The following is a 115,343-nucleotide window of genomic DNA, read 5'->3' as shown; positions in this document are numbered from 1 at the left end:
CCGGTGGCGCTCGGGTCGCGTTCCAGCTCGGCGGCGATGGCGGCCTCGTCGGTCGCGCCGAGCACGGCGAGCCGGGCGAGGACGCGCCAGCGCAGCTCGGGGTCGAGCTCCGGGCCGCCGGAGACGGTGCCGTCGGCGAGCCAGGCGGCGATGGTGTCCGGGTGGGCGGCCACGTCGATGCGGTGGCGCACGGCGATCAGGCGCAGGCCCGGGTTGTCGCCGTCCTCGGTGCGGCGGATGAGGTCGCGGCACAGCTCGGACAGGGTGGCGAGGGCGGCGGGGCGCTCCTCGGGCGTGAGGTAGCGGTCGGTGATGTGCGTGGCGGCGAAGGCCAGCACGCCCTGGACGATGGCGAGGTCCGTCTCCAGGGGGAGGTGGGCGCGGGCGGTCTCCAGGTAGGCGCCGGGCGCGAGTTCACCGTCGCGGACGGCGTCCCGCAGCGCGTTCCAGACGACCGCCCGGGTGAGCGGGGAGGGCAGGCCGGACAGGTCCTTGCGGACGGTCTCGAAGGACTCCGGGTCGAAGCGGACCTTGGCGTAGCCGAGGTCGCCGTCGTTGAGGAGGAGCAGGGCGGGGCGCTTGCCGATGGGCTGGGCGCCGTCCTGCGGGAGGTCCAGGTGGAGGCGTTCGCGCAGCACGAGGTGGCCGCCGTCGTCGCCGAGGTCACGGTCGTACAGGCCGACGGCGATGCGGTGCGGGCGGCTGCCGGCGCGGTCGACGGTGAGGGCGCAGGTGCCGTGGTCGCCGGGGGCGATGTGCGGGGTGAGGGTGTCGACGCCGGTGGTGCGCAGCCAGGCGTCGGCCCAGGCGTGGACGTCGCGTTCGGTCGCGCCGGCGAGGGAGTCGATGAAGTCGGCGAGGGTGGCGTTGGCGAACTTGTGCCGGGCGAAGTGGGTGTTGATGCCGGCGAGAAAGTCCTTCTCGCCGAGCCAGGCGACGAGCTGGCGCAGGGCGCCGGCGCCCTTGGCGTAGGAGATGCCGTCGAAGTTGAGCAGCGCGGAGGCGGTGTCGTCGACGGCCTCGGGGGCGACGGGGTGGGTGGAGGGGCGCTGGTCGGCGTCGTAGCCCCAGGCCTTGCGGGTGACGCCGAAGTCGGTCCAGGTGTCGGTGAAGCGGGTCGCTTCGACGAGGGTCTGGTAGCCCATGTACTCGGCGAAGGACTCGTTCAGCCAGATGTCGTCCCACCACTTGAGGGTGACGAGGTCGCCGAACCACATGTGGGCCATCTCGTGGGCGATGACGATCGCGCGGGTCTGCCGCTCGGTGTCGGTGACGGCGGAGCGGTAGACGAACTCGTCGCGGAAGGTGACCAGTCCGGGGTTCTCCATGGCGCCCGCGTTGAACTCGGGGACGAAGGCCTGGTCGTAGGAGTCGAAGGGGTAGGGCTCGTCGAACTTCTCGTGGTAGCGGTCGTAGCACGCGCGCGTGATGTCGAGGAGTTCGTCGGCGTCGGCGTCCAGGTGGGGGGCGAGGGAGCGCCGGCAGTGCAGGCCGAAGGGCAGGCCGCGGTGCTCGGTGCGCACCGAGTGCCAGGGGCCGGCGGCGACGGCGACGAGGTAGGTGGAGATCGGCGGGGTGGGGGCGGCCCGCCAGCGGCCGTCTCCGGTGTGCTCGGTGATGCCGTTGGCGAGGACGGTCCAGCCCTGCGGGGCCCGCACCGACAGCTCGAAGACGGCCTTGAGGTCGGGCTGGTCGAAGGCGGCGAAGACGCGCTGCACGTCGTCCAGGAACAGCTGTGTGTAGACGTAGGTCTCGCCGTCGGTGGGGTCCGTGAAGCGGTGCATGCCCTCGCCGGTGCGGGAGTAGCGCATGGCCGCGTGCACGCGCAGCTCGTGCTCGCCGGCGGTGAGGTTCTTCAGGGGCAGCCGGTTGCCGTCCAGGGCCTCCGGGTCCAGGGGCTGTCCGTCGAGGGTGACGGAGCGCAGCTCGGCGGGCCTGATCTCGACGAAGGTGTCACCGTCCGTGCGGGCGCTGAACGCGATCAGGGTGTGGGAGTCGAAGGTCTCGTCCCCGCCGGTCAGGTCCAGGTCGATGGTGTAGCGGTGGACGTCGAGGAGGCCGGCTCGGGTCTGCGCTTCGTCGCGCGTCAGTACGGACATGCGTGACATGCTGCCTGATGCCATCGGCAAGGCACAGAGGCGGATCGGTACGTGCGCAATGTCCGGTCTATGTGCGGTCTCGTTCGAGCTCCCCGGCGTGCGCCCCCATGGGCCGCTGGGACGGTACGCGCGCGTCGGGGCGCGGCAGGCGCGCGGGGCGTGCAGCGGCGTCGGTGTGCTCCCGTACGAGCGTGCGCAGCCGCCGTACCTCGCGCTGCAGGGCGAGGTGGCGCCGGTGGGTGTCGTACAGGTAGCGGACCTTCGTGCGCAGGGCCCAGGGGTCCACGGGTTTCATGACGAGGTCGGCGACGCCGAGGGCGAAGGCGGCGGTGGTCAGTTCCTGGTCGGCGCCGAAGCCGGTGAGCAGGATCACCGGGATGTGCTGGGTCTGTTCGACGCGCCGCATGTAGCGCACGACCTCCAGGCCGCTGACTCCGGGCATGCGCACGTCGAGCAGGAGCAGGCCGACCTGGCCGCGCAGGACCTGCTTGAGTGCTTCGTCGCCGCTGGTGGCCCGGCCGAGCTCGTAGCCCAGCGGGGCCAGGGCGCTCTCCAGCGCGTACAGCGTGTCCTCGTGGTCGTCGACGATGAGGATCCTGGTATCCGACGGCATGGCCCGACGCCCCTCCCTCGTGGAGGACCAGAGTAGTGCGGGACACTGACGGGCAGTGCTCGTCAGCTGACATGCTGTGCACAGCGCAGCATGCCCCGTGCGGGCGGCCCTGTCACTCCCCCCGTGGCCGGTTACCGGCGGTTGTCCCGCGGTCAGTTGCCCGGGGCGGCCGTGCCGTTGAGCGCCTCGTCCGCGATGCGCTCGTGGTGGCGGATGACCTCGGCCACGATGAAGTTGAGGAACTTCTCGGCGAAGGCCGGGTCCAGCCTGGCCTCCTCGGCGAGGGCGCGCAGCCGCGCGATCTGGCGGGCCTCACGGGCCGGGTCGGCGGGCGGCAGCTGGTGTTCGGCCTTGAGGTGGCCGACCTGCTGGGTGCACTTGAAGCGCTCGGCGAGCATGTGCACGACGGCCGCGTCGATGTTGTCGATGCTGGCGCGCAGCCGGGCGAGCTCCTCGCGGACGGCCGGGTCGACGTCGCCGGTACGGGTGTTGCTGGTGGTCATGGGGCGTCAGCCTACGGGGATCGGGCGGTACGGCAGCGGGCCGTCTCACACCTCGGCCACCGGGAGCCGCTTGTGGAAGTGGACGTCCTCGTGGCCGCCGGGCACGCCCTCGACGCGGCCCCGTTCCCGGTAGCCGAGGCGGAGGTAGAAGCCGGGGGCCTGGAAGCTGTAGGTGGAGACGATCATGTCGGTGCAGCCGCGCCGTACGGCCTCCTCCTCCGCCGCGCGCATCAGCCGGCTCCCCCAGCCGGCGTGCCGCTGGTCGTCGCGCACCCAGAGCAGGTCGACGGAGCACAGGCTGCCCCAGGTCCAGGCGGTGAGTCCGCCGGCCAGCTCGCCGGCCTCGTCGGTGACGCGGACCGAGAGCGGCTCGGTGGTGGCCCCGCCACAGGCGGCGGTGTTGAAGGCGGTCAGCTCCTCGTCGAGCCGCTTTTCGAGGTCGTCGTCCCGGCCGCCCACGCTGAGCGCGGCGGCGGTGGAGCGCTGGTCGCTGGTCACGCCGCGGATTCTGCCAGCGGCCCGGGGCGCGGACGACCGGTTTTCGCCGCGGCCGGACGCCTCCGCGGCGCGGCCGGCCCTCGTACAGTGGAACCGGGTTCCGGGCGTCTTGGGGGTCAGGCGTGGCGAACGACGGGCCGGTCGAGCACGGCTACCCGCATCTGGAGACGGTGCGGGCCGCCATCACGGCGCTGTACAGGCGCCTGTCGTACGACACGATCCAGACGTTCGAGGCCAGTGTGCTCCCGGCGGACGTGGCGTTCTGCGACACCGACGACCTGTATCTGGGGGCGCAGCGGGTGGCGCGCGAGCTGGTGCGGCACTACCGGTTGCCCGACGCGCGGCTGATCGTCAGCTTCCGGGAGATGCGGCAGGCGGCGAACGTCGAGCTGGCGGCGGGGCCGGAGTACTTCGTGGAGCTGAACGACCGGTTCCGCACGCACCGGCGGGACATCGGGGCGGCCCTGGCGCACGAGGTGACGCACGTGTACCTGCACCGCCTGGACCTGTCCTTCCCGGGCGTGCGGGACAACGAGATCCTCACCGACACCGCGACGACGTACCTGGGCGCGGGGTGGCTGCTGCTGGACGCCTATCGGGAGGACGGGGCGTCGTCGCAGAAGCTGGGGTACCTCACGCCGGAGGAGTTCGGGTACGTGCTGGCCAAGCGGGCGCTGGTCTTCGGGGAGGACCCGTCGGTGTGGTTCACCAGTGCGCAGGCGTACCGGGCGTACGAGCGGGGCAGGGAGGTGGCCCTGCGGGACGCGCAGCAGCCGCCGCTGACCGCGGCGGGCTGGGCGGGCCGGCGGCGCTACGCCCGTGACCGGCGGCACGCACCGGCGTCGCCGCAGCCGGGGGTGCGGTACGCGTTCTCCCCCGACGCGGGCGGCCGGCTGCGCGTGTCGTTCCCCTGTCCCACCTGTCACCAGCGCATCAGGGTGCCGGTGGCGGGCCGCGTCCGGGCCCGCTGCGCGCTGTGCCGCAGCGTGCTGGAGTGCGACACCTAGGCCCCCAGTGGCCCCCGGGGCCCGCGGGTGGGGTGAGCTGGGGTTCAGGCCCCGTAGACCTGCCCGGGGGCGGTCGCCCGGGTCAGCAGTTCGCGTATCGCCGCTCCCGCCTCCGCCGGTTCCCACCGTGCCCCCTTGTCGGCGCCGGGGCCGGGGCGCCAGCCCTCCATCAGGGTGATGCGGCCTCCCTCCGCCTCGAAGACCCGGCCCGTCACCCCGGCGCTCGCCGCCGAGCCGAGCCAGACGACCAGGGGGGAGACGTTCTCCGGGGCCATCGCGTCGAAACCCGTGCCGGGGGCGGCCATGGTGGCGGCGAAGGTCCGTTCCGTCATGCGGGTCCGGGCGGCGGGGGCGATCGCGTTGACCTGGACGCCGTAGCGGCGCAGTTCGGCCGCCGCGACCAGGGTGAGCGCGACGATCCCGGCCTTCGCGGCGCTGTAGGCGCCCTGCCCGACGGAGCCCAGCAGGCCCGCTCCGCTGCTGGTGTTGACGATCCTGGCCTCGGGGCGGTGGCCCGCCTTGGTCCGGGCCCGCCAGTGGGCGGCCGCGTGCCGCAGGGGCAGGAAGTGGCCCTTGAGGTGGACGCGTACGACGGCGTCGAAGTCGTCCTCGTCGAGGTTGACCAGCATCCGGTCGCGCAGGAAGCCCGCGTTGTTGACGAGGGTGTCGAGCCGGCCGTACGTCTCCAGAGCGGTCCGGACGAGCGAGGCGGCGCCCTCGGTGGTGGCGATGTCGCCGCAGTGCGGCACCGCCTCCCCGCCCGCCGCGCGGATCTCCTCGGCGACCCGGGCGGCGGGGCCGTCGGACTCGGGCGTGCCGTCGAGGCCCACCCCCAGGTCGTTGACGACCACCAGCGCCCCCTCGGCCGCGAACGCCAGCGCGTGGGCGCGGCCGAGTCCGCGGCCCGCGCCCGTGACGGCGACGACCCGGCCCTCACAGATTCCGCCCCGGCCCTCACCGCCCCCGCCCTCACGGATTCCGCTCATGCCAGCTCTCCCTTGTCGGCATCGGGCCCGTGAACGGCGTTCGCCGCGTCCAGGAACGAGGGCCGCTCCCCGCCCCCGTGCACGTGCAGGCTCGCCCCGCTGATGTAGGCGGCGGCGGGGGACGCCAGGAACACCGCGGCGGCGCCCACGTCGGACGGTTCGGCGAGTCGTCCGAGGGGGACCGTGCGGGCGACCGCGGCGACGCCGTCCCGGTCGCCGTAGTGGAGGGAGGACAGCTCCGTGCGGACCATGCCGACGACGAGGGTGTTGACCCGGATGTGGGGCGCCCACTCCACGGCCATCGAGCGGGCGAGGCTCTCCAGGCCGGCTTTGGCGGCCCCGTAGGCGGCGGTGCCGGGTGAGGGGCGGCCGCCGCTGACGCTGCCGATCATGACGATCGAGCCGTGCGCGCGCCGGAGGTGGTCGTGGGCGGCGAGGGACACGGTCAGCGGGGCCAGGAGGTTCAGCTCCACCACGCGCGCGTGCCGCTCGGCATCCGCCTCGGTGAGCAGCCGGTGGGGCGCGCCGCCCGCGTTGTTGACCAGGACGTCCAGCCGCGGCAGGCCGGCGCACCACTGCCGGACGGCCTCGGCGTCCCGCACGTCCAGGGGCACGAACTCGGCGCCGGGCAGCGGGTCTTCGGGAGGGCGGCGGGCGCAGACCAGCACGTGCGCCCCGGCGCGCAGGAAGGCGCGCGCGATGCCGGCGCCGACACCGCGGGTCCCGCCCGTGACAGCGGCGACCTTCCCGTCCAGCTCCATGCGCTGCTACCTTTCCACCTAACAAACGTTTGGTGGAAAGGTAGCTGATGCGGCCATGGGTGTCTCCACCTCGTGCGGGGAAAAGGGCGTCTGCGTCGTCACGGTCGACTTCCCGCCGGTGAACGCCCTGCCGGTGGCCGGCTGGTCCGCCCTCGCCGACGCGGTGCGCGCGGCCGGACGCGACCCGGAGGTGCGGTGCGTGGTGCTGGCGGCCGAGGGGCGGGGCTTCAACGCGGGCGTGGACATCAAGGAGATCCAGCGGGACGGCGACGGCGCGCTGATCGACGCCAACCACGCCTGCGCGGAGGCCTTCGGCGCGGTGTACGACTGCGCGGTGCCGGTGGTGGCGGCGGTGCAGGGGTTCTGCCTGGGCGGCGGGATCGGCCTGGTGGGCAACGCGGACGCGATCGTGGCGAGCGAGGACGCCGTCTTCGGCGTGCCCGAGCTGGACCGGGGCGCGCTGGGCGCGGCCACGCATCTGGCCCGGCTGGTCCCGCAGCATCTGATGCGGGCCCTGTACTACACCGCGCGCACGGCGACCGCCGCCGACCTGCACGCGCACGGCTCGGTGTGGCGGGTCGTGCCGCGTGAGGGTCTGCGGGCCGCCGCCCTGGGGCTGGCCCGGGAGATCGCCGCGAAGGACGGGCAGTTGCTGCGTCTGGCCAAGTCCGCCCTGAACGGCATCGATCCGGTCGACGTGCGCCGCAGCTACCGCTTCGAGCAGGGCTTCACCTTCGAGGCGGGCCTGGGCGGGGTGGGCGGGCGGGTGCGCGCCGGGTTCGGCGAGGAGGGACGCCGGTGAGGGACAAGACGACGACCGCCGAGCAGGTCGCCACCGGGCTGCGCAGCGGCATGACCCTCGGCATCGGCGGCTGGGGCTCCCGCCGCAAGCCGATGGCCCTGGTGAGAGCGGTGCTCCGGTCGGGGATCACCGATCTCACTGTGGTCTCGTACGGCGGCCCGGACGTGGGCATGCTCGCCGCCGCCGGCCGGATCCGCAGGCTCGTCACGCCGTTCGTCACCCTGGACTCCATCCCGCTGGAGCCGCACTACCGCGCGGCCCGCGAGCGCGGCGCCCTCACCCTGGCGGAGATGGACGAGGCGATGTTCCTGTGGGGGCTGCGGGCGGCGGCGCACCGGCTGCCGTTCCTGCCGGTGCGGGCCGGACTGGGCTCGGACGTCATGCGGATCAACCCGGACCTGCGCACGGTCACGTCGCCGTACGAGGACGGGGAGACGTTCGTGGCGATGCCCGCCCTGCGGCTGGACGCGGCCCTGGTCCACGTCAACCGCGCCGACCGGTCGGGCAACGGCCAGTACCTGGGCCCCGATCCGTACTTCGACGACCTGTTCTGCGCGGCGGCCGACACGGCCTACGTCTCCTGCGAACGGATCGTCGACACGGCCGAACTGACCGGGCAGGCCCCGCCGCAGACGCTGCTGATCAAGCGGCACACGGTCACCGGCGTGGTGGAGGCCCCGCACGGCGCCCACTTCACGTCCTGCGCGCCCGACTACGGCCGGGACGAGTCCTTCCAGCGGACGTACGCCACCACGCCCTGGCCCGAGTTCGCCGCGCGGTTCCTCGCCGGGGACGACCAGGCCTACCGGTCGGCCGTCGGGGAGGGGACATGACCGGGGCCACCCGCGCCGAGTACTGCGTGGTCGCCTGCGCCGAGGCCTGGCGGGGCGACGGCGAGGTGCTCGCCAGTCCCATGGGGCTGATCCCCTCGCTCGGGGCGCGGCTGGCCCGGCTGACCTTCGCGCCGGAGCTGCTGCTCACCGACGGCGAGGCGCTCCTCGTCCGCCCGGACGGCACACCGGAGGGCTGGCTGCCCTACCGGCAGCACCTCGACCTGGTCACCGGCGGGCGGCGGCACGTGATGATGGGCGCGAGCCAGCTCGACCGGTTCGGCAACCAGAACATCTCCTGCATCGGCGACCGCGAGCGCCCCCGGCGGCAGCTGCTGGGGGTGCGCGGCGCCCCGGTCAACACCCTGAACAACCCCACGAGTTACTGGATCCCCAGGCACTCCCGGCGCGTCTTCGTGGAGCGGGTCGACGTGGTCTGCGGCGTCGGGTACGACCGTGCGGCCGGGGCGCGCTACCACCGCATCCCGCGGGTCGTCTCCGACCTGGGTGTCTTCGACTTCGCCACCCCCGACCGCTCGATGCGGCTGGCCTCCCTGCACCCGGGCGTCACGCTCGGGCAGGTCAGGGAGGCGACGGGCTTCGAGCTCACCGTCCCGGACGAGGTGCCGGCGAGCCGTGCCCCGACCGCGGAGGAGCTGCGGCTGATCCGGCAGGTCCTGGACCCGGCCGGCGCCCGGGTCCGGGAGGTGGCCGCGTGAGGGAGACGGCCCTGACCCGGCTCGTCGGCGTCCGCCATCCGATCGTGCAGACCGGGATGGGCTGGGTGGCGGGCCCCCGCCTGGTCGCCGCCACGGCGAACGCGGGCGCCCTCGGCATCCTGGCCTCGGCGACGATGACGCCCGGCCGGCTGCGGGCGGCCGTACGGGAGGTGCGGGCCCGCACCGACGCGCCGTTCGGGGTGAATCTGCGCGCCGACGCCGCCGACGCGGGCGAGCGCGTGCGGATCCTCGTCGAGGAAGGCGTCCGCGTGGCCTCCTTCGCCCTGGCCCCCTCCCGGGAGCTGATCGGCGAGCTCAAGGAGGCGGGCGTGGTCGTCATGCCGACCGTGGGGGCGCGGCGGCACGCCGAGAAGGTCGCGGCGTGGGGCGCGGACGCGGTGCTGGTGCAGGGCGCGGAGGGCGGCGGGCACACCGGCGAGGTGGCCACGAGCGTGCTGCTGCCGCAGGTGGTGGACGCGGTGCGGATCCCGGTCGTCGCGGCGGGCGGGTTCTTCGACGGGCGCGGGCTGGTCGCGGCCCTGGCCTACGGGGCGGCGGGCGTGGCCATGGGCACGCGGTTCCTGCTGACGTCGGACTCGACGGTGCCGGACGCGGTGAAGGCCAGGTATCTGGCGGCGGCCGTCGGGGACGTGACGGTGACCCGGGCGGTGGACGGCCTGCCGCACCGCATGCTGCGGTCGGAGCTGGTGGACGCGCTGGAGCGGGCCGGGCGGGGCCGGGCGCTGCTGCGGGCGGTGCGGCACGCGTCCGGCTTCCGCCGGCTGTCGGGGCTGACGTGGCGGCGGATGATCCGCGACGGGCTCGCCCTCAAGCACGGCAAGGACCTCTCCTGGAGCCAGGTGCTGCTCGCGGCGAACACGCCGATGCTGCTGAAGTCCGCGCTGGTGGACGGGCGTACGGACCTGGGGGTGATGGCCTCCGGGCAGGTCGCCGGGGTGATCGGCGACCTGCCGTCGTGCGCGGAGCTGGTGGAGCGGATCATCTCCGAGGCCGACGCGACGCTGGAGCGGCTCAGAGCCGTTCGATGATCGTCACGTTGGCCTGGCCGCCGCCCTCGCACATGGTCTGCAGACCGAACCGGCCGCCGGTGCGCTCCAGTTCGTGCAGCAGGGTCGTCATGAGCCGGACGCCGGTCGCGCCGAGCGGGTGGCCGAGGGCGATGGCTCCGCCGTTGACGTTGACCCGCTCCGGGTCGGCGCCGGTCTCCTTCAGCCAGGCCAGGACGACCGGCGCGAAGGCCTCGTTGATCTCGACGAGGTCGATATCGTCGATGGCCAGCCCCGTCTTCTTCAGGGCGTGGGCGGTGGCGGGGATCGGGGCGGTGAGCATGCGGATCGGGTCCTCGCCGCGCACCGAGAGATGGTGCACGCGCGCGCGTGGGGTGAGCGCGTGGTCGCGCACGGCCCGTTCGGAGGCCAGCAGCATTGCCGCCGCCCCGTCGGAGACCTGCGAGGAGCAGGCGGCGGTGATCGTGCCGCCGTCCATGACCGGCTTGAGGGCCGCCATCTTCTCCAGGGAGGTGTCCCGGCGCGGCCCTTCGTCGGTGGTGACCTCGCCGTAGGGCACGGTCTCGCGGGCGAAGCGGCCCTCGTCGACGGCCCGCACCGCCCGCCGATGGGAGCGCAGGGCGAACTCCTCCTGGTCCTGCCGGCTGATCCCCCACTTCGCGGCGATCATCTCGGCGCCCACGAACTGGTTCACGGGCTTGTCCCTGTACCGGGCCCGCCAGCCCGCGCTGCCCGCGAACGGGCCCTGCGTCAGCCCGAGCGGTGCGGCGGCCTGCCGGGTGGCGAAGGCGATGGGGATCATCGACATGTTCTGCACACCGCCCGCGACCACCAGGTCCTGCGTACCGGACAGCACGGCCTGTGCGGCGAAGTGCACGGCCTGCTGGGAGGAGCCGCACTGCCGGTCGACGGTCACCCCCGGCACCTCCTCGGGCAGTCCCGCGGCCAGCCAGCAGGTGCGCGCGATGTCCCCGGCCTGCGGCCCCACCGCGTCCAGACAGCCGAGGACGACGTCGTCCACGGCGGCCGGGTCGGCGCCCGAGCGGGTCATCAGCTCCTGGAGCACGTGCGCGCCGAGGTCGGCCGGGTGGACGGCGCTCAGGCCTCCCCCGCGCCGCCCGACGGGCGTGCGCACCGCTTCGACGATGTAGGCCTCGGCCATGACGACTCCCTCGCACCTGGGGGTTATTCGCGTACGGCGATCCCGTCCAGCACCATCGACAGGTACTGCCGGGCGATCTCCTCCGGGCTGTGCTGTCCGCCCGGGCGGTACCAGGAGGCGGCGACCCACACCGTGTCGCGCACGAACCGGTAGGTGAGCCGGACGTCCAGGTCGGCCCGGAAGGCCCGCTCGGCGACGCCGCGCTCCAGCGTGGACAGCCAGGCCCGCTCGAACCGGCGCTGCGACTCGGCGAGGAACGCGAACCGCTCCTGCGCCACGAGCTGCCTGCTCTCCTTCTGGTAGATCGCGACGGCCGCGCGATGCCGGTCGATCTCCCGGAACGACTCGGTGACCAGGGCCTGCAGCGTCTCGCGCGGCCCGAGCCCGGCGCCCAGGACGGTGTCGTAGCCGTCCCACAGCTCGTCGAGGAAGGTGCGCAGGATCTCCTCCAGCATCGACTCCTTGGAGTCGAAGTGGTAGTAGAGGCTGCCGGCGAGCATCCCCGCGTGGTCGGCGATCTTGCGGACGGTGGTGGCGTTGTAGCCCTGTTCGGCGAAGACCTCGGCGGCGGTGCCGAGGAGTTCGCTGCGGCGATCGCCCGAGGCGGCGCTCGCGGCGGGCTCGACGGTGGTCACCTGGGGTTTCTTCTTCGTAGGAGGCACGGGTCCATTGTCGTCCTACGGATGCCGGCTGCTGACGGAGACCACTTCCCCGGTCAGGTACGAACTGTAGCCGGATGCGAGGAACACGATCACGTTGGCCACCTCCCAGGGCTCGGCGTGCCGCCCGTACGCCTCGCGGGCGGTCAGCTCGGCGAGCAGCTCGGGGGTGGTCACCTTCACCAGGTGCGGATGCAGGGCGAGGCTGGGTGCCACGGCGTTGACCCGTACTCCGTAGGCGGCGGCCTCGACCGCCGCGCACCGGGTCAGCGCCATCACGCCCGCTTTCGCCGCCGCGTAGTGGGCCTGTCCGGCCTGGGCGCGCCAGCCCACGACGGAGGCGTTGTTGACGATCACGCCGTCGCCGGTCTCCCGCATCCGGCGCAGGGCCGCGCGCATGCACCGGAACGTGCCGTTCAGCGTGACGTCCAGGACGCGCGTCCACTGGTCGTCGCTCATGTCGGCCAGCTCCGCCGTACCGCCGAGACCGGCGTTGTTGACCACGATGTCGAGACGTCCGTGCTCGCGGACGGCCGCGTCGAAGAGGGCGCGGACCTGCGTGTCGTCGGTGACGTCACAGGGCAGGGCGGCGACCGCGTCCGCGCCGAACTCGGCGGTGAGCCGCGCCTCGTGCTCCTTCAGCCGCCGCGTGTGGGCGTCGCTGACCAGCACGCGCGCGCCCTCCTCCAGCAGGCGCCGCGCCGTGGCCCCGCCGATGCCCGCGCCGGCCGCCGCGGTGACGACGGCGGTGCGCCCCGCCAGCAGGCCGTGGCCGGGCACGTAGGTCGGGCTCTCGACGGCTGTCATGGGCTCACGCTAACCTACCAAACACTTGTTAGGGAAGGAGGGGCGGTCGTGGACCTGGAGTTCTCCCCGGCGGACGAGGAGTTCCGAGCCGAGGCCCGGCGGTGGCTGCACGCGCACGTGCCGCGCGAGCCGCTGCCCTCCCTGGAGACCGAGGAGGGCTTCGCCGCGCACCGCGCCTGGGAGGCGGAGCTGGCCGCGGACCGCTGGTCGGTCGTCAACTGGCCCGAGCGGTACGGCGGGCGGGACGCCGGGCTGCTGCGGTGGCTGCTCTTCGAGGAGGAGTACTGGGCGGCGGGCGCCCCGGGCCGCGTCGGGCAGAACGGCGTCCAGTTGCTCGCCCCGACGCTGCTGGAGCACGGCACCGAGGAGCAGCGGGCCCGGGTCCTGCCGCCGATGGCCACCGGCGAGGTGGTCTGGGCGCAGGCCTGGTCGGAGCCCGAGGCCGGTTCGGACCTGGCCGCACTGCGGGCGAAGGCCGTGCACACGGACGGGGGCTGGCTGCTGAGCGGGCAGAAGACGTGGTCCTCGCGGGCCGCGTTCGCCGACCGCGCCTTCGGTCTGTTCCGCAGCGACCCGGACGCGGCCCGGCCCCACCAGGGCCTGACGTACCTGATGTTCGGCCTGCGCGCCCCCGGTGTCACGGTCCGCCCGATCGCGCGGCTGGACGGCAAACCGGCGTTCGCGGAGCTGTTCCTGGACGAGGTCTTCGTCCCCGACGAAGACGTGATCGGCGCACCGGGCCAGGGCTGGCGCATCGCCATGTCGACCGCGGGCGACGAACGCGGGCTGATGCTGCGCTCCCCCGGGCGTTTCCTCGCCGCCGCGCGCGGGCTGGAGGAGCTGTGGCGGGAGCGGGGCGGTGAGCCGTCCGCGCGGGACCGGGTGGCCGACGCGCTGATCGGCGCCCGCGCCTACCAGTTGTTCACCTACGCGGCCGCCTGCCGCCACCTGGACGGCGAGGCGGTCGGCCCCGAGTCGAGCCTGAACAAGGTCCACTGGTCCGAGCTGGACCTGGCGCTGCACGAGACGGCCCTCGACCTGCTCGGCCCCGAGGGCGAACAGGCCGACACGGACTGGGCGCAGCGGTACGTCTTCGCACTCGCCGGCCCCGTCTACGCGGGCGCGAACGAGATCCAGCGCGACATCATCGCCGAACGCCTGCTCGGACTACCGAAGGGACGCCGGTGATGCGCGCTCTCCCTGATGCCGAACGCCTGCCCGGGCTTACCGGAGGGGACGCCGGTGATGCGCTTCCTCTCCGATGCCGAACGTCTGCCCGGACTATCGAAGGGACGCCGGTGCCGCGCCCTCTCCCCGATGCCGAACGGCCGCCCGGGCTGCCGAAGGGGACGCCGGTGACGCGCGCTCTTCCCGATGCCGAACTCCTGTCCAAGCAGCCGAAGGGGCGCCGGTGATGCGTTTTCGGCTCGATGTCGAGCAGCGGGCCTTCGCCGCCTCGCTGGACGCCCTGCTGACGGCGGCGGACACCCCCAGGGTGGCCCGGGCGTGGGGCCGGGGCGAGCCCGCGGCCGGACAGGCCCTGTGGTCGAGGCTCGCGGAGGCGGGCGTGTTCGCGCTGGCCGTGCCGGAGGCGTACAAGGGGCTCGGGCCGCGGCCGGTCGAACTGGCCGTCGCCTTCGTGGAACTGGGCCGGCACGCGGTGCCCGGCCCCCTGGTGGAGACGGTCACGGCGGCGGTGCTCCTGGCCGGGTCCGGCCCGGGGACCGCCGAGCGCCTGCTGCCCGCGCTGGCGTCCGGGGAGACGCTGGCGACGGTGACACCGCCGGGGCCGGCGGGACCGCCCCCGGCCCGGGAAGCAGAGGCAGGAGTGCCAGGCCCTGCCGAGGGGCCGCGGCGACGACCGGTCGGGACGCACGCGCCACACCTCCCCGAGGCCCCCCTGGCCCTCGACGGCGACACCGCCACCCTCCGGCTCACCTGGGAACGGGACGGGGTCCGCCGCTCCCCCGGCCACGGCCCCGCCCGGCCCTCCCTGGACCCCGCCCGCCGCCTGACGCCCCTCACCCCCGGTGGCGAACTCCTCGCCGCCCCCTCGCCCACCGCCCTCGCCTGGGCCCGGCTGGCCACCGCCGCCCAGGCCCTCGGCGTGGGTCTGGCGCTCCTGGACCGGACTGTCGCCCACGTCGGACGGCGCCACCAGTTCGGGGTGCCCGTCGGCTCCTTCCAGGCGGTCAAGCACCGGCTGGCCGACGCGAAGATCGCCCTGGAGTTCGCACGGCCGTTGCTCTTCGGCGCCGCGCTCACCCTGCGCCCGGCCGACGTCGCCGCCGCCAAGGCCGCCGCGTGCGAGGCGGCGTACGCCACCGCCCGCACCGCCCTGCAGCTGCACGGCGCGATCGGCTACACGGCGGAGTACGACCTGTCGCTGTGGCTGGGCAAGGCCCGGGCCCTGCGCACCGCCTGGGGCTCCCCGCAGGAGTGCCGGGCCCTGGTCGTCAGTGCCCGTGATCGCCGCTGGTGATCTCCCGGTACTCCTCCACCGTCGGCTTCTCGATCCGCGCGTCGGGCCCGAACATGGCGTGCGCGAGCCGGGCCCGCAGCCGCTGGGACCGCTTGACCCTGCGCCGCACTCCCCCGGCGTCGACCTCGGGCCCGATCGTGTACGGCGGGTGCTGCTCGTGCTGGGTGAGGGTGTGCAGGTCCGCCTGGGTGAGCGGCTCGTGCACCTCGATGTACTCGCCGGTCGGCAGCCGCTTGATGGTGCCGGTCTCCCTGCCGTGCAGGACCTTGGCGCGGTCGCGGCGCTGCAGGCCCATGCAGATCTTCTTCGTGACGAGGAACGCGACGACCGGCAGCACGAAGACGCCGATCCGCACGAACCAGGTGATGGCGTTGATGGACAGGTGCAGATGGGTGGCGACGATGTCGTTGCCGCCGCCGATCAGCAGCACCGCGTACAGGGTCAGCCAGGCCACGCCCAGGCCGGTGCGGACGGGCACGTTGCGCGGCCGGTCCAGGATGTGGTGCTCGCGCTTGTCACCGGTGATCCACGCCTCGACGAAGGGATAGACGCCGAGGGCGAGCAGGATCAGCGGGAACAGCGAGAAGGGGATGAACACGCCGAGGACGAGCGTGTGGCCCCAGAGGTTGATCTCCCATCCCGGCATCACCCGGATCAGGCCCTCGGAGAAGCCGAGGTACCAGTCGGGCTGGGCGCCGGTGGTGACGAGGTCGGGCCGGTAGGGGCCGAAGGCCCACACGGGGTTGATCTGGGCGATGGCTCCCATCACCGTCAGCACGCCGAAGACGAGGAAGAAGAAGCCGCCCGCCTTGGCCATGTAGACGGGCAGGAACGGCATGCCGACGACCGACCGCTCCTGGCGTCCGGGCCCGGGGAACTGGGTGTGCTTGTGGTAGAAGACCAGGATCAGATGGGCGGCCACCAGGCCCAGCATGATGCCGGGCAGCAGCAGCACATGGACCGGGAAGAGGCGCGAGATGATGTCGTCGCCCGGGAACTCCCCGCCGAAGAGGAAGAACGCCACGTACGTGCCGACGATGGGGATCGACAGGATCGCCCCGTGCGCGAAGCGGATGCCGGTGCCGGACAGCAGGTCGTCGGGGAGGGAGTAGCCGGTCAGGCCGGTGATGATGCCGAGCATCAGCAGCGTCCAGCCGAAGACCCAGTTGAGCTCGCGCGGCTTGCGGAAGGCGCCCGTGAAGAACACCCGCATCATGTGCACCAGCATGCCGGTGATGAAGACCAGCGCCGCCCAGTGGTGGATCTGCCGGATCAGCAGCCCGCCGCGCACGTCGAAGCTGATGTCCAGGGCGGACTCGAACGCCCTGGACATCAGGACGCCGTTGAGTTCCGTGTACGAGCCCTGGTACACGACCTCCTGCATGCTCGGCTCGAAGAACAGGGTGAGGTAGACGCCGGTGAGGATCAGCACGACGAAGCTGTAGAGGGTGACCTCGCCGAGCATGAAGGACCAGTGGTCCGGGAAGACCTTGCGCATGTTGGCCTTGGCCAGCGCGTAGAGCCCCAGCCGGCCGTCCGCCCAGTCGGCCAGCCGCTCGCCCTTGCCCGCGGGCGGGCTCCTGCGGGCCGAGGCCGCCCCGTACACCCGTCGTGCGCCGTCGTCGCCCATGCGTCGTCGCCTCCCCGTCGGATCCTTCCCAGCGTGGCACGGTGCCGCCGTCGTGCAAACGGGGCGTGGGGGCGGTTGGGCCGAGGGAGCGAGCGGGTGGCTCAGCCGCCTCAGGCGTCCCGCACGATCCCCTCGGCCCTGGCGGCCACCAGCCACTTCGGGAACTCCCCCACGAGCCGGTCGTACAACTCACGGTCCGGGACCGTGCGGGGGTCCACGCCCGCGTGGAAGAAACCCGCGTTGTCCACGACCCGTTTGCCGGGCACGGCCAGCTCGTCGAGTCTGCGCAGGAAGTCGAACTGCTTGCCGTGCGGGTCGCCGAAGCCGATGAACTGCCAGAACAGCGGGAGCCTCGCCGCCTTGCACAGATACCGTTCCGCGGCGAGCCTGTCGACCGGCCCGCCGTCGGTCTGGAAGACGACCAGGGCGGGCGCGGTCGTCCCGGTGTCGAGGTAGTGGTCGATGACGGCGTCCATGGCCAGGTGGTAGCTGGTCTTGCCCATGTGCCCGAGCCCGGCCACGATCCGCTCGATCCTCCCCTGGTGACCGGCCAGGGCGATCTCCGTCTCGGCGTCGACGTCCGTGGAGAAGAACACCACGGGCACGGTGCCGTCGTCGTCGAGGTGCGCCGACAGCCCGAGCACCCGGTCGGCCAGCGCCTGCACGCTGCCGTCCTTGTAGTAGGGCCTCATCGAGCCGGAGTGGTCGACCACGAGGTAGACCGCGGCGCGCAGCCCGTCCAGCCCGTGCTCGGTGAGGGAGACCCCGGCGCTCTTGTACAGGTTCACCAGCGCGGGAGCGGTCTCCTGCACCTTGCTCAGACTGATCGCGGCCATGGCCTCACTCTCCCACCCCTCGGCTTCCGCCTCGGCTCGCTCACCCCTCGGCTCACCCCTCGGCTCTCCCCCCGGCCCGCTCACTCCTCGACGACCACTCCATCGCTCAGCTCCAGCACCCGGTCGGCGAGACCGAGGAGTTGGGGGTCGTGCGTGGCGACGAGGGCCGTGACGCCCTCGCTGCGGACCACCGCCCGCAGCAGCTCCATCACCGCCAGGCCGGTGGCCGCGTCGAGCTGCCCGGTCGGCTCGTCGGCGAGCAGCAGGGCCGGACGGTTGGCGAGGGCCCGGGCGATGGCGACCCGCTGCTGCTGCCCGCCGGAGAGCTCGGCGGGCCGCTGCGCCTCGTGGCCGGTGAGACCCACCAGGGCCAGCAGCAGCGCCACCCGCTCCTCGCGCTCGCGCGGCTCGGCCCGGCGCAGCCGCAGGGGGACGCCCACGTTCTCGGCGGCGGTGAGGATGGGGATGAGCCCGAAGGACTGGAAGACGAAACCGATGCGGTCGCGGCGCAGTTCCAGCAGTTCGCTCTCGCTCAGCCCCGACAGGTCGGTGCCGTCCAGGACGACCCGGCCGCTCTGCGGCGCGTCGAGGCCTCCGATGACATGGAGCAGCGTCGACTTGCCGGAGCCCGAGCGGCCCTTGAGGGCGACCAGTTCACCGCGCCGCACGGCGAAGGAGGCCCCGCGCAGCGCCCGCACGGCCGCGGCCCCCGTGCCGTAGGAGTGGTGGAGGTCCTCCACCCGCAGCATCGGCTCGCCGGAGGTGTCGTCGGCGAGGGCGGCGCCCGGCCCCAGGCCGGTGTTCTCGGTCATCACCGCATCCCATACGGAACCGGTCCGGACGGTCAAGAGCGGAACAACCCCGGTTCGAACGCATGTGCCGGGCCGGTAAGCCCGTGATATGCATGCCGGGTTGGAAGAACGGCGGCTCGGCCATCGGGTGGGGGAAGCGTGACGGGCTTACTGCTGCTGCGCCTGCGGGCGCATCGGCTGCTCCTCACGTCCGCCCTGCTCGCCGTGGTGGTGACCGCCTCGGTCCTCGCCTCTCTCACGGCCTTCTCCGGTTCCGTCGGGGACGCGGCCCTGCGCGGCACGCTCGGCGGCCGGTCGGCGGCCTCCGCGTCCCTCGTCGTGGAGGCGGACGTGCCCCGGGAGCGGCGGGAGGCGGCGCAGCGGGCCGTGGTGCGCGAGGCGCGGGAGGCGTTCGGCGGGCTGCCGGTGACCGTGCGGCGCCTGGAGCGCTCCGGTCCGTACGCGCTGCCCCGTTCCCTCCAGGACGCCGACGGCCGCGCGGGCGAGCCCGACCTCACGCTCCTCGCCGCCCTGGACCGGTCACGGATCAGGCTGGTCTCGGGGGCCTTCCCGGGCCCGGCCGGCCGTACCGCGGCGGTTCCCGTGGCCCTGCCCGAGGCGGCCGCCGAGCGGCTGGGGCTGCGAACCGGCGCGCGGCTCACGCTCACCGACCGGCTGGGCGGCGATCCGCTCCGGGTGAGGGTGACCGGCGTGTACCGGGCGGCCGACGGCACCGACCCGTACTGGCAGGTGGACACGCTCGGCGGCCAGGGCGTGCGCACCGTCGCCTTCACGACCTTCGGGCCGCTGCTCGCGGACACCTCGGTGCTCGCCTCCGGGCGCGTCTCCGAGGACGGCACCGGCTGGGTGGCGACGGCCGACTACCGGACCTTCACGACCGACGGCATCGGCGCGCTGCGCGCGGCGACCGTCCGCGGGGCAGCGGCGCTGCGCGAGGAGCCGGCGCTCGGGGGCGGCGCGGACGTGCGCACCGGCCTGCCCGAGGTGCTCGACCGGACCGAGCGGGCGCTGCTGGTGTCCCGCTCCACGCTGCTGATCGTCTCCGTGCAGCTGGTGCTGCTCGCCGGGTACGCGCTGCTGCTGGTGGCGCGGCTGCTGGGCGGTGAACGGGCGGGCGAGACCGAGCTGTTGCGGGCCCGGGGCGCCTCGCGCGGCCGGATCGTGGGGCTGGCGGTGCTGGAGGCGCTGCTGCTCGCGGTGCCGGCCGCGGTCGGTGCGGCCCTGCTGTCCGGCCCGCTGGCCCGGCTGCTGGCCCGGTGGTCCGCGCTCGACGGGATCGGGCTGCGGCTCGGCACGGTCCCGTCGGGCGGGGTGTGGCTGGTCGCGGGCGGGGTGGCGGTGGTGTGCGCGGCGGCGGTCGTGGCGCCCGCCCTGGCGGCGACGGCCGGGACGACGGTGCGGCTGCGGCGCGTCCGTGCCGCGACGACGGCCGCACCCGTGCGGGCGGGAGCCGATGTGGGGCTGCTGCTGATCGCGGGCGTGGCGTACTGGCAGCTGGAACGGCAGACCGACGCGTCCGGCGGCGGGGCGCTCAGCCGCGACCGGGCCGGTGAGCTGGGCATCGATCCGCTGCTGGTCGCGGCGCCCGCGCTGGCGCTGCTGGCCGGCACGGTGCTGACGCTGCGTCTGCTGCCGCTCGCGGCCCGGCTGGCGGAGCGGCGGTCCGCGAAGGGACGCGGCCTGCCGGCGGCGCTGGCGGGCTGGCAGTTCAGCCGGCGGCCGCTGCGCGGGGCCGGTCCGGTGCTGCTGCTGATCGTGGCCGTGGCCACCGGGATGCTGGCGATCGGGCACGGCGCCTCCTGGGACCGCTCGCAGGGCGACCAGGCCGACTTCCGCACGGGCGCGGCCGTACGCGTCCTCGACCAGCGTCCGGGCGGCCCCGGGCAGACCGGTCTGTACGCCGCGCTGCCCGGGGCCCGGGACGTGGCTCCCGCGCACCGCACCACACTGTCCCTGTCCGGCGACCGGGAGGCGACGGTGCTCGCCCTCGACACCGCGCACGCCCGGGACGGGATGCTGCTGCGCGGTGACCTCGCCGACGAGTCCCCCGAGCGGCTGCTGCGCCACCTGGCGCCGCCCGCGCCCGACCGGGACCGGGCGGTGCGGCTGCCCGACGGCACCCGGCGGCTCGCCCTCGACGTGCGGATCGCCGACACACGGACCCGGACGGGACGCTCCCCCTCGCAGCGCGCGCCCGTGCTCACCGCGGTCGTCGAGGACCGGTACGGCATCGGCTACCGGCTGGGCGCCGGGACGGTCCCGGTGGACGGCCGGACGCACCGGCTCACGCTGGAGCTGGACGTGACGGCGGCGGGCCGTCGGGCCGCCCCGGCCGGACCGCTGCGGCTCACCGGGGTGCAGCTCGACGACACCACGCCCGCCGGCCGCCCCGAAACGCACCGGCTCACCGTCGAACGGCTGCTGGCCACCGGCCCCGACGGCTCCGCGCGGGCCGTCCCCGTGCCCGCCGGGACCCGGTGGCGCGGCGACCGGTCGGTCACGGACAACGGCGAGGTCCTCGCCCGTTCCGCCGTGCGGCCGGACACGTCCGGCACCGCGCCCCTGACCGTGTCGTACGGCACCGGCGCCGACGCCGACGAGAGCACCGGCACCGCGCCGGTCCACAGCGTCCGCCTGTCCACCGCCGGGGACGCCGTGCCGGGGACCCTGGCCGCCGTCGCGACCCGGGACTTCCTGCGGGCGGCGGGAGCCCGGCCGGGCGACACCGTGGACGTGCCGCTGTCCGGGGAGCAGTTGCGGGTGCGGATCGTCCGGGCGGTCGAGGCGCTGCCGACGACGGCCACCGGCCTGGACGGGGAGGACGTGGACGGTGGGGCGCTGCTGCTGGATCTGCGGGCCGTCGACGCCGTGCTGGCGCGGCGGGCCAGCGCACCGCTCTCCCCCACCGAGTGGTGGGTGAGCACCGCTCCGGGAAGGGCCGCCGAGGTCGCCGCCGCGCTGCGGGCACGCCCCGACCTCGCGGCGGAGCAGGTGCTGGTGCGGGACGAGACGGCGGCCGAGCTGCTGCGGGATCCGCTCGGGGCCGGGCCGCGCTCGGCGCTGACGGCGGTGTCGGTGGCCGCCGTGGCGCTCGCCGCCGGAGGGTTCGCGGTCAGCGCCGCCGGGGCGCGGCGCGAGCGGGCCGGGGAGTTCGCGGTGCTGCGCGCCCTGGGCACGCCCCGCCGTGACCTCGCCCGGCTCGTCGCGACGGAGCAGAGCCTGCTCGTGGGGGCCGGGCTGCTCGCCGGGCTCGGACTCGGTGCCGTGCTGACCCGGGCGGTCGTACCGCTGATCGTGCTGACCTCGGGTGCCGCGCGGCCGGTGCCGCCGGTGCTCGTCGCACTCCCGCCGGACCGGCTGGCCCTGCTCCTGGCCGGGGTGGCCGCGCCGCTGCTGCTGATCACCGCCGCGTCGGCGCTGCGCCGCGCCGAACCGGCGGTCGTGCTCCGCCACCAGGGGGAGGACTGAGGATGCCGTCGGACACGCGGGGCGCGCCCTGGGTGCGGACCCGGTTGCGGACCGCACCCTGGTCCGCCGTCGCCCTCTCGGTGCTGGTCCTGGTCTCGGCGTTCCTCGCGGCCGTGCTGCCCCGGGCCGTCGAGGCGTACGAGACGGACGGGCTGCGCGACGCCGTCGCGGGGGCGGCGCCCGAGGCCGCCGTGCTGGAGCTGAAGGCACCCCCGCCCGGGCTCGAACTGCCCGACGAGGCCCGCGCGGAGGCGGTCCGCCCGGCGGCGCTCGCGGCGGTCGGCGCCCGGGCGCGGGCGCTGCTGCCCGCGCCGCTGCGGGCGGACCCGGCGCAGTCGGCGTACGGCGTGCGGACCGCCGAGAGCCTGGAGGGGCTGGACGCCGCGCTGCCCCGGCCGGACGGGCTGCCGCCGCGCTTCACCCTGCTCGCCCAGTCCGCGGCGGCCGCCCACGCCACCGTGCGGGAGGGCCGGCTGCCCACCGCCGGCCGGGTGGGGGTGGACACCAGGACGGTGGAGGGCGCCGTGACCCGTGAGACTGCCCACGCACTGGGGCTGCGGGCCGGGTCCACGCTCACCCTGGCCGGCTACCCGGACCGGCCGCTGACCGTGCGGATCACCGGCGTGCTCGAACCCCGGCATCCGCAGCGCAGTTACTGGTCGGCGGAGCCCGTCCTGCGCACGCCGGGCCTGGTCAGCACCACGGGTCGTCCACCGCAGTTCTACTGGGAGGCGGGCGTCCTGCTCGCGCCGGGGGCGGCGCCCGCGCTGCTCGGCGGGCGGGGCGAGCCGGAGCGGTACTGGCGGTTCGCGCCGGCGACCGGCCGGCTCACCGGCGCGGACGCCCCGGCGCTCGTCGCGGCGGTCGCCTCGCTGGAGGACGGGCCCGGGCTGGTGGCGCTGCGCGGGGTCGCCGGGCCGGTCGCGCAGCTGTCCACCGGCCTGGAGCAGGTGGTCGGCGCCTACACCGCGACCCGGGACGCGATCGCGCCGGTGGTCGCCGTCGCGGCCTTCGGGGTCGCCGCGGTCGCCGCCGTCGTCCTGGTGATGAGCGGGGGCCTGGCCGCCGCCCGCCGCGACGCCGAACTGGCCCTGCTGCGCGCCCGGGGCGGCTCCCTGCGCGGCATCGCCGGGCGGCTGCTGGCCGAGACCGCGGTGCCCGTGGTGCCCGCGGCGGCCTGCGGTCTGCTGCTCGCGCTGCTCGTGGTGGACGGGGGCCGGCCGCTGCCGGCCGTCCTCGGGGCGGGCGCGGTGGCCCTGCTCGCCTGTGCGGTGCTGCCGGTGCGCGCGGTGGTGGCGCATCGCCGACCGCGGGCGCACCGGGAGCGCGACGACCTCGCCCACGCCAGGCCGGGCGGACGCCGCCTGGTCGCCGAGCTGACCGTGCTGGTGCTGGCCGCCGGCGCGGTGGCGGCGCTGCGCCGCCGGGGCACGGAGGGGCCGGGCGATCTGCTGGTGAGCGCCGCGCCGGTGCTCGTCGGGGTGGTGGCCGCGCTGGTCCTGGTCCGGCTGTACCCACTGCCGCTGCGGTGGGCCGCCGGCCCGGCCGGGCGGCTGCGCGGCGTGGTCGGGTTCCTGTCTCTGGCCCGCGCGGGCCGCGCCCCGGCGGCGGTCGCCGTACTGCCGCTGCTCGCCCTGCTGACCGCCCTGACGACGGCCGCGTTCGGCGGGTCGGTGCTGGCGGGCGTGGCGGACGCCCGCGACCGGGCCGCGCTGCTGGCCACGGGCGCGGACGCCCGGCTGGAGACGGCCGACGGCACGCTCCCGCCGGAACTGGCCGGGGCGGTCGGTGAGGTGGCGGGCGTACGGCAGGTGACGGCGGTGGACTTCGCGTACGCCGCGGAGCGCGCCTCCGACGAGACGCGCTCGCTGCCTGTCATCGCGGTGGAGCCGGACAGCTACGCGTCGGTGGCCCGGCTGACCGGGCTCGGCGGGTTCCCGGCGGACCGGCTGGGCTCGGCGGACGGGGTGCTGGGAGCCGTCGCCTCGCCCGGGGTCGCCGAGCGGTTCGGGCGGGCACCGCGCCGGATCGTGACCGACACCGGTGCCGTCACCGTGCGGGTCACCGCCGTGAACCCGCGCACCCCGGCGGCCCCGGAGGGCGAGTTCCTGCTGGTCGACGCGGCGGGCCTGAAGGGCCTCGGCGGCCCCACGACCCTGCTGGCGGCCGGCGCCGGACTCGACGCGAAGGCGCTGCGCGCCGCCGTCCGCGACGCCGGGGCCGGCGTCTCCGTGACCCTGCGCGCCGAGGAACGCGCGGCGCTGTCCGGCTCCCCGCTGCAGGCGGGCGCCGAGCGCGTCTACCTCTGGGCCGTCGTCGCGGGCGCGGTATACGCGGTGCTCGCCCTGGTCCTGGGCCTGCTGCGCACCGCCCCGGAGCGGGCCGCGCTGCTGGCCCTGCTGCGCACCCTGGGCCTGACGACCCGCCAGGGCCGGCGGCTGCTCGGCCTGGAGGCGCTGCCGCAGGCCCTGCTCGCGGCCGGCGGGGGCATGGCCGTCGGCTGGGCCGCGGTACGGCTGCTCGCCCCCGGCGTCGACCTCGACCGGCTCGCCCTGTCCGGCGCGTCCGGCGGCTCGGTGCCCGGGGGTGCCGTCCTGCGGACCGACCCGTGGTCCCTGGTCCTGCCGGGCGCGGTCACGGTCCTGCTGGCCGGGGCGGTGGCCGTCACACAGGCCTGGTGGGCGGGGCGCCGGACACCGATCACTCACCTCAGGGCGGGAGACACGCGATGAGCGGTACGACGGATTCGCTCGCGGAGCTGGAGCGGCGGGCGGCGCACCGGCGGGACCGGCCCGCGTACGGGCACGACGCCCTGATCGCCTGCGACCGGCTGGTGCGGATCTTCGCCAAGCGCGGCGGCGGGGACGCCGTGGAGGTGCAGGCGCTGCAGGGGCTCGATCTGCTGGTGCGCGAGGGCGAGTTGATGGCCCTGGTGGGGGCGTCCGGCAGCGGCAAGTCGACGCTGATGAACATCCTCGCGGGCCTGGACGTCCCGACCGCCGGCTCCGCGAGGGTCGCGGGCCGCGATCTGCTGACGATGGACGCCAAGGCGCGGCTGCGCTACCGGCGCGAGGTGGTCGGCTTCGTCTGGCAGCAGACGGCCCGCAATCTCCTGCCGTATCTGACGGCCGCGCAGAACGTCGCCCTGCCCCTGCAGCTGGCGGGCCGCCCGCGCCGCGAACGGGCCGCCCGGGCCGCTGAACTGCTGTCCCTGCTGGGCGTCGCCGACTGCGCCGAGCGGCGGCCGCGGCAGATGTCCGGCGGCCAGCAGCAGCGCGTGGCGATCGCCGTCGCCCTGGCCAACGCCCCCGCGGTGCTGCTCGCGGACGAGCCGACCGGCGAGCTGGACTCGGCGACCGGGCGGCAGGTCTTCGCGGCGTTCCGCCGGGCCAACGAGGAGCTGGGCACGACGATCGTCGTCGTCACCCACGACCAGGCGGTCGCCGGAGAGGTCCGCCGCACGGTCGCCATCCGCGACGGCCGCACCTCCACGGAGGTCCTGCGCCGCACGGAGGTCGACGAGACGGGCACCGAGTCCCTGGTGGCCCGCGAGTACGCGATGCTCGACCGCGCGGGCCGCCTGCAGCTGCCCGCCGAGTACACGGCCGCCCTGGGCATGCGGGACCGGGTGCTGCTGGAGCTGGAGGACGACCACGTCCAGGTCTGGCCCGACGGGAACGGCACCGGCGACCGCGACGGCACCCCAGACCTCGACCGCGACCGCGACCCCGACCCCGACCCCGACCCCGACCCCGAGGGGAACGGCTGAGGACGTGCGACGGCGCCTGCCCGGTCGTCCGGTCGGGGACAGTGGGGCAGGCGCCGTCGGTGTTCCGCACGCCTTTGTGCGGGACGTTCTGGTGGGGTGCGCTCAGACCATCAGCGCGCGGTCCGTCGGGCGGATCGGGGCCGGCAGGTCGCTGGCACCGGTCAGGAAGCGGTCGACGCCCTTGGCGGCCGAGCGGCCCTCCGCGATCGCCCAGACGATGAGCGACTGGCCGCGGCCGGCGTCACCGGCGACGAACACGCCCGGCACGTTGGTCTGCCAGTCGGCGTCGCGGGCGATGTTGCCGCGCTCGTCGAGCTCCAGGCCGAACTGCTCGACCAGGCCGTTCTCGCGGTCGGTGCCCGTGAAGCCCATCGCCAGCGTCACCAGCTGGGCGGGGATCTTGCGCTCGGAGCCCGGCTTGGGCGTCAGCTTGCCGTCGACGAACTCCACCTCGGTGAGGTGCAGCCACTGGACGTTGCCGTCCTCGTCGCCCTCGAAGTGGGTCGTCGAGACCGAGTAGACGCGCTCGCCGCCCTCCTCGTGGGCCGAGGTGACCTTGTACAGCATGGGGAAGGTCGGCCAGGGCTGGTTGATCGGGTGCCGGTCGTCGTTCGGACGGGGCATGATCTCCAGCTGCGTGACGGAGGCCGCGCCCTGGCGGTGGGCGGTGCCGACGCAGTCCGCGCCGGTGTCGCCGCCGCCGATGACCACGACGTGCTTGCCCTCGGCCGAGATCGGGGGCGCCACGAAGTCGCCCTCCTGGACCTTGTTGGCCAGGGGCAGGTACTCCATCGCCTGGTAGATGCCCTTGAGCTCGCGGCCGGGCACCGGCAGGTCACGGGCCGTGGTCGCGCCGACGGCCAGGACGACCGCGTCGTAGCGCTTCTTCAGGTCCGTGGCCTTCAGGTCGCGGCCGATCTCGACGCCCGTGCGGAAGCGGGTGCCCTCCGCGCGCATCTGCTCGATACGGCGGTTGATGTGCCGCTTCTCCATCTTGAACTCGGGGATGCCGTACCGGAGGAGGCCTCCGATGCGGTCCGCGCGCTCGTAGACGGCGACGGTGTGACCGGCGCGGGTCAGCTGCTGGGCGGCGGCCAGGCCGGCCGGGCCCGAACCGACGACGGCGACGGTCTTGCCGGACAGGCGCTCCGGGATCTGCGGGGCGACGTCCCCGGTCTCCCACGCCTTGTCGATGATCGAGACCTCGACGTTCTTGATGGTGACCGGCGGCTGGTTGATGCCGAGCACACACGCCGACTCGCAGGGAGCGGGGCACAGACGCCCGGTGAACTCCGGGAAGTTGTTCGTCGCGTGCAGCCGCTCGGAGGCGGCGGCCCAGTCCTCGCGGTAGGCGTAGTCGTTCCACTCGGGGATGAGGTTCCCGAGCGGACAGCCGTTGTGGCAGAACGGGATGCCGCAGTCCATGCACCGGCTGGCCTGCTTGCTGATGATCGGCAGCAGGGAGCCGGGGACGTAGACCTCGTTCCAGTCCTTGACGCGCTCCTCGACGGGGCGGGACTTGGCGACCTCGCGCCCGTGGTTAAGGAAGCCCTTCGGGTCAGCCATTGATCGCCGCCTCCATCATCTTCTCGTGGGTCTCGGTCTCGGAGAGACCGGCTCGCTCGGCGGCGTCCTTGGCGGCGAGCACTGCCTTGTACGTGCTGGGGATGATCTTGCTGAAGCGCTCGACGGCGGTGTCCCACTCGGCCAGGAGCTTCTCGGCGACGGTGGAGCCCGTCTCCTCCTGGTGGCGGCGGACCACGTCGTGCAGCCACTGCTTGTCGGCGTCGTCCAGCGCCTCGACCGCGTCGAGGTTGCCGACGTTGACGTTGTCCCGGTCGAGGTCGATCACGTAGGCGACGCCGCCGGACATGCCGGCCGCGAAGTTGCGGCCCGTCTCGCCGAGCACCACCGCGTGGCCGCCGGTCATGTACTCGCAGCCGTGGTCGCCCACGCCCTCGGAGACGACCGTCGCGCCGGAGTTGCGGACGCAGAACCGCTCACCGGTCTTGCCGCGCAGGAACATCTCGCCGCCGGTGGCGCCGTAGCCGATGGTGTTGCCGGCGATGACGCTGTACTCGGCGAGGTGGTCGGCCGCGCGGTCGGGCCGGACGATGATCCGGCCGCCGGACAGGCCCTTGCCGACGTAGTCGTTGGCGTCGCCCTCCAGGCGCAGCGTCACACCGCGCGGCACGAACGCGCCGAAGGACTGGCCGGCGGACCCGGTGAAGGTGATGTCGATGGTGTCGTCGGGCAGGCCCGCGCCGCCGAACTTCTTCGTCACCTCGTGGCCGAGCATGGTGCCGACCGTGCGGTTGATGTTGCGGATCTGCACCTGGGCGCGGACCGGCTGGGCCTCGGTGGCGTCCGAGGCGGCCAGCGCGTCGGCGGCCAGCTTGATCAGCTGGTTGTCGAGCGCCTTCTCCAGGCCGTGGTCCTGCGCGATCACCTGGTGGCGCACCGCGCCCTCGGGCAGCTGGGGCACGTGGAACAGCGGCTCCAGGTTCAGGCCCTGCGCCTTCCAGTGGTCGACCGCGCGGGTCACGTCGAGGGCCTCGGCGTGGCCGACGGCCTCCTCGATGGAGCGGAAGCCCAGCTCGGCCAGGAGCTCGCGGACCTCCTGGGCGATGTACTGGAAGAAGTTGACGACGTACTCGGCCTTGCCGGTGTAGCGCTCGCGCAGCACCGGGTTCTGCGTGGCGATGCCGACCGGGCAGGTGTCCAGGTGGCAGACGCGCATCATGACGCAGCCGGAGACGACGAGCGGCGCGGTCGCGAAACCGAACTCCTCGGCGCCGAGCAGCGCGGCGATGACCACGTCGCGGCCGGTCTTCAGCTGGCCGTCGGTCTGCACGACGATGCGGTCGCGCAGGCCGTTGAGCAGCAGGGTCTGCTGGGTCTCGGCCAGACCGAGCTCCCAGGGACCGCCGGCGTGCTTCAGCGAGGTGAGCGGGGAGGCACCGGTGCCGCCGTCGTGGCCGGAGATGAGCACCACGTCCGCGTGTGCCTTGGACACACCGGCGGCGACCGTGCCGACGCCGACCTCGGAGACCAGCTTGACGTGAATGCGCGCCTGGGGGTTGGCGTTCTTCAGGTCGTGGATCAGCTGGGCGAGGTCCTCGATGGAGTAGATGTCGTGGTGCGGGGGCGGCGAGATGAGGCCGACGCCGGGCGTCGAGTGCCGCGTCTTGGCGACCCACGGGTAGACCTTGTGGCCGGGCAGCTGGCCGCCCTCGCCGGGCTTGGCGCCCTGGGCCATCTTGATCTGGATGTCGTCGGAGTTGACCAGGTACTCGGAGGTCACGCCGAAGCGGCCGGAGGCGACCTGCTTGATGGACGACCGGCGGGCCGGGTCGTACAGGCGCTCCGGGTCCTCGCCGCCCTCACCGGTGTTGGACTTGCCGCCCAGCTGGTTCATGGCGATGGCGAGGGTCTCGTGCGCCTCCTGCGAGATGGAGCCGTACGACATGGCGCCGGTGGAGAAGCGCTTGACGATCTCGGAGACGGGCTCGACCTCGTCGATGGAGATCGGCTGCCGGTCCGACTTGAAGCCGAACAGGCCGCGCAGCGTCATCAGCCGCTCGGACTGCTCGTTCACGCGCTCGGTGTACTTCTTGAAGATGTCGTACCGGCCGGAGCGCGTGGAGTGCTGGAGGCGGAAGACCGTCTCCGGGTCGAACAGGTGCGGCTCGCCCTCGCGGCGCCACTGGTACTCGCCGCCTATGTCGAGCGCGCGGTGCGCCGGGGCGATGCCGGAGGCCGGGTAGGCCTTGGCGTGCCGGGCGGCGACCTCCTTGGCGATGACGTCGATGCCGACGCCGCCGATCTTGGTGGCCGTGCCGTTGAAGTACTTGTCGACGAAGGCCTCGTCGAGACCGACGGCCTCGAAGACCTGGGCGCCGCGGTAGGAGGCGACGGTCGAGATGCCCATCTTGGACATGACCTTCAGCACGCCCTTGCCGAGGGCGTAGATGAGGTTGCGGATGGCCTTCTCGGGCTCGATGCCGGGCAGGAAGGTGCCGGCGCGGACCAGGTCCTCGACGGACTCCATCGCCAGGTACGGGTTGACGGCGGCGGCGCCGTAGCCGATGAGCAGGGCGACGTGGTGGACCTCGCGGACGTCGCCGGCCTCGACCAGCAGGCCCACCTGGGTGCGCTGCTTGGTGCGGATGAGGTGGTGGTGGACGGCCGCGGTGAGCAGCAGCGACGGGATCGGCGCGTGCTCGGCGTCGGAGTGGCGGTCCGACAGGACGATCAGGCGGGCGCCGTTGCCGATGGCGGCGTCGGCCTCGGCGCAGATCTCCTCGATCCGCGCGGCCAGCGCGTCACCGCCGCCGTGCACCCGGTACAGGCCGGACAGGGTCGCGGCCTTGAAACCGGGCATGTCGCCGTCGGCGTTGATGTGGATGAGCTTGGCCAGCTCGTCGTTGTCGATGACCGGGAAGGGCAGCAGGACGCTGCGACAGGAGGCCGCGTTCGGGTCGAGCAGGTTGCCCTGCGGGCCCAGGGACGAGCGCAGGGAGGTGACGAGCTCCTCGCGGATGGCGTCCAGCGGCGGGTTGGTGACCTGCGCGAACAGCTGCGTGAAGTAGTCGAAGAGCAGGCGCGGGCGGTCCGACAGCGCGGCGATCGGCGAGTCCGTGCCCATCGAACCGATCGGCTCGGCACCGGCCTTGGCCATCGGCGCGAGGATGACGCGCAGCTCCTCCTCGGTGTAGCCGAAGGTCTGCTGGCGGCGGGTGACCGAGGCGTGGGTGTGGACGATGTGCTCGCGCTCGGGCAGGTCGGACAGCTCGATCTCGCCGGCCTCCACCCACTCCTGGTAGGGGTTCTCGGCGGCGAGCTGGGCCTTGATCTCGTCGTCCTCGATGATGCGGTGCTCGGCGGTGTCGACGAGGAACATGCGGCCGGGCTGCAGGCGGCCCTTGCGGACGACCTTGGCCGGGTCGATGTCCAGGACGCCGACCTCGGAGCCGAGGACGACGAGGCCGTCGTCGGTGACCCAGTAGCGGCCGGGGCGCAGGCCGTTGCGGTCGAGGACCGCGCCGACCTGGGTGCCGTCGGTGAAGGTGACACAGGCCGGGCCGTCCCAGGGCTCCATCATCGTGGAGTGGAACTGGTAGAAGGCGCGCCGGGCCGGGTCCATGGAGTCGTGGTTCTCCCACGCCTCCGGGATCATCATCAGCACGGAGTGCGGCAGGGAGCGGCCGCCCAGGTGCAGCAGCTCCAGGACCTCGTCGAAGGAGGCGGAGTCGGAGGCGTCCGGGGTGCAGATCGGGAAGATCCGGTCGATCGCCTTGCCGTCGGAGCCGAACAGGTCCGAGACGAGCTGCGACTCGCGGGCCACCATCCAGTTGCGGTTGCCCTTGACGGTGTTGATCTCGCCGTTGTGCGCGACGAAACGGTACGGGTGTGCGAGCGGCCACGACGGGAAGGTGTTCGTCGAGAACCGGGAGTGCACGAGCGCGATCGCGGAGGCGAAGCGGCGGTCGGACAGGTCCGGGAAGAAGGGCTCCAGCTGGCCGGTGGTCAGCATGCCCTTGTAGACGATCGTGCGGGCCGACAGCGACGGGAAGTACACCCCGGCCTCGCGCTCGGCGCGCTTGCGCAGCACGAAGGCCTTGCGGTCGAGGGCGATGCCCTCCGAGGTGCCGTCGGCGACGAAGAGCTGCCGGAAGGCCGGCATCGTCGAGCGGGCGGTGGCGCCCAGCAGCTGGGGCGCGACCGGCACCTCGCGCCAGCCGAGGACGGTCAGGCCCTCGTCGACGGCGATCGTCTCGATCTGCGAGACGGCCTCGTCGGTGCCGGCCTCGGGCAGGAAGGCGATGCCGACGGCGTAGGCACCGGCCGCGGGGAGTTCGAATCCGGCCACGTCACGGAAGAAGGCGTCCGGGACCTGCGCCAGGATGCCGGCGCCGTCGCCCGAGTCGGGCTCGGAGCCGGTGGCACCGCGGTGTTCGAGGTTGCGCAGGACGGTCAGAGCCTGCTCGACCAGGGTGTGGGACGCCTCGCCGGTGAGGGTGGCGACGAAGCCGACGCCGCAGGCATCGTGCTCGTTGCGGGGGTCGTACATACCCTGCGCAGCAGGGCGAGCATCCATGAAAGACCAGTTCTGGCCATTCGCGGAGTGCTGGGACGGCTGGCGCGGCGTACGCATCGGCTCTCCCGTCGTCGTCATGTGGCATGTGCAAAGGTGCCGAGGGACGACGTTGGCCCTCGCGTGATCGCAAAATTTCGTGCAGGTTACATGATGGAGCGGTTCTCGGGAACCGGGATAACCCGTTCCAGCATGCGGACACCGGGGGCTCGCGGCGGGGGTACCGCGACGACGGTGGAAGCTATGGGGGGCCTGTACGGAACGACCGGGTGAGATCGATGCCCGTCGGGCCCGGGGGCGGGACAGGCGTCTTCGCCCGCCCGCCGGGGGCACGCGCGGGCCTCATTGCCCGCAGCGCTTACGGCTCATGCCCGGTGGTCGCACATCCGAAACCCGCGAGTAACGGTTACTTATGCGGCCGCTCGCATAAGTCCGAGCCGCGCTATCCTACGGCCGTTCCGAACAGGGTGCCCAGGGCGTACGTCACACCGGCCGCCGCGCCGCCCAGCAGAAGCTGGCGCAGACCGCTGTACCACCAGGTGCGCGCCGTCACCTTGGCCACCACCGCGCCGCACAGGAAGAGCCCCAGCAGCGCCAGCAGCACGGCCGGCCACATGCTGCTCGCACCCAGCAGATACGGCAGGACGGGGACGAGCGCACCGAGCGCGAAGGAGCCGAAGCTGGACACCGCGGCGACGGTGGGCGAGGGCAGATCGCCGGGGTCGATCCCCAGCTCCTCCCGGGCGTGGATCTCCAGCGCCTGCTCGGGATCCTTCGACAGCTGCCGGGCCACCTCGCGGGCCAGCGCCGGCTCGACCCCTCGCGCCTCGTAGAGGGCGGCCAGCTCGGCCTCCTCGTCCTTGGGGTGCTTGCGCAGCTCCCGCCGCTCCACGTCGAGTTCGGCCTCGACGAGCTCGCGCTGCGAGGCCACGGAGGTGTACTCGCCGGCGGCCATGGAGAAGGCGCCGGCGGCCAGACCGGCCAGTCCGCTGAGGACGACGGTCTGCTGACCGACCGCCCCGCCCGCGACACCGGTCATCAGGGCCAGGTTGGAGACGAGGCCGTCCATCGCGCCGAACACCGCGGGACGCAGCCAGCCGCCGTTGACGTCCCGGTGCGTGTGATTGTCCCGGTGCGCCTCGTGCAGCGTCGCCTCGGTCTCGATGATGGCCATGAAAAGAACCCCACTCCCCTACTTTGGATCCGTTCCAGAGTTTTACAACACCAAAACTACGCCTCGGATTCCGCCCCCGCCAGCAAGGAAAGGCTGGGCTAACCTGGGGGTTTACCGATTTCCGCTCACTTGATCATCACCTCGCGCAGATGTCGACCGGGTGATGCTGGGGCTCCTGAGGCTCGGCGCGGTCGTCGCAGTGGGACACATGCCGGTATGGCATCGATCGCCTGCATCCCCTCCGTCCCGGCGCCCGGGGACGCCGCCGGACTCCGCGCACGGGCCCGGGGCGCACTGCTGGGCCTGGCCGTCGGTGACGCCCTCGGGGCGCCGGCCGAGAACATGAAGCCGTCCGAGATCCGCGCGCGGTGGGGCCGTATCACGGGCTACGTGGCCGACGAGCCGTCCGGCACGGACGACACCGAATACGCCCTCTTCTCGGCCCTGCTGCTGGCCCGGCACGGCTCCGCGCTCACCCCGGCCCACGTCGAGGCGGCCTGGCACGAGCTGATCGCCGACCGCGACGAGGGCCCCTTCCGGGGCGCCGGCTTCAGCGAACGCGGCACGCTGGAGAACCTGCGCCGGGGCCTGGCCGCCCCCATCTCCGCCCAGCACCGGCACGCCTGGAGCGACGGCCTCGCCATGCGTGCGGCCCCCTTCGGGGTGTTCGCGGCGGGCCGTCCGGCGGAGGCGGCCCGGCTGGTCGCGATCGACGGCTCGGTGAGCCACGACGGCGAGGGCATCCTCGGCGGCCAGGCGGTGGCGGCGGGCGTCGCGGCGGCCATGGCCGGCGCGACACCGATCGCGGTGGTGGCCGCGGCCCTCGCGGTCGTGCCCGACGACTCCTGGACGGCCCGCAGCCTGCGCCGTGGCGTGGCGGTCGCGCACCGCGGCGAACGCGCGGTCCGCTCCGCGGTCGTCATCGGCGGCTATCCCTGGACCGACCTGGCCCCCGAGGCGGTCGCCCTCGCGTTCGGCGCGTACGCGGCGGCCGACGGCGACTTCGAGCAGTCCGTCCTGACCGCGGTGAACATGGGCCGCGACGCGGACACGACGGCGGCGGTCGCGGGCGCGCTGGCCGGCGCGACCCGGGGCGTCTCGGCCATCCCGCCGGCCTGGGCGGCGGCCATCACCCCGGCCCGGGGCTCCTGCCTCCCGGCGATGGCGGGCCACCACGTCCTGGACGCGGCGGACCTGCTGACGGCGGCGGCACCGGCGGGCAACGCCCTGGCGGCGGCCGACGGAACGGAGCCCCCCGCATGACGACACCGGACCTGGCACCCCACGAACCCCCCAAGCCCCCCATGCCCCCCACCGACGAGATCACCGTCGCCGCCCCGCCCACGCGGGTACCCCCCGCAGCCGCCGACGGCGAGGTCGCCCCACGGGAGACCAGGGCCCCTCAGGTGACCGTCACGGGCGGTGCGCGGGTGGGAGACAGAAAGGCCGAAGGCCTCCTGCTCGGGCTGGCCGCAGGAGACGCCGCCGGCTGGCCCGCCGCCCGCCACCGAGCCGCCCGCATGCCCGACTGGACCCGCCGGCTCACCCGCGAACTCGACACCTTCGCCGAGCACAACGCGACGACCACCCTCCCCGTCCCCATCGCCCTGAACCAGCCCCCCGAACCCCTCCGCCTCGGCCCCTCCGACGACGCCGAATGGGCCGCCTTCGCCGCGGAGGCCCTCCTCCTCGCCGGCGACGACACCGTCCTGAACGACCTCGGCCGGGACCGCCGCACCCGCGCGGCGATCGACCTCACCTGGAACGCCCTCGCCAGCGAGGTCGCCGCCGCGGCGGACCGCGCCCCGGAGATCGAGTCCGCCGTCCTGCCGCTGCGCGCCCGCATCTCCGTCCGCGCCGGCCTCGGCAATCTCGCCACCGGCCTGCGCCCGCCCGCCACCGGCCACGACAACCCGCACTACTTCGACGACGCCGCCTGCGTCCGCGCCTGCGTCCTGGCCGTCGCCCACCCCGGCGACCCCCGGCGCGCCGCCGACCTCGCCGAGTTCGACGCCCGCTACACCCAGGACGGCGACGGAGTCCACGGCGCCCGTGCCATGGCGGCGGCCCTCGCGCTCGCCCTGGCCGGGGCGCACGTCGACGCCTGCGTCACGGCCGCCCTCGCCGAACTGCCCGAGGAGACGGAGATCGGCCGCAACGCCCGGCACGCCCTGCGGCTCGCCGCCGGCGCGGACGGCGCCTTCGCCCTGGTCCCGCCCCTGGAGCACCAGATCGTCGACCACGTCTACAGCTACGGCATCGCCGCCGCCGAGACCGTGCCGGTCGCCCTCGCCCTGGCCACCGCCGCCCGCGGCCGCATCGCCGAGGCGGTCCCGGCCGCGGCCTGCCTGTCCCGGGTCGCGGACTCCGCCCCGGCCCTGGTCGGCGCCCTCACCGGGGCCGTCGGCGGTGGCGCGTCGATCCCGGCCTCCTGGCGCGACACCTGCCGCACCCTCTCCGGCTGCGCCCTGCCCCGCCTCACCGGCACCGACCTCGTCGAACTCGCCGGGCTCCTGGAAGCCGTCCAACCGGCCCGCCCCGGTGGATGATGCGGCCATGAGCCCCAAACCGCACCAAAACGCCACACTCGACGAGCGCATCACCGGCGCCCTGGTCGGAGCGGCCGTCGGCGACGCCCTCGGCGGCCCCGTCGAGGGCTACTCGCCCGAGCAGATCCTTCAGCGCCACGGCGGCCGCGTCCACGGCGTCGTCGGCCCCTGGCACGGCGACGACTGGCGCACGGCCCGCCCCCTGGCCCCGTACCACAAGGGCGACGGCCACGTCACCGACGACACCTTGATGACGCACGCCCTGATCCGCGTCTACGCCCGGGTCCGCGACCACCTCGACGCCTACGCGATCGCCGACCACCTGGTCCCCGACCTGATGACCGAACCCCGCTGGATCCCGGAACTGGAGACCGAGGCACTCCCCCTTCAGCGGATCTTCCTCGCGGAGAAGTGGCTGGTCACCAGGCTCCACTACGGTCATGCCGACCCGCGGGAGGCCGGCACCGGCAACATCGTCAACTGCGGTGCGGCGATGTACATGGCTCCGGTCGGCCTGGTCAACGCGGCCGACCCGCGCGCGGCCTACGCCGAGGCCCTGGACGTCGCCGGCGCGCACCAGTCGTCGTACGGCCGTGAGGCCGCCGGCGTCCTGGCCGCGGCGGTGGCAGCGGCCTGCACCCCCGGGGCCACCCCCGACTCGGTCGTCTCGGCATGCCTGTCCCTGGCGAAGGACGGCACGCGCACGGCGATCGAGCGCGTCTGCGCGGAGGCCTCCCGCCACACGGAGTTCGAGTCGGCCCTCGGCCCCCTGCGCGAGGCGGTCGCCCCCTTCGACACGGTCGGCCCCGACTACCGCGCCCCCTCCCTGGGCGCCCGCCGCCCGTCCCGCCTTCACGCGATCGAGGAACTGCCCGTCGCCCTGGGCATGCTGCTCATCGCGCGCGGCGACTACCGGCACGCGGTCCTCGGTGCCGTGAACTACGGCCGGGACTGCGACTCCATCGCCACGATGGCGGGTGCCCTGGCCGGAGCCCTCGGCGCACCGGTCCCGCAGGACTGGGCCAAGACCGTCGCGGAGGCCAGCCGCCTGGACCTCTGGGAACCGGCGACCACGCTGGCGCGGGTGACCCGCGAGATCTTCGCCCGGGACGTCACCCGCCGCCGCACCCACGAAGCGGCCTTCGCGTCCCTCGGAGGCCAGGAATGCTCCGACTGACCTGGGTCCAGCCGGAAGACCTCCTCGGTCACGAACTGCGCCAGGCGGCCCAGGACGGCCGCCAGCCGAAGGCGGTCGCCGCCCGCTGGCGAGCGGCGGGCGGCCCCGAAGCCCCCACCACCGCGGGCGCCTCCCCCACCCCGGTCTCCCGCTACCTGCGCCGGCTGGCCGCGGACCTCCTGGACGAACTGGCGGACCTGCCCAGCGCGTTGGCGGACGACGAACCGACGGACCTGGAGCGGATCAGGGCCGTGTGCGCCGGCTGGCCGGAGCCCGCCCCCGCCCGGGCCACCTCCCCCCAGCGCCTCGAAGCCGCCTGGCTGGGCCGGGCCGCGGGCTGCCTCCTCGGCAAGCCCGTCGAGAAACTCCCCCTGGAAGGCATCCGCCGCCTGGCCCGGTCCACCGGCAACTGGCCCCTGTCCACCTGGTTCACGGCACGGGGCGTCCCGGCGGAACTCCTCGCCGCACACCCCTGGAACCGCCGCTCGGCGGCCACCTCCCTCGCCGAGAACATCGACGGCATGCCCGAGGACGACGACCTCAACTACCCGCTCCTCAACCTGATCCTGCTGCGACGGCACGGCAAGGACTTCACCACCGCGGACGTGGCCCGCACCTGGCTCGACGAACTCCCCGCCGGCCGCACCTTCACCGCCGAACGCGTCGCCTACCGCAACCTCCTCAGCGGCCTTGAACCCCCGCAGACGGCCCGCCACCGCAACCCGTTCCGGGAGTGGATCGGCGCCCTGATCCGCGCCGACGTCCACGGCTGGACCCACCCGGGCGACCCGGGCGCCGCGGCCGCACAGGCACACCGGGACGCCACCCTCACCCACACCGCCAACGGCGTCTACGCGGCGATGTTCGCGGCGGCCGCCATCGCCACGGCCGCGACCGGCACCGCCGACGTCCACACCTGCCTGCGCACCGGCCTCACGGTCGTCCCCCCGCGCTCCCGCCTCGCCCGAGCGGTCCGCCAGGCCATCGAACTGGCCCGTGAGCACACCGACTTCGACACCGTCGTCGACGCGCTCCACGCCGCCCACGCCGGCACCCACCACTGGGTGCACGCCGTCCCCAACACCGCGCTGATCGCCGCCGCCCTCACGCACGCGAACGGCGACTTCACGGGATCCGTCTGCCGTGCGGTGAGCGGCGGCTGGGACACCGACTCCAACGGCGCCACGGCGGGCGGCATCGCCGGCCTGCTGGCCGGGCACCCCGCCGCGCTCCCCGACCGCTGGACGGCCCCGTTGAAGAACCGCCTGTCCACCTCCGTCGGCGACTTCGACGGCATCGGCTTCGACACCCTCGCCCACCTCACCCACCGGGAGACCCGCCGCTCATGACCGCTGCCCAGCCCGCGCCCCTCACCGGCCTGCGCGTCCTCGACCTCGCCACCCTCTTCGCCGGCCCGATGGCCGCCACCCTGCTCGGCGACTTCGGCGCGGAGGTCATCAAGATCGAGCACCCGAGGAAGCCGGACCCCTCCCGCGGTCACGGCCCGTCGAAGGACGGCATCGGCCTGTGGTGGAAGACGCTCGGCCGCAACAAGCGGACCGTCACCCTCGACCTGTCCCGGCCCGGCGGCCGGGCCACCCTCCTGCGCCTCGCCGCCACCGCCGACGTGATCGTCGAGAACTTCCGCCCCGGCACCCTGGAGAAGTGGGACCTGGGCTGGCCTGAGCTGTCCGCCGTCAACCCCCGTCTGGTCCTGGCCCGGGTCACCGGCTTCGGCCAGTTCGGCCCGTCCGCGCACCGGCCCGGCTTCGGCACCCTCGCCGAGGCGATGAGCGGCTTCGCCGCGATCACCGGCGAGCCGGACGCGCCCCCGACGCTGCCGCCGTTCGGCCTGGCCGACGCCATCGCCGGCCTCACGACAGCGTACGCCGTGATGACCGCCCTGGCCGCCCGGGACCGCACGGGCGAGGGCCAGGTCGTCGACCTGGCCCTGATCGAACCGATCCTGGCCGTCCTCGGCCCCCAGCCGCTCTGGTACGACCAGCTGGGCCACGTCCAGCCCCGCACCGGCAACCGCTCCCCCAACAACGCCCCGCGCGGCGTCTACCGCACCGCGGACGGCACCTGGGTCGCCGTCTCCACGTCCGCGCAGTCGGTCGCGGAACGCGTGATGCGCCTGGTGGGACGGCCGGAGCTGATCGACGAACCGTGGTTCGCCACCGGCGCCGACCGCGCCCGCCACGCCGACGTCCTGGACGAGGCCGTCGGCTCCTGGATCGCCGAGCGCACCCGCGCCGACGTCCTGGCGGCCTTCGAGAAGGCGGAGGCGGCGGTGGCCCCGGTCCAGGACGTCCGGGACGTGATGACGGACCCGCAGTACCAGGCCCTGAACACCATCACCACCGTCGACGACCCGGAACTGGGCCCGCTGCGCATGCAGAACGTGCTCTTCCGCCTGTCCGCCACGCCCGGCGCGATCCGCTGGGCCGGCCGCCCGCACGGCGCGGACACCGACGAGGTCCTGACCGAACTCGGCCTGACCGAGACCGACCTCAAGGAGCTGCGCACCGAGGGCGTCCTGTGACGGCGGCACCCCCGCTCACCTGGCTCTACGCGCCCGGCGATCGCCCGCAGGTGGTGGCGAAGGCCCTCACCAGCGGTGCCGACGTCGTCATCGTCGACCTGGAGGACGCGGTCGCCCCCGACCGCAAGGCCTACGCCCGCGACGCCACGGCCGACCTGCTCGGCGACCAGCCGCCGGTCCCGGTCCACGTCCGCGTCAACGCCCTGGACAGCCCCTGGGCCGAACCGGACATCGGCGCCCTCGCCGAAGCCCCGGGCCTGTCCGGTCTGCGCCTGCCCAAGGTGACCTCGGCAGCCGGGATCACCCACATCGCCCACCGCACGACAGCGGCGCTGTACGCCCTGCTGGAGTCCGCCCTCGCGGTGGAACAGGCCTACGCCGTCGCCACGGCCCATCCGAACCTGCGGGGCATCGCGCTCGGCGAGGCGGATCTCCGCGCCGACCTGGGGGTCCGGGACGACACCGGCCTCGACTGGTCGCGCTCCCGGGTGGTCGTGGCCGCCCGGGCGGCGGGGCTGCCCCCTCCGGCGCAGTCGGTCCACCCCGACATCCGCGATCTGGAGGGCCTGGCCGCCTCCTGCGCCCGCGGCCGTGCGCTGGGCTTTCTGGGCCGGGCCGCGATCCATCCCCGCCAGCTCCCCGTCATCGAACGCGCCTATCTGCCCACCGGGGACGAGATCGAACGGGCGGAGACGGTCCTCAAGGCGGCGGCGGCCGAGCAGGGCGCCCAGGCCCTGCCCGACGGCCGCTTCGTGGACGCGGCGGTGGTGGCGGCGGCCCGGCGCACCCTGTCCCTGGCGGGCCGCCACTGACATGCCGAGGGCGCCCGGTCACCCGGGCGCCCTCGCACAGATCACTGCGGCAGGAGGCCGTCAGGCCTTCTTCCCCGACCCGGCCTGGTCCCTGGCCGCGCCGGTCTCGGCCTCGTCCGCCGGCTCGTCGCCCCCGGCACCCTCGGCCTCCCGGTCGCCCTCGGAGCCCTTGCCGCCCACCGAGTCCTTGCCGTCCTCGGAGTCCTCGGAGTCCTTGCCGAGGCCGACGGCCGTCTCGTCACTGCCGGCGTCTCCACCGGAGCCCGCCGCACCCGGCTCCACGACCTCTTCCCGTCCGGGCCGCTTCTTCGCCGACAGCACGAAGTAGGTCACCGCGAGCAGGAACACCAGGATCGCGGTCCAGACGTTCAGCCGCAGGCCCAGGATGTGGTGGGCGTCGTCGACCCGCATGTACTCGATCCAGGCCCGGCCCGCGCAGTACGCGGCGACGTACAGCGCGAAGGCCCGGCCGTGTCCGAGGCGGAAGCGGCGGTCGGCCCAGATGACCAGCAGCGCGACGCCGATGCACCACAGCGACTCGTACAGGAACGTCGGGTGGTAGGTGCCCGGAACCCGCCCGTCGGCCGAGGACGTGATCTCCAGGGCCCACGGCAGATCGGTGGGCTTGCCGTACAGCTCCTGGTTGAACCAGTTGCCCCAGCGGCCGATCGCCTGCGCGAAGGCGATGCCCGGCGCGACGGCGTCGGCGTACGCGGGCATCGGGATGCCCCGGCGGCGGCAGCCGATCCAGGCGCCCAGCGCGCCGAGCGCGATCGCGCCCCAGATGCCGAGGCCGCCCTCCCAGATCTTGAAGGCGTCCACCCAGTCACGGCCCTCGCTGAAGTACAGCTCGTAGTCCGTGATCACGTGGTACAGGCGGCCGCCGACGAGGCCGAAGGGCACCGCCCAGACAGCGATGTCGGCCACCGTGCCGGCCCGCCCGCCCCGGGCGATCCAGCGCCTGTTGCCGAGCCAGACCGCGACGAAGACGCCGATGATGATGCAGAACGCGTAGCCGCGCAGCGGGACGGGGCCGAGGTACAGCACTCCGCGCGACGGGCTGGGAATGAAGGCAAGTTCCATGGCAAGGTCGACGCTACCGTGCCGGACCGGGCCCGGGGCAGGCGGCCCGGCTACGGGTCCATAACAGGGGCGGGTGAACATCCCCTAGCCCTGGTTCGCCTCCTGCACCATCTGCTTCAGCTTCGCCGGGGTCATCGTCCGGTCCTGGTAGATGTTCTTGCCGTCGAACAGCACCGTCGGCGTGCCCGAGAAGTCGCCCTTGTCGAAGGCCTGGTGGGACTTGGCGACCCAGGCGTTGTGCGTGCCGTCCTCGACGCAGGTGCGGAAGGCCGGGGTGTCCAGGCCGTCGACCTTGCCGGCGAGCTCGATCAGCTTGTCATTGTCCGCGAAGGCGTCGTCGACCTCCGGGGGCTGGTTGTCGAAGAGCACGTCGTGGTACTCCGGGAACTTCCCGGCGTCCTGGGCGCAGGCGGCGGCGTTGGCCGCGTTGCGCGAGCCCGTGCCGCCCATGTTTCCGTCGATGAGCGTGACCAGGTGGTACTCGGTCTTCAGCTGGCCGGCCTCGGTCAGCTCGTGGATCACCGGCCGGTACGCCGTCTCGAAGGACTTGCAGGCCGGGCAGCGGAAGTCCTCCCACACCGTGAGCGTGGACTTGGCGCTGTCCTTGCCGACCGGGATCGCGAGGCCGTCCTTGCCCTGGGCGCCCGAGGGGGCCACGACCGGGCCCGAGGCCTCGCTGCCGTCGTCCTTGCCGGCGTTGGCCGCGACGACGCCGATCACCGCCGCGAGTCCCAGGACGGCGACGACGGCCCCGCCCACCAGCAGCGCGCGCCGGCGCTTCTCGGCGGACTTGTGCTTCTCACGCTCGACCGCCAGCTTCTCCCGGGCGGTGCGCTTTCCCTCACGGTTCTTCTCGCTCACACCCCGGAAACGAACCGGGGAGGCGCACCGCGCCTCCCCGGCCCCAGGTCCACCCGTACGAGGGACCCGTATGACTTCCGGCTTTTCTACGCCTGCCGGCGCACGCCCTTGGCGAGGTCGCCGGCGAGCGCGCGCACGGCCTCGACGCCGGCCGCGTCGTCCGGGGCGTCGAGCATCGCCTTGACGAAGGCCGAGCCGACGATCACGCCGTCGGCGAAGCCGGAGACCTCGGCGGCCTGGGTGGCGTTGGAGACGCCGAGCCCGACGCAGACCGGCAGGTCGGTGCCGGTGGCCCGGGTGCGTTCCACCAGGTCCTGGGCCTGCGAGCTGACGGAGGCGCGGGTGCCGGTGACGCCCATGAGGGAGGCGGCGTAGACGAAGCCGCTGCCCGCCGCGGTGATCTGCGCGAGCCGCTCGTCCTTGCTGCTGGGCGCCACCACGAAGACGGTCGCGAGACCGTGCTTCTCGGCGTGCTCCCGCCACAGCGCCGACTCCTGCACGGGCAGGTCGGGCAGGATGCAGCCCGCGCCGCCCGCCTCGGCCAGCTCCGCCGTGAACCGCTCGACGCCGTAGCGGTCGATGGGGTTCCAGTACGTCATGACGAGGATGGGCTTGCCGGTGGCGGCGTGCGCCTCGCGGACCGTGCGCATCACGTCAGCGATCTTGACTCCGCCGCGCAGGGCGATGTCGTCGGCGGTCTGGATGACCGGCCCGTCGAGGACGGGGTCGCTGTGCGGCAGGCCCACCTCGACGACGTCGGCGCCGCCGTCGATGACGGCCTTGATCGCCTCGATGCCGCCGTCCACGGTCGGGAACCCGGCCGGGAGGTAGGCGATGAGGGCGGAGCGCCCCTCGGCCCTGGTCGCGGCGAGGGTGTCGCTCAACAGCTGCAGCTTCCCGCTCACTTGGCGTCCCCCTCGATCTCGGCGGTGCCGGAGGCGTCCTCGGCGACCTCGGCGTCGGTGTCGTACAGGCCGAAGTACCGGGCGGCGGTGTCCATGTCCTTGTCGCCGCGGCCGGACAGGTTGACCACGATCAGCCCGTCCCGGCCCAGTTCCTTGCCGACCTCCAGGGCGCCGGCCAGCGCGTGGGCGCTCTCGATGGCCGGGATGATGCCCTCGGTGCGCGACAGCAGGCGCAGGGCCTGCATGGCGGCGTCGTCGGTGACCGCGCGGTACTCGCCGCGGCCGGAGTCCTTCAGATAGGAGTGCTCCGGGCCGATGCCCGGGTAGTCGAGACCGGCCGAGATGGAGTACGGCTCGGTGATCTGGCCCTCCTCGTCCTGGAGGACGTAGGAGCGGGAGCCGTGCAGGATGCCGGGCTCGCCCGCGGTCAGGGTCGCGGCGTGCTCGCCGGTGTCGACGCCGTGGCCGGCCGGCTCGCAGCCGATGAGGCGGACGCCCTCGTCGGGGATGAAGGCGTGGAAGAGGCCGATGGCGTTGGAGCCGCCGCCGACGCAGGCGATCGCGGCGTCGGGCAGACGGCCGGCCCGCTCCAGGATCTGGCGGCGGGCCTCGACGCCGATGACCCGGTGGAAGTCGCGGACCATGGCCGGGAAGGGGTGGGGTCCGGCGACGGTGCCGAAGAGGTAGTGCGTGTGGTCGACGTTGGCGACCCAGTCGCGGAAGGCCTCGTTGATGGCGTCCTTCAGCGTGCGGCTGCCGGACTTCACGGCGATGACCTCGGCGCCGAGCATGCGCATGCGGGCGACGTTGAGCGCCTGGCGCTGCGTGTCGATCTCGCCCATGTAGATGGTGCATTCGAGACCGAAGAGGGCGCAGGCGGTGGCCGTGGCGACGCCGTGCTGGCCGGCGCCGGTCTCGGCGATGACCCGGGTCTTGCCCATGCGCTTGGTGAGCAGGGCCTGCCCGAGCACGTTGTTGATCTTGTGCGAGCCGGTGTGGTTGAGGTCTTCCCGCTTCAGGAAGATCCGGGCGCCGCCGGCGTGTTCGGCGAAGCGCGGCACCTCGGTGAGCGCCGAGGGGCGGCCGGTGTAGTGGACCAGGAGGTCGTCGAGTTCCCTCGCGAACTCCGGGTCGTGCTTGGCCTTGTCGTACTCGACGGCCACCTCGTCGACCGCCGCGACGAGGGCCTCGGGGATGAACTTGCCGCCGAAGGCGCCGAAGTAGCCTTCGGGGTCGGGCGTCTGTCCCTCGGGATCGGGGATGAAGAACTGGCTGGGCATGCGGATACCTCACGGTGAGTGTGTGTGGACAGCACTGGTCGCCGTGGGAGCGGGGATCGGTTGTCGGCCGCGGGCCGTCAGTGGCTTGTCGCGCAGTTCCCCGCGCCCCTGCGGGGGCGCTGCCATCGCATGCCGTTCACCTGGCCCGGCTCGTCACCGATGACGTACCGGACGCGGCGGCCGTGGACACGGCGCGCGGGCGCACGGCAGCCGCGGGGGCGGCAGCCGCGCGCGAGGCGGGCGTACCGGTCCACGGTCGTCATGGTGAGAGTCATCGGGGCAAGCCTAGCGAAGATCAGCTCCGGCCGTGCCGGAGTGCGGGATGTTCGCCCGCCGCCACCAGGTCGGAGACCGCCGTCCTGGGGTCCTTGCCGGTGACGAGGGACTCGCCGACCAGGACCGCGTCCGCGCCGGCGTTGGCGTAGGCGATGAGGTCGTGCGGGCCGCGCACGCCGGACTCGGCGACCTTGACGATGTGGTCGGGGATCTCCGGGGCCACCCGCTCGAAGGTGTTGCGGTCGACTTCGAGGGTCTTGAGGTTGCGGGCGTTGACGCCGATCACGCGGGCGCCGGCGTCGACCGCGCGCTCCACCTCGTCCTCGTCGTGCACCTCGACCAGCGGCGTGAGCCCGATGGACTCGGCCCGCTCGATGAGGGACTCCAGGGCGGGCTGGTCGAGGGCGGCCACGATCAGCAGGGCGACGTCGGCGCCGTAGGCGCGGGCCTCCCACAGCTGGTACGACGTGACGATGAAGTCCTTGCGCAGGACCGGGATGTCCACCCGGGCGCGGACCGCCTCCAGGTCGGCGAGCGAGCCGCCGAAGCGCCGCTGCTCGGTGAGGACGGAGATGACGGCCGCGCCGCCCGCCTCGTAGTCGGCGGCGAGTCCGGCCGGGTCGGCGATGGCGGCCAGCGCGCCCTTGGAGGGGCTGGAGCGCTTGACCTCGCAGATGACCTTGACGCCGTCGCCGCGCAGGGCGGCCGCGCCGTCCTTGGCCGCGGGAGCCTTCGCCGCGCGCTCCTTGAGCTCGTCGAGGCTGACGCGCGCCTGCCGCTCCGCGAGGTCGGCACGGACTCCGTCGATGATCTCGTCGAGCACACTCACGCGAGCGGCCCCCTTCCAGACTCTTGACAGTTCCAGCGACCAGTCGGAAACCGATGGTCACTGCGATGGTATCCGCAGCGGGGCGTAGGCCTCGCATCCGGTTGACGCCGGTCCCACTACCTGGACGTCCTCCGGATGATCAAGGATGCAGCCAGCCACCGAAGGGCAGGTTCCGGACAACCGTGAAGACCAGCAGCAACGCGCCCAGGCCCCAGACCAGCCCGGGGCGCGGGTCGATCCGCAGCGGGCGTCCGCGTACCGCGTGGACCACCCAGACGGTCCACAGCACGGCGCAGGCCAGATAGCCGAGGACGGCGAGCGCGTTGGCGTGCAGGGCGGCCGGCAGGTCGCCGTGCACGAACGCGTGGGCGCTGCGCAGTCCCCCGCAGCCGGGGCAGTACAGGCCCGTGTGGCGCAGCAGCGGGCAGACGGGGTAGTGGCCGGGTTCGTTCGGGTCCACCGCGCCCACGTAGGCGAAGGCGGCGGCAGCGCCCGCCAGGAGCCCGGCGGGGACGGCCAGGCGTCCCGGGAGACCGTGCGTCACGCTTCGGCTGTCGGCGTTCACACCAGGCATTGTGCCCCGCACGTGCGCGAGGGGCGGTCCCGGCACCCGAGTGCCGGCCGCCCCTCGCGCGAGGTCGTGTCTTCCCGACGCGTTCAGCCCTCGGCGCGCGCCGGCTCGCGGTCGCCCGTCATCTGGTGCGGGGCGTGCAGGTCCTTCGGCTGGCCGAGGCCCATCATCCGCATGACACCGCCGACGACACCGCCGAGGAGCACGACCACCATGCCGGCCCAGAAACCCGCCGGCTGGTCCATCACCATGAACGCGCCCGCGACGCAGAAACCGATGAAGGCGATGATGACACCGGTCCAGGCGGCCGGGGTGTGACCGTGGCTGCTGCCCGCCATTGCTTGCTCCTCGTTGCTGTGTGCGTGTCTGAGCAGGACGCTCGGGGCCATTGTCCCGCACCCGCGCGCGGACGGTGACCGGGGGTGCTCCCCGGACTCACCCGGGCGGCTCAGGCCCCGGTCGGGTCCTCGCCCCGGTCGAGCGCCTTCCACAGCTCCTCGGGCCGGTCGGGGTCGGCGGCGGGGGCCCGGCGGCGCGGCCGGGGCGTGCCGCCGCGCTCGTAGCGGCCGGACATCGCGGGCCACAGCCGGCCGTAGCGCAGGGCGAGCAGCCCGGCCAGCAGGAGCAGCACGCCGCCGACGGCCGCGACGTACGGCCAGGCCGTGTGGCTGAGGGCGGCCACCGACGCGGAGGTGTCGCCGGAGGCCTGGGCGGCCTTCTCGTCGAGCGCGGAGCTGTCGGAGGCGCCGGACAGGGCGGCGGCCACCGTGCCCGCCCCGGAGAGCGCCAGCAGCGCGGCCACCACGACACGGCCCGCGCGGCGGACGGCGAAGACGGCGACGAGCGCGGCGAGGCCCACGACGGCGAGCGCCGCGGGGACGCCCGTGACGTCGCTGCCGCTGGCGGTCAGCGGGAAGGCGCCGCCGGCCACCGTCGCGGTGCCCTCCGACCACTGCTGCCGGGTGGCGAGGAGCGCCACGGCCGCGCCGAGCGCGCCGCACAGCAGCGCGGCGGCGAGGCTCAGGCGGCCGGCCCGGGCGGATCCGGCGGCTTGGGAACGGGGGTGAGGTACAGCAGTCACGTCCCCACTATCGCCTGAACCCCGGGCGAACCGTCACCCGGGGGTCATCTCAGGCCTTTCCCAGCCGGTTCGCCGTGTGCACGGCCCGCAGGACGGCGGCCGCCTTGTTGCGGCACTCGGTGTCCTCGGCGACCGGGTCGGAATCGGCGACGATCCCCGCTCCGGCCTGCACGTACGCCGTGCCGTCGCGCAGCAGGGCGGTGCGGATGGCGATGGCCGTGTCGGAGTCGCCGGCGAAGTCGAGGTAGCCGACGCAGCCGCCGTACAGGCCGCGCCGGGACGGTTCGAGTTCGTCGATGATCTGCATGGCGCGGGGCTTGGGGGCGCCGGAGAGGGTGCCGGCCGGGAAGCAGGCGGTGAGCACGTCGAAGGCGGTGCGCCCGGCGGCCACGCGGCCGGTCACCGTCGAGACGATGTGCATGACGTGCGAGTACCGCTCGATGGACATGAAGTCCACGACCTCGACCGAGCCGGGTTCGCAGACCCGGCCCAGGTCGTTGCGGCCCAGGTCGACGAGCATGAGGTGCTCGGCGCGTTCCTTGGGGTCGGCGAGGAGTTCGTCGGCGAGGGCCTGGTCCTCCTGCGGGGTGGCGCCGCGCCAGCGGGTGCCGGCGATGGGGTGCACCATGGCCCGGCCGTCCTCGACCTTGACCAGCGCCTCCGGGGAGGAGCCGACGACGTCGAAGCCGTCGAAGCGGAACAGGTACATGTACGGCGACGGGTTGGTCGTGCGCAGGACCCGGTAGACGTCCAGCGCGCTCGCCGTGCACGGCGTCTCGAAGCGCTGGGAGGGGACCACCTGGAAGGCCTCGCCGGCCCGGATGCGCTCCTTGATGTCCTCGACGGCCTCCTGGAAGTCGGGGCCGCCCCACAGCGCCGTGTACGCGGGCAGTTCCGAGGGCGGGAGCACGGCCGGGGGCTGGGCGACCGGGCGGGAGAGGTCGGCCTGCATGGCGTCGAGGCGGGCCACGGCGTCGGCGTAGGCCTCGTCCACGCCGGTCTCCAGGTCGTTGTGGTTGATCGCGTTGGCGATCAGCAGGACCGAGCCCTCCCAGTGGTCCATGACGGCCAGGTCGCTGGTGAGGAGCATGGTCAGCTCGGGCAGCCGCAGGTCGTCGCGCTCGCCGGGGCCGATCTTCTCCAGGCGGCGGACGATGTCGTAGCCGAGGTAGCCGACCATGCCGCCGGTGAAGGGCGGCAGGCCCTCCTGGTGGGGGGTGTGCAGGGCCTCGATGGTGGCGCGCAGCGCGGCGAGCGGGTCGCCGTCGACGGGGACGCCCACGGGCGGGACGCCGAGCCAGTGGGCCTGTCCGTCGCGCTCGGTCAGGGTGGCCGCCGATCGCACGCCCACGAAGGAGTACCGGGACCAGGAGCGGCCGTTCTCGGCGGACTCCAGCAGGAAGGTGCCGGTGCGCTCGGCGGCGAGCTTGCGGTAGAGCGCGACCGGCGTGTCGCCGTCGGCGAGGAGCTTGCGGGTGACCGGGATGACCCGCCGGTCGGTGGCGAGCTTGCGGAACGTCTCGAGGTCCATGGCGGCCGACCTTACTGATCCGCGGCGGGAGCGGCGGAACCGCCGTCCTTGAGGAGCACGTCCTCGTCGAAACACGTGCGGGCGCCGGTGTGGCAGGCGGCGCCGACCTGGTCGACCTTGACGAGCACGGTGTCGGCGTCGCAGTCCAGCGCCACGGACTTCACCCACTGGACGTGGCCGGAGGTGTCGCCCTTGACCCAGTACTCGCGGCGGCTGCGGGACCAGTACGTGCACCGGCCGGTGGTGAGGGTGCGATGCAGGGCCTCGTCGTCCATCCAGCCGAGCATGAGCACCTCACCGGTGTCGTACTGCTGGGCGATGGCGGGCAGGAGGCCGTCGGCGCTGCGCTTGAGGCGGGCGGCGATCTCCGGGTCGAGGCGGCTGGGCTCGCTGGTCATGCCGACCATTGTGCCGCGCGCCGGCGGCGGCGCAGGTGGAGTGTCCACTGGGCGGACCCGGTGGGCGGCCGTAGGCTGGCCGCATGTCGACCCATGCCAAGCGTGAACGACTTCTCCTCGCCGACCTGTTGGAGACCGCGGGCCCGGACGCGCCCACCCTGTGCGAGGGCTGGACGACCCGGGACCTCGCCGCGCACGTGGTGGTCCGCGAGCGCCGCCCGGACGCGGCCGGCGGGATACTGATCAAGCAGCTCGCGCCGCGCCTGGACCGGGTGATGGCGGAGTACACGGAGAAGCCGTACGAGGAGCTGATCCAGCTGATCCGTACCGGCCCGCCACGGTTCTCGCCCTTCTCGCTCAAGCCGGTCGACGAGGCGTCGAACATCGTCGAGTTCTACGTCCACACGGAGGACGTCCGACGCGCCCAGCCCGACTGGTCCCCGCGCGAGCTCGACCCGGTCTTCCAGGACGCCCTGTGGTCCCGCCTGGAGCGCACGGCCCGGCTGATGGGCCGCGGCGTGCCGACGGGCCTGGTGCTGCGCCGCCCCGACGGCCAGACGGCGGTCGCCCACCGCGGCACCCCGGTCGTGACGGTGACGGGCGAGCCGTCCGAACTGGTCCTGTTCTCCTACGGCCGCCAGAGCGCGGCCAAGGTCGACCTGGACGGCGACGAAAACGCGATCGCCAAGCTGCACGAGACGAAGCAGCTGGGGATCTGAGGACGGACGGCGCGCGGCAGCCCCGGCCGCGGGTGCGGTCCGGGGCTGCCGGCGAGGTCCGAGGGCTTCACCGCACCGGGGGTTCCGGGGGCGTCACCGCAGCGGGGGTTCCGGGGGCTTCACCGCACCGGGTGGCCCGCCTCCCGCAGGGTCTGCTTGACCTCGCCGATGCGCAGGTCGCCGAAGTGGAACACCGAGGCGGCCAGGACCGCGTCCGCGCCCGCCTCGATGGCCGGAGGGAAGTGGGCGAGTCCGCCCGCGCCGCCCGAGGCGATGACCGGGACGGTGACGTGCTTGCGCACGGCCCGGATCATCTCCAGGTCGTAGCCGTCCTTGGTGCCGTCGGCGTCCATGGAGTTGAGCAGGATCTCGCCGGCGCCCAGTTCGGCGGCCCGGTGGGCCCACTCGACGGCGTCGATGCCGGTGCCCTTGCGGCCGCCGTGGGTGGTCACCTCGAAGGAGCCCGACTCGGTGCGCCGGGCGTCCACCGACAGGACCAGGACCTGGCGCCCGAAGCGCTCGGCGATCTCGCGGATCAGGTCGGGGCGGGCGATGGCGGCGGTGTTGACGCCGACCTTGTCCGCACCAGCCCGCAGCAGCTTGTCGACGTCCTCGGCGGTGCGCACGCCGCCGCCGACGGTGAGCGGGATGAACACCTGCTCGGCCGTGCGGCGCACCACGTCGTAGGTCGTCTCGCGGTTGCCCGACGAGGCGGTGATGTCCAGGAACGTCAGCTCGTCGGCGCCCTCGGTGTCGTACACCTTCGCCATCTCGACGGGGTCGCCCGCGTCGCGCAGGTTCTGGAAGTTGACGCCCTTGACGACCCGGCCGTTGTCCACGTCCAGGCAGGGGATGACTCGGACCGCCAGGGTCATGAATCGTGCTCCTCTAGTGTTCCTGTGAGGGGGTGCCTCTGAATGCTTCCACTTCCACCGACACCAGGACCCGGGAGTCGATGAAGCCCTGCACGACCAGCAGGGTCGTGACGGGGCGTACGGCGTCGAACATCTCCCGGTGGGCCCGTCCCACCGCGTCGACGTCGCGCGCGTGGGCGAGGTAGACCCGGGTGCGGATCACGGACTCGACGCCGAGACCGTACTCGCCGATCGCCTCCAGGGCGGTGGTGAAGGCCACCTTGGCCTGTTCGTACGGGTCGCCCTCGCCGTAGAGCACGTCGCCCTTGAAGGCGGTCGTGCCCGCGACGAGCACGCGGTCACCCGCCGCCACGGCCCGTGCAAAACCGAAGGACTCTTCCCAGGGACTTCCGCTCTGCACACGCCGTACGGCACCGCTCATGACGACACAGCCTCCAAGGCCTCTTCCAGGGTGAACGCCTTTGCGTACAGCGCCTTCCCTACGATCGCGCCCTCGACACCGAGCGGGACCAGCTCGGCGATCGCGCGCAGGTCGTCGAGCGAGGAGACGCCGCCGGAGGCCACGACCGGGCGGTCGGTGGCCGCGCAGACGTTCTTCAGCAGCTCCAGGTTGGGGCCCTGGAGCGTGCCGTCCTTGGCGATGTCGGTGACGACGTAGCGGGCGCAGCCCTCCTGGTTCAGGCGCTCCAGCGTCTCGTAGAGGTCGCCGCCGTCGCGGGTCCAGCCGCGGCCGCGCAGGGTGGTGCCCCGCACGTCCAGGCCGACCGCGATCCTGTCGCCGTGCTCGGCGATGACCTTGGCGACCCACTCGGGGGTCTCCAGGGCGGCCGTGCCGAGGTTCACGCGGGTGCAGCCGGTGGCGAGGGCGGCGGCGAGGGTGCCGTCGTCGCGGATGCCGCCGGAGAGCTCGACCTTGATGTCCATCGCCTTGGCGACCTCGGCGATCAGCTCGCGGTTGTCACCCGTGCCGAACGCGGCGTCCAGGTCGACCAGGTGGAGCCACTCGGCACCGGAGCGCTGCCAGGCCAGGGCCGCCTCCAGGGGGGAGCCGTAGGAGGTCTCGGTGCCGGACTCGCCGTGCACCAGACGGACGGCCTGGCCGTCGCGGACGTCGACGGCGGGGAGGAGTTCGAGCTTGCTCACAGGGTTCCGATCCAGTTGGTGAGGAGCTGGGCTCCGGCGTCGCCGGACTTCTCGGGGTGGAACTGGGTGGCCCACAGGGCGCCGTTCTCGACGGCCGCGACGAACGGCTTGCCGTGTGTCGACCAGGTGACCTTGGGGGCCTCGATAGCGGGGTTGTGCGTCTCCAGCGACCAGTCGTGGACGGCGTAGGAGTGCACGAAGTAGAAGCGCGCGTCGGGGTCCAGGCCGGCGAACAGCCGCGAGCCGGGAGCCGCGTCCACGGTGTTCCAGCCCATGTGGGGCACGACGTCGGCCTGCAGCGGCTCGACCGAGCCGGGCCACTCGTCGAGGCCCTCGCTCTCCACGCCGTGCTCGATGCCGCGCGCGAAGAGGATCTGCATGCCGACGCAGATGCCCATGACCGGGCGGCCGCCGGACAGCCGGCGGTCCACGATCCAGTCGCCGCGCGCCTCGCGCAGGCCCGTCATGCAGGACGCGAAGGCACCGACGCCCGGCACGAGCAGGCCGTCGGCGTTCAGGGCCTTGTCGTAGTCACGCGTTATCTCGACGTCGGCTCCCGCGCGGGCGAGGGCGCGCTCGGCGGAACGGACGTTGCCGAAGCCGTAGTCGAAGACGACGACGTTCTTGCGGGGGGCGCTCAATTCCACACCTCCAGCCTCAGGACGCCGGCCACCAGGCACATGGCGGCGCCGATCGACAGCAGGACGATCAGGCCCTTGGGCATCTTCTGCTTCACGAAGGAGTAGATCCCGCCGACGAGGAACAGGCCGACGACGATCAGCAGGGTGGAGGTGCCGTTCACAGGGCGCCCTTCGTGGAGGGGAGGATGCCGGCCGCGCGCGGGTCGCGCTCGGAGGCGTAGCGCAGGGCCCGGGCGAGCGCCTTGAACTGGCACTCCACGATGTGGTGCGCGTTGCGCCCGTAGGGCACGTGCACGTGCAGCGCGATCTGCGCCTGGGCGACGAAGGACTCCAGGATGTGCCGGGTCATGGTGGTGTCGTACTCGCCGATCATCGGCGCCATGTTCTCGGGCTCGGTGTGCACCAGGTACGGGCGGCCCGACAGGTCGACGGTGACCTGGGCGAGGGACTCGTCCAGCGGGACCGTGCAGTTGCCGAAGCGGTAGATGCCGACCTTGTCGCCGAGGGCCTGCTTGAAGGCCGCGCCCAGTGCGAGGGCGGTGTCCTCGATGGTGTGGTGCGAGTCGATGTGCAGATCGCCCTCGGTCTTCACGGTGAGGTCGAACAGGCCGTGCCGGCCGAGCTGGTCGAGCATGTGGTCGTAGAAGCCGACGCCTGTCGACACGTCGACCTTTCCGGACCCGTCGAGGTCGATCTCGACGAGTACCGACGTCTCCTTGGTGACTCGCTCCACGCGTCCCACGCGGCTCATGTGCTCTGCTCCTTCTTCAGTTCACGGACCGCGTCGAGGAACGCGTCGTTCTCTTCGGGGGTTCCGGCGGACACCCGCAGCCAGCCCGGAATGCCGTTGTCCCGGACCAGGACGCCCCGGTCGAGGATCTTCCGCCAGGCCGCGTGCGCGCCGCCCTCGCCGTCGAACCGCCCGAACTGCACGAAGTTGGCGTCGGACTCGACGACCTCGTAGCCGGTCGCGCGCAGCTCGGCGACCAGGCGGTCGCGCTCGGCCTTGAGCTGCTCGACGTAGCCGAGCAGGGTGTCGGTGTGCTCCAGGGCGGCCAGGGCGGTCGCCTGGGTGACGGCCGACAGGTGGTACGGCAGCCGCACGAGCTGCACGGCGTCCACGACGGCCGGGTGCGCGGCGAGGTAGCCCAGGCGCAGGCCCGCCGCGCCGAAAGCCTTCGACATCGTGCGCGAGATGACCAGGTGCGGCCGCCCGTCGAGCAGCGGCAGCAGCGAGGCGCCGTGGCTGAACTCGACGTACGCCTCGTCCACGACCACCATCGACGGCTTCGCCGCCTGCGCGGCCTCGTACAGCGCGAGGACCGTCTCGGCCGGGACCGCGTTGCCCGTGGGGTTGTTGGGGGTGGTGATGAAGACGACGTCCGGCTTGTGCTCGGCAATCGCCTGCTCGGCGGCGGCGAGGTCGATGTTGAAGTCCTCGCCGCGGGGACCGGAGATCCAGCCCGTGCCCGTGCCGCGCGCGATGAGCGCGTGCATCGAGTACGACGGCTCGAACCCGATCGCGGTGCGGCCCGGCCCGCCGAAGGTCTGCAGCAGCTGCTGGATGACCTCGTTGGAGCCGTTGGCCGCCCAGACGTGGGCCGGGCCGACCTCGTGGCCGGAGGTGTCCGTCAGGTACCGCGCCAGCTGCGTGCGCAGCTCGACCGCGTCCCGGTCGGGATAGCGGTTGAGGTCGCGGGCCACGTCACGGACCCGCTCGGCGATCCGCTCGACCAGCGGCTCGGGCAGCGGGTAGGGGTTCTCGTTGGTGTTCAGCCGTACGGGGACGTCCAGCTGGGGCGCGCCGTAGGGGGACTTGCCGCGCAGCTCGTCGCGTACGGGGAGGTCGTCGATGCGTACGTCGCTCACTTGCCCTGCGGAACCTTCCAGTCGAACCTCGCCTTGATCGCCGCGCCGTGGGCCGGCAGGTCCTCGGCCTCCGCCAGCGTCACCACGTGGTGCGCGACGTCGGCCAGGGCCTCGCGCGTGTAGTCCACGATGTGGATGCCGCGCAGGAACGACTGCACGGACAGGCCGGAGGAGTGGCACGCGCAGCCGCCGGTGGGCAGGACGTGGTTGGACCCGGCCGCGTAGTCGCCCAGCGACACGGGCGCCCAGGGGCCGATGAAGATCGCGCCGGCGTTCTTGACCCGGTCGGCCACCGCGGCGGCGTCGGCGGTCTGGATCTCCAGGTGCTCGGCGCCGTACGCGTCGACCACCCGCAGGCCCTCCTCGATGCCGTCGACCAGGACGATCGCGGACTGCCGGCCGGACAGCGCCGGGACGATCCGGTCCTCGACGTGCCGGGTCGCGGCGACCTGGGGCGCCAGCTCCTTCTCCACCGCGTCCGCGAGGTCGACGGAGTCGGTGACCAGGACGGCGGCGGCCAGCGGGTCGTGCTCCGCCTGGCTGATCAGGTCGGAGGCGACGTGCACCGGGTCGGCCGTGTCGTCGGCGAGGACCGCGATCTCGGTCGGGCCGGCCTCGGCGTCGATGCCGATCTTGCCGGTGAAGTAGCGCTTGGCGGCGGCGACCCAGATGTTGCCGGGGCCGGTGACCATGTTCGCCGGGGCGCAGGACTCGGTGCCGTAGGCGAACATCGCCACGGCCGTGGCGCCGCCGGCCGCGTAGACCTCGTCGACGCCCAGCAGGGCGCAGGCGGCCAGGATGGTCGGGTGCGGCAGGCCGCCGAAGTCGGCCTGGGCGGGCGAGGCGAGCGCGACGGACTCGACGCCGGCCTCCTGCGCGGGCACCACGTTCATGATCACAGAGGACGGGTACACCGACCGGCCGCCGGGCGCGTACAGCCCGACGCGCTCGACCGGAACCCACTTCTCGGTCACGGTGCCGCCCGGCACGACCTGGGTGGTGTGGGTGCTGCGGCGCTGCGCGCGGTGGACCGTCCGGGCGCGCCGGATGGACTCCTCCAGGGCCGCGCGCACGGCCGGGTCGAGCTCCTCCAGCGCGCGCGTGAGCGCGGCGGCCGGGACCCGCACCTGGTCGAGCCTGACCCCGTCGAACCGCTCGGCGGCGTCGATCAGCGCCGCGTCGCCCCGATGATGCACGTCCTCGCAGATCGGACGCACCTTCTCCAGGGCGGCCTGTACGTCGAAGTCGGCTCGGGGCAGCAGGTCACGCAGGGCGGGGCCCTCGGGAAGGGCGTCGCCGCGCAGATCGATTCGGGAGATCACGTGCTCAATTCTCTCAGACCCGGGTGAGGCACCGTCCGCGCGTATCAATGGCTGATACAGAGTGTCGCCGGACCCGGAAGATCCCCCTCACTCTGTGCTTTCGGGGCGTCACACAGCGGGCATGAACGGTTGTACGAAGGACCCAACCGGCGAGTACCCGGGGAGGAAGGGAAGCACTGTGACCGAGGGGGCCGGCCTGCGGGCCGGAGAGCTGCCCGACGACCTGACCGCGGCCGAGGCCGGCATGTGGCAGGCCTTCCGCAACGGCAGCGTGTACGACCTGAGCAGCGGCGACACCGTGGTCGACGACCCGCACGGCGGCCATCCGTGGGGCGAGGAGCGGACCGTGCGGGCGCGGATCGTGTGCTGGCTGCTCCTCGACGGCCCGCCCGCCCTGGCCGGCCGCGTGGCCTCGCTGAAGCTCGCCGGCGTGCACATCAGCGGCTCCCTGGACCTCGCGGGCGGCACGGTGACGCCGTACGTGGAGATGCGCCGGTGCCGGTTCGAGCAGGACGTACTGCTGCCGGAGGCCCGCTTCACGACCATGCGGCTGGTGGACTGCTCGGTGCCCCGGCTGGAGGCGGCCCGGGTGCAGACCGAGGGCGACCTGCACCTGCCCCGCTGCCGCTTCCTGCGCGGCATCCGGCTGACCGACGCGCAGATCGGCACGGACCTGATGCTCAACCAGGCGATCGTGCACAAGGACCGCAGCGGCCGCTCGGTCGCCGCGGACGGCCTGACCGTCGGCCAGGACTTACAGGCCGAGCTGCTGGAGTCGCACGGCGAGCTGAGTCTGCGCGCCGCCACCATCGGCGTGTCGCTGAGCCTGCGCGGCGCGCGTCTGGCCAACCCGTACGCGCGGCTCGCGCTGAACGCCCCGCAGCTGACCGTCGAGCGCAGCCTGTACCTGACCCCGGCGGGCGTCGGCGCGCAGGCGATGAGCGGGATGACCCCGGCCCAGGGCACGCGGATCCAGCGGTTCGCCTGCGAGGGCGGGATCCGGCTGGACGACGGGCGGTTCGGCGACGCCGTCGACTTCGAGCAGGCCCGGTTCACGCTCGGCGACGACCAGGAGCTGTCGCTGCGCCGGGTGCAGACGCCGGAGCTGCGGTTCCTCGGGGAGCAGCCGGCGCGCGGCCGGGTGGTGCTGTCCGGGGCGCGGGTCGTCAACCTGATGGACCGGGCGGACGCCTGGCCCGGACCGGGACGGCTGCACATGGGCGGCTTCGCCTACGAGAACCTCGTGCCGCGCGGGCCCTTCCCGCTGGCCGAGCGGCTGGACTGGGTGGCGGCGGCGACCGCCGAGTACAACCCGGATCCCTACGAGCGGCTCGCCGCCGTGCTGCGGGCCGGCGGGGAGGACGAGGACGCCCGCGAGGTGCTGCTCGCCAAGCAGCGCCGGCACCGCGAGAGCCTGCCGCTCGCCGCCAAGCTGTGGGGGTACGCGCAGGACTGGACGGTCGCCTACGGGTACCGGCCGGGCCGGGCGGCGGTGTGGATGGCGGTGCTGTGGGCCGCGGGCTCGCTCGCCTTCGCCCGGGCCGGCCATCCGCCGATGAAGCGCGGCGAGCACCCGGAGTGGGACCCCGTCCTGTTCAGCCTGGACCTGCTGCTGCCGGTCATCGACCTGGGGCAGGTGGGCTTCTGGCAGTTGCGCGGGGGCTGGCAGTGGCTGGCGACGGCGATGATCCTGCTGGGCTGGATCCTGGCGACGACGGTGGCGGCGGGCGCGACCCGGCTGCTGCGGCGCAACTGATGGTGCGCAGGTGACCAGCGTTGCAGAACTGCCATGCCTTTACCCTCTCTTGACCGAACCCCGTACAACTTTCCGCGACTTCCCGGAACGATCTGGCGCCGTCATGACCAGCGGACTTTCAATGGTCGGCACCATGGCCATGCAGCTGCCGTTCATCCGCCCGAGCCGGATGACAAGGACCGCCCCCCACCCCGTCGGCAGGCCGAGCCCCGACGACGAGGTGCTGCTCGACGCGCCCGACGCGCGGCTGAGTCCCGCGCTGGTCGCCGCCGCCCGGGGCGATCACGGACCCGCCGCCGGGCTGCTCCTGGCCACGCGCGTGGCCGCCGAGTGGGAGCGGCGCGACCGGTACGTGACGCGGCTGGCCGCCTTCGCGCGCTCGCGCCCCGAGTGGCTGGACGCCTGGCTCGCCACCGCCCCGCAGGACCCCGACGCCCTGCTGGTCGGGGCCCAGCTGGCGGTGGACCGGGCCTGGCAGTCCCCGGCCCGGGCCGAGCTGCTGCGCGAGGTGAGCCCGCTGATCACGGCCGCGGCCCGGGGCGACCAGCGGGACCCGGTGCCGTGGCGCCTCGCGCTCGACCACGCCCGGGGCGCCCAGGCCGGGCACAAGTACTTCGAGGAGCTGTGGGCGGCGGCGGTCCGGCGCGCCCCGCACCACCACGGCTGCCATGTGGCCGCCCTGCGCTACCTGGCCACCTCCTGGCACGGTTCCCACCGCGAGTGCTTCGACTTCGCCGACCGCGCCGCGCAGGACGCGCCCGCCGGCTCGCTCGTCCAGGCGCTTCCGCTGCGGGCGGCCTTCGGCTACCTCACCGACGACTGCGGGCCCGACGACTGCGGACCCCAGGTGCCGCGCGAGCGGCTGGACGCGGCCGCCGACCGGGCGATCGCCCTGTCCCCGCTGCTCCCGCCGGCCGACCCCTGGCCCGCCCGGATGCGCAACCTGCTCATCTACGTCCTGGTGCGTCTGGAACGCTGGCCGGACGCCGCCGAACAACTGCGTGTGAACGGCCCGTACGCCACCTCGTTCCCCTGGGACCGGGCGTCGGACGACCCGCTCGGGCACTTCCTGCGCGTACGGGACGACATCCGGGCCGCGGCGGCCGGGGAGCCGTCCCGGCATCCACGGAGTGAACGCGGCGGACGAGACCGCACCGGCGACCATTAGGCTTTTGCGTCGTGACCACCGTCCGGCTCCCCCTCTTCCCCCTGAACTCGGTGCTGTTCCCGGGGCTCGTGCTCCCGCTCAACGTCTTCGAGGAGCGGTACCGCGCCATGATGCGCGAACTGCTGAAGACGCCCGAGGACGAGCCGCGTCGGTTCGCCGTCGTGGCGATCCGCGACGGCCACGAGGTGGCCCCGAGCGCGCCCGGCATGCCCGACCCGACGGCCCTGCCCGAGCGGGGGCCCGCGGCCGGCTTCGGCACGGACCCGGCCAAGGCCTTCCACAAGGTCGGCTGCATCGCCGACGCGGCGACGATCCGGGAGCGCACCGACGGCTCTTTCGAGGTGCTGGCCACGGGCACGAGCCGGGTGAGACTGCTGTCGGTCGAGTCCTCCGGCCCGTTCCTGACGGCCGAGCTGGAGACGCTGACGGAGGAGCCGGGCGACGAGGCGGCTCCTCTCGCCGAGGGGGTGCTGCGGTCCTTCCGGCAGTACCAGAAGCGCCTGGCCGGGGCGCGGGAACGCTCCCTGACGACCGGCGCCGACCTGCCCGACGAGCCGGGCGTGGTGTCGTACCTGGTGGCGGCGGCGATGATGCTGGACACCCCGACCAAGCAGCGTCTGCTCCAGGCCCCCGACACGGCCTCCCGGCTGCGCGACGAACTGAAACTCCTTCGCTCCGAGACGGCGATCATCCGTAGTCTGCCGTCGTTGCCCGCGTCGGACCTGACGCGCGGCACGACGAGTCTCAACTGAAGCGGACCGGGATGGCGAAGAAGTCGAAGAAGCAGCAGTCCGGCGGCACCCCCGCGACGGTGGCCCTCACGGCGGCGGGCGTGGAGTTCACCGTCCACGCCTACGAGCACGACCCGGCCCACCCCTCCTACGGCGAGGAGGCGGCCGAGGCGATGGGCGTCTCCCCCGACCGTGTCTTCAAGACCCTGGTCGCGGACGTGGACGGCACCCTCACGGTCGCCGTGGTGCCGGTGGCGGGCCAGCTGGATCTGAAGGCCCTGGCGGCGGCGGTCGGAGGCAAACGCGCGGCCATGGCCGACCCCACCCTGGCGGAGCGCACCACGGGCTATGTCCGGGGCGGCATCTCGCCGCTGGGCCAGCGCAAGAAGCTCCCGACGGTCCTGGACGCGTCGGCCGCCACGCACACGACGATCTGCGTGTCGGCGGGGCGGCGGGGCCTGGAGGTGGAACTGGCACCGCAGACCCTGGTCACCCTCACGGAGGCGGTCCTGGCACCCATCGGCCGCGCATAGCCCGCGGGCGGTCGTGCCGCTCGGGGCGGCCCGGGGGGCGCGGGTGGGCGCGGCGGGGGACCCCGCCACGCCGGGCTGCGCACCACCCCGGCACCGGCACCGAGCACTGGCCGACGCCGGGCGGGACCGGCACCGCCGGGCGAGGCCGACACCGAGCCCTAGCCGACGCCGGGGGCGAGGCCGACACCGAGCCCTAGCCGACGCCGGGGTCGGGGCCAGGGCCGGCACCGAGCCCTAGCCGGCCGGCTTCGGCGGATACGCCCCGTGCCCGAACTCCGGCTCGGGGTCCCGGGGCCCGAACAACGCCGTGAGCCCCAGATGGACGACCAGCGCGGCGAGCGGCCAGGCCAGCAACGCCCCCTTCGCCCCCAGCTTCAGCGGCGCGGAGAACGTCACCCCCCGCCCCACCTCACGGGCGTGCGCGACGACGTCCTGCGCGGGCCCGAGCCACACCCCGACCCGCCAGGCCAGCAACGACCCGAGCAGCCCGCCGACGGCGAGACCCACCACCAGCGGCACACCCCCGCGCCGCCGCAGCAGGAACACCACCAGCGCGCTCACCAGACCGAAGCCCAGCCCGAGCAGCGTGAACGTCCCGTCCACCCCGACGGCCTGCTCGCCCTCGGTGTCCTTGAGGTAGACGACCCAGTTCCCGTCCGTCACGTCCCCGACCAGCGGCACGTGCGGCGCGAGCCACCACCACAGCACGCCCAGCAGCACCCCGCCGAGCGCCACGGCCAGGGCGACCAGCCCGGCCTCCCGCAGTTCGGTCTTCATCCCGGGGCCGTCGTCCTGTCCGTACCAGCCGAGCCCGGTGTGCTCGGCGTACTCGGCGTGCTGGGAGCCGGGAGCCGGAGCCCCGGACGCCCCGGCCGGTGGCTGCCACGAACCCTGCGCGGAGTGGTCATGCGGTGGCGGTGGCGGAGTCAGTGGTGCGGTCACCCTGCCATCGTGCCAGGCCCGCCTGTGCGCCGCGTCACCGGACGACCCCTCCCCGCTCACCGGACGGCCGCCCGCCGGTACGCCCAGGTCGCCACGGCCAGCGAGACGACACCCACCCCGCCGCAGACGGCGAGATCACCGAGCACGAACGCCCAGTCGGGATCCGCCCCGAACGTACGCGCGAACGCCTCGACGCCGTACGTCGACGGCAGCAGGTCCCGTGTGAAGCGCACGACCTCCGGCATGCGGTCGGCCGGCAGCACGCCCAGCAGCAGCGCCGCCGACATGCCCAGCTGCCCGAGCAGCGTGGCCAGCTCCGGCCGCGGCGCGAGCAGCCCCAGCGCCGCCCCGAGCCCGGCGAGCGCGGCGCCCGCCAGCGGGATCACGGCCATGAGGATCCACAGATGGGCCAGCGGCAGCCCGAACAGCACGCAGCCGAACACCGCCGTCACGACGGTCCCGGGCACGGTGAAGGACGCGTACGCGCCCGCCGCGCCCAGCACCACCGCCGCCGGCGGCACCGGCAGGGTCGCGTAGTGGTCGAGCCCGCCGCTGGCGCGCAGCTGCCCGAAGTACTGCGCGAGCAGGTTCAGCGCGACGAAGGCGACCACGAGGACCGACGACCCGGCGACGACCGCCTGCGCCTCGGCCCCGTCGTCCACGACCCCGCGCATCAGGATCATGATCCCGATCGACTGGAAGGTCGCCACGAACAGCAGCGGGATCCGCGCGACCCGCGCCCGGGACAGCTGCGCCCGGTACACGGCGGCCAGCGACGGCCACAGCCGCGCCCGGGGCCCGAGCTCGGCCGCGCCCGCGGCGGGCTCCTGAACGGCCAGGGCACTGCCTGGCAGGACATCGGCGGGTACGACACTCACGTCGCGCTGCTCCCCTTCGTCGGGTCCACTGCGGCAGTCGCCCTGTTCGGTACGTACGCGGCGGCCCACGCACTCAAGGCCTCGGTGTTCCTCACGTCCCTCACGCCTTCACCAGTCCCTGCTGCGCGGCACCGCCCAGCGCCAGATAGACGTCCTCCAGGCTCGGCGTGGCCAGCGTGAAGTCGTCCAGGGCGGCGAAGGCGGCCCCTCCGGTGACGGTCGCGACGACCGCCCGGGCCTCCTCGGGCCCGAGCCGCAGCGTCCAGCGGCGGCCCGACTCCACGGCCCGGTCCCGCAGCGCGGCCACCTCGGGCACGTGCAGCGGAGCCGCGTCCCGCCACACCAGGTCGACCCGTACGTCACCGGCGACCTGTTCCTTGAGCCCGGCGGGCGTGTCGCAGGCGATCACCCGCCCGCGGTCCAGGACGGCCACCCGGTCCAGCACGGTCTCGGCCTCGATGACGTTGTGGGTGACGAGCAGTACGGTCGTGCCGCGCTCGGCCCGCCGCCGGTCCACCGCGGACCACACGGCCCGCCGCGCCACCGGGTCCATGCCGGTGGTCGGCTCGTCGAGCACGAGCAGCGGCCGCTCCCCCACCAGCGCCGCGGCGAAGCACGCCAGCCGCCGCTGGCCACCGGAGAGCTTCTTCAGCGGGCGTCCGGCGAGGGGTGTCAGGCCGAGCTCGTCGAGGACGGCGTCCCGTTCGGCCCGGGCCCGCCGGACGTCCAGGCCGCGCAGCCGCCCGGTGGTCTCGGCGGCGAGCGACACGGTCAGTTCGTCGAGGGCGGTCGACTCCTGGCCGAGGTAGGCGAGGATCCGCGCGGCCCGTTCCGGGTGGCGCACGATGTCGTGCCCGAGGATCTCCACGCTGCCGCCGTCGGGCCGCATCAGACCGGTGAGCTGGCGTACGAGGGTGGACTTGCCGGCGCCGTTCGGGCCGAGCAGGCCGAAGATCTCGCCGCGGCGGATCTCCAGCCGTACGTCGTCCGTGGCCCGGACCTCGGGGGTCGCGGGCGTGCCGCGCCGGCCCCGGACCGCCGGATAGGTCTTGGTCAGCCCGCGCACCGCGCACACGATGTCACCATCGTGCCGAAATGCCTGTCCCGCGCGCGTACTCACAAGGGACGAGACTACGGGGTCGGCGGCCCCGGCCCGCCCTCGGGGCGGCCGTCGGCGGCAAAAACGCCGGCGACGTCCTCAGTCGCCGACGGGGGCGTGCTCCACGCCCGTGCGCACGCCGATCTCCTTCCAGAAGCCGGCCCGGATGGCGTAGCGGTCGCGTTCGTCGATCTGGTCGTCCTTGTGGGCGAGCAGGCCGAACCGGGCGGCGTAGCGCAGCAGCTCGCCGTCGACGCGGTGCGGGATGCGCGGGTACATCCCGGACAGTCTCGGCAGGTGGCTGTGGTCGCCGAGGCGCTCCACCCAGCGCCGGGCGAAGACCTGGCCCACCTCGAAGGGGTCGCCGCTGACCGTGGTGATGTCCTCCTCGCGGTCGGCCCAGCGCTGCTCGGCGGTGGTCAGCTGGGCGAGCGTCGGCATCGAGGCGGCCTCGGGGGGCTCGGCCGCGGGCCGGTCGACCCAGCCTTTGTCGGAGGACCAGCGGAGGGTGGCGGAGGCGGGGGGCTGGGCGGGCTGGGTGCCGGGGGCACGCAGGGCGGCCAGGTCTTTGGGCGTGGGGACCCCTTTGGCGGCCGCGGGCACCCGTTCCTCGCTGCCGTTCACCCCCGGGCCGGGCACCGGGTGCGGGGGCTGCGGGGCGGGCCGCTCGGCCGGGTCGGCGAGGGCGGAGTCGGGCAGCGGCGCGGAGAGGATCGCGGCGATCTCCGGCCGGGTCGCGGGCTGCGGGGCGCACACCCCCGAGTAGTCCTTGGCGCGGACGGCCTTGGTGATCCACGCGCGGTCCAGGACACGCCGCTCGTCGGCCTCGGCGACCAGGTCCTCGGACTGGTTGTAGTCGCCGTCGGCGGCCTGGACGGCCCACAGGTGGACGGCGACGCCGTGTTCCTTGGCGGCCATCATGCCGGGCAGCAGATCGCCGTCGCCGGTGACGAGGACGACGTCGGAGCAGGCGCGATTGCGGGCCAGCTCGGTCAGCTCGGCGTGCATGGCGGCGTCCACGCCCTTCTGCGCCCAGCGGCCGTCGCTGCGGGTCAGGGCACCGAGCCGGACGGTGACCCGGGGCATGACGCGCAGCCTGCGGTGTTCGGGCTGCGGGACGCGGTCGGGGGCGCCGTCGAACCAGTAGATGCGCAGCAAGGGCCGCTGCGTGTCCGATTCGGCGCGCTCGCGCAGCCCCTGGATGAGGGCTGTGTGGTCGACCGTGATGCGGGACCGCGAGGGCTCCCCGGCGAGGAGACTCGCCGCGGCTCCCAGCAGATACCCGGCGTCCACCAGGACGATGCAGCGGTCCACGCGACTCACCCTCTTCCCAGGAGGTTTGTTTCGGGCTTCCTTCGAGTCTGCCCGACGGCGCGGAGGTTAACGGCCGGAACTCGATCTTCGGCGTGGCGTTTCGCGCCACCCCACTCCGACTACCCCTGTCACGCAGGGTAATTGTCCGACATGCGATCGTTGTCGGCCTGTGTGAATCTGGTCCCGGCCCTGGCCCCTAGATCCCCCACAGGAGGCATCACCATGGCCAAGAACAAGAACCGTGACCGTAAGCAGCAGCGTCCGACCGAGCGCGGGCAGCGGGCGGACCGCAGCCCCGTGGCGGAGGCGGAGCCCCAGACCGAGGTCGAGCTGACCCCCGGCGACGTGGCCTCCCGCAAGCGGAAGCGCAGCTTCGGCCACAACTGACATCTGTGTGACGGGTTTTGAGACCCACGCACCTGCGCGAGGGGCGTACCAGGTACCGGGTACGCCCCTCACGCGCGTCAAGAGCCGCCCGCCGCCTCGGTCATGGAGCCGGACGGCCCCGGCCGTCCCGCGCCGGGCAGGACGGGCCGAGCGGCACCACCTCCGTCATCCCGCCAGGCAGGACGGGCCGAGCAGGACCTTCAGGTCACCGAAGAGCGCCGGGTCGGGCTTGACCCGGTGCCGGTCCAGGCGCAGCACGGTCGTCTTGGTCGGACCCTGGAGCCTGATCCGGACCTCGCTGTCGCCCTTGTGGTGGCTGAGCACCTCGCCGAGACGGCTGACCAGCGGCGGGGTGACCCGGGTGGCCGGGATCGTGAGCACCACGGGCGCGTTGGCGCCCGCGTTGGACAGGTCGGGGACCATCAGCTCCATCGCCACGAGCCGCGGCACGTCCTCGCGCTTGTCGAGGCGCCCCTTGACGAACACCACGGCGTCCTCGACGAGTTGGGTCGAGACGAGCTGGTAGGTCGCGGGGAAGAACATGCACTCGATCGAGCCGGCGAGGTCCTCGACGGTGGCGATGGCCCAGGCGTTGCCCTGCTTGGTCATCTTGCGCTGCAGGCCCGAGATGATGCCGCCGATGGTGACGACCGCGCCGTCCGCGTGCTCACCGCCGGTCAGCTGGGAGATGCCCGCGTCGGCCTTGTCGGACAGGATGTGCTCCAGGCCGAACAGCGGGTGGTCGGAGACGTACAGACCGAGCATCTCCCGCTCCTGGGCGAGCAGATAGGTCTTGTCCCACTCGTCGGTGGAGAACTCCACGTCGAGCCCGAAGCCCGGCTCGCTGGTCTCGGCCTCGCCCATGCCGCCGAAGAGGTCGAACTGTCCCTCGGCCTCCTTGCGCTTGACCGCGACCACGTTGTCGATCATCGGCTCGTACTGGGCGGTGAGGCCCTTGCGGGTGTGGCCCAGGGAGTCGAAGGCGCCGGCCTTGATCAGCGATTCGGTGGTGCGCTTGTTGCAGACCACCGCCTCCACCTTGTCGAGGTAGTCCGGGAAGGACGTGTACTTCCCCTTCGCCTTGCGGCACCGGATGATCGACTCGACCACGTTCGTGCCGACGTTGCGGACGGCGGAGAGGCCGAAGAGGATCACGTCGTCGCCCTGGGCCGCGAAGTTGGACATCGACTCGTTGACGTTCGGCGGGAGCACCCGGATGCCCATGCGGCGGCACTCGTTGAGGTAGACGGCCGACTTGTCCTTGTCGTCCTTCACGGACGTCAGGAGCGCGGCCATGTACTCGGCGGGGTGGTTGGCCTTGAGGTAGGCCGTCCAGTAGGAGACGAGTCCGTACGCGGCGGAGTGCGCCTTGTTGAACGCGTAGCCGGCGAAGGGGACCAGCACGTCCCAGAGCGCCTGGATGGCCTCGTCGCTGTAGCCCTTCTTGCGGGCGCCCTCCTGGAACAGGACGAAGTTCTTCGCCAGTTCCTCGGGCTTCTTCTTGCCCATCACGCGGCGGAGGATGTCGGCCTCGCCGAGCGAGTAGCCGGCGATGATCTGGGCGGCCTTCTGCACCTGCTCCTGGTAGACGATCAGGCCGTAGGTGACGTCCAGGACCTCCTTGAGCGGCTCCTCCAGCTCGGGGTGGATGGGTGTGATCTCCTGCTGCCCGTTCTTGCGCAGCGCGTAGTTCGTGTGGGAGTTCATGCCCATCGGGCCCGGGCGGTACAGGGCCGACACGGCGGAGATGTCTTCGAAGTTGTCCGGCTTCATCAGCCGGAGCAGGGAGCGCATGGGGCCGCCGTCGAACTGGAAGACGCCGAGGGTGTCGCCGCGCTGGAGCAGTTCGAAGGTCGTGGGGTCGTCGAGCGGGAGGCTCAGGAGATCGATGTCGATCCCCTTGTTGGACTTCACCATCTTGACGGCGTCGTCCATGATCGTGAGGTTGCGCAGGCCGAGGAAGTCCATCTTCAGCAGGCCGAGCGACTCACAGCTCGGGTAGTCCCACTGCGTGATGGTCACGCCGTCGGTGTGCCTGACCCAGACGGGCACGTGGTCGGTGATGGTCTCGCTGGACATGATCACGCCGGCGGCGTGCACGCCCATCTGCCGCACCAGGCCCTCGACGCCCTTGGCGGTGTCGATGACCTTCTTCACGTCCGGCTCGTTCTCGTACATCGCCCGGATCTCGCCCGCCTCCGAGTAGCGGGGGTGCTCGGGGTTGGTGATGCCGTCGAGGTTGATGCCCTTGCCGAGGACGTCGGCGGGCATGGCCTTGGTGAGGCGGTCGCCCATCGCGTACGGGTAGCCGAGCACGCGGGCGGAGTCCTTGATCGCGTTCTTGGCCTTGATGGTGCCGTACGTGCCGATCATGGCGACCTTGTCGGCGCCGTACTTCTCCGTCACGTACCGGATCACCTCGACGCGCCGGCGCTCGTCGAAGTCGATGTCGACGTCGGGCATGGAGATGCGCTCGGGGTTGAGGAACCGCTCGAAGATCAGGCCGTGCGGGATGGGGTCGAGGTCGGTGATGCCGAGGGCGTAGGCGACGATCGAGCCGGCCGCGGAGCCTCGGCCGGGGCCGACCGCGATGCCCTGCTTCTTCGCCCACATGATGAAGTCGGCGACCACGAGGAAGTAGCCCGGGAAGCCCATCGAGATGATGGTGTCCATCTCGTACTCGACCTGCTTCATGCGGTCGTCCGGGATGCCGTCCGGGAAGCGGCGGTGCATGCCGCGCATGGTCTCCTCGCGGAACCAGCTGACCTCCGTGTACCCCTCGGGGATGTCGAACTTGGGCATGAGGTCGCGCTTTTCGAACATGCCGGTCGTGTCGACCATCTCGGCGATCAGCCGGGTGTTGGCGCAGCCCTCCTGCCAGGCGTCCGAGGAGTCGATGGCGTACATCTCGTCCGTGGACTTCAGGTAGTAGCCGGTGCCGTCGAACTTGAAGCGGTCCGGGTCGGAGAGGTTCTTGCCGGTCTGGATGCACAGCAGCGCGTCGTGGGCGGTCGCCTCGTGCGCGTAGGTGTAGTGCGAGTCGTTGGTGACCAGCGGGGGGATGCCGAGCTTCTTGCCGATCTCCAGGAGGCCGTCACGGACCCGGTGCTCGATCTCGATGCCGTGGTCCATCAGCTCCAGGAAGTAGCGGTCCTTGCCGAAGATGTCCTGGTAGTCGGCGGCGGCCTTGAGGGCCTCGTCGTACTGGCCGAGGCGCAGCCGGGTCTGGAGCTCGCCGGAGGGGCAGCCGGTGGAGGCGACGATCCCCTCGGACCACTGGGCGATGGTCTCCTTGTCCATCCGGGGCCACTTCTGCAGCCAGCCCTCGGCGTAGGCGTCCGAGGAGAGCCGGAAGAGGTTGTGCAGGCCGGTCTTGTTCACGGCCCACATCGTCTTGTGGGTGTAACCACCGGAACCGGAGACGTCGTCCCGCTTCTGGTGCGGCTGGCCCCACTGGATCTTGCGCTTGTTGCGGCGCGACTCGGGCGCGACATACGCCTCGATCCCGATGATCGGGGTGATCCCGGCCTTCTGCGCGGAGTGGTAGAAGTCGTACGCCCCGTGGAGGTTGCCGTGGTCGGACATGGCGATGTGCGTCATGCCCATCTCGTTGCACGCGTTGAACATGTCCTTCAGCCGCGCGGCACCGTCCAGCAGCGAGTACTGGGTGTGGACGTGCAGGTGCGTGAACGGCGGCTTTGACACGGCTGCGGCCTCCAGGAAGAACACGGGTCGAATGGGGTCCGACAGGCTGCGGACAGTCTGGGGGACAGCGTCGAAGTCTATGCCTCGGCACTGACACGCGGGGGCCTGACCCGCGTACCTTCGTGCGGGGGCCGTGGGCACTCGCCCGGGCCCCCGCACGTTAGGCAGAGGGCGGACCTGCCGCCCTGAGACGCATGCACCAGGAGGCACCCAGCGATGTCGTTCCCGCAGCTCGACGACGAGCACCGCGGTGAGGAGATCCTCGCCGTCTTCGACACCGCCTTCGGCGAGCTGCTGGCCGCCGACCCGGCCGCGTTCCGCGTGAAGTTCCGCAAGATGGCGGCCTCGGCCTTCGCCTTCTACCGGGGCACGGCGTGCCTCTTCTACCACGACCTCGACCGCCAGGGGATCCTGAGCGGCCCCTACCTGGACGAGCGCACCTCGCGCGTGTGGATCCACGGCGACCTGCACGCGGAGAACTTCGGCACGTACATGGACGCGAACGGCCGCCTGATCTTCAACGTCAACGACTTCGACGAGGCCTACGTCGGCCCCTTCACCTGGGACCTGGCGCGCTTCGCCGCGTCGATCGCGCTGATCGGGTACGCCAAGGCGCTCGGCGACGAGCAGATCACCGAGCTGGTGGGGGTGTACGCGGCCGCGTACCGGGAGCGGATCCACGCCCTGGCCACGGGAGCCAAGAGCGACGAGGTGCCGCCCTTCACGCTGGACACGGCACAGGGCCCGCTGCTGGACGCGCTGCGTGACGCCCGCTCGCTGACCCGCTTCGGGCTGCTGGAGTCGATGACGGAGATCCGCGACTTCGAGCGCCGCTTCGCGCCGGGCGGCGGCTCGGTCGAGCTGGACGCGGCCACGCGCTACAAGGTCCTCGCCGCCTTCGACGGCTACCTGGAGACGCTCCCCGACAGCTCCCTGGCCCGCCCCGACTCCTACCGCGTGAAGGACGTCGTCGGCCGCCGCGGCATCGGCATCGGCTCGGCGGGGCTGCCGTCGTACAACATCCTCCTGGAGGGCCACAGCGACGCCCTGGAGAACGATGTCGTGATCTACATCAAGCAGGCCCAGACCCCGGCCGTCTCCCGGCACATCACGGACCGGGCGATCCGCGACTACTTCCAGCACGAGGGGCACCGCACGGTGATCTCCCAGCGCGCCCTCCAGGCGCACGCCGACCCCTGGCTGGGCTGGACCGAGCTGGACGGCGCGGGCCAGCTGGTCGCCGAGGTCTCGCCGTACGCGGTCGACCTGGACTGGGGCGACATCGACGACCCGGAGGAGATCGCCCAGGTGGTGGCCGACCTCGGCCGGGCGACGGCCACGATGCACGCGGCGGCGGACGACCAGTCCGGCGAGTCCCTGGTGCCCTTCTCGACCGAGCGGGCCATCGACGCGGCGATCGCGGCCGACGAGGAGGGCTTCGCGCCCCTGCTGGTCGACTTCGCGCACGGCTACGGCGCACGCGCGCGTGCCGACCACCAGACCTTCGTGGACCTCTTCCGCAACGGCCGGATCCCGGGTCTGTGACGGCCCCCCTTCACACAGGCATCCTTTAGGGGTCCCTTACAGGCCCCCGTGACAGACTCTTCTCTCGCTATGGACATATCCGGGATCCCGCTCAGAGCCGTGCGCGCGGCGCTGTTCACGGCCGTGGTCGTGACGCTCAGCACCGCGTCGCACGTGCTGCTGTCCCGGGCCCCGCTGCCGCTGGGCACGGTGGCGGCGGTCGCCGCCGCCGTGTTCGCCCTCGCGTACGCCCTGGCGGGCCGCGAGCGTTCCTTCGGGCGGATCGCGGCCCTGCTGATCCCGCTGGAGCTGGCCGCCGACACGGTGTTCACCGCGGGCCAGCACGCCTGTTACGGCCGTGCGGGCGGCCCGGTCGCGGGCCCGCTGCGCTCGGTCGGCCTGGCCGTGCTGTGCGGCGGGGGCGAGGTCGGCACGCCGCTCGCGCGGATGGCCGGGGCCACCGGCACGGAGCGGCTCGCGGCCGTGGTCGCCCACGCGGACCCGGCCACGGCCTGGCTGCTGCTCGGGGCGCACCTCGGGGTCGGCCTCACCGCCGCCGTCTGGCTGCGCCGCGGCGAGCGGGCCCTGGCCCAGCTGCTGCGGGCGGTGACGGCGACGACGTTCCGGCCGCTGCTGCTGGCGGTCGCCGCGGTGGCGGTGCACCGGCGGCCGGCCGGCCGCCGGCTGCCCTCGCGCGCCGCCGACCGCCCGTCCACCGCCCGCGACCTGGTTCTCGCGTACTCCCTGGGACGGCGTGGACCGCCCTGCTCACCCGCCCTCGTCTGAGGCAACCCGCCCGCCGCGTACGGCAGCAGCACGCACGGCACCGGTGCGCACGGCGCTTTCGAGCACGAGCAGTCCCCCCTTATGTATTCCGCACACGAACGTGTGCGCGTCCCCCACGGAGAACATCACCATGAGCAAGCGGAACAGCCAGGCGGCGAAGACGGCGGCGCGCGAGCGGCTGCGCGTCGAGCGCGAGCGCGAGGCCAAGCGGGCCAAGGCCAAGCGGCAGATCGTCGTCGCCTGCTCCATCGTCGGCGTCCTCGCGATAGCCGGCGGCATCGGCTACGCGGTCGTCCAGGCGAACAAGCCCACCTACTGGGAGTCGCAGAAGGACGCGAAGGTCGTCACCCCGGCCAACACCACGGGCACCGACGGCACCACGGTCGTCATCGGCAAGGACTCGGCGAAGAAGACCCTGAAGGTCTACGAGGACCCGCGCTGCCCGGTGTGCGCCCAGTTCGAGCAGACGGTCGGCCCGACCGTGAAGAAGGACATCGACGACGGCAAGTACAAGATGCAGTTCATCGGCGCCACCTTCATCGACGACAAGGACAACGGCGAGGGCTCCAAGAACGCGCTGAGCGCCCTCGGCGCCGCGCTGAACGTCAGCGACCAGGCGTTCCTCGACTACAAGGCCGCCCTCTACTCCGCGAAGTTCCACCCGGAGGAGACGACCGACGAGTTCAAGAAGGACAGCTACCTCATCAAGGTCGCCGACAGCGTCCCGGAGCTGAAGGGCAACAAGAAGTTCCAGGACGCGGTCGAGAAGGGCACCTACGACGCCTGGGCGATGGCCATGTCGAAGACCTTCGACGACAACAAGGACGGCGTCACGGGCACGCCGGGCTTCGTGATGGACGGCAAGCAGCTCACCGCCGACAACCAGGGCACGCCGCTGATGACAGTGGCCGACTTCAACCGGGTCGTGGGCGAGGCCCTGAAGAAGTGACGGCGGGTCGGGGACCGGCCGGCATGTGAAGAGCGGGCGAACTTCCGGAGTTCGCCCGCTCCGGCGCATACCGACCAGTAACCTGATCGCTCGTGACCAGTCGATACAGATCATCGAACACGTCCGAGGGCCCCAACTCCCTCACCCCGCGCCGCCGTACGGTCGTCAAGGCCGCGGCGGCGACTGCTGTCCTGGCCGGGCCGCTGGCGGCGACCCTGCCGGCGCGCGCCGTCGACCAGGCCCCCGCCTTCCTGCACGGCGTGGCCTCCGGCGACCCGCTGCCGGACGGCGTCCTGCTGTGGACCCGCGTGACGCCCGTCCCCGAGGCGATACCCGGCTCCGGGATCGGTCCGGACACCGAGGTCTCCTGGACGGTCGCCCGGGACAAGGCGTTCACGAACGTCGTCGCCAAGGGCTCCACCACCGCGACCGCCGCCTCCGACCACACCGTGAAGGCCGACATCCGCGGCCTGGAGCCGGGCACGGACTACTGGTTCCGCTTCTCCGCCGGCGGCACCGACTCCCCCGCCGCCCGCACCCGCACCGCCCCCGCGCACGACGCGGCCGTCACGGGTCTGCGCTTCGGCGTGGTCTCCTGCGCCAACTGGGAGGCCGGCTACTTCGCCCCGTACCGGCACCTCGCGGCCCGCGGCGACCTGGACGCGTGGCTGCACCTCGGCGACTACATCTACGAGTACGGCACGGGCGAGTACGGCACCCGCGGCACGGTCGTCCGCCCGCACGCCCCGGCGCACGAGATCGTCACGCTCGCCGACTACCGCACCCGGCACGCCCGTTACAAGACCGACCCGGACCTCCAGGCGCTGCACGCGGCAGCCCCGGTCGTGGCGATCTGGGACGACCACGAGTTCGCCAACGACGCCTGGACGGGCGGCGCCGAGAACCACACCGAGGGCGCCGAGGGCACCTGGTCCGCCCGTCAGGCCGCCGCCAAGCAGGCCTACTTCGAGTGGATGCCGGTGCGTCCCGCGATCGCCGGCACCACCTACCGCCGGCTGCGCTTCGGCAAGCTGGCCGACCTCTCGCTGCTGGACCTGCGCTCCTTCCGCTCCCAGCAGGTCAAGACCGGCAACGGCGAGGTCGACGACCCGGACCGCACCCTCACCGGCCGCGCCCAGCTCGACTGGCTCAAGGCGGGCCTGCAGGCGTCCGACACCACCTGGCGGCTGGTCGGCAACTCCGTGATGATCTCGCCGTTCGCCATCGGCTCCCTCTCCGCCGACCTGCTCAAGCCGCTGGCCAAGCTGCTCGGCCTGCCGCAGGAGGGCCTCGCCCTGAACACCGACCAGTGGGACGGCTACACCGACGACCGGCGCGAGATCCTGACGCACCTGCGCGCGAACGCCATCCGCAACACGGTCTTCCTCACCGGCGACATCCACATGGCCTGGGCCAACGACGTGCCCGTCGACGCGGGCACGTATCCGCTCTCCCCGTCGGCCGCCACGGAGTTCGTCGTCACCTCGGTCACCTCGGACAACCTCGACGACATCGTGAAGGTCCCGGAGGGCACGCTGTCCGCGGTGGCCTCGCCGGTCATCCGCGCGGCCAACCGGCACGTCCACTGGGTCGACACCGACCGGCACGGCTTCGGTGTCCTGGACATCACGGCCGAGCGGGCGCAGATGGACTACTACGTCATCTCGGACCGGGCCAAGCGCGACGCCACGGCCAAGTGGTCCCGCTCGTACCGCACGCGCAGCGGCACCCAGAAGATGGAGCGCGTGTACGACCCGGTGTAACGGGAGTCACGCCCGGGCCGCGGCGGCGACGGGCGCGCCGCCGTGAAGACCGCTAGAGCGTGTCGAGGAAGCCGAGTGCCACCCGCCAGGTGGCCTCGGCCGCCTCGGCGTCGTAGTCCGGCAGGTCCGGGTCGGTGTAGAGATGGCCCGCCCCGGCGTACCGGTACACCTCGACGTCGGCGCCCGTGCGGCCCATCTGGAGATACCAGGCGGTCAGCCAGTCGTCCGTCTCGAACGGGTCCGGCTCCGCCACATGGAGCTGGACCGGCAGCCCGTCCACCGTGACGCCCGGCGCGATGTCCGACGTGCCGTGCAGGAGCAGCAGGCCGCGGGCCTTGTCGTCGCCGAGGGCGAGGGTCTGGGCGATGGAGGCGCCGAGCGAGAATCCGGCGTACACGAGCCCGCGCTCCGAGTAGGGCGCGGCGGCCAGCACGGCCCGCTTGAGGAGCTCCTCCTTGCCGGTCTTCTCCTTGTGCGCCATGCCCTCCTCGACCGTGTCGAACGTGCGCCCCTCGAAGAGGTCGGGCGTCCACACCTCGTGACCGGCCGAGCGCAGCCGGTCAGCGGCCTGGTGCACGGCGGGCCGCAGTCCGAAGGTCGAGTGAAAGAGCATGATGTTCATGAGGCCATGGTGCCAGCCGGGTGTGACGGGCCGGGATCGCGGCACTACCCAGGACGCCGCCGAAGTCACATGTTCATGCCCCCGGCGAGCCGGTTAGGTTCGGGGGCATGGAGAACCTGCTACGACCGCTGATCGTGGTCGGTGGCTCGGTCGTGCTCACGCTGGTGATCGGCTGGGCCACCGACTTCCTGCTGCGCAAGGCCGACGACCGGCACCACGACACCCCGCTGTGGGGGCTGCTCCGCCGTGCCCGCATCCCCTACCAGCTCGTGCTGTGCGCCGCCCTGCTGAGAGGGTCCTACGACGAGGCGGACCTGCTGCGGAGCAATGAGGAGGCCGTCGGCCGGGTCCTGACCCTGGTACTGATCGGATCGACCGCCTGGCTGGTGATCCGTATCGCGGCGGCGATCGTCGAGACGTCCTACAGCCGGTACGCCCACGGCCGGGCCCACCGCGACCCGGCCAGGGTCCGCCGGGTGCGCACCCAGGTGACGCTGATCATGCGCGTGGTGTCCGCGATCGTCGGCGTGGTGGCCGCGGCGAGCATGCTGCTGACCTTCCCGGCGTTCCGGGCCGCGGGCGCTTCCCTGCTGGCCTCGGCCGGAATCCTCGGCATCGTCGCCGGTGTCGCCGCCCAGTCGACCCTGAGCAACATGTTCGCCGGGTTCCAGATCGCCTTCGGCGACATGGTGCGGATCGGGGACACCGTGGTCGTGGACGGCGAGTGGGGCACGGTCGAGGAGATCACGCTCACGTTCCTGGCCGTACGCACCTGGGACGAGCGCCGGATCACCATGCCGGTGTCGTACTTCACGTCCAAGCCGTTCGAGAACTGGTCGCGCGGGACCCCGCAGATGACCGGCATCGTCTTCTGGCACGTGGACCACACGGCCCCCGTGGACGCGATGCGCGAGAAACTCCGCGACATCCTGCGCGAGTGCCCGGCCTGGGACGGCCGCGCCTACGACCTGTCCGTCACCGACACCACCCCCAGCACCATGCAGGTGCGGGCCCTGGTGACGGCCAAGGACGCCGACGACATCTGGACGGTACGGGTCGCGGTCCGCGAGCAGATGATCCGCTGGCTGGCCGACGAGCACCCGTACGCCCTGCCCAGGGTCAACACGGCGGACGCGGTGCTGCGGCCGTCCCGCAACGGCCTGCACCCCTCCCACGACGGGGAGCGGCCGTCCCCGGACGGCGTCCCGGTCCAGCGCCGCTACCACGGCTCGTCCCGGTCGGACCGCTGATCCGCCCGGGGTGAACAGCCCCGGGAACGACAGACAACAGGACGGCTGCCCGCGACCCGGGCAGCCGTTCTCGTGCACGGACCCTCGGTCGCCACGCTCGGCGCCGCAGCCGACCCGGGTGATCCGCGACGCACCCGGAAGGACCTGCGAGGCGCCCGGACGATCCGCGAAGACCCGGATGTTCCGCGGCGACCCGGATGTTCCGCGACGCCCTCAGCCGCCGGAGGGCCGCCCGCCACCGGGCGGCGCACACGACTCACGAGCGCGGGACGGCCGCCCGCCGCCCGGCGGCGCGCACGCCCCACCGGGGACCCAGCCCCCCGGACTGTCCGTCACGGGCGGTGCGTGGACGGCAGACTCACCGCAGACTCCGCACGTCGAGATGGCGCAGCACCCGGTCCACCACCTCCGGGTCCGCCCCGGGCTCGCTCCGCGCCGCCAGCACCTCGTGCCGCGCCGCGCTCAGCATCTCCTGCTGGATCCGCCGCATCCGCTTCAGCTGCCGCGCCCGCTCCCGGTGCGCCTCACGCCGCTCGTCCTCCGCCACGTCCGGGCTGATCCGCACCCCGATGTCGAAGGCGCGCCGCATCATCTGCTCGGACAGCTCCTCCGGCAGCTCCTCGCTCTCCTCGATCTCCCGCAGCCGCCGTTTCGCCGCCTTGGACGCCCGGATCGCCAGGGTCTTCGCGAACTCCTTCTCCGCGTCCGTGTCGGCCTTCACCCCGAGCTTGCGCACCAGCCACGGCAGCGTCAGCCCCTGCACCACCAGCGTCACCATGATGACGCCGAAGGCGATGAAGATGATCTCGTCCCGGTTGGGGAACGGCGCCCCCGAGTCCGTCTCCAGCGGAATGGCCAGCACCAGCGCGACCGAGGCCACCCCCCGCATCCCCGACCACCACATCACCACGGTCTCGCGCCAGCTCACCGGGATGTCCTCGTCGTAGTCCCGCCGCGCGTGCAGCCGTTTGGTCAGCCAGGTCGCCGGCAGCAGCCACAGCAGCCGTACGAACACCACCACGCACACCACCAGCGCCGCCCACCCGAGCAACTGGCCCCACCGGCCGGCCGCGGTGTGGATGGCGTTGTGCAGCTCCAGCCCCACCAGCCCGAACGCGACGCCCGTGACGAGCGTGTCGACGATGTTCCAGAACGTGTGCCCGGCCAGCCGCGTCATGACGTCGTCGGCGTCCGAGCCGTACTCGGCGAGGAACAGCGCGGTGGTGAGCACCGCGAGTACCCCGGAGCCGTGCAGCTCCTCGGCCATCACGTAGGAGGCGTACGGCACCAGCAGGGTCAGCCCGATCTGCAGGGTCGCGTCGTCCAGCCGCTCCATCAGCTTGTTCGTGCCCCAGCCGAGGGCGATTCCCACGGCGATCGCCACGACGGCCGAGAGCACCAGGTCGAGCCCGGCCTGCCAGGGCGAGAACGTCCCGCTCACGGCGGCGGCGATCGCCACGTGGTACAGGACGATGGCCGTCACGTCGTTGAACAGCCCCTCGCCCTCCAGGATGGACACGAGCCGGCGCGGCAGCCCCAACTGCCCGGCCACGGCGGTGGCAGCGACCGGATCCGGCGGCGCCACCAGCGCACCGAGCGCGAACGCCGCGGCGAGCGGCAGCCCCGGCACGATCGCGTCGGCCGCGGCGGCCACACAGGCCATGGTGACGAACACCAGCGCCACGGCCAGCAGGAAGATGGGTCTCTTGTTCGCCGCGAACTGCCGCCACGAGGTGCGCCGCACGGCTGCGTACAGCAGGGGCGGCAGCAGCAGCGGCAGGATCAGGTCCGGCGGGATGTCGACGTTCGGAACGAATTCGAGCAGCGCGAGGACTATGCCGAGCAGGGTCATCAGCACCGGCGCGGGCACCCCGAGCCGGTCTCCGACCGGGACGCTGATCACGGCCCCCAGCAGCAGCACGAACAACAGGGCCAACTGATCCACGGTCAGCGCTCCGGGAGGTCAGACGGTCACACGACTGACCTCAAGCGTGCCACGCAACGCCCGTGACAAACCGTTTCGGCACTCGCCGCGGCGGACTAGAGCGAACGCCGCATCCCCTGGTGCGGAATGCCGGCTTCCAAGTACTCCGGGCCGTAAGCCTCGTAACCGAGCCGCTCGTAGAAGCCGAGCGCGTGCGTCTGGGCGTGCAGGTCCACGGCCGCGAGCCCCCGCGCGCGTGCCGCGTCCTCGATGGCCCGCACCAGGGCGGCCCCGACACCGAGACCGCGCGCGTGAGCGGCCACGGCCAGCCGGCCGAGGGAGCCCACCGACGGATCGGCCCCGGTCTGCGCCACGGCCGCCTCCCCGACCAGCAGCCGCCCGGTCCCGAGCGGCACACCGTCCTCCCGGACCGCCAGGACGTGGACCGCCCCGGCGTCGTACGCGTCGTACTCCAGGTCCTCCGGCACGCCCTGCTCGCCGACGAAGACCTCCTTGCGCACCGAGAAGCACGCCTCACGGTCGGCCGGGTCCTCGGCGACCCGCACCGCGAATCCGGGCTCGCTCACGCGTACGTCTCCTCCCGCACCTGCTCCAGCGCGTTCCGCAGGTCCTCCGGGTAGTCGCAGGAGAACTCCACCCACTGCCCGTCCCCGGGGTGCTCGAAGCCGAGCCGCACCGCGTGCAGCCACTGGCGGGTCAGCCGCAGCCGTTTGGCGAGCGTCGGGTCGGCGCCGTACGTCAGGTCGCCGACGCAGGGGTGGCGGTGGGCGGCCATGTGGACGCGGATCTGGTGGGTGCGGCCGGTCTCCAGCTTCACGTCGAGCAGGGACGCGGCGCGGAACGCCTCGATGAGGTCGTAGTGCGTGACCGACGGCTTGCCCTCGGCGGTGACGGCCCACTTGTAGTCGTGCTGCGGGTGGCGTCCGATGGGCGCGTCGATCGTGCCGCTCGTCGGGTCCGGGTGGCCCTGGACGAGGGTGTGGTACCGCTTGTCGACCGTGCGCTCCTTGAACTGGCGCTTCAGGGACGTGTACGCGTACTCCGACTTGGCCACGACCATGAGCCCCGACGTGCCGACGTCCAGGCGGTGCACGATGCCCTGGCGCTCCGCGGCCCCCGACGTGGAGATCCGGTACCCGGCGGCGGCGAGGCCGCCGATGACGGTCGGCCCGGTCCAGCCCGGCGACGGGTGCGCGGCCACGCCGACCGGCTTGACGATGACGACCACGTCATCGTCGTCGTGCACGATCTCCATGCCCTCGACCGGCTCGGCCACCACCTGCACCGGCGCGGGCGCCTGCGGCATCTCGACCTCCAGCCAGGCCCCGCCGTGCACCCGCTCCGACTTGCCGACCACCGACCCGTCGACCGTGACCTTCCCCGCGGCGGCGAGCTCGGCCGCCTTCGTACGGGAGAAGCCGAACATGCGGGAGATGGCGGCGTCGACGCGCTCGCCCTCCAGGCCGTCGGGCACGGGCAGGGTACGGATCTCGGGAAGCGTGCTCACCCGTCGAGTATGCCGGACGGGCCCGGCACCCCCGTACGCGCCTGTGGACAACCCCGCCCGCTCAGTCCTTGTGGACGGTGCCGTCCGGGTCGAGCCCCTTGAAGGACAGCAGCACGATCAGGATGCCGCCGCACACGATCGCCGAGTCCGCCAGGTTGAACACGGCGAAGTGCTTGGGCGCGATGAAGTCCACGACGGCGCCCTCGAAGACACCCGGGGCCCGGAAGATCCGGTCGGTGAGGTTGCCCAGCGCACCGCCGAGCAGCAGGCCGAGCGCGATCGCCCAGGGCAGGCTGTAGAGCTTGCGGGCGAGACGGGCGATCACCACGATCACCGCCGCCGCGATCATCGTGAAGATCACGGTGAAGGCCTCGCCGAAGCCGAAGGCCGCGCCGGCGTTGCGGATCGCCTCGAACTTCAGCCAGTCGCCGATGATCTCGATCGGCGGGTGGTGCTCCAGCTTGGCCACCACGATCAGCTTGCTGACCAGGTCGAGCGCGTAGGCGAACAGGGCCACCGCGAAGAGCACCGCGATCCGGCGCCTGCCCCGGGGGGCCGGCCCGGCCGCGGCCTCCGGCTCGCCCGCGCCGGACACCTCGGGGGCCGCCGCGCCCGCCGGGTCGGCGGCGGACTCACCGGCCCGCGCGCCGGTGCCCTCGGCACCGGGCCGTTCCCGTCCGTCCCCGGCCGCGTCCGGTGTGTCCGGCGTACCGATGATGCGTTCCGCCTCTGCCACGTGAGTCCCTCAACCTAGGTGCCTGACTGAGCACGAGGGTACGTCACGCCCCGCACGACGCACGTGCTCAGGAGGCATTCGGCGGGGGTCAGTACCGGCGCTCCTGCTTCTGCTTGCACTCCACGCACAGCGTGGCCCGCGGGAAGGCCTGCATCCGGGCCTTGCCGATGGGGTTGCCGCAGTTCTCGCACAGGCCGTAGGTGCCGGAGTCGAGGCGGTCCAGGGCGCGCTCGGTCTGGTCGAGCATCTCGCGCGCGTTGGCGGCCAGGGCCAGCTCGTGCTCGCGCGTGATGTTCTTGCTGCCGGTGTCCGCCTCGTCGTGGCCCGCGCCGTCCCCCGAGTCGCGCATCAGGCCGGCGAGCGACCGCTCCGACGAGCTGATCTCCTCCCGCAGCCGCGTCTCCTCGGACAGCAGCTCGGACCTGGCCTCCTCGACCTCCTCCTCCGTCCAGGGGTCCTCGCCCGGGCGTACCGCGAGCTCACCGGGCTCCACCGCGCCGGCCCGGGCCTTCGGCACGGCGGTCTTCGCCGCCGTCGCCGTGCCAGGAGTCTTCTTCGCACCCACCGTCGTCGCTCCCGTCTGCGGTGCGGCCTCGGCCGCGCCCGCCTTCTCGGCCGTGCTGCTCCCGGCCTTGTCCTGTGTGACCGCGCCGGTCCGGGCGGTGCCCGCGCCGGCCGCGCTCCTCGGGGTGGTGCTCCCGCCTCCGGCGCCCCGCCCGGCCACGCCTTCGGCACCCTTCCTCACGGCCCCGCCGGCCCTTCCCTTGCCGCCGCCGGCCTTCCTGGCCGGAGCCTTCCCCGCCACGGCCTTCTTGGCGCCTGCCTTCCTGCCGGGCGCCTTCGCCGGGACGGTTTCCTCGGCACCGGTGACCGGGGCCGCCTTGCCGACAGCCCCCTTCTTCGAGGCGGCTTTCCTGGGGGCGGCCTTCTTCGGAGCCTTCTTCGCGCCGGTCTCCTCACCAGCGACTCCCGCGGAAGCGGCCTGCTTCGCAGCGGCCTCCGCGGAAGCGCTCTGCTTCGGAGCAGCCTCCGCAGAAGCGGCCTGCTTGGGAGCGGCCTTCCCACCCGTCGCCTTCTCGGCCACCGCCTTCGTCCTCTCGACCGCGGCCTTCGTCCCCCCGGCCGCCTTCTTCACCGCCCCCTTCACCGCCCGCCCCGCCGAGCCCCCCTGCGTGGACTTCTTCCCGCCCCCGCCCTTGGCCGCACCGCCGGAGGCCTCCCCCGGCCTGCCGGACGCCGGCTGCTGTACGGCGGTCTTCTTCGCCACCATGGCCGCGGCCCCTTCACATATTGTGATCTTGCTCGCGAATCGTGCTGGGACGATAAATCGACTCGAGTCCCGCGGCAACGGGGCACACCGCCCGATTCGCCCGCCTCGCGCACGCCGCGCGGCGAACATGCATCCGTTGTGCCCAGCTCCCCGTCCGGTAATCCGCCGGGCCGGACGTCCCAGGATCCGAACACCCATACCACCCCATTCAGGTCATCAAACCCATAAGCCACCCCACACGGAACCCCTTGCCCACGGTCCCGGAAATGCGGTCGGCCGCTGTCCGCCCGGCGCCGTACACTGGGCGGAGCGAAAAGCGTGGATGGGGACGAGTAGCGGCGTACGCAGCCCAGAGCGACCCGGGGACGGTGGAAGCCCGGGGGCGAGCGCGACGTGAAGATCACCCCGGAGCCGCCGGAAGAAAGCCGCAGCCCAGCGCAGCGGCCGGTAGAACCGGCATCGCGACCCCAATGAGGGGGCTCACCGGCGCACACCCCGTGCCGGAGGGCCAAGGAGGGTGGTACCGCGGGAGCGCGCCGAAGGCGGCGCAGGCAGACGTAGCTCTCGTCCCTCCGGACGGAAGGCAGCAAGTCCGCCGGAGGAAGCCCGCTGATGACATCGCCGACGTATCGCCAGGTACCCGCCCAGGTCGACCTGCCCGCCCTCGAGCACGCCGTGCTCGACTTCTGGCGCGAGCAGAAGATCTTCGCCAAGAGCCTGGAGCAGTCCGAGGGCCGCCCCGAATGGGTGTTCTACGAGGGCCCGCCCACCGCCAACGGCATGCCCGGCGCCCACCACATCGAGGCGCGCGTCTTCAAGGACGTCTTCCCCCGCTTCCGCACCATGCGCGGCTACCACGTGGCCCGCAAGGCCGGCTGGGACTGCCACGGCCTGCCCGTGGAGCTCGCCGTCGAGAAGGAGCTCGGCTTCTCCGGCAAGCAGGACATCGAGGCGTACGGCATCGCGGAGTTCAACGCGAAGTGCCGCGAGTCGGTGACCCGGCACACGGACGCCTTCGAAGAGCTCACGACCCGCATGGGCTACTGGACCGACCTGAACGACCCGTACCGCACGATGGACCCCGAGTACATCGAGTCCGTCTGGTGGTCGCTGAAGGAGATCTTCAACAAGGGCCTGCTGGTCCAGGACCACCGCGTCGCCCCCTGGTGCCCCCGCTGCGGCACGGGCCTGTCCGACCACGAGCTGGCGCAGGGCTACGAGACGGTCGTCGACCCGTCCGTCTACGTCCGCTTCCCGCTCACCTCCGGCCCGCTCGCCGGCGAGGCCGCGCTGCTGGTCTGGACGACCACGCCCTGGACGCTGGTGTCCAACACGGCGGTCGCGGCCCACCCCGAGGTCACCTACGTCGTCGCGACCAACGGCGAGGAGAAGCTCGTCGTCGCCGAGCCGCTCGTCGCCAAGGCCCTCGGCGAGGGCTGGGAGACCACCGGGCAGACCTTCACGGGCGCCGAGATGGAGCGCTGGACCTACCAGCGCCCGTTCGAGCTCGTCGAGTTCCCGGAGCCGGCGCACTTCGTCGTCAACGCCGAGTACGTCACCACGGAGGACGGCACGGGTCTGGTCCACCAGTCCCCCGCCTTCGGTGAGGACGACCTCAAGGTCTGCCGCTCCTACGGCCTGCCCGTGGTGAACCCGGTCCGCCCGGACGGCACCTTCGAGGAGGACGTCCCGCTCGTCGGCGGCGTCTTCTTCAAGAAGGCCGACGAGAAGCTCACCGCCGACCTCGACGGCCGCGGCCTGCTCTTCAAGCACATCCCGTACGAGCACAGCTACCCGCACTGCTGGCGCTGCCACACCGCGCTGCTCTACTACGCCCAGCCGTCCTGGTACATCCGCACCACGGCCATCAAGGACCGCCTCCTCGCGGAGAACGAGAACACCAACTGGTTCCCGGACACGGTCAAGAACGGCCGCTACGGCGACTGGCTGAACAACAACATCGACTGGGCGCTGTCCCGCAACCGCTACTGGGGCACCCCGCTGCCCATCTGGCGCTGCGAGGACGACCACCTCACCTGCGTCGGCTCCCTCACCGAGCTGACCGAGCTGACCGGCACCGACCAGTCGAACCTGGACCCGCACCGCCCGTTCATCGACGAGGTCACCTTCGCCTGCCCGCAGGGCGGTTGCGGCAAGACGGCCACGCGCGTGCCCGAGGTGATCGACGCCTGGTACGACTCGGGCTCGATGCCGTTCGCGCAGTGGGGCTACCCGTACAAGAACAAGGAACTGTTCGAGACCCGCTACCCGGCGCAGTTCATCTGCGAGGCCATCGACCAGACCCGCGGCTGGTTCTACACGCTGATGGCGGTCGGCACGCTCGTCTTCGACAAGTCCAGTTACGAGAACGTGGTCTGTCTCGGTCACATCCTCGCCGAGGACGGCCGCAAGATGTCCAAGCACCTGGGCAACATCCTGCAGCCGATCCCGCTCATGGACCAGCACGGCGCCGACGCGGTCCGCTGGTTCATGGCGGCCGGCGGCTCCCCCTGGGCGGCCCGCCGCGTCGGCCACACCACGATCCAGGAGGTCGTCCGCAAGACGCTCCTGACGTACTGGAACACGGTCGCCTTCCAGGCCCTGTACGCCCGTACGACCGGCTGGGCCCCGTCCGAGGCCGACCCGGTCCCGGCCGACCGCCCGGTCCTGGACCGCTGGCTGCTGTCCGAACTGCACGCGCTGACCGACCAGGTGACCCAGGCGCTGGACTCCTACGACACCCAGCGCGCCGGCAAGCTGCTGTCCGCGTTCGTCGACGACCTGTCCAACTGGTACGTGCGCCGCTCCCGCCGCCGCTTCTGGCAGGGCGACAAGGCGGCGCTGCGCACGCTGCACGAGGTCGTCCGGACCGTCACGCAGCTCATGGCCCCGCTGACCCCGTTCATCACCGAGCGGGTCTGGCAGGACCTGATCGTCCCGGTCACGCCGGACGCCCCGGAGTCGGTCCACCTGTCGTCCTGGCCGGAGGCGGACCTCACCGCCATCGACCCGGAGCTGTCGAAGCAGATGGTGCTGGTGCGCCGGCTGGTGGAGCTGGGCCGGGCCACGCGCGCGGAGTCGGGCGTCAAGACCCGCCAGCCGCTCTCCCGCGCCCTGATCGCGGCGACCGGCTTCGAGACGCTCGGCTCCGAACTGCGCACGCAGATCACGGAGGAGCTGAACGTCGAGTCCCTGGCGACGCTGAGCGAGGTCGGCGGCTCCCTGGTCGACACCACCGCCAAGGCCAACTTCCGCGCGCTGGGCAAGCGGTTCGGCAAGCGTGTCCAGGATGTGGCGAAGGCCATCGCCGACGCGGACGCGGCCGCCCTGTCCCTGGCCCTGCGCGAGGGCACGGCGTCGGTGGAGGTCGACGGCGAGACGGTCACGCTGGCTCCCGACGAGGTCATCATCACCGAGACCCCGCGCGAGGGCTGGTCGGTGGCGTCCGACGCGGGCGCGACGGTCGCCCTGGACCTGGAGATCACGGAGGAGCTGCGCCGTGCGGGCCTCGCCCGTGACGCGATCCGCCTGATCCAGGAGGCCCGCAAGAACAGCGGCCTCGACGTGGCCGACCGGATCGCCCTGCGCTGGACGGCGACGGACGCGGCCACGGTCGCGGCCCTCACCGACCACGCCGGCCTGATCGCCGACGAGGTCCTCGCCACGGACTTCGCCCAGGGCGAGGCGGACGGCGGCTACGGCGAGCCGTTCACCGACGAGGGCCTGACCCTGACGTTCCGCCTGCGCAAGGCGTAACGCCCAGGACCGCACCTGCCGAAGGCCCGGGCCTGCCAAAGATCTTGGCGGGTCCGGGCCTTCGGCGTTGCGTACGCACGACCGCGGACACGTTCGCACGAACACCGTTGCGCGGGCACGAACGGGCATGGCAAAGGGCGAGGCCCCGGGGGTGAACCCGGGGCCTCGCCCTGAACGCTGCCGACGCCTACGTCGTACTACTGGCCATCAGGCCGTCAGTTGTCGTCCTCGTCGATCAGGAAGCCCCGCATGGGCGAGGGCGCCTGACCCATCGGCGAGGGACCCTGAGGACGCACCGGCGCCATCGGCTGGGTCATCGCCGGGGACATCTGCTGCTGGCCACCGTAGGACGGAGCGGACGGCGAGGGGGGGCCGCCCATCGTCTGGTTGCCACCGTACGACGGGGCGCTCGCGCCGGCCGGTGCCATGGAAGGCGCCGGGGACGGCGGGAGGGACGCGGTCGCGGGAGTACGCGGCGGGGCCAGCGAGTCGTCGGCCTGGGTCTCCAGCTGACGCAGCTGCGACTCCAGGTACGACTTCAGGCGCGTGCGGTACTCGCGCTCGAAGCCGCGCAGGTCCTCGACCTTGCGCTCCAGCGTGGCGCGGGCGGACTCCAGGGAGCCCATCGCGACGCGGTGCTTCTCCTGCGCGTCCCGCTCCAGGGCGTCGGCCTTGGCACGGGCGTCACGCTCCAGACCCTCGGCACGCGAACGCGCCTCGCCGACGATCTTGTTGGCTTCGGAACGGGCCTCGGCGATCGCCTGGTCGGCGGTCTGCTGGGCCAGCGAGAGGACACGCGCGGCGCTGTCGCCGCCGGGGCCTCCCTGACCGGGGCCGCCCATCGGACCGCCCATGGGGCCGCCCATCGGACCACCCATCTGCTGCTGCATCGGGGGCTGACCCATCGGACCCGGACCCTGGCCCATCGGACCGGGACCACCAGGACCCTGGGGACCACCCTGACCGCCGGGACCGGCGGGCAGCTGCGGGGCACCGCTCGGCAGCTGGGGCGGGCCACCCATGGGGCCACCCATCTGCTGCTGCGGCGGGCCCGATATGCCGGCGGGTACGGGACCACCCGGACCTCGCATGCCCTGCTGCTGTTGCTGCTGCTGGTCCTGCTCCGGCGGCTTGCGCATGTTCTGCTGGTTCTGGGCAGCAGCGCGCGTGGCCGCGGCCAGTTTGGCGCGCAGGTCCTCGTTCTCGCGGAGCAGGCGGGTCAGTTCGGCTTCGACCTCGTCGAGGAAGGCATCGACCTCGTCCTCGTCATAGCCTTCTCGGAGGCGGACGGTCGTGAACTGCTTGTTCCGCACGTCCTCGGGGGTCAACGGCATCTCTTCACCTCAACGTAGTCGTCGGCATTCGGCAAGACCATGGTTCACATCGCTCACAGCCGGCTCACGATCGAGATCAGGATGTAGACGATGATCATCAGTACGAAGAAGGACAGGTCGAGCGCCACGCCCCCGAGACGCAGCGGCGGAATGAACCGCCGCAGAAGCTTGAGCGGTGGATCAGTGACAGTGTAGGTGGCCTCCAGAACGACCACCATCGCCTTGCCGGGTTGCCATGAGCGGGCGAACTGGAAGACGTAGTCCATGACCAACCGGAAGATGAGCACGATGAGGAAGCACATCAGCGCGATGTAGACGACATCCAAAACCACGCTCATGACCTCTTGCTTCCCTCTCCCCTGTGCCCTGCTGTGTAGTGCTGTGTACTGATGTTTCCGGTGGTGCGTCTCAGCTCTGGTTGAAGAACCCGCCCTCTGCGATGCGGGCCTTGTCCTCCGCCGTGACATCGACGTTAGCAGGCGACAACAGGAACACCTTCTGCGTCACCCGCTCGATACTGCCGTGAAGACCAAACACCAAACCGGCCGCAAAGTCGACAAGTCGCTTCGCATCTGTGTCATCCATCTCAGTCAAGTTCATGATCACCGGGGTGCCCTCACGGAAGTGTTCCCCGATGGTACGGGCCTCGTTGTAGGTCCGCGGGTGGAGCGTGGTGATCCGGTAAGGCTCTCGTTCCGACACGACCTTGGGCATGATCACCGGTGCGTTCTTCTCCAGGCTTGCGCGTTCTTGTGTGATGGATGCCACGGGCGCGATGCGCGCCGGGCGGCTGGATTCCGCGGGGAGCGAAGCGGAGCGGGGGGCCGGCTCGCGGGGTGCGGGCGGTTGTACGACTCGTACCTCTTCGTCCCTTTGGGGCTGATGTGAGACATGCGGCTGGTGGGACGGCTCGTGCCGACGGTGGTCCCGTTCGGGTTCCGGGTCCAGTTCGGGTTCGAAGTCGTCGTCGGGGTCGAATCCGCGGCCGTCGTACCCATCGTCCTCCACGAGGCCGAGGTAGACCGCCATCTTGCGCATCGCGCCGGCCATGCTCTGAGTCCTCCGCTCTGTGGTGGATCGGCTGACGACTGCCAAGTGCCCGCGATCCACGAGGTCCTTGAATCCGCCTTTCGGCGGCAATGACCATATTTTCTGCTGTGGTCCGACTTCTTGGCGACGTTACCCGAGCCTGGGGCGGACTCCGAGTACCGCGCTGCCGACGCGCACATGTGTCGCTCCGGCCGCCACGGCCTGTTCGAGATCCGCACTCATCCCTGCCGAGACCATGGTGGCAGCCGGATGACTCCGGCGCAGGTCGGTCGACAAATCCATCAACCGCTCGAACGCCGCCTGTTCGCGTCCCGCGTACTCCCCGGTGAGCGGTGCGACGGTCATCAGACCGGCGAGCCGCAGTCCCGGTGCGCCGGCGACGAGACCGGCCAACTCCTCGACGCCCTCGGGGGCCACGCCTCCGCGCTCGCCCCGCCCGCTCACCCCGGCGTCGAGCGCGACCTGCAGCAGGCACCCCAGCTCGCGGCCGGCGCGCTCGGCCTCCTTCGACAGGGCGGTGACGAGCCGGGAACGGTCCACGGACTGCACGAAATCCGCGTAATTGACCACGGATCGTACCTTGTTGGTCTGGAGTTGACCGACGAAGTGCCACGTCAGGGGCAGATCCGAGCAGGCGGCAGCCTTGGGCGCCGCGTCCTGATCGCGGTTCTCGGCGACATGGCGCACGCCGAGTTCCGCGAGGATCCGCACATCGCTCGCGGGATAGGTCTTGGTGACCACGATCAGGGTCACGTCTTCACGCGAGCGCCCCGCGGCCGCGCACGCGTCGGCGATGCGCCGCTCCACTTTCGCCAGATTCGCGGCGAGTTCGTCCTTACGGTCCGTCATGTCCTGTCAGTCCAGCCACACATAGCCCGCGAGCCGCCCGGTGGTGCGGTCGCGCCGGTACGAGAAGTGATCGAGCGATTCCAGCGTGCACACCGGCGACCGCTCCCGGTCACGCACCCCGAGTCGTTCCAGCTGGGCGTGCACCCCGGCGCTCACGTCGACCGCCGGCGTGCCCCAGCTCGTCTCGGCGTACGCCGCCGGCTCGACGGCGGACACCTCGGCGCGCATCTCCTCGGGCACTTCGTAACACCGGCCGCAGACGGTGGGTCCGGTGCGGGCGACGATCCGCGAGGGGTCGGCGCCCAGGTCCGTCATCGCGCGTAGCGCGGCCGGGACGACACCGGCGATCATGCCGGGACGGCCCGCGTGGGCCGCGGCGGCGATCCCGGCGACGGGGTCGGCCAGCAGCACCGGCACGCAGTCGGCGGTGAGCACCGCGAGGGCGAGCCCCCGCCGCGTCGTGACGATCGCGTCGACCGACGGGATCCGAGGCGAAGATCCCCAGGGTTCGTCCACGACCACCACGTCCGCCCCGTGCACCTGGTTCATCCAGACCACCCGGTCCGGAGCGAGCCCCAGGGACTTGGCGGCCAGGTCCCGGTTGGTGCGTACGGCGCCGGGGTCGTCTCCGACCGCTCCGCCGAGGTTGAGCTCCTCATACGGAGCGGCGCTCACCCCGCCCCACCGGTCGGTGAAGGCGAAGTGCGCGCCGCTCGCGCTCTCGCGCTGTCCTATCACGACAGAAGGATCACTTGAGGAAGTCCGGTACGTCCAGTTCCTCGGCCGCGCTGTCCGAGTAGGTGCGCGGCGCCGGCGGGACCGGCGGGGCGACCGGGATGTCCTCGACCGGCTTCGGAGCGGGCTCCGGGTCCTCCTTCGGCGTCACGCTGCCGAGCGAGCCGAAGGCCGGGCGGCTCTCGGTCTGCCGCGCCGGGGCCGGCTCCTCGCGCTTGGCCGAGGCCGAGCCGATCACGTTCTCCCGGCGGGCCGGGGGCTGGCCCCCGTCGAAGCCGGCGGCGATCACGGTGACCCGGACCTCGTCGCCGAGGGCGTCGTCGATGACCGCGCCGAAGATGATGTTGGCCTCGGGGTGGGCGGCCTCGCTGACCAGCTGGGCGGCCTCGTTGATCTCGAACAGGCCGAGGTCGGAACCGCCGGAGATGGAGAGCAGGACCCCGCGGGCGCCGTCGATGGACGCCTCCAGCAGCGGCGAGGAGATCGCCATCTCGGCGGCGGCCACCGCGCGGTCGTCGCCGCGGGCGGAGCCGATACCCATCAGGGCCGAGCCGGCCTCGGACATGACCGACTTGACGTCGGCGAAGTCGAGGTTGATCAGGCCCGGGGTGGTGATGAGGTCGGTGATGCCCTGCACACCCGAGAGCAGCACCTGGTCGGCCGACTTGAAGGCGTCGAGCACCGAGACCTGGCGGTCCGAGATGGACAGCAGCCGGTCGTTCGGGATGACGATGAGGGTGTCGACCTCTTCGCGGAGCTCGGCGATGCCGTCCTCGGCCTGGTTCGCGCGGCGCCGCCCCTCGAAGGTGAACGGGCGGGTGACCACACCGATGGTGAGGGCACCGAGCGAGCGGGCGATGTTGGCCACGACGGGCGCGCCGCCGGTGCCGGTGCCGCCGCCTTCACCGGCTGTCACGAAGACCATGTCGGCCCCCTTGAGGACCTCCTCGATCTCCTCGCGGTGGTCCTCGGCGGCCTTGCGGCCCACGGCCGGGTTGGCTCCGGCGCCGAGTCCGCGGGTGAGTTCGCGGCCGACGTCCAGCTTGACGTCGGCGTCGCTCATCAACAGAGCTTGCGCGTCGGTGTTGATGGCGATGAACTCGACGCCCTTGAGACCGACCTCGATCATCCGGTTGATGGCATTGACACCACCGCCGCCGACACCGATGACTTTGATGACTGCGAGGTAGTTCTGCGGTGCTGCCACGTCGAAGGCCTCTCGCCTCGAGTTACGTGTCGCCGAATCCCCGTGACGCCCTGCGCCCCGCGACCCGACGACTGATGCCGAATGGGACGGTCCGTATCGCCGACCCGAACCCTAACCCTGAAGTTTAGGGTTACCAGTGTGTCCGTTCCTTGGAGTCTTCTGAACAGGACACTAAGTCGACAAGTGGCGCACGTTCAACGAACACGCCGAACCTCCCGTTTTTCTTTTCACCCTATGTGATCAGCCGTAGCACTGCCCAACCAGGGTGCTGGCCTGCGCGGATGTGCGTCAACTCCCTGATGACGCAGGCGCGGTGGGGACGCTCACGTCGAAGTGCCGCGCGTCGCGCGCGGCTTTCATCAGGGCGGTCAGCGCACGGGCCTTCGCGGCGCCCTTCTCACTGCTGCCCCAGACGACGGTACGGCCGTCCTTCAGCTCCAGCGAGATGTGGTCGTAGGAACGGACCTTGACGGTCCGTGTGTCGCGGGCGACCGCGGCCGGAACGGCACGGGCGACGCCGACCGCCTCGCGCACCAGCCGGGGCTCGCCGAAGCGGCGCAGGCTGGCGGCGGCCGAACCGGAGCGCGACAGCGTCAATTCCAGCGCGGGCACGCCTTTCGGCGCCTCGGAAACCGTGGCGAAACGGACACCTTCATCGTCCACTTCGACGAACTTTCCGCCCTTTTGGACAATCAGAACCGGAGTCCGCTCGACCACTTTCAGGTCGATTCCATGCGGCCAGGAACGGACCACGTCAACCGCGTCAATTCGGGGCAATTTCCGGCGCAGTCGCGTCTCGATCGCATCCGTGTCGACGGAAATCAGCGGCTCCCCGAGGGGAACCTCGGCGGCCGCCCTGACCTGAGCCGGCGTCAGGACGCGGGTACCCGACACGGAGACCCGCTCGGCGCGCAGCCAGTCGGATCCGTAGAACAGCCACAGGGTGGGGATGCCGAGGAAGACCAGGGCGAGGACCAGGATGACGATCACACGAACGTGGCGCCGCCTCAGACGCCTGGCGGGAGGCGGGCCGGACGACTTCTGCTGGCGTTCACCGCGCTCGGCGGTGGTCGATCCGGCCACGCTCCCCTGCCTTCCGTCATACGTGCCTAGCGGTGTGCACGAGCGGCGGCGATCGCCTCGTACACCATGCCGACGAGCAGGTCGTCGGCGTCCCTGCGGCCGAACTCGGCGGCGGCGCGGGACATCTGGTACAGCCGGTGCGGGTCGGCGAGCACGGGCAGCACGTTCTGCTGGACCCACTCGGGGGTCAGCTCCGCGTCGTCGACCAGCAGGCCGCCGCCGGCCTTGACCACCGGCTGGGCGTTGAGCCGCTGTTCGCCGTTGCCGATGGGCAGCGGGACGTAGGCGGCCGGGAGCCCGACGGCGGAGAGTTCGGCGACGGTCATCGCGCCCGCGCGGCAGAGCATCATGTCGGCAGCGGCGTACGCGAGGTCCATCCGGTCCAGGTAACTTACCGGGATGTAGGGGGGCATCCCCGGCATCTGCTGGACCTGCGGCAGTTCGTTCTTCGGGCCGACCGCGTGCAGGATCTGGATGCCCGCCTGCTGCAGCCAGGGCGCGACCGTCTGCACGACCTCGTTGAGGCGGCGGGCGCCCTGGGAGCCGCCGGAGACCAGCAGCGTGGGCAGGTTCGGGTCGAGCCCGAAGGCGGCCCGGGCCTCGGGGCGTACGGCGGCCCGGTCCAGGGTGGCGATGGAGCGGCGCAGCGGGATGCCGATGTAGCGGGCGCCGCGCAGCTTGCTGTCCGGCGTGGAGACGGCGACCTGGCTGGCGTAGCGGGAGCCGATCTTGTTGGCCAGTCCTGGGCGGGCGTTGGCCTCGTGGATGACGATGGGCACACCGAGGCGCTTGGCCGCGAGGTAGCCGGGCAGGGCGACGTAGCCGCCGAAGCCGACGACGGCGTCCGCCTTGGTGCGCTCAAGGATCTGCTCGGTCGCCTTGATGGTGCCGCGCAGCCGGCCCGGGACGGTGATCAGCTCGGGCGTGGGCTTGCGTGGCAGCGGTACGGCGGGGATCAACGCGAGTTCGTAACCGCGCTCGGGTACGAGACGCGTCTCCAGGCCTCGCTCCGTGCCCAGGGCCGTGATGCCCACGGTCGGGTCCTGCCTGCGCAGGGCGTCCGCGAGGGCGAGCGCGGGCTCGATGTGGCCCGCGGTTCCTCCGCCGGCGAGTACGACATGCACCGAAATTCACCGCTCTCCGGACGGACGCGCCGCCGTGGCGCGCCGTCGCATCGTGTTCCATCTCCGGGGACTCCGACCCGAACCGGTTCCCCCGGCCCCCCGCTTTCTACCAAAGCGAGGTTGCCGCATCGCAAGCGCTGCCCGCGCAGCGGGCTCGTCGCGCGCGAAGGCGATCAGGAGCCCGATGGCGAACATGGTCGGCAGCAGGGCGGAACCTCCGTAGGAGAACAGCGGGAGAGGCACGCCGGCGATCGGCAGCAGACCGAGCACCGCACCGATGTTGATCACGGCCTGGGCCGTGATCCAGGTGGTCACGCCTCCCGCGGCATACCTCACGAAGGGGTCCTCCGTGCGTCCGGCCACGCGGATACCCGCATAGCCTAGAGCCGCGAAGAGGGCGAGAACCGACAGCGTCCCCGCCAGGCCCAGTTCCTCACCGGTGACGGCGAAGATGAAGTCGGTGTGGGCTTCGGGGAGTTGGCCCCATTTCTCCACACTCGCGCCCAGTCCGGAGCCGAAGATTCCGCCGGAGGCGAGGGCGTAGATGCCGTGCACGGCCTGCCAGCAGTCGACCGGTCCCGACTGGGGTTCCGTGGCGCCGAGGCACTGCAGGCGGGCCATGCGGTTGGGGCTGGTCTTGATGAGGATCAGGCCGAGCACCGCGGCGACCGACAGGACGCCGGCGAACAGCCGCGTGGGCGCTCCGGCCAGCCAGAGCAGGCCGAACAGGATGGCCGTGAGGATGATCGCGGTGCCCATGTCGCCGCCGATCATGATCAGTCCGAGCAGCATGAAGGCGGCCGGGACCAGCGGGACGAGCATGTGCTTCCACTGGGTCAGCAGCTTCCTGTCCTGCTTGCGGGCGAGCAGGTCGGCGCCCCACAGCACCAGCGCGAGCTTGCCGAACTCACTGGGCTGGATCTGGAAGGAGCCGCCGACGGCGATCCAGTTCTGGTTGCCGTTGACCGAGACTCCTATCCCGGGCACCTGCACCAGGGCCATGAGGAAGACGGCGCCGGCGAGGATCGGGTAGGCCAGCGCCCGGTGGAGTTTCACCGGCATGCGTGAGGCGGCGAACAGCAGACCGGCGCCGATGACCGCCGCGAGCAGCTGTTTGCGGAAGAAGTACGAGCCGGGCAGCGACATCTGCAGCGCGGTGATCTGGGAGGCCGAGTACACCATCACCAGGCCCAGCACGGTGATCAGCAGACTGCCGCCGAAGATCAGGTAGTAGGCGGTCAGCGGCCGGTCCCAGCCGCGGCGGGCGCGGGTGTACAGGCCGAGGACGCCGTTCTCGCGCGGGAGCCGGGTCGCCGCGGGCCGCTTGGGGGCGCGCGGGGCCGGGGGCCGTCCGGTGCGGCTGGTGGGCATCGCCGCTCACCCCGCCTTGCCGGAGGGGGACGTCGTGCGGCGCACGCTCCCCGGCCGCTCGGACACCAGCCACATCCGTCTCACGCGTCCCTCCCAGGTACGCCCGGCGCCACCGCCGGGCGTGGCGGACCCGGGTCAGCCCTCGACGGAGCCGAGCTCGCGAACGGCGTCCGCGAAAGCGTCCCCGCGCTTGTTGTAGTCGGCGAACATGTCCATGGAGGCGCAGGCCGGGGCCAGCAGCACCGTGTCGCCCGCCTGAGCGAGCCGCCGCGCCTCGTGGACCGCCGCGCGCATCGCCCCAGTGTCGGTCCGGTCGAGGTCGACGACGGGTACCTCCGGGGCGTGTCGCGCCAGGGCTTCGCGGATGAGCGCGCGGTCCGCGCCGATCAGCACGGCCCCGCGCAGCCGCTTGGCCGACTTGGCGACCAGCTCGTCGAAGGTCGCGCCCTTGGCGAGTCCGCCCGCGATCCACACGATCGACTCGTACGCCGCCAACGAGGCCTCCGCGGCGTGGGTGTTGGTCGCCTTGGAGTCGTCGACCCAGGCGACCCCGTCCACGTCGGCGATGTGCGCGATGCGGTGGGCGTCCGGGGTGAAGGCCCGCAGCCCGTCCCGGACGGCCTTGGCGGGCACGCCGTAGGCGCGGGCGAGGGCCGCCGCCGCCAGGGCGTTGGCGATGTTGTGCGGGGCCGGCGGGTCGACGTCCGCGACCTCGGCGAGCTCCTGGGCGTTCTTCTGCCGGTTCTCGACGAAGGCGCGGTCGACCAGGATGCCCTCCACGACGCCGAGTTGGGAGGGCGCCGGGGTGCCGAGGGTGAAGCCGACGGCCCGGCAGCCCTCCTCCACGTCGGCCTCGCGGACCAGGTCCTCGGTGGCCTTGTCCGCCACGTTGTAGACGCAGGCGACGCGGTTGCCCTCGTAGATACGGCCCTTGTCCTTGGCGTACGCCTCCATGGAGCCGTGCCAGTCGAGGTGGTCGGGGGCGAGGTTGAGCACGGCGGCCGAGTGGGCGCGCAGGGACGGCGCCCAGTGCAGCTGGTAGCTGGACAGCTCCACGGCCAGGACGTCGTAACTCTCCTCGCCGAGCACCGCGTCCAGCAGGGAGACGCCGATGTTGCCGACGGCGGCGGTGCGCAGGCCCGCCGCCTTCAGGATCGAGGCGAGCATCTGGACGGTGGTGGTCTTGCCGTTGGTGCCCGTGACGGCGAGCCAGGGCGCGGCGTCGGGGCCGCGCAGGCGCCAGGCCAGTTCGACATCGCCCCAGACCGGGACGCCCGCCTGCGCCGCCGCCGTGAACAGCGGCTTGTCCGGCTTCCAGCCGGGTGCGGTGACGATCAGCTCGGTGCCCTCCGGCAGGCTGTCGCCGTCGCCGAGGCGCACGGTGATGCCGAGCGCCTCCAGTTCGGCGGCCTGCGCCCGCGCGCGCTCGTCGGCGCCGTCGTTGACGACCGTGACGCGCGCGCCGAGGCCGTGCAGCACCTTGGCCGCCGGGACGCCCGAGACGCCGAGTCCGGCGACGGTGACGTGCTTGCCCTGGAAGTCGAAGGGCTCCGAGGAGGTCACTTGTCCGCTGCCCATCCTGCGTAGAAGAGGCCGAGTCCGACGATCACACAAATGCCCTGGATGATCCAGAAGCGGACCACGACGAGCACTTCGGACCAGCCCTTGAGTTCGAAGTGGTGCTGCAGTGGCGCCATCCGGAAGACGCGCTTGCCGGTGAGGCGGAACGAACCGACCTGGATCACCACGGACATGGTGATCAGGACGAACAGGCCGCCGAGGATGGCGAGCAGCAGCTCGGTGCGCGAGCAGATCGCGAGGCCGGCGAGCACACCGCCGAGCGCGAGCGAACCGGTGTCGCCCATGAAGATCTTGGCCGGTGAGGTGTTCCACCACAGGAAGCCCAGGCAGGCGCCCATCAGCGCGGAGGCGACCACCGCGAGGTCGAGCGGGTCGCGGACCTCGTAACAGGCCCCGGGGTTGGTCAGGGTGCCCGCGTTGGCGCAGGACTCCTGGAACTGCCAGACGCCGATGAAGGTGTAGGCGCCGAAGACGAGCACCGAGGCGCCGGTGGCCAGACCGTCCAGACCGTCGGTGAGGTTCACGCCGTTGGACATCGCGAGGATCATGAACAGCGCCCAGACCACGAACAGCACCGGGCCGATCGTCCAGCCGAAGTCCGTGATGAACGACAGCTTCGTGGAGGCCGGGGTGTTGCCGCGGTTGTCCGCGAACTGCAGGGACAGCACCGCGAAGCCGATGCCGACGATCAGCTGGCCGGCCATCTTCGCCTTGGCCCGCAGGCCCAGCGAACGACGCTTGACGATCTTGATGTAGTCGTCGAGGAAGCCGACCAGGCCCATGCCGACCATCAGTCCGAGCACCAGCAGACCCGAGAAGGTCGGCGCCGCGTCGGCCTCCGGGTCCAGGTAGCCCGTGATGACCTTGGCCAGGAAGTACGCGGCCACCGTCGCCAGGATGAACGCGATGCCGCCCATGGTCGGCGTACCGCGCTTGCTGGCGTGCTCGCGCGGGCCGTCGTCGCGGATGTACTGGCCGTAGCCCTTGCGCGCGAGCAGCTTGATCAGCAGCGGGGTGCCGACCAGCGTGAGAAACAGGCCAATGACTCCTGCGAACAGGATCTGCTTCATCATCGGGCGGCAACCTCACCCTCGGCACCGGACTCGAGCAGCGCCTGGGCAACGCTTTCGAGCCCGACCGAACGGGACGCCTTCACGAGCACGACGTCCCCCGGGCGCAACTCGCTGCGCAACAGGTCGACCGCCGCCTGTGCGTCGGACACGTGCACCGACTCCTCACCCCACGAACCCTCGTTATATGCGCCCAGTTGCAGCCAGGCGGCTTCCCTGCCACCGACCGCGACGAGCTTGCTGACGTTGAGCCGGACGGCGAGCCGCCCGACCGCGTCGTGCTCGGCGAGAGCCTCGTCCCCGAGCTCGGCCATCTTGCCGAGCACCGCCCACGTACGGCGTCCCTTGCCCATGGCCGCCAGCGCGCGCAGCGCGGCCTTCATGGACTCGGGGTTCGCGTTGTAGGCGTCGTTGACGACCGTCACGCCGTCCGGGCGCTCGGTGACCTCCATCCGCCAGCGGGAGAGGGAGCCCGCCTCGGAGAGCGCGACGGCGATCTCGTCTGCGGACATGCCCAACTCGTGGGCGACGGCGGCCGCGGCGAGCGCGTTCGACACGTGGTGCTCACCGTACAGGCGCATGGTCACATCGCTTGCACCGGAGGGTGTGTGAAGCCTGAACGCGGGCTGTCCGGTGTCCGTGAGTCGCACGTTCTCGGCGCGAACGTCCGCTTCGCCGGACTCTCCGAAAAGGAGCACCTTCGCCTTCGTACGGGAGGCCATGGCCCGGACGTAGGGGTCGTCCGCGTTGAGGACGGCCGTGCCCCCGTCGGCCTCGGACGGCAGGGACTCCACGAGTTCGCCCTTGGCCTGGGCGATCTGCTCGCGGCCGCCGAACTCGCCGATGTGGGCGGAGCCGACGTTGAGCACCAGGCCGATCTTCGGAGGGGTCAGTTCCGTGAGGTAGCGGATGTGCCCGATGCCGCGGGCGCCCATCTCCAGGACGAGGAACCTCGTCTCCTCGGTGGCGCTGAGCGCGGTGAGCGGCAGCCCGATCTCGTTGTTGAGGGAGCCGGGCGTGAACACCGTGGGCGCCTTGCGCTGGAGCACCTGCGCGATGAGGTCCTTGGTGCTGGTCTTGCCCGCCGAGCCGGTGAGGGCGACGAGGGTGGCGCCGAGGCGGGCCACGACGTGCCGGGCGAGGGCGCCGAGAGCGGTCTGGACGTCCTCCACGACGATCGCGGGCACGCCGACGGGGCGGGTGCCGAGCACGGCCACCGCTCCCGCCTCGACGACCGCCGCGGCGAAGTCGTGGCCGTCCACGCGCTCACCGGCGAAGGCCACGAACAGGCTGCCCGGCCCCGCTTCGCGGGAGTCCCGGACCACCGGGCCGGTGACCTGGACGGACGGATCCGGTATGTCGTGCGTCTGCCCGCCGACGACTTCTGCGATCTCGGCGAGGGAGAGGGCGATCACAAGTTCATCCCCTGGGTCTTCTGGATTTTCATCCCTGGGTCTTCCGGATGGCTTCGCGCAGCACCTGGCGGTCGTCGAAGGGACGGACCACCCCGGCGATGTCCTGGCCCTGTTCGTGGCCCTTGCCGGCGACCAGCACCGTGTCGCCGGGCTCGGCACGCGCCACGGCGGCGGCGATCGCGGCGGCCCGGTCCTCGAAGACCTGCACCTCGCCGCGCTCGTGCGCGGGCACGGAGGCCGCGCCCTGCAGCATCGTGGCGAGGATCGCGAGGGGGTCCTCGCCACGGGGGTTGTCGGAGGTCAGCACGGCGGTGTCGGCGAGCCGTGCCGCGGCGGCGCCCATCGGCTCCCGCTTGGTCCTGTCCCGGTCGCCGCCGCAGCCGAGCACGATGTGCAGCCTGCCCTCGGTGACCTTGCGCAGGGCGCGCAGCACGGACTCGACGGCGTCGGTCTTGTGCGCGTAGTCGACGACCGCGAGGTAGGGCTGTCCGGCGTCCACGCGCTCCAGGCGGCCCGGCACGCCGGGGACGGCGGCCACGCCGTCGGCGGCGGACTGCGGGTCGAGTCCGGCGACGGCGAGGGCGACGATCGCGGCCAGGGTGTTGGCCACGTTGAACGGGCCCGGCAGCGGCGAGGTGGCGCTGATCCGCTCGCCCTTGGGCCCGACGACGGTGAACGTCGAGTCCAGCCGGCCGACCCGGACGTCCTCGGCGCGCCAGTCGGCGTCGGGGTGGCCCTCGGCGGAGTAGGTGACGACCGGGACGGTGGCTTCCTTCGCCAGCCTGCGGCCGTACTCGTCGTCGACGTTGACCACGCCGAGCCTGCTCCGTTTCGGCGTGAACAGCTGCGCCTTCGCCTGGAAGTAGTCCTCCATGTCGGAGTGGAACTCCATGTGCTCCGGGCTGAGGTTGGTGAAGACGCCGATGTCGAAGACGCAGCCGTCGACGCGGCCGAGCACCAGGGCGTGGCTGGAGACCTCCATGGCGACCGCCTCGACGCCGCGCTCGCGCATGACGGCGAACAGGGCCTGCAGGTCGGTGGCCTCGGGCGTGGTCCGCTCGGACTTGATGCGCTCGTCGCCGATGCGCATCTCGACCGTGCCGATCAGGCCGGTGGACCGGACCGTCTTCAGGCCGCCCTCGACGAGGTAGGCGGTGGTGGTCTTGCCGGAGGTGCCGGTGATGCCGATCTGGAGCAGGTCCCGGCCGGGGTGGCCGTAGATCGTGGCGGCCAGCTCGCCCATCTGCCCGCGCGGGTCGTCGACGACCAGGACGGGCAGACCGGACGCGGCGGCGCGGTCGGCGCCGGTCGGGTCGGTCAGCACGGCGGCGGCGCCGAGGCCCGCGGCCTGGTTCACGAAGTCCGCGCCGTGCAGGCGGGCGCCCGGGAGGGCGGCGTACAGGTCGCCGGGCCGCACGGCCCGCGAGTCATGGGTGATGCCCGTGACCTCGGCGGCGCCCTGTGGCGCGGGAGCACCCAGCTGAACGGCGAGTTCCGCGAGGGATGTGGCGGAGACCTGCACCGGCCTGGGCGGCCCGGGGTATGTCACGGGATGCCCCTTCTGGGTGGTTTGGGACTGATCAGCGTGTGGCACGGCGGTGAGCGTACCGGGCGTACCCGCCTCCGGGCGAAGTGAGGGGCGGGGGGTGCTGTGGTTCCCGGGGTCCGGGGTGATCGTCGTCACGAGGTGGTTCCTGGCTGTTTCGGTGCGGACCGGTAGGGGCCGGTCAGCGCTGGAAGGTGACCGGGAGCTTGGCGGGCTTGGCCCCGGTCGGCGGGACCTGGAGGGACTTCAGCGCGAACTCCATGACCTGCTTGTAGACGGGTCCGCAGATCTGCCCGCCGAAGTAGCTGCCCCGGGTGGCGTTCTGGATGGCGCAGTAGACGGTGATACGGGGTTGGTCGGCGGGCGCGAACCCGGCGAAGGACGAGGTGTAGCCGCGGTACTTGCCGGTGGCCGGATCCACGCGGTTGGCCGTGCCCGTCTTGCCCGCGACGCGGTAGCCGGGGATGCGCGCCTTGGTGCCGGTGCCCTCCTCGTCGTCCACGACGGACTCCAGCATCCGGGCGAGGGTCTTCGCCGTCTGCGCGCTCACGACCCGCGTCTTCTCGGGCTTGGGGGCGGGTGTGAAGCGGCCGTCGGGGCCCTTGGTGCCGCGTACGAGCGTGGGTTCGACGCGGACGCCGCCGTTGGCGATGGTCGAGTACACGGAGGCGGCCTGCATGGCGTTGATGGAGACGCCCTGGCCGAAAGGGATCGTGTACTGCTGCGAGGTCGACCACTTGTCCGGCGGGGCGAGGATGCCCTTGGTCTCGCCGGGGAAGCCGAGGCCGGTGTAACTGCCGAGGCCGAACTTGCGCAGGTAGTCGTAGAGGACCTTGTTGGCCCGCGCCTGCGTCGTGCCGAGCTGGCCGGTGGCGAGGATGGTGCCGATGTTGCTGGACTTGGCCAGGACGCCGTTGAGCGTCAGGTACCAGGTCGGGTGGTCGACGTCGTCCTTGAAGAGCCGGTCGCCGCGGTGCAGCCGGTTGGGCACGACGACGTGGGTCATCGGGGTGGCGGCCCGCTCCTGCAGGACGGCGGCCATCGACATGACCTTGGCCGTGGAGCCGGGCTCGAAGGCGTCCTGCAGCGCCGCGTTGCCGAGGGCGGCCGGGTCGGCGTCGGACAGGTCGTTCGGGTCGAACCCGGGCGAGTTGGCCATGGCCAGGATCTGTCCGGTGCGGGTGTCCTGGACGATGACGTAGCCGCGGTCGGCCGCGGACTCCTCGACCTGCTCGGTGATGGCGTTCTGGGCGGCCCACTGGATGTCGCGGTCGATGGTGAGCTCGACGTCGCTGCCCGGTACGGCGGGGGTCTCGGTGGCGCCTCCCGCGGTGGGGACGAGGCGGCCGCCGGACTGGGCGTAGCGGATCTTGCCGTCCTTGCCGGCCAGCTGCTTGTTCAGCTGCAGCTCGATGCCGCCGCCGGGCTTGCCCTCGGCGTTGACCCAGCCCAGTATCCCGGCGGCGAGCTCGCCGTTGGGATACACGCGCTTGCTGGTGGCGACGGAGAAGACGCCCGCGAGCACGTTGTGCACGGACTTGTCCGTCTCCTCCTTCTTGGCGAGCGCGGACTTCAGGTCCTTGATCTGCTTCCAGACCTGCGGGGTCTGGCGGGAGGCCAGCTTCACGTAGCGCAGGGCCTTGTTCTTCGGGCGCAGCTTGCCGACCAGGGTCTCCTGGTCCTGGCCGAGGATCGGCGCGAGCAGGGCGGCCGCCTGCTCGGGCCCGTCGCCGATCTTCAGCATGTCCGGCGCGAACATGGTGGGGTCGGCCGTGATGTCGTAGGCGTCCTCGCTGGTGGCCAGGGCGACTCCGGAGCGGTCGGTGATCTCGCCGCGGTCCGCGGCCAGCACCTGGCCCACATAGCGGTTCTGCTCGGCCTTGGCGGCGTACGTGCTCGCGTCGACGGCCTGCACCTGGAACAGCCGTACGACGAAGGCGATCAGCACCAGGGTGAGCGCGAGCCCGACCAGCCGCAGCCGGGGGCGCGGGCTGCCCAGCCGGAGCGGCTTGGGTGCGCCCGGGCGTCCCGGTCCTGGCCGCCGGGCCGGCCGGGCACCCGGCCCGGGCCGGCGCCTAGCGTCGGGGCGGGCGGGCCTGGCCGGGCCGGGCACACGGCGGCGAGGCGGTTCCCTGTCGGACACTTCCGTCACCTGCCGGGGGTCGATGCGGTGCCGTCGGGCATGGCCTCGGGGGCGAGGACCAGGGGGACGTGGGCGGCGGCCGGACGGACGCCGGGGGCGGGGCTGGGGACGCCCTTGACCGTGCCGTCGGGGCCCAGGAAGGCGGGGTCGCCGCCGGGGACCATGCCGAGTTCGCGGGCGCGGCGCTGGAGGGCCTCGGGCGCGGAGTAGGCGTCGATGTCCCGCTGGAGGGCCTGCTCCTCGTCGGTGAGGTTCTTGGTCTCGCGCTGGAGGTCGTCGAGCTGGAACGCGCCTTCGCTGACGGCCGAGTTCAGCACGAGGAGGCCGATGAGACCGCCGCCGAGGAGGAGGACGACCAGGAGGACGAAGGGGGTGCGGGCGGCCTGCCCCGGGCCGGTGGGAAAGAGCCGCGCGAGACGCGCCGCCCTGCCGGTCAGTTCGGGTTTACTGCTCACACGCGCTCCCTCGGATCCGCCCCGGCCCGCGGCCCCCGACCGGCGCTGCCCCGTCCGGGCACGACGATCCCTCGCACGCCCGGGCTCCACCGGCCCGAGACGACGTTCCCCCGCACGCCCGGGCTCCACCGGCCCGGGCGCACTGCCCGAGGCCCGTTCGCTCCGCGTCCGTACGGGACGGCCGCCGCCCGTCACACACGCGCGTTCCACCGGCCCCGGACGACGGTCCCCCCGCCACCGGCGTGCCACCGGCCCGGGACCACCGCCCGAGACCCGCTCGCGCCGCATCCGCACGGGACGGCCGCCGCCCGTCACACACTCGCGTTCCATCGCTCCGGGACCACCCGTGGCTCACTCGACGTCCTCCCTGATGCGCTGGGCGCCGCGCAGCCGCGCCGGTGCCGCTCGCCGGTTCTCGGCGATCTCCTCCTCGGTGGGGAGTTCGGCACCGCGGGTGAGCAGCTTGAGCCGCGGCTGGTAGCGCTCGGGCACGACCGGCAGCCCGGGCGGCGCGGTGGTGGCGGCGCCGGCCGCGAACACCTGCTTGACCAGCCGGTCCTCCAGCGAGTGGTAGGACAGCACCGCGATCCGCCCGCCGACGTCCAGCGCCTTCACGGCGGCCGGGATCGCCCGTTCCAGGACGGCGAGTTCGCCGTTGACCTCGATGCGCAGGGCCTGGAAGGTGCGCTTGGCCGGGTTGCCGCCGGTGCGCTTGGCGGCCTGCGGCAGGGCGTCACGGATCAGCTCGACCAGCCGCGCGCTGGTGCTGAACGGCTCCTTCTCCCGCTCGCGCACGATCGCGCTGACGATCCGCTTGGCCTGCTTCTCCTCGCCGTACGCCCGCAGGATGCGGACCAGTTCGCCCGGCGGGTACGTGTTGAGGACCTCCGCGGCGCTGACCCCGGTCGTCTGGTCCATCCGCATGTCGAGCGGCGCGTCCTGGGCGTAGGCGAAGCCGCGGTCGGCCTCGTCGAGCTGCATGGAGGAGACGCCGAGGTCGAACAGGACGCCCTGCACGCGCGCGAGGCCGAGCCTGCGCAGCACGTCGGGGAGTTCGTCGTAGACGGCGTGGACGAGCGTGGCGCGCTCGCCGTAGGGCGCGAGGCGCTCGCCGGACAGGCGCAGGGCCTCCTTGTCGCGGTCGAGGGCGACGAGGCGGACGTCCGGGAACCGCTCCAGGAGTGCCTCGCTGTGGCCGCCGAGGCCGAGGGTGCAGTCGACGACCACGGCGTCCGGGCCCTCCAGGGCGGGTGCCAGCAGATCCAGGCACCGCTGGAGCATCACCGGGACGTGTCGACTCTCGCTCAAGGGGCCCTCTCAGATCCGGCGGGCCCGTACGTACGCGCCGCGCACGCGGGGAGATTCCCGGTCGTCGCCGGGGTCTCCGAAGAATTCAGTCCAGCGGGCAGAGTCTCGCCTCCCGCTTCGCGTCACTTTAGTCCACCCTGTCTCGCGGTCAATCAACCGGCCTGCGCGTCGCAGCCCCCGCCACACCACCCCTGTGGGTTACCTCACTACAAGGCCCGATGGCGTTCTTTGTCCCCTCTCACAGCGGGCTGAGAGCACAGGTGACCAGTAACGTCATGGTTATGACGACTTCTGCATCGGTTCCCACTGGCCCCCACGCCGCGACCACCGGCGGCACCGTCACCGACCGGCTCGTCGAAGCCAACGAGCGCTACGCCGAGGCCTTCACCGATCCGGGCATGGACGCGCGCCCCGTCCTGCACGTCGCCGTCGTGGCCTGCATGGACGCCCGCCTCGACCTGCACGCGGCGCTCGGTCTCCAACTCGGTGACTGTCACACGATCCGCAACGCGGGCGGTGTCGTCACCGACGACGTGATCCGCTCCCTCACCATCAGCCAGCGCAAGCTGGGCACGCGCAGCGTGGTCCTCATCCACCACACCGGCTGCGGCCTGGAGAGCCTGACCGAGGACTTCCGCAACGAGCTGGAGGAGGAGGTCGGCCAGCGCCCGGCGTGGGCCGTGGAGTCCTTCCGGGACGTCGACCAGGACGTCCGGCAGTCGATGCAGCGTGTGCGGACCTCGCCGTTCCTGCTGCACACCGACGACGTGCGCGGCTTCGTCTTCGACGTGAAGACCGGCCTGCTGCGCGAGGTCGACCCGGCCTCGCCCGCCTCCTGACCTGGTCGCCCACCCCGTCCGGCAACCCCTGGTAGCTGTCGAAAACCTGTCAGTCACGCGTTCGAATGGTCGTAAGACCGACATATCGCGGCCAGTTGTCCACAGTCGAGTGACACGAATCGGTAACGGCAGCAAGAATGCGGGGAGTGGCGTCGCGCGGAACTTTTCACGCGTGGTGTCCGTGTTCGGGGTGGGCCGGCCCGCGTCATGCGGCGTCGGCCCGGGAAAATGGGGTATCCCGTGCTTCCTGAGAGCAGGGGAAAGGCCGAGGAGGGCCGGGTGACGACCTATGACGATCGAGCGAGCCTCACTGATCTGACCGCCGTGGTGGAGCGCGTGCGGGAGTCGGTGGAAGGCGTGATCGAGGGCAAGCCCGAGGTCGTACGGCTCTCGCTGACCGTGCTGCTCGCCGAGGGGCATCTGCTGATCGAGGATGTCCCGGGCGTCGGCAAGACGATGCTGGCCAAGGCGCTGGCACGGTCCATCGACTGCTCGGTGCGGCGCATCCAGTTCACGCCCGACCTGCTGCCGTCGGACATCACCGGTGTGTCCATCTGGGACCAGCAGCGCCGCGACTTCGAGTTCAAGCCGGGCGCGATCTTCGCGCAGGTGGTGATCGGCGACGAGATCAACCGCGCCTCGCCCAAGACGCAGTCCGCGCTGCTGGAGTCGATGGAGGAGCGCCAGGTCACCATCGACGGCAAGACCTACGAGCTGCCCAGCCCCTTCATGGTGGTGGCGACGCAGAACCCAGTCGAGATGGAGGGCACCTACCCGCTGCCGGAGGCCCAGCGCGACCGCTTCATGGCCCGCGTCTCGGTCGGCTACCCCAGCGCGGAGGCCGAGCTGCAGATGCTGGACGTGCACGGCGGCGTCTCGCCCCTGGAGGACCTCCAGCCGGTGGCCCACGCGCACGAGATCCTCAAGCTGATCGAGGCGGTGCGCGGCGTGCACGTGGCCGAGCCGGTCCGCCGTTACGCGGTCGACCTGGTCGGCGCCACGCGCACCCACCCCGACCTGAGACTGGGCGCCTCCCCGCGCGCCACGCTGCATCTGCTGCGCGCGGCGAAGGCGTCCGCGGCCCTGAGCGGCCGGGAGTACGCGCTGCCGGACGACGTGCAGGCCCTCGCCGTCGCCGTCCTGGCCCACCGCCTGCTGCCCACCGCCCAGGCCCAGCTCAACCGCCGCACGGCCGAGCAGGTCGTCGACGAGATCCTGCAGCGCACGCCGGTCCCGGCGTCGCCCCAGCAGCAGAGCGGCTTCGGCGCCGTGGGCCGCACCGCGCCGACCTATCCCTCGCACCCGCCGCGGAGGCTGTGATGACCACCGCGGGGACGGGGCAGGCGGAGGCCGACCGGGGCGAGAAGGGCGGCGTCCGCACCGCCCTGGCCGGTCTGACCACCCGCGGACGTTCCTTCCTGGCCGCCGGCGTCGCGGCCGCCGTCTGCTCGTACGTGCTCGGACAGGCCGACCTGCTGCGCGTCGGCCTGCTGCTGGCGGTGCTGCCGCTGGTGTGCGCGACCGTGCTGTACCGCACGCGCTACCGCGTCGCCGGCAGCCGCCGGCTCTCCCCCGCGCGCGTGCCCGCCGGCAGCGAGGCACGGGTCCACCTGCGGATGGACAACGTCTCGCGGCTGCCCACAGGCCTGCTGATGCTCCAGGACCGCGTGCCCTACGTGCTCGGTCCCCGGCCCCGGTTCGTGCTGGACCGGGTGGAGGCGGGCGGCCGGCGCGAGGTGTCCTACCGGGTCCGCTCCGACCTGCGCGGCCGCTACCCCCTGGGCCCGCTCCAGCTGCGCCTGACCGACCCGTTCGGCATGTGCGAGCTGACCCGGTCCTTCTCCACGTACGACACCCTGACCGTGATCCCGCGCGTGGAGCCGCTGGCCCCGGTGCGCCTGAGCGGCGAGGCGAAGGGGTACGGCGACGGGCGGCAGCGCTCGCTCGCGCTGGCCGGCGAGGACGACGTGATCCCGCGCGGCTACCGCTACGGCGACGACCTGCGCCGCGTGCACTGGCGCTCGACCGCCCGCTACGGCGAGCTGATGGTGCGCCGCGAGGAGCAGCCGCAGCGCGCCCGCTGCACGGTCCTGCTCGACACCCGCGGCATCGCCTACGAGGGCGCGGGCCCGGACTCGGCCTTCGAGTGGGCCGTCGCGGGCGCCGCCTCCGTGCTGGTGCACATGCTCGAACGGGGCTTCTCCGTACGGCTGCTGACGGACACCGGCAACGCGGTCCCGGGCGAGGGCGGCGACGGCTTCGCGGGCGCGAGCCAGGAGTCGGCGGACGCGGCCGGGCTGATGATGGACACCCTCGCCGTGATCGACCACTCCGACGGCGCGGGCCTGTCCCGGGCCTACGACGTGATCCGCGGCGGGAACGAGGGGCTGCTGGTGGCCTTCCTCGGCGACCTGGACGAGGAGCAGGCGGCCGTGGTGGCCCGGATGCGGCAGCGCAGCGGCGGCGCGGTGGCCTTCGTGCTGGACAGCGGAGCCTGGACGCGGGAACCGAGCGACGTGCCCGGTCCGTTGGACGGGAGCGAGGAGCGGCTGCGCTTGCTGCGCGAGGCGGGGTGGACGGTCCTCGGCGTGCCGCGGGGCGCCTCGCTGGACGAGCTGTGGCGGCACGCGGACCGGGAGCGCCGGGGCGTGGCCGCCGCGAACGGCGGGGAGGGACGCTGATGAGCGGGCGGGTACGACTGACGCTGGGCGCGTGGGCGGCCACGCTGATGGCCTCGTGCGCCCTGCTGCCCCTCGTCCAGCCGGCCACCTGGATCGTGCAGGCGGCGTTCCTGCTGGCCGTGCAGGCGGGCGTGGGCGCCGCGGCCCGCCGGGTTCCGCTGGCCCGACCGCTCACGATCGCGGCCCAGGCCCTGGTGACGCTGTTCCTGCTGACGTTCCTCTTCGCCCGCGAGCAGGCCCTGGCCGGGCTGCTTCCGGGGCCGCAGGCCTTCGAGCGCTTCGCCTTCCTGCTCGAACAGGGCGGGCAGGACATCGCGCGGTACGCGATCCCGGCGCCCCTGGAGTCCGACGGCATCCGGCTGATGCTCATCGGCGGGGTGCTGATCATCGGTCTGCTGGTGGACACGCTCGCGGTGACCTTCCGCAGCGCCGCCCCGGCCGGTCTGCCGCTGCTCGCGCTGTACTCGGTCGCGGCGGGGCTGTCCGACGGGGGCACCGACTGGCTGTGGTTCCTGGTCGCGGCGGCCGGCTATCTGATGCTGCTGCTGGCCGAGGGGCGGGACCGGCTCTCCCAGTGGGGCCGCGTCTTCGGCGGTGCCCCGCGCACAGGCACGGGCGAGCCGACCGGCGCCGTCGCCCCGGTCCGCACCGGCCGGCGCATCGGCGTGGTCGCGCTGGGCATCGCCCTGGTGGTGCCGCTCGCCCTGCCGACGATGAACGGCGGGCTGCTGGACTCGGTGGGAGCGGGCGCGGGCGCCGGCTCGGGCGGCGGGGGCACGATCTCCGCCGTGAACCCGCTGGTGTCGCTGCGCGACAGCCTGAACGCGGACGAGGACCAGCAGGTACTGTCCGTGAAGACCGAGATGGCGGACGTCTCGGACCTGTATCTGCGGATCGTGTCCCTGGACGACTTCGACGGCACGACCTGGAAGCCCTCGCGACGGTCCATCACGGCCGTCCCCGAGGGCCCGTTCCCCACCCCGATCGGCCTCTCCGCCGACGTCAAGCGCGCGGAGGTCGACACCTCCATATCGGCGGCCGACTGGTACGCCCAGGACTGGCTGCCGATGCCGTACCCGCCGAGCGGGGTGCGCATCGACGGCAACTGGCGCTACGAGCCGCTGGGCATGACCCTGGTCGGTGACCACGGCCAGAACACACGCGGGCTGACGTACCAGGTCAGGAGCCTGGACGTGCAGCCGACGGCGGAGCAGCTGGCCGCCGCGGGGCCGCCGCCGGAGGCCATCCGGCGCGACTTCACCGAGCTGCCCGACTCGCTCCCGGCCGTGGTGTCCCGCACGGCCCGTCAGGTCACCGCGGACGCCGCCAACCCGTACGACCAGGCGGTGAAGCTGCAGGACTGGTTCGCCGTGACCGGCGGCTTCGAGTACGACACGCAGGTGCAGGTCGGCAGCGGCTCGGAGGCGATCGCCCGGTTCCTGCGGGACAAGCAGGGCTTCTGCGTGCACTTCTCCTTCGCCATGGCGGCGATGGCCCGCTCCCTGGACATCCCGGCCCGGGTCGCGGTGGGCTTCGCGCCCGGTTCCCCGCAGGCGGACGGCACGGTGTCGGTGGGACTGCGTGACGCGCACGCCTGGCCCGAGCTGTACTTCGAAGGCGTGGGCTGGACCCGCTTCGAGCCGACGCCCACCCGCGGCTCGATGCCGCCTTACACGCTGCCGGACACGCCGGGCAGCTCGGTGCCGGACGACACCCGCCCGACCCAGTCGACGTCCGCCGCGCCGTCCGCGACGCCCTCCAGGAGCGAGAGCTGCACGCCGGAGCAGAAGAAGCTGGACGGCGGCTGTGGCAGCGAGTCGCCCCAGGCGGTGCTGCCCACCGGTGACGACGGCCCGAAGTGGTACGCGTTCCTGGCCTGGGCCCTGGCCGGTCTCGCGGTACTGGCACTGCCCCTGGCCCCCATGCTGTGGCGCCTGCGCACCCGCTCGGTACGGCTGGGGGCACACGGCCGCGGTGAGGCGGACGCGGCGCCGCACACCCTGGCCGTCTGGCAGGAGCTGACCGACACCGCGTGGGACTTCGGCATCCCGCCGGACGAGTCGCTGACCCCGCGCAAGGCGGCCGCCCGCATCGTCCGGCTGGGCGGTCTCGACGGCACGGCGGCGGCGTCGGTGCACCGGGCGGCGGACGCGGTGGAGCAGGTGCTGTACGCACCGCACCCCCGCCTCACGGCCGGCCTGACGGACGACGTCCGCCGTGTGACGGCGGGCCTGAGCGCCGGGGCCGGCCGCGCGGCGAGGCTCCGCGCGGTCCTCGCACCGCGCTCCACCGCGCGCGTGCTCTGGGCGGCCTCGGACTGGTGGTCCGGCCTCCGGCAACGAGCCGTATCCCTCCGCCCGACCTGGGGCAAGCAGGGCTGAGTCCAGCGGCGCCGGGCCGCCCCGCGGGGGCGGCATGAGCCGGGCCGCCCGAAGCGACGGAAGCCGGTCGGACGAGACGCGTCCGACCGGCTTTGGCATGGGCCCGGTGGCGTCCGGCCGCTTCGGAGGTCCGGGGCCGGTGGCTCACCGCTTTCGGGCGGGCTCCGGGCCTGTTCCGGCAGGGAGCCGGGTCCGACCGCACCGCCACAGCCACCGGCATCGGCGCGGGCACCGCCATCCGCACCCCAGGACTACCGCCTGCGCATGCGTTAGGGGGTGACCACCACTCGGTGGTCACCCCCTAACGATGTGATCATGGGGTCCTGCAGAGGCCCGGCGCGGGGCTAATGACCGCCCTGCTCGTCGCGGCGCTTCTGCCAGCGCTGCTCGATGCGGTCCATCATGGAGCGCCGTTGCCGGCCCTGGCGGCGGCCCTGTGGGCCCGCGGCGGCACCGGCGGCCTGTTCCCCCGGCTTGGGGGCCTTGCGCCAGCCGGTCACGGCGAGCACCGCGCATCCCAGCATGACGAGGAAGCCCACGACGCTGAGCCAGACCTGCTTGGCGACCATACCGGCCATGAGGAGCGCAATACCTACGAGGAAGCCCGCGACCGCCTGGTAGACCCGCCGCCGGGTGTACGTACGCAGCCCGCTTCCCTCAAGCGCCGACGCGAACTTGGGATCTTCGGCGTACAGCGCTCGCTCCATCTGCTCGAGCATGCGCTGCTCGTGCTCCGAGAGCGGCACGGAGTCCTCCTCATCGTGCAGTCGCCGGGGCGACCCGGGGGGTCCCTTCAGGATAGGCAGGGAATCGCCCCCGTGAAACCCGCCCCTCTACGCCAATTGGCCAACCGGAATCCGCCATGGACGTCCCGGCTCGCTGAGGCTTGTCATTCCCCGGCGGCCGACCCGTCATGCCGGACGGTCTCCCTCGATCATACGGCGCCAAGCCCCCATTCGGGGGGCCTGTGGCGTACTCCATCCCCAGCCAAGCCGCTGATCAGCGGCGGTACCCCGGCAGGCGGCTCAGGCCTCGCCCGCCTCAGACGTCTCGTTGACCCCACCGGTTTCAGCGGTCTCTCCGGTCTCACCGGTCTCGGCGAGCACGTGGAGCTGCGTGGCCACGGAGTGGAAGGCCGGGAGCTCCGCCGCCGCCTCCTCCAGCTTCAGCAGCGCCTCCAGGGCTCCGGGCTCGGTGTCCACGAGGACGCCCGGCACGAGGTCGGCGAAGACCCGCACGCCGTGCACGGCGCCGACCCGCAGGCCCGCGCCCTCGGCCAGAGACGTGAGCTGCTCGGCGGTGAAGCGGCGCGGGACCGGATCACCCGAGCCCCATCGTCCGTTCGGGTCGTCGAGCGCCTGCCTGGCCTCCTTGAAGTGCCCGGCGAGGGCCCGGGCGAGCACGGCACCGCCGAGCCCGGCAGCGAGCAGGCTGAGGACACCCTCCGGGCGCAGCGCGGCCACCGCGTTGCGTACGCCCTCGGCCGGGTCGTCCACGTACTCCAGGACGCCGTGGCACAGCACCGCGTCGTAGGCGCCGCGCTCGGCCACGTCGAAGAGGCCGTGGGCGTCGCCCTGCACGCCCTTGACCCGGTCGGCGACGCCGGCCTCGGCGGCGCGGCGCTCCAGCGCGAACAGCGCGTTGGGGCTGGGGTCGACGACCGTGACCCGGTGGCCGAGGCGGGCCACGGGCACGGCGAAGTTGCCGCTGCCGCCTCCGGTGTCGAGGACGTCCAGCGACTCCCGGCCCGTGGCCTTGACCCGGCGGTCCAGGGCGTCCTGGAGGACCTCCCAGACCACGGCGGTACGGAGTGAGGCTCGGGGTCGCATCGGGTCCGACACGGCAGTTGACTCCTCGGCGCGGCACCGCCTCTTGCGCGGCGGAGCGAACGGGCTGCCTTCCCGGCCCCGGCCAGGGGGAGGGAAGACTTCAGGCGTCCCCCACCCTATTGCCTCCGGCCCGGAGCCCGGCATGACGAGGTGCACCGGGCGCCGGGACTCTGCGGCCGGTCAGCCCGCGTCCGGCATGTCCGCCCCCGCTCCCGGGCCGCCGGGCCGGTCCTGGTCCGGCCGGGGCTGCGGCAGGACCGGCTGCAGGACGAGCATGCGCTCGACGAGGCGGAGGAACATCGACACGTCGCGTATCAGGTCGTCGGCGTCCCGGCCGGTGGCCGCGCCCTGGATGCCTGCCTCCGCCCGGGCGCGGCGCCGGGCACCGGAGGCGAACAGCGCGCTCCACTCGGACAGTTCGGGTGCGATCTCGGGGAGCACTTCCCACGCGCTTCGGATCTTGGCCCGGGCCCGGGGCGAGGTCTCCGGCCTGCCCCGGGCGGCGAGCACGGCGGCGGCAGTGCGCAGGGCGGCGAGGTGTGCCGTCGCGTAGCGCTCGTTGGGGGTTTCCAGGACGGCGGCCTCGTCGAGGCCGGCGCGGGCCTGGGCGAGCAGGTCGAGGGCGGCGGGCGGGGCCGAGGCCCGGCGCAGCACGGGGTGCACGTCGCTCGCCGGGCCGGTCAGTGAGGGGGCAGGGCCGGTGGCGCGGCGCCGGCGGGCGGCTGCTGCGTGGTAGCTGGCCATGACGAACCTCCTGTCGTCTGTGTGACGGCGCGTCCGATACGGCGTGCCGTATGTGACCCATCGTGAGGTATGGCACTGACAATCCGATCTGACCTGCTGTTTTGCCTCGCTCGCAGGTTCGGAGTAGTTTTTGCACTGACCAGTCAGTTCAAATATTGGGGAGTCTCGTGGGGGAACCGACGGGAGGGGTGCGGATCGCCGCGGAGGGCCTCGGGGTCAAGGGGCCCCGGGGGTGGGCGGTCCGCGGGATCTCACTGGACGCCGAGCCGGGGGCGCTCGTCGCGGTGGAGGGCCCGTCCGGGTCCGGCCGGACGTGTCTGCTGCTCGCGCTGACGGGGCGGATGAAGGTCGCGGAGGGCACGGCCGCGGTGGGCGAGGCCCGGCTGCCGAAGCAGCTGGCGGCGGTGCGCCGGGTCAGCGCCCTGGCACACGTCCCGGGGGTCACGGACCTGGATCCGGCGCTGACCGTCGGCGAGCACCTGCGGGAGCGTGCCCTGCTCCAGCGCCGGTTCGGCGATTCCCTGCGCGGTCTGCTGCGGCCCCCCGGCGAGCGGGCGGCCGAGGCCGGGCGGCGCGTCGACGCGGCGCTGGCCGCCGCCGGTCTCGGCCTGGACGCGCTGCCCAAGGGTCCGCGCACCGCCGTACGGGACCTGGAGCGCCTGGAGGCGCTGCGGCTGTCGGTCGCGCTCGCGCTGATCGGCCGGCCCCGGCTGCTCGGCGTCGACGACACCGACCTCAAGCTCTCGGACGACGAGCGGGACGAGGTGTGGGCCCTGCTCAGATCTCTCGCCGACGCCGGGACGACGGTCCTGGCGGTGTGCAGCGAGGCCCCCGAGGACGCCCTGCGGGTGTCCACCGGCCAGAGCCGGGACGAGGAGCCCGCCGAGCAGGGTCCGCAGGCCGGGGACGAGCAGCCCGCCGAGGAGGGCCCGGTGACCGCCGACCAGCAGCCCGCCGAGGAGGGCCCGCGGACCGGGGACGAGCGGACCTGGGACGAGCGGACCTGGGACGAGCGGACCGCCGGGGATGGTCCGCGGACCGCGGACGAGCAGCCCGCCGTCGTCGAAGACGCAGATGAGGGAGAGGGGAAGGCCGATGCGATCGCCGAGACTGGCCGCGCTTGAGCTCCGCCGGTTCGGGCGGGGGAAGCTGCCGCGCGCCGCACTCGTCGCGCTGCTGGTGCTGCCACTGCTGTACGGCGCGCTGTACCTGTGGTCGTTCTGGGATCCGTACGGCCGGCTGGACCGCATCCCCGTGGCGCTGGTGAACGACGACAAGGGGGCGACCGCCGACGGCAGGAGGATCACGGCGGGCGACGACATCACCGAGGGGCTGCGCGACAGCAAGACCTTCGACTGGCGCGAGGTCGACGCCGCCGAGGCCCGCAGGGGCGTCGAGGACGGCACGTACTACCTGTCGCTCACCATGCCCGCCGACTTCAGTGAGCGGATCGCCTCCAGCTCCGGCGACACCCCGGAGACCGGCGCCCTCCAGGTGCACACCAACGACGCCAACAACTACATCGTCGGGCAGATCTCCCGGACGGTGTTCGGCGAGGTGCGGCGGGCCGCGTCCACGAAGACCTCCCGGTCCTTCCTGGACAGGATCTTCGTGTCGTTCTCCGACATCCACGGCAAGACCGTGGAGGCGGCGGAGGGCGCCGACAAGCTCAAGGGCGGCATCGGCAAGGCGGAGAAGGGCTCCAAGGACCTCGCCGACGGCCTGAAGGACGCCGAGGACGGCAGCGGCAGGCTCGCCACCGCCCTGAAGAAGCTCACCAAGGGCGCCGGCGCCCTCCAGGACGGCTCGCAGGGGGTCGCGGACGGCACGCAGACGCTCGCCGACAAGGTCAACGGCACCGCCGGCAAGGTCCGCCCCTTCCTGAAGGGCAACGAGAAGACCATCGGCGACACGGCCCAGCTCGTCGCCGACTCCTCCGGGGTGATCCGCAAGCACCTGGACGCCCTGGTGAAGCGGGCCCCGACCGCCGCCAAGGGCGCCAGGGCGGCGTCCGTCACGCTGGCCGACGTCCACGCCCGGCGCTGTGAGGACCCCGTCCTGCCCGACGCCGCCTGCGCCGACCTGAAGAAGGCCGAGGAAGCGGCCGCGGACGTGACCCTCATCGCCGACGACCTCAACACGCTGATCGCGGACCAGGACGGCGACCTGGACACGCTGGACAAGAACCTCGCCACCCTGCAGAAGCAGTCCCAGGCGCTGGCCGACCGCGCGCCCCACCTCTCCGAGGACCTGGACGACGCCGTCAAGAAGATCAACAAGCTGAACGACGGGGCCGCCCGGGTCGCCGCGGGCGCGAAGAAGCTGCACTCGGGGCTCGGCAAGGCCAAGACCGGGGCCGTCGACCTGGACGAGGGCGTCGGCGAGCTGAGGACGGGCGCGGACGACCTCAACGGCGGCATCTACAAGCTCGTCGGCGGCTCCGGCAAGCTCGCCGGCGGACTGCACGACGGGGCGGAGCGGATCCCCGACTACGACAAGCAGGACCGCGACCGGCGCACCGAGGTCATGGCCGACCCCGTGCGGCTCGCCTCGCAGGACCTGCACAAAGCGCCCAACTACGGCACCGGGTTCGCCCCGTACTTCATCCCGCTGTCCCTGTGGGTGGGCGCGATGGTGGCGTACATGCTGATCACGCCGATGAACCGGCGCGCGCTCGCCGCCGGTGCCTCCGCGTGGCGGATCGCGCTGGCCGGCTGGCTTCCGGTCGTGGCCATCGGAGTGCTGCAGACGGTGGCCCTGATGTCGGTGCTGCACTGGGCGGTCGGCCTGCAGATGGTGCGGGCGGCCGGGACGGTGGGCTTCCTGTTCCTGGTGACGGCGTGCTTCGCGGCGATCGTGCAGTGGCTGAACGCGCGCTTCGGGGCGGCGGGCCGGATCCTCGTCCTCGCGCTGCTGATGCTGCAGCTGACCTCGGCGGGCGGCACGTACCCGGTGCAGACCAGCCCGGGCTTCTTCAACGCGCTGCACCCGTTCCTGCCGATGAGCTACGTCGTCGAGGCGCTGCGCCGGCTCATCACCGGCGGTGGTCTCGAACCGGTGTGGCACGCGTGCGTGGTGCTGACGGCGTTCACCGCCGGTGCCCTCGCGCTGACCGCCGTGGCGGCCCGCAGGCGCCAGGTGTGGACGCTGGACCGGCTGCACCCGGAGCTGAGCCTGTGAGCCCCACCGGCACATCTTCCGGAAAGGTTCCTGTGACAATCAGGGCCATGGAAAGCAGCAGTGCCGCGTCGGGCGGCAGCACGCGCCGCGAGGCCACCCGGCAGAAGCTCTACGAGGCGGCCGTCACGCTCATCGCCGAGCAGGGGTTCTCCGCCACGACCGTGGACGAGATCGCCGAGCGTGCCGGGGTCGCGAAGGGCACGGTCTACTACAACTTCGCGAGCAAGTCCGTCCTCTTCGAGGAACTGCTGCGGCACGGGGTGGGGCTCCTCACCGCCTCCCTCAGGGAGGCGGCCGAGCGCACCGCCCGGGACGGCGGCGGCAAGGTCGACGCCCTGGACGCGATGATCCGGGCGGGCCTGGTCTTCATCGACCGCTACCCGGCCTTCACCCAGCTCTACGTGGCCGAGCTGTGGCGCACCAACCGGGCCTGGCAGTCGACGCTGATGGTGGTGCGGCAGGAGGCCGTCGCGGTGGTGGAGGGCGTCCTGCGCGAGGGCGTCGACAACGGGGAGTTCAGCGACGAGATCGATGTGCCGCTGACGGCGGCGGCACTGGTCGGCATGGTCCTGGTGGCCGCGCTCGACTGGAAGTCCTTCCAGCCGGAGCGCTCCCTGGACGACGTCCACGCGGCGCTGTCCCGGCTGCTGCAGGGGCGGGTCAGCGGCAGCCGCTGACGGCACGGCGCCCATGTGAAAGCGCCGGTCCGCTGTGGCCGCGTCCCCCGCGGGCCACCTCGGACCGGCGCCTTCCGTGCTCCCCCGTTCTCCTGCTCCCCCGTGCGTCCCCCCGCAGGACCCCCGTTGCGGTCGTCCCCCGGCTCCCCCGGATCCCCCGGTTCTCCCCCGTGTCTCGCTCCCGCCGACACCGTCGGCGGAAGGAGCGGATCGCGGGCCGGCCCCGTTCCGGCGCCCCGTGTCGCCGGTGCCGGAGCCGAGCCCCTCTCCGTGTCTCCACTCTCTCCTTCGCGCAGGTCGTCCCCCATCCGCGCGCGTACTCAACTCCCCCACTAGGTACGCGTACTCAGCCCTGCGCGCTCAGCCCCACACCGCCGCGCCGCCGCCTGGTCACCAGCGCGCCCGCGCCCGTACTCGCCGGGTGGCCGGGCCCGTGCCCGCCGGGGCCCGTCCCGTGCTCGCCGGGTGGCCCGGCAGGACTGTCGGTGGGGGCCGATAAAGTCCCTGGCATGGCACGGATTGCGGTGATCGGCGCCGGGATGGGCGCGCTGGCGGCCGCCGCCCGGCTGGCCGTCGCGGGCCACCGGGTGGCGGTGTACGAGCGGACGGACACCTACGGCGGTGCCCTGCGCCGCTTCGAGCGGGACGGCTTCTCCTTCGACACCGGCCCCGGCGTGCTCCCGCTGCCCGCCGTCTACCGCGACCTGTTCGTCAAGACCGGCAAGGAGCCGCTGGAGGCGTGCGTCGAGCTGGTCCAGGTCGACCCCTCGTCCCGGCACGTGTTCGCGGACGGCACGGCGGTGTCGCTGCCGAACGCCTCGCGCGCGGGTGTCGTCGCCGCCCTGGACGAGGCCCTCGGCGCGGGTGCCGGGAAGCGGTGGGGCGACTTCCTGGTGCGCGCCCGCGAGGCC

Annotated in this window: 100 protein-coding genes (2 of these 100 only partly in view); 36 read left to right on the top strand and 64 right to left on the bottom strand. The window is 72.8% G+C overall.

Annotation, left to right across the window (positions count from 1 at the left end; translation table 11 throughout):
- From pepN to CHR28_RS06865, 4 genes are all read right to left on the bottom strand, one after another.
- Window positions 1-2,099: the 5' portion of an aminopeptidase N gene (gene pepN / locus CHR28_RS06880; protein ID WP_179272336.1), read on the bottom strand. Its footprint begins 397 nt before the window's first position; 2,099 of the gene's 2,496 nt are visible here — the first part of the coding sequence; the start codon lies at window positions 2,097-2,099; its stop codon lies beyond the left edge, outside the window.
- A 67-nt stretch (window positions 2,100-2,166) separates the two neighbouring features.
- The gene (locus CHR28_RS06875; protein ID WP_094052577.1) at window positions 2,167-2,712 is read right to left on the bottom strand and encodes a response regulator; all 546 of its coding nucleotides are present in this window, start codon (window positions 2,710-2,712) and stop codon (window positions 2,167-2,169) included.
- A 152-nt stretch (window positions 2,713-2,864) separates the two neighbouring features.
- Window positions 2,865-3,215 (bottom strand): chorismate mutase, encoded by a 351-nt coding sequence (locus CHR28_RS06870; RefSeq protein ID WP_094052576.1) that lies wholly within the window; start codon window positions 3,213-3,215, stop codon window positions 2,865-2,867.
- A gap of 45 nt (window positions 3,216-3,260) precedes the next feature.
- Complete coding sequence (locus CHR28_RS06865; protein ID WP_256984148.1) at window positions 3,261-3,713, bottom strand: GNAT family N-acetyltransferase; 453 nt, start codon at window positions 3,711-3,713, stop codon at window positions 3,261-3,263.
- 122 nt (window positions 3,714-3,835) lie between these two features.
- Between CHR28_RS06865 and CHR28_RS06860 the strand changes: the two genes are divergently transcribed.
- Window positions 3,836-4,720 carry a hypothetical protein gene (locus tag CHR28_RS06860; protein WP_094052575.1) on the top strand — a complete coding sequence of 295 codons (885 nt, stop codon included), beginning with the start codon at window positions 3,836-3,838 and terminating at the stop codon, window positions 4,718-4,720.
- Window positions 4,721-4,764: 44 nt separating this feature from the next.
- On the opposite strand, the gene CHR28_RS06855 is transcribed toward CHR28_RS06860, so the two are convergent.
- Together CHR28_RS06855 and CHR28_RS06850 are read right to left on the bottom strand one after the other, a co-directional pair.
- Window positions 4,765-5,706: an SDR family oxidoreductase gene (locus CHR28_RS06855; protein ID WP_094052574.1), complete on the bottom strand. Its 942-nt coding sequence runs from the start codon at window positions 5,704-5,706 to the stop codon at window positions 4,765-4,767.
- Window positions 5,703-6,467, bottom strand: coding sequence for an SDR family oxidoreductase (locus CHR28_RS06850; RefSeq protein WP_094052573.1), 765 nt, complete (start codon window positions 6,465-6,467; stop codon window positions 5,703-5,705). The genes CHR28_RS06855 and CHR28_RS06850 overlap by 4 nt, the downstream gene beginning before the upstream one ends.
- Before the next feature lie 55 nt (window positions 6,468-6,522).
- Between CHR28_RS06850 and CHR28_RS06845 the strand changes: the two genes are divergently transcribed.
- Genes CHR28_RS06845 through CHR28_RS06830 form a run of 4 tightly spaced genes read left to right on the top strand, consistent with a single transcriptional unit; the run spans window position 6,523 to window position 9,867 of the window.
- Window positions 6,523-7,269: an enoyl-CoA hydratase family protein gene (locus CHR28_RS06845; RefSeq protein WP_094052572.1), complete on the top strand. Its 747-nt coding sequence runs from the start codon at window positions 6,523-6,525 to the stop codon at window positions 7,267-7,269.
- Complete coding sequence (locus tag CHR28_RS06840; protein ID WP_094052571.1) at window positions 7,266-8,102, top strand: CoA transferase subunit A; 837 nt, start codon at window positions 7,266-7,268, stop codon at window positions 8,100-8,102. The genes CHR28_RS06845 and CHR28_RS06840 overlap by 4 nt, the downstream gene beginning before the upstream one ends.
- Window positions 8,099-8,818, top strand: coding sequence for a CoA-transferase subunit beta (locus CHR28_RS06835; RefSeq protein ID WP_094052570.1), 720 nt, complete (start codon window positions 8,099-8,101; stop codon window positions 8,816-8,818). Before CHR28_RS06840 ends, CHR28_RS06835 begins: the two co-directional genes overlap by 4 nt.
- On the top strand, window positions 8,815-9,867 hold the full coding sequence (locus tag CHR28_RS06830) for an NAD(P)H-dependent flavin oxidoreductase (RefSeq protein ID WP_094052569.1): 1,053 nt from the start codon (window positions 8,815-8,817) through the stop codon (window positions 9,865-9,867). The genes CHR28_RS06835 and CHR28_RS06830 overlap by 4 nt, the downstream gene beginning before the upstream one ends.
- Here the strand turns inward: CHR28_RS06830 and CHR28_RS06825 are convergent.
- From CHR28_RS06825 to CHR28_RS06815, 3 genes are read right to left on the bottom strand one after another with little or no spacing between them, the layout of a single operon-like run.
- Window positions 9,851-11,008: an acetyl-CoA C-acetyltransferase gene (locus CHR28_RS06825; RefSeq protein WP_094052568.1), complete on the bottom strand. Its 1,158-nt coding sequence runs from the start codon at window positions 11,006-11,008 to the stop codon at window positions 9,851-9,853. The genes CHR28_RS06830 and CHR28_RS06825 overlap by 17 nt on opposite strands.
- Before the next feature lie 23 nt (window positions 11,009-11,031).
- On the bottom strand, window positions 11,032-11,670 hold the full coding sequence (locus CHR28_RS06820) for a TetR/AcrR family transcriptional regulator (RefSeq protein WP_373453329.1): 639 nt from the start codon (window positions 11,668-11,670) through the stop codon (window positions 11,032-11,034).
- Window positions 11,671-11,685: 15 nt separating this feature from the next.
- Window positions 11,686-12,474: an SDR family oxidoreductase gene (locus CHR28_RS06815; protein ID WP_094052566.1), complete on the bottom strand. Its 789-nt coding sequence runs from the start codon at window positions 12,472-12,474 to the stop codon at window positions 11,686-11,688.
- A gap of 48 nt (window positions 12,475-12,522) precedes the next feature.
- Between CHR28_RS06815 and CHR28_RS06810 the strand changes: the two genes are divergently transcribed.
- Window positions 12,523-13,662, top strand: a complete 1,140-nt coding sequence (locus CHR28_RS06810) for an acyl-CoA dehydrogenase family protein (RefSeq protein ID WP_094052565.1) — start codon at window positions 12,523-12,525, stop codon at window positions 13,660-13,662.
- Between the two features lie 226 nt (window positions 13,663-13,888).
- Window positions 13,889-14,956 carry an acyl-CoA dehydrogenase family protein gene (locus CHR28_RS06805; RefSeq protein WP_094052564.1) on the top strand — a complete coding sequence of 356 codons (1,068 nt, stop codon included), beginning with the start codon at window positions 13,889-13,891 and terminating at the stop codon, window positions 14,954-14,956.
- Here CHR28_RS06805 and qcrB read toward each other — a convergent pair.
- From qcrB to CHR28_RS06790, 3 genes are all read right to left on the bottom strand, one after another.
- Window positions 14,931-16,586: a cytochrome bc1 complex cytochrome b subunit gene (gene qcrB / locus CHR28_RS06800; RefSeq protein ID WP_179272335.1), complete on the bottom strand. Its 1,656-nt coding sequence runs from the start codon at window positions 16,584-16,586 to the stop codon at window positions 14,931-14,933. The genes CHR28_RS06805 and qcrB overlap by 26 nt on opposite strands.
- Before the next feature lie 110 nt (window positions 16,587-16,696).
- Entirely contained in the window at window positions 16,697-17,422 is a 726-nt protein-coding gene (locus tag CHR28_RS06795) for a vWA domain-containing protein (RefSeq protein ID WP_094052563.1), read from the bottom strand.
- A gap of 80 nt (window positions 17,423-17,502) precedes the next feature.
- On the bottom strand, window positions 17,503-18,234 hold the full coding sequence (locus CHR28_RS06790) for an ABC transporter ATP-binding protein (protein ID WP_094052562.1): 732 nt from the start codon (window positions 18,232-18,234) through the stop codon (window positions 17,503-17,505).
- A 138-nt stretch (window positions 18,235-18,372) separates the two neighbouring features.
- Here CHR28_RS06790 and CHR28_RS06785 point away from each other — a divergent pair, with 138 nt between their 5' ends.
- The 3 genes from CHR28_RS06785 to CHR28_RS06775 are packed head-to-tail and all read left to right on the top strand — an operon-like array spanning window position 18,373 to window position 25,471.
- Entirely contained in the window at window positions 18,373-21,702 is a 3,330-nt protein-coding gene (locus CHR28_RS06785; protein ID WP_094052561.1) for an FtsX-like permease family protein, read from the top strand.
- 2 nt (window positions 21,703-21,704) lie between these two features.
- Entirely contained in the window at window positions 21,705-24,434 is a 2,730-nt protein-coding gene (locus CHR28_RS06780) for a hypothetical protein (protein WP_094052560.1), read from the top strand.
- Window positions 24,431-25,471 carry an ABC transporter ATP-binding protein gene (locus CHR28_RS06775; protein WP_094052559.1) on the top strand — a complete coding sequence of 347 codons (1,041 nt, stop codon included), beginning with the start codon at window positions 24,431-24,433 and terminating at the stop codon, window positions 25,469-25,471. Before CHR28_RS06780 ends, CHR28_RS06775 begins: the two co-directional genes overlap by 4 nt.
- Before the next feature lie 102 nt (window positions 25,472-25,573).
- On the opposite strand, the gene CHR28_RS06770 is transcribed toward CHR28_RS06775, so the two are convergent.
- From CHR28_RS06770 to CHR28_RS06760, 3 genes are all read right to left on the bottom strand, one after another.
- Window positions 25,574-27,037 (bottom strand): glutamate synthase subunit beta, encoded by a 1,464-nt coding sequence (locus tag CHR28_RS06770; RefSeq protein ID WP_094052558.1) that lies wholly within the window; start codon window positions 27,035-27,037, stop codon window positions 25,574-25,576.
- Window positions 27,030-31,628, bottom strand: coding sequence for a glutamate synthase large subunit (gene gltB, locus CHR28_RS06765; RefSeq protein WP_179272344.1), 4,599 nt, complete (start codon window positions 31,626-31,628; stop codon window positions 27,030-27,032). The genes CHR28_RS06770 and gltB overlap by 8 nt, the downstream gene beginning before the upstream one ends.
- A 382-nt stretch (window positions 31,629-32,010) precedes the next feature.
- Window positions 32,011-32,742: a VIT1/CCC1 transporter family protein gene (locus CHR28_RS06760; protein WP_094052556.1), complete on the bottom strand. Its 732-nt coding sequence runs from the start codon at window positions 32,740-32,742 to the stop codon at window positions 32,011-32,013.
- A gap of 216 nt (window positions 32,743-32,958) precedes the next feature.
- Here CHR28_RS06760 and CHR28_RS06755 point away from each other — a divergent pair, with 216 nt between their 5' ends.
- From CHR28_RS06755 to CHR28_RS06730, 6 genes are read left to right on the top strand one after another with little or no spacing between them, the layout of a single operon-like run.
- Window positions 32,959-34,005 (top strand): ADP-ribosylglycohydrolase family protein, encoded by a 1,047-nt coding sequence (locus CHR28_RS06755; RefSeq protein ID WP_094052555.1) that lies wholly within the window; start codon window positions 32,959-32,961, stop codon window positions 34,003-34,005.
- Complete coding sequence (locus CHR28_RS06750; RefSeq protein ID WP_256984147.1) at window positions 34,002-35,291, top strand: ADP-ribosylglycohydrolase family protein; 1,290 nt, start codon at window positions 34,002-34,004, stop codon at window positions 35,289-35,291. The genes CHR28_RS06755 and CHR28_RS06750 overlap by 4 nt, the downstream gene beginning before the upstream one ends.
- A gap of 7 nt (window positions 35,292-35,298) precedes the next feature.
- Window positions 35,299-36,468: an ADP-ribosylglycohydrolase family protein gene (locus CHR28_RS06745; RefSeq protein ID WP_094052554.1), complete on the top strand. Its 1,170-nt coding sequence runs from the start codon at window positions 35,299-35,301 to the stop codon at window positions 36,466-36,468.
- The gene (locus CHR28_RS06740; protein ID WP_094052553.1) at window positions 36,456-37,817 is read left to right on the top strand and encodes an ADP-ribosylglycohydrolase family protein; all 1,362 of its coding nucleotides are present in this window, start codon (window positions 36,456-36,458) and stop codon (window positions 37,815-37,817) included. The genes CHR28_RS06745 and CHR28_RS06740 overlap by 13 nt, the downstream gene beginning before the upstream one ends.
- Window positions 37,814-39,013 carry a CaiB/BaiF CoA transferase family protein gene (locus CHR28_RS06735; protein ID WP_094052552.1) on the top strand — a complete coding sequence of 400 codons (1,200 nt, stop codon included), beginning with the start codon at window positions 37,814-37,816 and terminating at the stop codon, window positions 39,011-39,013. The genes CHR28_RS06740 and CHR28_RS06735 overlap by 4 nt, the downstream gene beginning before the upstream one ends.
- A complete protein-coding gene (locus CHR28_RS06730) occupies window positions 39,010-39,825 on the top strand; it encodes an HpcH/HpaI aldolase/citrate lyase family protein (RefSeq protein ID WP_094052551.1) in 816 nt (271 codons plus the stop codon). Before CHR28_RS06735 ends, CHR28_RS06730 begins: the two co-directional genes overlap by 4 nt.
- 60 nt (window positions 39,826-39,885) lie before the next feature.
- Here CHR28_RS06730 and lgt read toward each other — a convergent pair whose 3' ends face one another.
- The 11 genes from lgt to hisI all read right to left on the bottom strand — a co-directional run bounded on the left by lgt (window position 39,886) and on the right by hisI (window position 48,649).
- Window positions 39,886-40,908: a prolipoprotein diacylglyceryl transferase gene (gene lgt / locus CHR28_RS06725; RefSeq protein ID WP_094052550.1), complete on the bottom strand. Its 1,023-nt coding sequence runs from the start codon at window positions 40,906-40,908 to the stop codon at window positions 39,886-39,888.
- An 84-nt stretch (window positions 40,909-40,992) separates the two neighbouring features.
- Window positions 40,993-41,769: a DsbA family protein gene (locus CHR28_RS06720; protein ID WP_094052549.1), complete on the bottom strand. Its 777-nt coding sequence runs from the start codon at window positions 41,767-41,769 to the stop codon at window positions 40,993-40,995.
- Window positions 41,770-41,855: 86 nt separating this feature from the next.
- Window positions 41,856-42,674 (bottom strand): tryptophan synthase subunit alpha, encoded by an 819-nt coding sequence (gene trpA / locus CHR28_RS06715; RefSeq protein WP_094052548.1) that lies wholly within the window; start codon window positions 42,672-42,674, stop codon window positions 41,856-41,858.
- The gene (gene trpB / locus CHR28_RS06710; RefSeq protein ID WP_094052547.1) at window positions 42,671-43,954 is read right to left on the bottom strand and encodes a tryptophan synthase subunit beta; all 1,284 of its coding nucleotides are present in this window, start codon (window positions 43,952-43,954) and stop codon (window positions 42,671-42,673) included. Before trpB ends, trpA begins: the two co-directional genes overlap by 4 nt.
- A gap of 77 nt (window positions 43,955-44,031) precedes the next feature.
- Complete coding sequence (gene trpM / locus CHR28_RS06705) at window positions 44,032-44,229, bottom strand: tryptophan biosynthesis modulator TrpM (protein WP_094052546.1); 198 nt, start codon at window positions 44,227-44,229, stop codon at window positions 44,032-44,034.
- A 20-nt stretch (window positions 44,230-44,249) separates the two neighbouring features.
- Entirely contained in the window at window positions 44,250-45,059 is an 810-nt protein-coding gene (gene trpC / locus CHR28_RS06700; protein ID WP_094052545.1) for an indole-3-glycerol phosphate synthase TrpC, read from the bottom strand.
- Window positions 45,060-45,198: 139 nt separating this feature from the next.
- Window positions 45,199-45,633: a DUF2752 domain-containing protein gene (locus CHR28_RS06695; RefSeq protein ID WP_094052544.1), complete on the bottom strand. Its 435-nt coding sequence runs from the start codon at window positions 45,631-45,633 to the stop codon at window positions 45,199-45,201.
- An 83-nt stretch (window positions 45,634-45,716) separates the two neighbouring features.
- Entirely contained in the window at window positions 45,717-45,968 is a 252-nt protein-coding gene (locus CHR28_RS06690) for an HGxxPAAW family protein (protein WP_094052543.1), read from the bottom strand.
- Window positions 45,969-46,078: 110 nt separating this feature from the next.
- Entirely contained in the window at window positions 46,079-46,711 is a 633-nt protein-coding gene (locus CHR28_RS06685) for a TIGR02234 family membrane protein (RefSeq protein WP_094052542.1), read from the bottom strand.
- A gap of 49 nt (window positions 46,712-46,760) precedes the next feature.
- Window positions 46,761-48,242 (bottom strand): anthranilate synthase component I, encoded by a 1,482-nt coding sequence (locus tag CHR28_RS06680; protein WP_094052541.1) that lies wholly within the window; start codon window positions 48,240-48,242, stop codon window positions 46,761-46,763.
- Window positions 48,243-48,253: 11 nt separating this feature from the next.
- Window positions 48,254-48,649 (bottom strand): phosphoribosyl-AMP cyclohydrolase, encoded by a 396-nt coding sequence (gene hisI, locus CHR28_RS06675; protein WP_373453335.1) that lies wholly within the window; start codon window positions 48,647-48,649, stop codon window positions 48,254-48,256.
- Window positions 48,650-48,723: 74 nt separating this feature from the next.
- Here hisI and CHR28_RS06670 point away from each other — a divergent pair, with 74 nt between their 5' ends.
- On the top strand, window positions 48,724-49,359 hold the full coding sequence (locus tag CHR28_RS06670) for a TIGR03085 family metal-binding protein (protein WP_094052540.1): 636 nt from the start codon (window positions 48,724-48,726) through the stop codon (window positions 49,357-49,359).
- A gap of 119 nt (window positions 49,360-49,478) precedes the next feature.
- On the opposite strand, the gene hisF is transcribed toward CHR28_RS06670, so the two are convergent.
- The 8 genes from hisF to hisD are packed head-to-tail and all read right to left on the bottom strand — an operon-like array spanning window position 49,479 to window position 55,209.
- Entirely contained in the window at window positions 49,479-50,234 is a 756-nt protein-coding gene (gene hisF / locus CHR28_RS06665; protein ID WP_094052539.1) for an imidazole glycerol phosphate synthase subunit HisF, read from the bottom strand.
- Between the two features lie 13 nt (window positions 50,235-50,247).
- Window positions 50,248-50,655 (bottom strand): RidA family protein, encoded by a 408-nt coding sequence (locus tag CHR28_RS06660; protein WP_094052538.1) that lies wholly within the window; start codon window positions 50,653-50,655, stop codon window positions 50,248-50,250.
- Window positions 50,652-51,377, bottom strand: coding sequence for a bifunctional 1-(5-phosphoribosyl)-5-((5-phosphoribosylamino)methylideneamino)imidazole-4-carboxamide isomerase/phosphoribosylanthranilate isomerase PriA (gene priA / locus CHR28_RS06655; protein WP_094052537.1), 726 nt, complete (start codon window positions 51,375-51,377; stop codon window positions 50,652-50,654). Before priA ends, CHR28_RS06660 begins: the two co-directional genes overlap by 4 nt.
- Window positions 51,374-52,018 (bottom strand): imidazole glycerol phosphate synthase subunit HisH, encoded by a 645-nt coding sequence (gene hisH, locus CHR28_RS06650; RefSeq protein WP_373453328.1) that lies wholly within the window; start codon window positions 52,016-52,018, stop codon window positions 51,374-51,376. The genes priA and hisH overlap by 4 nt, the downstream gene beginning before the upstream one ends.
- Complete coding sequence (locus CHR28_RS37670) at window positions 52,015-52,179, bottom strand: hypothetical protein (protein ID WP_179272334.1); 165 nt, start codon at window positions 52,177-52,179, stop codon at window positions 52,015-52,017. Before CHR28_RS37670 ends, hisH begins: the two co-directional genes overlap by 4 nt.
- Window positions 52,176-52,769 carry an imidazoleglycerol-phosphate dehydratase HisB gene (gene hisB, locus CHR28_RS06645; protein ID WP_030932889.1) on the bottom strand — a complete coding sequence of 198 codons (594 nt, stop codon included), beginning with the start codon at window positions 52,767-52,769 and terminating at the stop codon, window positions 52,176-52,178. The genes CHR28_RS37670 and hisB overlap by 4 nt, the downstream gene beginning before the upstream one ends.
- A complete protein-coding gene (locus CHR28_RS06640; RefSeq protein ID WP_094052535.1) occupies window positions 52,766-53,887 on the bottom strand; it encodes a histidinol-phosphate transaminase in 1,122 nt (373 codons plus the stop codon). The genes hisB and CHR28_RS06640 overlap by 4 nt, the downstream gene beginning before the upstream one ends.
- Window positions 53,884-55,209, bottom strand: coding sequence for a histidinol dehydrogenase (gene hisD / locus CHR28_RS06635; protein ID WP_094052534.1), 1,326 nt, complete (start codon window positions 55,207-55,209; stop codon window positions 53,884-53,886). The genes CHR28_RS06640 and hisD overlap by 4 nt, the downstream gene beginning before the upstream one ends.
- A 178-nt stretch (window positions 55,210-55,387) precedes the next feature.
- On the opposite strand from hisD, the gene CHR28_RS06630 reads away from it, so the two are divergent.
- From CHR28_RS06630 to ybaK, 4 genes are all read left to right on the top strand, one after another.
- Window positions 55,388-56,965, top strand: a complete 1,578-nt coding sequence (locus CHR28_RS06630; protein ID WP_094052533.1) for an oxidoreductase — start codon at window positions 55,388-55,390, stop codon at window positions 56,963-56,965.
- A gap of 121 nt (window positions 56,966-57,086) precedes the next feature.
- On the top strand, window positions 57,087-58,133 hold the full coding sequence (locus tag CHR28_RS06625) for a hypothetical protein (RefSeq protein ID WP_094052532.1): 1,047 nt from the start codon (window positions 57,087-57,089) through the stop codon (window positions 58,131-58,133).
- 11 nt (window positions 58,134-58,144) lie between these two features.
- Window positions 58,145-58,885: an LON peptidase substrate-binding domain-containing protein gene (locus CHR28_RS06620; protein ID WP_094052531.1), complete on the top strand. Its 741-nt coding sequence runs from the start codon at window positions 58,145-58,147 to the stop codon at window positions 58,883-58,885.
- A gap of 11 nt (window positions 58,886-58,896) precedes the next feature.
- A complete protein-coding gene (gene ybaK, locus CHR28_RS06615) occupies window positions 58,897-59,397 on the top strand; it encodes a Cys-tRNA(Pro) deacylase (protein ID WP_094052530.1) in 501 nt (166 codons plus the stop codon).
- A gap of 234 nt (window positions 59,398-59,631) precedes the next feature.
- Here ybaK and CHR28_RS06610 read toward each other — a convergent pair whose 3' ends face one another.
- The 4 genes from CHR28_RS06610 to CHR28_RS06595 form a co-directional block, all read right to left on the bottom strand.
- Window positions 59,632-60,339 (bottom strand): AAA family ATPase, encoded by a 708-nt coding sequence (locus tag CHR28_RS06610; protein WP_094052529.1) that lies wholly within the window; start codon window positions 60,337-60,339, stop codon window positions 59,632-59,634.
- Window positions 60,340-60,395: 56 nt separating this feature from the next.
- Window positions 60,396-61,217, bottom strand: a complete 822-nt coding sequence (locus CHR28_RS06605) for an ABC transporter permease (RefSeq protein ID WP_094052528.1) — start codon at window positions 61,215-61,217, stop codon at window positions 60,396-60,398.
- Window positions 61,218-61,317: 100 nt separating this feature from the next.
- Window positions 61,318-62,292: an ABC transporter ATP-binding protein gene (locus CHR28_RS06600; protein WP_094052527.1), complete on the bottom strand. Its 975-nt coding sequence runs from the start codon at window positions 62,290-62,292 to the stop codon at window positions 61,318-61,320.
- A gap of 123 nt (window positions 62,293-62,415) precedes the next feature.
- Complete coding sequence (locus CHR28_RS06595; RefSeq protein ID WP_094052526.1) at window positions 62,416-63,630, bottom strand: NYN domain-containing protein; 1,215 nt, start codon at window positions 63,628-63,630, stop codon at window positions 62,416-62,418.
- Between the two features lie 222 nt (window positions 63,631-63,852).
- On the opposite strand from CHR28_RS06595, the gene CHR28_RS37665 reads away from it, so the two are divergent.
- Entirely contained in the window at window positions 63,853-64,017 is a 165-nt protein-coding gene (locus CHR28_RS37665; RefSeq protein WP_179272333.1) for a hypothetical protein, read from the top strand.
- A gap of 165 nt (window positions 64,018-64,182) precedes the next feature.
- Here CHR28_RS37665 and dnaE read toward each other — a convergent pair whose 3' ends face one another.
- Window positions 64,183-67,722 carry a DNA polymerase III subunit alpha gene (gene dnaE, locus CHR28_RS06590; RefSeq protein WP_094052720.1) on the bottom strand — a complete coding sequence of 1,180 codons (3,540 nt, stop codon included), beginning with the start codon at window positions 67,720-67,722 and terminating at the stop codon, window positions 64,183-64,185.
- Between the two features lie 216 nt (window positions 67,723-67,938).
- Here dnaE and CHR28_RS06585 point away from each other — a divergent pair, with 216 nt between their 5' ends.
- The 4 genes from CHR28_RS06585 (at window position 67,939) to CHR28_RS06570 (ending at window position 72,744) form a co-directional block, all read left to right on the top strand.
- Window positions 67,939-69,267, top strand: a complete 1,329-nt coding sequence (locus CHR28_RS06585; protein WP_094052525.1) for a DUF2252 domain-containing protein — start codon at window positions 67,939-67,941, stop codon at window positions 69,265-69,267.
- 69 nt (window positions 69,268-69,336) lie between these two features.
- Window positions 69,337-70,032: a hypothetical protein gene (locus CHR28_RS06580; RefSeq protein ID WP_094052524.1), complete on the top strand. Its 696-nt coding sequence runs from the start codon at window positions 69,337-69,339 to the stop codon at window positions 70,030-70,032.
- Window positions 70,033-70,162: 130 nt separating this feature from the next.
- Complete coding sequence (locus CHR28_RS06575) at window positions 70,163-70,981, top strand: thioredoxin domain-containing protein (RefSeq protein WP_094052523.1); 819 nt, start codon at window positions 70,163-70,165, stop codon at window positions 70,979-70,981.
- A 92-nt stretch (window positions 70,982-71,073) separates the two neighbouring features.
- Window positions 71,074-72,744, top strand: coding sequence for an alkaline phosphatase D family protein (locus CHR28_RS06570; protein WP_094052522.1), 1,671 nt, complete (start codon window positions 71,074-71,076; stop codon window positions 72,742-72,744).
- A gap of 52 nt (window positions 72,745-72,796) precedes the next feature.
- Here the strand turns inward: CHR28_RS06570 and CHR28_RS06565 are convergent, their stop codons facing one another.
- On the bottom strand, window positions 72,797-73,366 hold the full coding sequence (locus CHR28_RS06565) for a dienelactone hydrolase family protein (RefSeq protein WP_094052521.1): 570 nt from the start codon (window positions 73,364-73,366) through the stop codon (window positions 72,797-72,799).
- 107 nt (window positions 73,367-73,473) lie between these two features.
- On the opposite strand from CHR28_RS06565, the gene CHR28_RS06560 reads away from it, so the two are divergent.
- Window positions 73,474-74,616: a mechanosensitive ion channel family protein gene (locus CHR28_RS06560; protein WP_094052520.1), complete on the top strand. Its 1,143-nt coding sequence runs from the start codon at window positions 73,474-73,476 to the stop codon at window positions 74,614-74,616.
- 358 nt (window positions 74,617-74,974) lie between these two features.
- On the opposite strand, the gene CHR28_RS06555 is transcribed toward CHR28_RS06560, so the two are convergent.
- From CHR28_RS06555 to CHR28_RS06535, 5 genes are all read right to left on the bottom strand, one after another.
- Window positions 74,975-76,561, bottom strand: coding sequence for a Na+/H+ antiporter (locus CHR28_RS06555; RefSeq protein ID WP_094052519.1), 1,587 nt, complete (start codon window positions 76,559-76,561; stop codon window positions 74,975-74,977).
- A gap of 95 nt (window positions 76,562-76,656) precedes the next feature.
- On the bottom strand, window positions 76,657-77,127 hold the full coding sequence (locus CHR28_RS06550) for a GNAT family N-acetyltransferase (RefSeq protein ID WP_094052518.1): 471 nt from the start codon (window positions 77,125-77,127) through the stop codon (window positions 76,657-76,659).
- Entirely contained in the window at window positions 77,124-78,068 is a 945-nt protein-coding gene (locus tag CHR28_RS06545) for an RluA family pseudouridine synthase (protein WP_094052517.1), read from the bottom strand. Before CHR28_RS06545 ends, CHR28_RS06550 begins: the two co-directional genes overlap by 4 nt.
- Before the next feature lie 61 nt (window positions 78,069-78,129).
- Window positions 78,130-78,804 carry a signal peptidase II gene (gene lspA / locus CHR28_RS06540; protein ID WP_094052516.1) on the bottom strand — a complete coding sequence of 225 codons (675 nt, stop codon included), beginning with the start codon at window positions 78,802-78,804 and terminating at the stop codon, window positions 78,130-78,132.
- Between the two features lie 88 nt (window positions 78,805-78,892).
- Window positions 78,893-80,074 (bottom strand): TraR/DksA family transcriptional regulator, encoded by a 1,182-nt coding sequence (locus CHR28_RS06535; RefSeq protein WP_094052515.1) that lies wholly within the window; start codon window positions 80,072-80,074, stop codon window positions 78,893-78,895.
- A gap of 612 nt (window positions 80,075-80,686) precedes the next feature.
- On the opposite strand from CHR28_RS06535, the gene ileS reads away from it, so the two are divergent.
- Complete coding sequence (gene ileS, locus CHR28_RS06525) at window positions 80,687-83,830, top strand: isoleucine--tRNA ligase (RefSeq protein WP_094052514.1); 3,144 nt, start codon at window positions 80,687-80,689, stop codon at window positions 83,828-83,830.
- Between the two features lie 215 nt (window positions 83,831-84,045).
- Here the strand turns inward: ileS and CHR28_RS06520 are convergent, their stop codons facing one another.
- From CHR28_RS06520 to rsmH, 16 genes are all read right to left on the bottom strand, one after another.
- Window positions 84,046-85,164, bottom strand: a complete 1,119-nt coding sequence (locus CHR28_RS06520; protein ID WP_094052513.1) for a DivIVA domain-containing protein — start codon at window positions 85,162-85,164, stop codon at window positions 84,046-84,048.
- Between the two features lie 53 nt (window positions 85,165-85,217).
- Window positions 85,218-85,502, bottom strand: coding sequence for a YggT family protein (locus tag CHR28_RS06515; RefSeq protein ID WP_007448661.1), 285 nt, complete (start codon window positions 85,500-85,502; stop codon window positions 85,218-85,220).
- A gap of 70 nt (window positions 85,503-85,572) precedes the next feature.
- Window positions 85,573-86,214, bottom strand: coding sequence for a cell division protein SepF (locus CHR28_RS06510; RefSeq protein ID WP_094052512.1), 642 nt, complete (start codon window positions 86,212-86,214; stop codon window positions 85,573-85,575).
- Window positions 86,215-86,343: 129 nt separating this feature from the next.
- The gene (locus CHR28_RS06505) at window positions 86,344-87,063 is read right to left on the bottom strand and encodes a YggS family pyridoxal phosphate-dependent enzyme (RefSeq protein ID WP_094052511.1); all 720 of its coding nucleotides are present in this window, start codon (window positions 87,061-87,063) and stop codon (window positions 86,344-86,346) included.
- 6 nt (window positions 87,064-87,069) lie between these two features.
- The gene (gene pgeF / locus CHR28_RS06500) at window positions 87,070-87,801 is read right to left on the bottom strand and encodes a peptidoglycan editing factor PgeF (protein WP_094052510.1); all 732 of its coding nucleotides are present in this window, start codon (window positions 87,799-87,801) and stop codon (window positions 87,070-87,072) included.
- Window positions 87,802-87,811: 10 nt separating this feature from the next.
- A complete protein-coding gene (gene ftsZ, locus CHR28_RS06495) occupies window positions 87,812-89,005 on the bottom strand; it encodes a cell division protein FtsZ (RefSeq protein WP_094052509.1) in 1,194 nt (397 codons plus the stop codon).
- Window positions 89,006-89,293: 288 nt separating this feature from the next.
- On the bottom strand, window positions 89,294-90,088 hold the full coding sequence (locus CHR28_RS06490) for a cell division protein FtsQ/DivIB (RefSeq protein WP_094052508.1): 795 nt from the start codon (window positions 90,086-90,088) through the stop codon (window positions 89,294-89,296).
- Window positions 90,089-90,114: 26 nt separating this feature from the next.
- Entirely contained in the window at window positions 90,115-91,212 is a 1,098-nt protein-coding gene (gene murG, locus CHR28_RS06485; protein ID WP_010039354.1) for an undecaprenyldiphospho-muramoylpentapeptide beta-N-acetylglucosaminyltransferase, read from the bottom strand.
- Between the two features lie 6 nt (window positions 91,213-91,218).
- Complete coding sequence (ftsW, locus tag CHR28_RS06480) at window positions 91,219-92,583, bottom strand: putative lipid II flippase FtsW (RefSeq protein WP_094052507.1); 1,365 nt, start codon at window positions 92,581-92,583, stop codon at window positions 91,219-91,221.
- A gap of 135 nt (window positions 92,584-92,718) precedes the next feature.
- Window positions 92,719-94,161, bottom strand: a complete 1,443-nt coding sequence (gene murD, locus CHR28_RS06475) for a UDP-N-acetylmuramoyl-L-alanine--D-glutamate ligase (protein WP_179272332.1) — start codon at window positions 94,159-94,161, stop codon at window positions 92,719-92,721.
- Window positions 94,143-95,234 (bottom strand): phospho-N-acetylmuramoyl-pentapeptide-transferase, encoded by a 1,092-nt coding sequence (mraY, locus tag CHR28_RS06470; RefSeq protein ID WP_094052719.1) that lies wholly within the window; start codon window positions 95,232-95,234, stop codon window positions 94,143-94,145. The genes murD and mraY overlap by 19 nt, the downstream gene beginning before the upstream one ends.
- On the bottom strand, window positions 95,234-96,649 hold the full coding sequence (locus CHR28_RS06465) for a UDP-N-acetylmuramoyl-tripeptide--D-alanyl-D-alanine ligase (RefSeq protein ID WP_094052505.1): 1,416 nt from the start codon (window positions 96,647-96,649) through the stop codon (window positions 95,234-95,236). The genes mraY and CHR28_RS06465 overlap by 1 nt, the downstream gene beginning before the upstream one ends.
- Before the next feature lie 28 nt (window positions 96,650-96,677).
- A complete protein-coding gene (locus CHR28_RS06460) occupies window positions 96,678-98,198 on the bottom strand; it encodes a UDP-N-acetylmuramoyl-L-alanyl-D-glutamate--2,6-diaminopimelate ligase (RefSeq protein ID WP_094052504.1) in 1,521 nt (506 codons plus the stop codon).
- 178 nt (window positions 98,199-98,376) lie between these two features.
- Window positions 98,377-100,338: a peptidoglycan D,D-transpeptidase FtsI family protein gene (locus tag CHR28_RS06455; protein WP_306437559.1), complete on the bottom strand. Its 1,962-nt coding sequence runs from the start codon at window positions 100,336-100,338 to the stop codon at window positions 98,377-98,379.
- Between the two features lie 5 nt (window positions 100,339-100,343).
- Complete coding sequence (locus CHR28_RS06450) at window positions 100,344-100,793, bottom strand: septum formation initiator family protein (RefSeq protein ID WP_094052502.1); 450 nt, start codon at window positions 100,791-100,793, stop codon at window positions 100,344-100,346.
- Window positions 100,794-101,144: 351 nt separating this feature from the next.
- On the bottom strand, window positions 101,145-102,101 hold the full coding sequence (gene rsmH / locus CHR28_RS06445; protein WP_094052501.1) for a 16S rRNA (cytosine(1402)-N(4))-methyltransferase RsmH: 957 nt from the start codon (window positions 102,099-102,101) through the stop codon (window positions 101,145-101,147).
- A 218-nt stretch (window positions 102,102-102,319) separates the two neighbouring features.
- Between rsmH and CHR28_RS06440 the strand changes: the two genes are divergently transcribed.
- From CHR28_RS06440 to CHR28_RS06425, 4 genes are all read left to right on the top strand, one after another.
- Window positions 102,320-102,940 carry a beta-class carbonic anhydrase gene (locus CHR28_RS06440; RefSeq protein WP_179272331.1) on the top strand — a complete coding sequence of 207 codons (621 nt, stop codon included), beginning with the start codon at window positions 102,320-102,322 and terminating at the stop codon, window positions 102,938-102,940.
- A gap of 279 nt (window positions 102,941-103,219) precedes the next feature.
- A complete protein-coding gene (locus CHR28_RS06435; RefSeq protein WP_094052499.1) occupies window positions 103,220-104,260 on the top strand; it encodes an AAA family ATPase in 1,041 nt (346 codons plus the stop codon).
- On the top strand, window positions 104,260-105,621 hold the full coding sequence (locus CHR28_RS06430; protein ID WP_094052498.1) for a DUF58 domain-containing protein: 1,362 nt from the start codon (window positions 104,260-104,262) through the stop codon (window positions 105,619-105,621). Before CHR28_RS06435 ends, CHR28_RS06430 begins: the two co-directional genes overlap by 1 nt.
- Window positions 105,621-108,002, top strand: a complete 2,382-nt coding sequence (locus CHR28_RS06425; RefSeq protein ID WP_179272330.1) for a transglutaminase TgpA family protein — start codon at window positions 105,621-105,623, stop codon at window positions 108,000-108,002. The genes CHR28_RS06430 and CHR28_RS06425 overlap by 1 nt, the downstream gene beginning before the upstream one ends.
- 344 nt (window positions 108,003-108,346) lie before the next feature.
- On the opposite strand, the gene CHR28_RS06420 is transcribed toward CHR28_RS06425, so the two are convergent.
- From CHR28_RS06420 to CHR28_RS06410, 3 genes are all read right to left on the bottom strand, one after another.
- Window positions 108,347-108,748, bottom strand: coding sequence for a DUF3040 domain-containing protein (locus CHR28_RS06420; RefSeq protein WP_094052497.1), 402 nt, complete (start codon window positions 108,746-108,748; stop codon window positions 108,347-108,349).
- Window positions 108,749-109,027: 279 nt separating this feature from the next.
- Window positions 109,028-109,843, bottom strand: a complete 816-nt coding sequence (locus CHR28_RS06415; protein ID WP_094052496.1) for a methyltransferase — start codon at window positions 109,841-109,843, stop codon at window positions 109,028-109,030.
- A 168-nt stretch (window positions 109,844-110,011) separates the two neighbouring features.
- A complete protein-coding gene (locus CHR28_RS06410; RefSeq protein WP_094052495.1) occupies window positions 110,012-110,575 on the bottom strand; it encodes an SAV_6107 family HEPN domain-containing protein in 564 nt (187 codons plus the stop codon).
- 167 nt (window positions 110,576-110,742) lie between these two features.
- Between CHR28_RS06410 and CHR28_RS06405 the strand changes: the two genes are divergently transcribed.
- The 4 genes from CHR28_RS06405 to CHR28_RS06390 form a co-directional block, all read left to right on the top strand.
- On the top strand, window positions 110,743-111,699 hold the full coding sequence (locus tag CHR28_RS06405; protein ID WP_373453327.1) for an ATP-binding cassette domain-containing protein: 957 nt from the start codon (window positions 110,743-110,745) through the stop codon (window positions 111,697-111,699).
- Window positions 111,671-113,755: a YhgE/Pip family protein gene (locus tag CHR28_RS06400; RefSeq protein ID WP_094052494.1), complete on the top strand. Its 2,085-nt coding sequence runs from the start codon at window positions 111,671-111,673 to the stop codon at window positions 113,753-113,755. Before CHR28_RS06405 ends, CHR28_RS06400 begins: the two co-directional genes overlap by 29 nt.
- 47 nt (window positions 113,756-113,802) lie before the next feature.
- Window positions 113,803-114,432: a TetR/AcrR family transcriptional regulator gene (locus tag CHR28_RS06395; RefSeq protein WP_094052493.1), complete on the top strand. Its 630-nt coding sequence runs from the start codon at window positions 113,803-113,805 to the stop codon at window positions 114,430-114,432.
- A gap of 509 nt (window positions 114,433-114,941) precedes the next feature.
- Window positions 114,942-115,343, top strand: the start of a protein-coding gene (locus CHR28_RS06390) for a phytoene desaturase family protein (RefSeq protein ID WP_094052492.1). Its footprint extends 1,089 nt past the window's final position; only the first 402 of its 1,491 coding nucleotides appear in the window; its start codon is at window positions 114,942-114,944; its stop codon lies beyond the right edge, outside the window.

This window comes from Streptomyces sp. XY006 (genome assembly GCF_002237655.1).
Classification (GTDB): Bacteria; Actinomycetota; Actinomycetes; order Streptomycetales; family Streptomycetaceae; genus Streptomyces; species Streptomyces levis.
Note: the sequence above shows the minus strand (reverse complement) of the source record. Positions and strands in the feature narration are given on the sequence as shown.

What these genes read in the sequence shown, in the direction of transcription:
- CHR28_RS06875 (WP_094052577.1), bottom strand. Translation starts at nt 2,712, where the DNA reads ATGCCGTCGGATACCAGGATCCTCATCGTCGACGACCACGAGGACACG.
- CHR28_RS06870 (WP_094052576.1), bottom strand. Translation starts at nt 3,215, where the DNA reads ATGACCACCAGCAACACCCGTACCGGCGACGTCGACCCGGCCGTCCGC.
- CHR28_RS06855 (WP_094052574.1), bottom strand. Translation starts at nt 5,706, where the DNA reads ATGAGCGGAATCCGTGAGGGCGGGGGCGGTGAGGGCCGGGGCGGAATC.
- CHR28_RS06850 (WP_094052573.1), bottom strand. Translation starts at nt 6,467, where the DNA reads ATGGAGCTGGACGGGAAGGTCGCCGCTGTCACGGGCGGGACCCGCGGT.
- CHR28_RS06845 (WP_094052572.1), top strand. Translation starts at nt 6,523, where the DNA reads ATGGGTGTCTCCACCTCGTGCGGGGAAAAGGGCGTCTGCGTCGTCACG.
- CHR28_RS06835 (WP_094052570.1), top strand. Translation starts at nt 8,099, where the DNA reads ATGACCGGGGCCACCCGCGCCGAGTACTGCGTGGTCGCCTGCGCCGAG.
- CHR28_RS06825 (WP_094052568.1), bottom strand. Translation starts at nt 11,008, where the DNA reads ATGGCCGAGGCCTACATCGTCGAAGCGGTGCGCACGCCCGTCGGGCGG.
- CHR28_RS06815 (WP_094052566.1), bottom strand. Translation starts at nt 12,474, where the DNA reads ATGACAGCCGTCGAGAGCCCGACCTACGTGCCCGGCCACGGCCTGCTG.
- CHR28_RS06805 (WP_094052564.1), top strand. Translation starts at nt 13,889, where the DNA reads ATGCGTTTTCGGCTCGATGTCGAGCAGCGGGCCTTCGCCGCCTCGCTG.
- qcrB (WP_179272335.1), bottom strand. Translation starts at nt 16,586, where the DNA reads ATGGGCGACGACGGCGCACGACGGGTGTACGGGGCGGCCTCGGCCCGC.
- CHR28_RS06795 (WP_094052563.1), bottom strand. Translation starts at nt 17,422, where the DNA reads ATGGCCGCGATCAGTCTGAGCAAGGTGCAGGAGACCGCTCCCGCGCTG.
- CHR28_RS06790 (WP_094052562.1), bottom strand. Translation starts at nt 18,234, where the DNA reads ATGACCGAGAACACCGGCCTGGGGCCGGGCGCCGCCCTCGCCGACGAC.
- CHR28_RS06780 (WP_094052560.1), top strand. Translation starts at nt 21,705, where the DNA reads ATGCCGTCGGACACGCGGGGCGCGCCCTGGGTGCGGACCCGGTTGCGG.
- CHR28_RS06775 (WP_094052559.1), top strand. Translation starts at nt 24,431, where the DNA reads ATGAGCGGTACGACGGATTCGCTCGCGGAGCTGGAGCGGCGGGCGGCG.
- CHR28_RS06770 (WP_094052558.1), bottom strand. Translation starts at nt 27,037, where the DNA reads ATGGCTGACCCGAAGGGCTTCCTTAACCACGGGCGCGAGGTCGCCAAG.
- gltB (WP_179272344.1), bottom strand. Translation starts at nt 31,628, where the DNA reads ATGCGTACGCCGCGCCAGCCGTCCCAGCACTCCGCGAATGGCCAGAAC.
- CHR28_RS06760 (WP_094052556.1), bottom strand. Translation starts at nt 32,742, where the DNA reads ATGGCCATCATCGAGACCGAGGCGACGCTGCACGAGGCGCACCGGGAC.
- CHR28_RS06755 (WP_094052555.1), top strand. Translation starts at nt 32,959, where the DNA reads ATGGCATCGATCGCCTGCATCCCCTCCGTCCCGGCGCCCGGGGACGCC.
- CHR28_RS06750 (WP_256984147.1), top strand. Translation starts at nt 34,002, where the DNA reads ATGACGACACCGGACCTGGCACCCCACGAACCCCCCAAGCCCCCCATG.
- CHR28_RS06745 (WP_094052554.1), top strand. Translation starts at nt 35,299, where the DNA reads ATGAGCCCCAAACCGCACCAAAACGCCACACTCGACGAGCGCATCACC.
- CHR28_RS06740 (WP_094052553.1), top strand. Translation starts at nt 36,456, where the DNA reads ATGCTCCGACTGACCTGGGTCCAGCCGGAAGACCTCCTCGGTCACGAA.
- CHR28_RS06735 (WP_094052552.1), top strand. Translation starts at nt 37,814, where the DNA reads ATGACCGCTGCCCAGCCCGCGCCCCTCACCGGCCTGCGCGTCCTCGAC.
- lgt (WP_094052550.1), bottom strand. Translation starts at nt 40,908, where the DNA reads ATGGAACTTGCCTTCATTCCCAGCCCGTCGCGCGGAGTGCTGTACCTC.
- trpB (WP_094052547.1), bottom strand. Translation starts at nt 43,954, where the DNA reads ATGCCCAGCCAGTTCTTCATCCCCGATCCCGAGGGACAGACGCCCGAC.
- trpM (WP_094052546.1), bottom strand. Translation starts at nt 44,229, where the DNA reads ATGACTCTCACCATGACGACCGTGGACCGGTACGCCCGCCTCGCGCGC.
- CHR28_RS06695 (WP_094052544.1), bottom strand. Translation starts at nt 45,633, where the DNA reads ATGCCTGGTGTGAACGCCGACAGCCGAAGCGTGACGCACGGTCTCCCG.
- CHR28_RS06690 (WP_094052543.1), bottom strand. Translation starts at nt 45,968, where the DNA reads ATGGCGGGCAGCAGCCACGGTCACACCCCGGCCGCCTGGACCGGTGTC.
- CHR28_RS06680 (WP_094052541.1), bottom strand. Translation starts at nt 48,242, where the DNA reads ATGGACCTCGAGACGTTCCGCAAGCTCGCCACCGACCGGCGGGTCATC.
- hisI (WP_373453335.1), bottom strand. Translation starts at nt 48,649, where the DNA reads ATGGTCGGCATGACCAGCGAGCCCAGCCGCCTCGACCCGGAGATCGCC.
- CHR28_RS06670 (WP_094052540.1), top strand. Translation starts at nt 48,724, where the DNA reads ATGTCGACCCATGCCAAGCGTGAACGACTTCTCCTCGCCGACCTGTTG.
- hisF (WP_094052539.1), bottom strand. Translation starts at nt 50,234, where the DNA reads ATGACCCTGGCGGTCCGAGTCATCCCCTGCCTGGACGTGGACAACGGC.
- CHR28_RS06660 (WP_094052538.1), bottom strand. Translation starts at nt 50,655, where the DNA reads ATGAGCGGTGCCGTACGGCGTGTGCAGAGCGGAAGTCCCTGGGAAGAG.
- hisB (WP_030932889.1), bottom strand. Translation starts at nt 52,769, where the DNA reads ATGAGCCGCGTGGGACGCGTGGAGCGAGTCACCAAGGAGACGTCGGTA.
- CHR28_RS06625 (WP_094052532.1), top strand. Translation starts at nt 57,087, where the DNA reads ATGGTCGGCACCATGGCCATGCAGCTGCCGTTCATCCGCCCGAGCCGG.
- ybaK (WP_094052530.1), top strand. Translation starts at nt 58,897, where the DNA reads ATGGCGAAGAAGTCGAAGAAGCAGCAGTCCGGCGGCACCCCCGCGACG.
- CHR28_RS37665 (WP_179272333.1), top strand. Translation starts at nt 63,853, where the DNA reads ATGGCCAAGAACAAGAACCGTGACCGTAAGCAGCAGCGTCCGACCGAG.
- CHR28_RS06585 (WP_094052525.1), top strand. Translation starts at nt 67,939, where the DNA reads ATGTCGTTCCCGCAGCTCGACGACGAGCACCGCGGTGAGGAGATCCTC.
- CHR28_RS06580 (WP_094052524.1), top strand. Translation starts at nt 69,337, where the DNA reads ATGGACATATCCGGGATCCCGCTCAGAGCCGTGCGCGCGGCGCTGTTC.
- CHR28_RS06575 (WP_094052523.1), top strand. Translation starts at nt 70,163, where the DNA reads ATGAGCAAGCGGAACAGCCAGGCGGCGAAGACGGCGGCGCGCGAGCGG.
- CHR28_RS06565 (WP_094052521.1), bottom strand. Translation starts at nt 73,366, where the DNA reads ATGAACATCATGCTCTTTCACTCGACCTTCGGACTGCGGCCCGCCGTG.
- CHR28_RS06560 (WP_094052520.1), top strand. Translation starts at nt 73,474, where the DNA reads ATGGAGAACCTGCTACGACCGCTGATCGTGGTCGGTGGCTCGGTCGTG.
- CHR28_RS06535 (WP_094052515.1), bottom strand. Translation starts at nt 80,074, where the DNA reads ATGGTGGCGAAGAAGACCGCCGTACAGCAGCCGGCGTCCGGCAGGCCG.
- ileS (WP_094052514.1), top strand. Translation starts at nt 80,687, where the DNA reads ATGACATCGCCGACGTATCGCCAGGTACCCGCCCAGGTCGACCTGCCC.
- CHR28_RS06520 (WP_094052513.1), bottom strand. Translation starts at nt 85,164, where the DNA reads ATGCCGTTGACCCCCGAGGACGTGCGGAACAAGCAGTTCACGACCGTC.
- CHR28_RS06515 (WP_007448661.1), bottom strand. Translation starts at nt 85,502, where the DNA reads ATGAGCGTGGTTTTGGATGTCGTCTACATCGCGCTGATGTGCTTCCTC.
- CHR28_RS06510 (WP_094052512.1), bottom strand. Translation starts at nt 86,214, where the DNA reads ATGGCCGGCGCGATGCGCAAGATGGCGGTCTACCTCGGCCTCGTGGAG.
- CHR28_RS06505 (WP_094052511.1), bottom strand. Translation starts at nt 87,063, where the DNA reads ATGACGGACCGTAAGGACGAACTCGCCGCGAATCTGGCGAAAGTGGAG.
- ftsW (WP_094052507.1), bottom strand. Translation starts at nt 92,583, where the DNA reads ATGCCCACCAGCCGCACCGGACGGCCCCCGGCCCCGCGCGCCCCCAAG.
- murD (WP_179272332.1), bottom strand. Translation starts at nt 94,161, where the DNA reads ATGGGCAGCGGACAAGTGACCTCCTCGGAGCCCTTCGACTTCCAGGGC.
- mraY (WP_094052719.1), bottom strand. Translation starts at nt 95,234, where the DNA reads ATGAAGCAGATCCTGTTCGCAGGAGTCATTGGCCTGTTTCTCACGCTG.
- CHR28_RS06440 (WP_179272331.1), top strand. Translation starts at nt 102,320, where the DNA reads ATGGCGTTCTTTGTCCCCTCTCACAGCGGGCTGAGAGCACAGGTGACC.
- CHR28_RS06430 (WP_094052498.1), top strand. Translation starts at nt 104,260, where the DNA reads ATGACCACCGCGGGGACGGGGCAGGCGGAGGCCGACCGGGGCGAGAAG.
- CHR28_RS06425 (WP_179272330.1), top strand. Translation starts at nt 105,621, where the DNA reads ATGAGCGGGCGGGTACGACTGACGCTGGGCGCGTGGGCGGCCACGCTG.
- CHR28_RS06410 (WP_094052495.1), bottom strand. Translation starts at nt 110,575, where the DNA reads ATGGCCAGCTACCACGCAGCAGCCGCCCGCCGGCGCCGCGCCACCGGC.
- CHR28_RS06400 (WP_094052494.1), top strand. Translation starts at nt 111,671, where the DNA reads ATGCGATCGCCGAGACTGGCCGCGCTTGAGCTCCGCCGGTTCGGGCGG.
- CHR28_RS06395 (WP_094052493.1), top strand. Translation starts at nt 113,803, where the DNA reads ATGGAAAGCAGCAGTGCCGCGTCGGGCGGCAGCACGCGCCGCGAGGCC.